101 protein-coding genes and 3 pseudogenes (2 of these 104 running past the window's edge) are annotated in these 113,846 nt (G+C 70.9%); 54 read left to right on the top strand and 50 right to left on the bottom strand.

Translation table 11 applies throughout. The annotated features are described in order from the left end of the window. A protein-coding gene (locus QOL88_RS24440; RefSeq protein ID WP_097219508.1) for a D-alanyl-D-alanine carboxypeptidase family protein crosses the window boundary here: on the bottom strand, positions 1-592 show its start. 716 nt of this gene lie to the left of the window's left edge; 592 of the gene's 1,308 nt are visible here — the first part of the coding sequence; the start codon lies at positions 590-592; its stop codon lies beyond the left edge, outside the window. A gap of 172 nt (positions 593-764) precedes the next feature. Between QOL88_RS24440 and QOL88_RS24445 the strand changes: the two genes are divergently transcribed. The 3 genes from QOL88_RS24445 (at position 765) to QOL88_RS24455 (ending at position 4,276) form a co-directional block, all read left to right on the top strand. After that, positions 765-1,004 carry an SCO4848 family membrane protein gene (locus QOL88_RS24445; protein WP_097219510.1) on the top strand — a complete coding sequence of 80 codons (240 nt, stop codon included), beginning with the start codon at positions 765-767 and terminating at the stop codon, positions 1,002-1,004. Between the two features lie 23 nt (positions 1,005-1,027). Next, on the top strand, positions 1,028-2,533 hold the full coding sequence (locus QOL88_RS24450; protein WP_097219512.1) for a metallophosphoesterase: 1,506 nt from the start codon (positions 1,028-1,030) through the stop codon (positions 2,531-2,533). A gap of 189 nt (positions 2,534-2,722) precedes the next feature. Beyond that, positions 2,723-4,276 carry an ABC transporter substrate-binding protein gene (locus QOL88_RS24455; protein ID WP_097219514.1) on the top strand — a complete coding sequence of 518 codons (1,554 nt, stop codon included), beginning with the start codon at positions 2,723-2,725 and terminating at the stop codon, positions 4,274-4,276. A gap of 4 nt (positions 4,277-4,280) precedes the next feature. Here QOL88_RS24455 and QOL88_RS24460 read toward each other — a convergent pair whose 3' ends face one another. From QOL88_RS24460 to QOL88_RS24475, 4 genes are all read right to left on the bottom strand, one after another. Beyond that, complete coding sequence (locus tag QOL88_RS24460; RefSeq protein WP_031107867.1) at positions 4,281-5,027, bottom strand: TetR/AcrR family transcriptional regulator; 747 nt, start codon at positions 5,025-5,027, stop codon at positions 4,281-4,283. A 32-nt stretch (positions 5,028-5,059) separates the two neighbouring features. After that, entirely contained in the window at positions 5,060-5,599 is a 540-nt protein-coding gene (locus QOL88_RS24465; protein ID WP_097219517.1) for a thiol-disulfide oxidoreductase DCC family protein, read from the bottom strand. 15 nt (positions 5,600-5,614) lie between these two features. Continuing rightward, entirely contained in the window at positions 5,615-6,022 is a 408-nt protein-coding gene (locus QOL88_RS24470; protein ID WP_097219519.1) for a hypothetical protein, read from the bottom strand. A 368-nt stretch (positions 6,023-6,390) separates the two neighbouring features. Beyond that, the gene (locus QOL88_RS24475; protein ID WP_097219521.1) at positions 6,391-9,879 is read right to left on the bottom strand and encodes a DNRLRE domain-containing protein; all 3,489 of its coding nucleotides are present in this window, start codon (positions 9,877-9,879) and stop codon (positions 6,391-6,393) included. Between the two features lie 553 nt (positions 9,880-10,432). Here QOL88_RS24475 and QOL88_RS24480 point away from each other — a divergent pair. The 3 genes from QOL88_RS24480 to QOL88_RS24485 all read left to right on the top strand — a co-directional run bounded on the left by QOL88_RS24480 (position 10,433) and on the right by QOL88_RS24485 (position 18,111). Further along, a complete protein-coding gene (locus QOL88_RS24480; protein ID WP_502961618.1) occupies positions 10,433-15,652 on the top strand; it encodes a polymorphic toxin-type HINT domain-containing protein in 5,220 nt (1,739 codons plus the stop codon). Positions 15,653-15,717: 65 nt separating this feature from the next. Continuing rightward, complete coding sequence (locus QOL88_RS38920) at positions 15,718-17,277, top strand: polymorphic toxin-type HINT domain-containing protein (RefSeq protein WP_502961619.1); 1,560 nt, start codon at positions 15,718-15,720, stop codon at positions 17,275-17,277. 69 nt (positions 17,278-17,346) lie between these two features. Next, a complete protein-coding gene (locus QOL88_RS24485; RefSeq protein WP_283445905.1) occupies positions 17,347-18,111 on the top strand; it encodes a barstar family protein in 765 nt (254 codons plus the stop codon). A gap of 92 nt (positions 18,112-18,203) precedes the next feature. Here the strand turns inward: QOL88_RS24485 and QOL88_RS24490 are convergent. The 9 genes and pseudogenes from QOL88_RS24490 to QOL88_RS24530 form a co-directional block, all read right to left on the bottom strand. Further along, positions 18,204-19,512, bottom strand: a pseudogene (locus QOL88_RS24490) (tyrosine-type recombinase/integrase). Further along, positions 19,512-19,739, bottom strand: a complete 228-nt coding sequence (locus QOL88_RS24495) for a helix-turn-helix domain-containing protein (protein WP_257027884.1) — start codon at positions 19,737-19,739, stop codon at positions 19,512-19,514. The pseudogene QOL88_RS24490 and the gene QOL88_RS24495 overlap by 1 nt, the downstream one beginning before the upstream one ends. Further along, a pseudogene (locus QOL88_RS24500) lies at positions 19,739-20,342 on the bottom strand (replication initiator); the annotation flags it as partial. The pseudogene QOL88_RS24500 and the gene QOL88_RS24495, both read right to left, overlap by 1 nt. An 84-nt stretch (positions 20,343-20,426) precedes the next feature. Beyond that, the gene (locus tag QOL88_RS24505) at positions 20,427-21,047 is read right to left on the bottom strand and encodes a Uma2 family endonuclease (protein ID WP_097219524.1); all 621 of its coding nucleotides are present in this window, start codon (positions 21,045-21,047) and stop codon (positions 20,427-20,429) included. Positions 21,048-21,199: 152 nt separating this feature from the next. Further along, positions 21,200-21,979 carry a succinate dehydrogenase iron-sulfur subunit gene (locus tag QOL88_RS24510; RefSeq protein WP_053674628.1) on the bottom strand — a complete coding sequence of 260 codons (780 nt, stop codon included), beginning with the start codon at positions 21,977-21,979 and terminating at the stop codon, positions 21,200-21,202. After that, positions 21,979-23,733 (bottom strand): succinate dehydrogenase flavoprotein subunit, encoded by a 1,755-nt coding sequence (gene sdhA, locus QOL88_RS24515; protein ID WP_097219525.1) that lies wholly within the window; start codon positions 23,731-23,733, stop codon positions 21,979-21,981. Before sdhA ends, QOL88_RS24510 begins: the two co-directional genes overlap by 1 nt. Positions 23,734-23,752: 19 nt before the next feature. Further along, on the bottom strand, positions 23,753-24,235 hold the full coding sequence (locus tag QOL88_RS24520; RefSeq protein WP_031107857.1) for a succinate dehydrogenase hydrophobic membrane anchor subunit: 483 nt from the start codon (positions 24,233-24,235) through the stop codon (positions 23,753-23,755). Between the two features lie 5 nt (positions 24,236-24,240). Then, a complete protein-coding gene (sdhC, locus tag QOL88_RS24525) occupies positions 24,241-24,621 on the bottom strand; it encodes a succinate dehydrogenase, cytochrome b556 subunit (RefSeq protein ID WP_037670267.1) in 381 nt (126 codons plus the stop codon). Between the two features lie 255 nt (positions 24,622-24,876). Further along, positions 24,877-25,335, bottom strand: coding sequence for a 2-oxo-4-hydroxy-4-carboxy-5-ureidoimidazoline decarboxylase (locus QOL88_RS24530; RefSeq protein ID WP_097219526.1), 459 nt, complete (start codon positions 25,333-25,335; stop codon positions 24,877-24,879). Positions 25,336-25,625: 290 nt separating this feature from the next. Between QOL88_RS24530 and QOL88_RS24535 the strand changes: the two genes are divergently transcribed. The 4 genes from QOL88_RS24535 (at position 25,626) to QOL88_RS24550 (ending at position 29,034) form a co-directional block, all read left to right on the top strand. Further along, complete coding sequence (locus tag QOL88_RS24535) at positions 25,626-27,227, top strand: beta-N-acetylhexosaminidase (protein WP_097223165.1); 1,602 nt, start codon at positions 25,626-25,628, stop codon at positions 27,225-27,227. A 93-nt stretch (positions 27,228-27,320) separates the two neighbouring features. After that, complete coding sequence (locus QOL88_RS24540; protein ID WP_097219527.1) at positions 27,321-27,827, top strand: hypothetical protein; 507 nt, start codon at positions 27,321-27,323, stop codon at positions 27,825-27,827. Positions 27,828-27,935: 108 nt separating this feature from the next. After that, positions 27,936-28,490 (top strand): hypothetical protein, encoded by a 555-nt coding sequence (locus tag QOL88_RS24545; protein WP_097219529.1) that lies wholly within the window; start codon positions 27,936-27,938, stop codon positions 28,488-28,490. Between the two features lie 148 nt (positions 28,491-28,638). After that, positions 28,639-29,034, top strand: coding sequence for a hypothetical protein (locus QOL88_RS24550; RefSeq protein ID WP_097219531.1), 396 nt, complete (start codon positions 28,639-28,641; stop codon positions 29,032-29,034). Positions 29,035-29,036: 2 nt separating this feature from the next. Here the strand turns inward: QOL88_RS24550 and QOL88_RS24555 are convergent, their stop codons facing one another. Then, complete coding sequence (locus QOL88_RS24555) at positions 29,037-30,266, bottom strand: N-acetylmuramoyl-L-alanine amidase (RefSeq protein WP_097219533.1); 1,230 nt, start codon at positions 30,264-30,266, stop codon at positions 29,037-29,039. Positions 30,267-30,482: 216 nt separating this feature from the next. Between QOL88_RS24555 and QOL88_RS24560 the strand changes: the two genes are divergently transcribed. The 4 genes from QOL88_RS24560 to QOL88_RS24575 all read left to right on the top strand — a co-directional run bounded on the left by QOL88_RS24560 (position 30,483) and on the right by QOL88_RS24575 (position 34,170). Beyond that, positions 30,483-31,100 (top strand): RNA polymerase sigma factor, encoded by a 618-nt coding sequence (locus QOL88_RS24560; protein WP_097219535.1) that lies wholly within the window; start codon positions 30,483-30,485, stop codon positions 31,098-31,100. Between the two features lie 133 nt (positions 31,101-31,233). Further along, complete coding sequence (locus tag QOL88_RS24565) at positions 31,234-32,031, top strand: hypothetical protein (protein ID WP_097219538.1); 798 nt, start codon at positions 31,234-31,236, stop codon at positions 32,029-32,031. 382 nt (positions 32,032-32,413) lie between these two features. Next, positions 32,414-33,088, top strand: a complete 675-nt coding sequence (locus QOL88_RS24570; protein ID WP_053674644.1) for an RNA polymerase sigma factor — start codon at positions 32,414-32,416, stop codon at positions 33,086-33,088. Next, positions 33,088-34,170 (top strand): hypothetical protein, encoded by a 1,083-nt coding sequence (locus QOL88_RS24575; RefSeq protein WP_097219541.1) that lies wholly within the window; start codon positions 33,088-33,090, stop codon positions 34,168-34,170. The genes QOL88_RS24570 and QOL88_RS24575 overlap by 1 nt, the downstream gene beginning before the upstream one ends. Before the next feature lie 157 nt (positions 34,171-34,327). Here QOL88_RS24575 and QOL88_RS24580 read toward each other — a convergent pair whose 3' ends face one another. Then, a complete protein-coding gene (locus tag QOL88_RS24580) occupies positions 34,328-35,173 on the bottom strand; it encodes a L,D-transpeptidase family protein (protein WP_097219544.1) in 846 nt (281 codons plus the stop codon). A gap of 140 nt (positions 35,174-35,313) precedes the next feature. Between QOL88_RS24580 and QOL88_RS24585 the strand changes: the two genes are divergently transcribed. Beyond that, positions 35,314-36,894 carry an acyl-CoA mutase large subunit family protein gene (locus QOL88_RS24585; protein WP_097219546.1) on the top strand — a complete coding sequence of 527 codons (1,581 nt, stop codon included), beginning with the start codon at positions 35,314-35,316 and terminating at the stop codon, positions 36,892-36,894. Between the two features lie 47 nt (positions 36,895-36,941). Next, on the top strand, positions 36,942-37,589 hold the full coding sequence (gene leuE, locus QOL88_RS24590; protein WP_097219549.1) for a leucine efflux protein LeuE: 648 nt from the start codon (positions 36,942-36,944) through the stop codon (positions 37,587-37,589). A 10-nt stretch (positions 37,590-37,599) separates the two neighbouring features. Here the strand turns inward: leuE and QOL88_RS24595 are convergent, their stop codons facing one another. Beyond that, entirely contained in the window at positions 37,600-39,030 is a 1,431-nt protein-coding gene (locus tag QOL88_RS24595) for an FAD-dependent oxidoreductase (RefSeq protein WP_097219551.1), read from the bottom strand. A 75-nt stretch (positions 39,031-39,105) separates the two neighbouring features. Here QOL88_RS24595 and QOL88_RS24600 point away from each other — a divergent pair, with 75 nt between their 5' ends. After that, on the top strand, positions 39,106-39,756 hold the full coding sequence (locus tag QOL88_RS24600) for a TetR/AcrR family transcriptional regulator C-terminal domain-containing protein (protein WP_097219554.1): 651 nt from the start codon (positions 39,106-39,108) through the stop codon (positions 39,754-39,756). 14 nt (positions 39,757-39,770) lie between these two features. Here QOL88_RS24600 and QOL88_RS24605 read toward each other — a convergent pair whose 3' ends face one another. The 4 genes from QOL88_RS24605 to QOL88_RS24620 all read right to left on the bottom strand — a co-directional run bounded on the left by QOL88_RS24605 (position 39,771) and on the right by QOL88_RS24620 (position 44,401). Beyond that, the gene (locus tag QOL88_RS24605; RefSeq protein ID WP_097219556.1) at positions 39,771-40,691 is read right to left on the bottom strand and encodes a class I SAM-dependent methyltransferase; all 921 of its coding nucleotides are present in this window, start codon (positions 40,689-40,691) and stop codon (positions 39,771-39,773) included. A gap of 64 nt (positions 40,692-40,755) precedes the next feature. Then, positions 40,756-41,913, bottom strand: coding sequence for an acyltransferase family protein (locus tag QOL88_RS24610; RefSeq protein ID WP_097219558.1), 1,158 nt, complete (start codon positions 41,911-41,913; stop codon positions 40,756-40,758). A gap of 170 nt (positions 41,914-42,083) precedes the next feature. Then, positions 42,084-43,415: an alpha-2,8-polysialyltransferase family protein gene (locus QOL88_RS24615; protein WP_097219561.1), complete on the bottom strand. Its 1,332-nt coding sequence runs from the start codon at positions 43,413-43,415 to the stop codon at positions 42,084-42,086. Then, complete coding sequence (locus QOL88_RS24620; protein ID WP_097219563.1) at positions 43,415-44,401, bottom strand: glycosyltransferase family 2 protein; 987 nt, start codon at positions 44,399-44,401, stop codon at positions 43,415-43,417. The genes QOL88_RS24615 and QOL88_RS24620 overlap by 1 nt, the downstream gene beginning before the upstream one ends. Before the next feature lie 198 nt (positions 44,402-44,599). Here QOL88_RS24620 and QOL88_RS24625 point away from each other — a divergent pair, with 198 nt between their 5' ends. The 4 genes from QOL88_RS24625 to QOL88_RS24640 are packed head-to-tail and all read left to right on the top strand — an operon-like array spanning position 44,600 to position 49,454. Next, positions 44,600-45,973 (top strand): DUF6716 putative glycosyltransferase, encoded by a 1,374-nt coding sequence (locus QOL88_RS24625; protein ID WP_179878947.1) that lies wholly within the window; start codon positions 44,600-44,602, stop codon positions 45,971-45,973. Between the two features lie 35 nt (positions 45,974-46,008). Then, positions 46,009-47,286, top strand: a complete 1,278-nt coding sequence (locus QOL88_RS24630; RefSeq protein WP_097219569.1) for an acylneuraminate cytidylyltransferase — start codon at positions 46,009-46,011, stop codon at positions 47,284-47,286. Between the two features lie 13 nt (positions 47,287-47,299). Next, a complete protein-coding gene (locus tag QOL88_RS24635) occupies positions 47,300-48,238 on the top strand; it encodes an N-acetylneuraminate synthase family protein (protein WP_097219572.1) in 939 nt (312 codons plus the stop codon). A gap of 46 nt (positions 48,239-48,284) precedes the next feature. Further along, the gene (locus QOL88_RS24640; RefSeq protein WP_257027885.1) at positions 48,285-49,454 is read left to right on the top strand and encodes a ferritin family protein; all 1,170 of its coding nucleotides are present in this window, start codon (positions 48,285-48,287) and stop codon (positions 49,452-49,454) included. 10 nt (positions 49,455-49,464) lie between these two features. Here the strand turns inward: QOL88_RS24640 and QOL88_RS24645 are convergent, their stop codons facing one another. Beyond that, positions 49,465-50,154, bottom strand: coding sequence for a class I SAM-dependent DNA methyltransferase (locus QOL88_RS24645; protein WP_373559351.1), 690 nt, complete (start codon positions 50,152-50,154; stop codon positions 49,465-49,467). 289 nt (positions 50,155-50,443) lie between these two features. Between QOL88_RS24645 and QOL88_RS24650 the strand changes: the two genes are divergently transcribed. The 9 genes from QOL88_RS24650 to QOL88_RS24690 all read left to right on the top strand — a co-directional run bounded on the left by QOL88_RS24650 (position 50,444) and on the right by QOL88_RS24690 (position 61,171). Beyond that, positions 50,444-51,676 carry a M20 family metallopeptidase gene (locus tag QOL88_RS24650; protein WP_097219576.1) on the top strand — a complete coding sequence of 411 codons (1,233 nt, stop codon included), beginning with the start codon at positions 50,444-50,446 and terminating at the stop codon, positions 51,674-51,676. Between the two features lie 508 nt (positions 51,677-52,184). Next, on the top strand, positions 52,185-53,228 hold the full coding sequence (locus tag QOL88_RS24655; RefSeq protein ID WP_097219579.1) for a BMP family lipoprotein: 1,044 nt from the start codon (positions 52,185-52,187) through the stop codon (positions 53,226-53,228). A 283-nt stretch (positions 53,229-53,511) separates the two neighbouring features. After that, positions 53,512-54,558: a BMP family lipoprotein gene (locus tag QOL88_RS24660; protein WP_097219582.1), complete on the top strand. Its 1,047-nt coding sequence runs from the start codon at positions 53,512-53,514 to the stop codon at positions 54,556-54,558. Between the two features lie 210 nt (positions 54,559-54,768). After that, the gene (locus QOL88_RS24665) at positions 54,769-56,340 is read left to right on the top strand and encodes an ABC transporter ATP-binding protein (RefSeq protein ID WP_097219584.1); all 1,572 of its coding nucleotides are present in this window, start codon (positions 54,769-54,771) and stop codon (positions 56,338-56,340) included. Next, positions 56,340-57,458 (top strand): ABC transporter permease, encoded by a 1,119-nt coding sequence (locus tag QOL88_RS24670; protein ID WP_097219587.1) that lies wholly within the window; start codon positions 56,340-56,342, stop codon positions 57,456-57,458. Before QOL88_RS24665 ends, QOL88_RS24670 begins: the two co-directional genes overlap by 1 nt. Next, on the top strand, positions 57,455-58,720 hold the full coding sequence (locus QOL88_RS24675; RefSeq protein WP_097219590.1) for an ABC transporter permease: 1,266 nt from the start codon (positions 57,455-57,457) through the stop codon (positions 58,718-58,720). Before QOL88_RS24670 ends, QOL88_RS24675 begins: the two co-directional genes overlap by 4 nt. After that, positions 58,717-59,121 (top strand): cytidine deaminase, encoded by a 405-nt coding sequence (locus tag QOL88_RS24680; RefSeq protein WP_097219592.1) that lies wholly within the window; start codon positions 58,717-58,719, stop codon positions 59,119-59,121. The genes QOL88_RS24675 and QOL88_RS24680 overlap by 4 nt, the downstream gene beginning before the upstream one ends. A gap of 85 nt (positions 59,122-59,206) precedes the next feature. Then, positions 59,207-60,490, top strand: a complete 1,284-nt coding sequence (locus QOL88_RS24685) for a thymidine phosphorylase (protein WP_097219595.1) — start codon at positions 59,207-59,209, stop codon at positions 60,488-60,490. 96 nt (positions 60,491-60,586) lie between these two features. Further along, positions 60,587-61,171, top strand: coding sequence for a Uma2 family endonuclease (locus tag QOL88_RS24690; protein WP_097219598.1), 585 nt, complete (start codon positions 60,587-60,589; stop codon positions 61,169-61,171). A gap of 3 nt (positions 61,172-61,174) precedes the next feature. Here the strand turns inward: QOL88_RS24690 and QOL88_RS24695 are convergent, their stop codons facing one another. Then, positions 61,175-62,095: an AEC family transporter gene (locus QOL88_RS24695; protein WP_097219601.1), complete on the bottom strand. Its 921-nt coding sequence runs from the start codon at positions 62,093-62,095 to the stop codon at positions 61,175-61,177. A gap of 156 nt (positions 62,096-62,251) precedes the next feature. On the opposite strand from QOL88_RS24695, the gene QOL88_RS24700 reads away from it, so the two are divergent. After that, positions 62,252-62,638: an STAS domain-containing protein gene (locus QOL88_RS24700; RefSeq protein WP_143668885.1), complete on the top strand. Its 387-nt coding sequence runs from the start codon at positions 62,252-62,254 to the stop codon at positions 62,636-62,638. Here the strand turns inward: QOL88_RS24700 and QOL88_RS24705 are convergent. Continuing rightward, entirely contained in the window at positions 62,522-63,538 is a 1,017-nt protein-coding gene (locus tag QOL88_RS24705) for a sigma-70 family RNA polymerase sigma factor (RefSeq protein ID WP_097223166.1), read from the bottom strand. The two genes, QOL88_RS24700 and QOL88_RS24705, sit on opposite strands and share 117 nt — an antisense overlap. Positions 63,539-63,763: 225 nt before the next feature. After that, positions 63,764-65,038, bottom strand: a complete 1,275-nt coding sequence (locus QOL88_RS24710; protein ID WP_097219603.1) for an MFS transporter — start codon at positions 65,036-65,038, stop codon at positions 63,764-63,766. A 62-nt stretch (positions 65,039-65,100) separates the two neighbouring features. Between QOL88_RS24710 and QOL88_RS24715 the strand changes: the two genes are divergently transcribed. Further along, positions 65,101-66,063: a LysR family transcriptional regulator gene (locus QOL88_RS24715; protein ID WP_097219606.1), complete on the top strand. Its 963-nt coding sequence runs from the start codon at positions 65,101-65,103 to the stop codon at positions 66,061-66,063. 72 nt (positions 66,064-66,135) lie between these two features. Here the strand turns inward: QOL88_RS24715 and QOL88_RS24720 are convergent, their stop codons facing one another. Then, complete coding sequence (locus tag QOL88_RS24720; RefSeq protein WP_097219608.1) at positions 66,136-66,894, bottom strand: alpha/beta hydrolase; 759 nt, start codon at positions 66,892-66,894, stop codon at positions 66,136-66,138. Positions 66,895-67,017: 123 nt separating this feature from the next. On the opposite strand from QOL88_RS24720, the gene QOL88_RS24725 reads away from it, so the two are divergent. After that, positions 67,018-68,184, top strand: coding sequence for an adenosine deaminase (locus QOL88_RS24725; RefSeq protein ID WP_097219610.1), 1,167 nt, complete (start codon positions 67,018-67,020; stop codon positions 68,182-68,184). 141 nt (positions 68,185-68,325) lie between these two features. Then, positions 68,326-68,679 carry an ATP-binding protein gene (locus tag QOL88_RS24730; protein WP_097219614.1) on the top strand — a complete coding sequence of 118 codons (354 nt, stop codon included), beginning with the start codon at positions 68,326-68,328 and terminating at the stop codon, positions 68,677-68,679. A gap of 78 nt (positions 68,680-68,757) precedes the next feature. Here QOL88_RS24730 and QOL88_RS24735 read toward each other — a convergent pair whose 3' ends face one another. The 5 genes from QOL88_RS24735 to afsQ1 form a co-directional block, all read right to left on the bottom strand. After that, positions 68,758-68,970, bottom strand: a complete 213-nt coding sequence (locus tag QOL88_RS24735; protein ID WP_031106355.1) for a PspC domain-containing protein — start codon at positions 68,968-68,970, stop codon at positions 68,758-68,760. 62 nt (positions 68,971-69,032) lie between these two features. Next, complete coding sequence (locus QOL88_RS24740) at positions 69,033-69,617, bottom strand: VanZ family protein (protein ID WP_097223167.1); 585 nt, start codon at positions 69,615-69,617, stop codon at positions 69,033-69,035. Positions 69,618-69,702: 85 nt separating this feature from the next. Beyond that, a complete protein-coding gene (locus QOL88_RS24745; protein WP_097223168.1) occupies positions 69,703-70,320 on the bottom strand; it encodes a hypothetical protein in 618 nt (205 codons plus the stop codon). Continuing rightward, a complete protein-coding gene (locus QOL88_RS24750) occupies positions 70,320-71,924 on the bottom strand; it encodes an ATP-binding protein (RefSeq protein WP_097219616.1) in 1,605 nt (534 codons plus the stop codon). The genes QOL88_RS24745 and QOL88_RS24750 overlap by 1 nt, the downstream gene beginning before the upstream one ends. Continuing rightward, a complete protein-coding gene (gene afsQ1, locus QOL88_RS24755; protein WP_097219620.1) occupies positions 71,921-72,598 on the bottom strand; it encodes a two-component system response regulator AfsQ1 in 678 nt (225 codons plus the stop codon). The genes QOL88_RS24750 and afsQ1 overlap by 4 nt, the downstream gene beginning before the upstream one ends. A 238-nt stretch (positions 72,599-72,836) precedes the next feature. Here afsQ1 and QOL88_RS24760 point away from each other — a divergent pair, with 238 nt between their 5' ends. Next, positions 72,837-73,646, top strand: coding sequence for a SigE family RNA polymerase sigma factor (locus QOL88_RS24760; protein ID WP_097219623.1), 810 nt, complete (start codon positions 72,837-72,839; stop codon positions 73,644-73,646). A gap of 234 nt (positions 73,647-73,880) precedes the next feature. On the opposite strand, the gene QOL88_RS24765 is transcribed toward QOL88_RS24760, so the two are convergent. Further along, entirely contained in the window at positions 73,881-74,585 is a 705-nt protein-coding gene (locus tag QOL88_RS24765) for a uridine kinase family protein (protein WP_097219626.1), read from the bottom strand. Positions 74,586-74,641: 56 nt separating this feature from the next. Here QOL88_RS24765 and QOL88_RS24770 point away from each other — a divergent pair, with 56 nt between their 5' ends. Next, complete coding sequence (locus QOL88_RS24770) at positions 74,642-75,049, top strand: hypothetical protein (protein WP_097219629.1); 408 nt, start codon at positions 74,642-74,644, stop codon at positions 75,047-75,049. Between the two features lies 1 nt (position 75,050). Here the strand turns inward: QOL88_RS24770 and QOL88_RS24775 are convergent, their stop codons facing one another. After that, positions 75,051-76,568, bottom strand: a complete 1,518-nt coding sequence (locus QOL88_RS24775) for an MDR family MFS transporter (RefSeq protein WP_179878948.1) — start codon at positions 76,566-76,568, stop codon at positions 75,051-75,053. A gap of 26 nt (positions 76,569-76,594) precedes the next feature. Next, positions 76,595-77,191, bottom strand: a complete 597-nt coding sequence (locus tag QOL88_RS24780; protein WP_097219635.1) for an NADPH-dependent FMN reductase — start codon at positions 77,189-77,191, stop codon at positions 76,595-76,597. Between the two features lie 116 nt (positions 77,192-77,307). Between QOL88_RS24780 and QOL88_RS24785 the strand changes: the two genes are divergently transcribed. Beyond that, complete coding sequence (locus tag QOL88_RS24785; RefSeq protein WP_097219637.1) at positions 77,308-78,051, top strand: TetR/AcrR family transcriptional regulator; 744 nt, start codon at positions 77,308-77,310, stop codon at positions 78,049-78,051. Positions 78,052-78,138: 87 nt separating this feature from the next. Here QOL88_RS24785 and QOL88_RS24790 read toward each other — a convergent pair whose 3' ends face one another. Genes QOL88_RS24790 through deoC form a run of 3 tightly spaced genes read right to left on the bottom strand, consistent with a single transcriptional unit; the run spans position 78,139 to position 81,460 of the window. Beyond that, positions 78,139-79,047, bottom strand: a complete 909-nt coding sequence (locus QOL88_RS24790) for an aldehyde dehydrogenase family protein (RefSeq protein ID WP_097219640.1) — start codon at positions 79,045-79,047, stop codon at positions 78,139-78,141. Beyond that, positions 79,040-80,476 carry an aldehyde dehydrogenase family protein gene (locus QOL88_RS24795; RefSeq protein WP_097219642.1) on the bottom strand — a complete coding sequence of 479 codons (1,437 nt, stop codon included), beginning with the start codon at positions 80,474-80,476 and terminating at the stop codon, positions 79,040-79,042. The genes QOL88_RS24790 and QOL88_RS24795 overlap by 8 nt, the downstream gene beginning before the upstream one ends. 21 nt (positions 80,477-80,497) lie before the next feature. Next, a complete protein-coding gene (deoC, locus tag QOL88_RS24800; protein WP_097219645.1) occupies positions 80,498-81,460 on the bottom strand; it encodes a deoxyribose-phosphate aldolase in 963 nt (320 codons plus the stop codon). 168 nt (positions 81,461-81,628) lie between these two features. Here deoC and QOL88_RS24805 point away from each other — a divergent pair, with 168 nt between their 5' ends. Together QOL88_RS24805 and QOL88_RS24810 are read left to right on the top strand one after the other, a co-directional pair. Next, entirely contained in the window at positions 81,629-82,333 is a 705-nt protein-coding gene (locus QOL88_RS24805) for a PH domain-containing protein (RefSeq protein ID WP_097219648.1), read from the top strand. 319 nt (positions 82,334-82,652) lie between these two features. Beyond that, positions 82,653-83,012, top strand: a complete 360-nt coding sequence (locus QOL88_RS24810; RefSeq protein ID WP_097219650.1) for a DUF6204 family protein — start codon at positions 82,653-82,655, stop codon at positions 83,010-83,012. Between the two features lie 70 nt (positions 83,013-83,082). On the opposite strand, the gene QOL88_RS24815 is transcribed toward QOL88_RS24810, so the two are convergent. From QOL88_RS24815 to QOL88_RS24825, 3 genes are all read right to left on the bottom strand, one after another. Beyond that, positions 83,083-84,744, bottom strand: a complete 1,662-nt coding sequence (locus QOL88_RS24815; RefSeq protein WP_097219653.1) for a phospho-sugar mutase — start codon at positions 84,742-84,744, stop codon at positions 83,083-83,085. A gap of 369 nt (positions 84,745-85,113) precedes the next feature. Continuing rightward, positions 85,114-85,938 carry a purine-nucleoside phosphorylase gene (locus QOL88_RS24820; RefSeq protein ID WP_097219657.1) on the bottom strand — a complete coding sequence of 275 codons (825 nt, stop codon included), beginning with the start codon at positions 85,936-85,938 and terminating at the stop codon, positions 85,114-85,116. A 107-nt stretch (positions 85,939-86,045) separates the two neighbouring features. After that, positions 86,046-86,483 carry a gamma-glutamylcyclotransferase family protein gene (locus QOL88_RS24825; RefSeq protein WP_097219660.1) on the bottom strand — a complete coding sequence of 146 codons (438 nt, stop codon included), beginning with the start codon at positions 86,481-86,483 and terminating at the stop codon, positions 86,046-86,048. 97 nt (positions 86,484-86,580) lie between these two features. Between QOL88_RS24825 and QOL88_RS24830 the strand changes: the two genes are divergently transcribed. Together QOL88_RS24830 and QOL88_RS24835 are read left to right on the top strand one after the other, a co-directional pair. Further along, positions 86,581-88,029, top strand: a complete 1,449-nt coding sequence (locus tag QOL88_RS24830) for an NAD(P)H-quinone dehydrogenase (RefSeq protein ID WP_097219663.1) — start codon at positions 86,581-86,583, stop codon at positions 88,027-88,029. A gap of 166 nt (positions 88,030-88,195) precedes the next feature. Continuing rightward, on the top strand, positions 88,196-89,182 hold the full coding sequence (locus QOL88_RS24835; protein ID WP_097219665.1) for a DeoR/GlpR family DNA-binding transcription regulator: 987 nt from the start codon (positions 88,196-88,198) through the stop codon (positions 89,180-89,182). Positions 89,183-90,080: 898 nt separating this feature from the next. On the opposite strand, the gene QOL88_RS24840 is transcribed toward QOL88_RS24835, so the two are convergent. Further along, positions 90,081-91,853, bottom strand: coding sequence for an acetyl/propionyl/methylcrotonyl-CoA carboxylase subunit alpha (locus QOL88_RS24840; protein WP_097219667.1), 1,773 nt, complete (start codon positions 91,851-91,853; stop codon positions 90,081-90,083). 337 nt (positions 91,854-92,190) lie between these two features. Here QOL88_RS24840 and QOL88_RS24845 point away from each other — a divergent pair, with 337 nt between their 5' ends. Beyond that, on the top strand, positions 92,191-92,667 hold the full coding sequence (locus QOL88_RS24845) for a hypothetical protein (RefSeq protein ID WP_097223169.1): 477 nt from the start codon (positions 92,191-92,193) through the stop codon (positions 92,665-92,667). Here QOL88_RS24845 and QOL88_RS24850 read toward each other — a convergent pair. The 4 genes from QOL88_RS24850 to QOL88_RS24865 all read right to left on the bottom strand — a co-directional run bounded on the left by QOL88_RS24850 (position 92,636) and on the right by QOL88_RS24865 (position 95,332). After that, positions 92,636-93,256, bottom strand: a complete 621-nt coding sequence (locus QOL88_RS24850) for a Maf family protein (protein WP_097219670.1) — start codon at positions 93,254-93,256, stop codon at positions 92,636-92,638. The genes QOL88_RS24845 and QOL88_RS24850 overlap by 32 nt on opposite strands. 32 nt (positions 93,257-93,288) lie before the next feature. Continuing rightward, positions 93,289-93,417: a morphogenic membrane protein MmpB gene (gene mmpB, locus QOL88_RS24855; RefSeq protein ID WP_086025112.1), complete on the bottom strand. Its 129-nt coding sequence runs from the start codon at positions 93,415-93,417 to the stop codon at positions 93,289-93,291. Positions 93,418-93,492: 75 nt separating this feature from the next. Then, entirely contained in the window at positions 93,493-93,702 is a 210-nt protein-coding gene (locus tag QOL88_RS24860; RefSeq protein ID WP_031109407.1) for an acyl-CoA carboxylase epsilon subunit, read from the bottom strand. A gap of 25 nt (positions 93,703-93,727) precedes the next feature. Next, positions 93,728-95,332, bottom strand: a complete 1,605-nt coding sequence (locus tag QOL88_RS24865; RefSeq protein WP_097219673.1) for an acyl-CoA carboxylase subunit beta — start codon at positions 95,330-95,332, stop codon at positions 93,728-93,730. Between the two features lie 110 nt (positions 95,333-95,442). Between QOL88_RS24865 and QOL88_RS24870 the strand changes: the two genes are divergently transcribed. Both QOL88_RS24870 and QOL88_RS24875 read left to right on the top strand, forming a co-directional pair. Beyond that, positions 95,443-96,309 (top strand): biotin--[acetyl-CoA-carboxylase] ligase, encoded by an 867-nt coding sequence (locus QOL88_RS24870; RefSeq protein WP_097219675.1) that lies wholly within the window; start codon positions 95,443-95,445, stop codon positions 96,307-96,309. Between the two features lie 264 nt (positions 96,310-96,573). After that, positions 96,574-97,680 carry an adenylate/guanylate cyclase domain-containing protein gene (locus QOL88_RS24875; protein ID WP_097219677.1) on the top strand — a complete coding sequence of 369 codons (1,107 nt, stop codon included), beginning with the start codon at positions 96,574-96,576 and terminating at the stop codon, positions 97,678-97,680. A 26-nt stretch (positions 97,681-97,706) separates the two neighbouring features. Here QOL88_RS24875 and QOL88_RS24880 read toward each other — a convergent pair whose 3' ends face one another. Beyond that, positions 97,707-98,384 carry a hypothetical protein gene (locus QOL88_RS24880; protein WP_257027888.1) on the bottom strand — a complete coding sequence of 226 codons (678 nt, stop codon included), beginning with the start codon at positions 98,382-98,384 and terminating at the stop codon, positions 97,707-97,709. Positions 98,385-98,616: 232 nt separating this feature from the next. On the opposite strand from QOL88_RS24880, the gene QOL88_RS24885 reads away from it, so the two are divergent. The 3 genes from QOL88_RS24885 to hutH all read left to right on the top strand — a co-directional run bounded on the left by QOL88_RS24885 (position 98,617) and on the right by hutH (position 102,312). Next, a complete protein-coding gene (locus QOL88_RS24885; RefSeq protein WP_097219679.1) occupies positions 98,617-99,417 on the top strand; it encodes an enoyl-CoA hydratase/isomerase family protein in 801 nt (266 codons plus the stop codon). Between the two features lie 87 nt (positions 99,418-99,504). Next, a complete protein-coding gene (locus QOL88_RS24890) occupies positions 99,505-100,656 on the top strand; it encodes a GGDEF domain-containing protein (RefSeq protein WP_097219682.1) in 1,152 nt (383 codons plus the stop codon). Between the two features lie 117 nt (positions 100,657-100,773). After that, positions 100,774-102,312: a histidine ammonia-lyase gene (gene hutH / locus QOL88_RS24895; RefSeq protein WP_097219685.1), complete on the top strand. Its 1,539-nt coding sequence runs from the start codon at positions 100,774-100,776 to the stop codon at positions 102,310-102,312. 46 nt (positions 102,313-102,358) lie between these two features. On the opposite strand, the gene QOL88_RS24900 is transcribed toward hutH, so the two are convergent. Further along, positions 102,359-102,673: a hypothetical protein gene (locus QOL88_RS24900; RefSeq protein WP_179878949.1), complete on the bottom strand. Its 315-nt coding sequence runs from the start codon at positions 102,671-102,673 to the stop codon at positions 102,359-102,361. 109 nt (positions 102,674-102,782) lie between these two features. Between QOL88_RS24900 and QOL88_RS24905 the strand changes: the two genes are divergently transcribed. The 4 genes and pseudogenes from QOL88_RS24905 (at position 102,783) to QOL88_RS24920 (ending at position 108,458) form a co-directional block, all read left to right on the top strand. Then, positions 102,783-103,112, top strand: a complete 330-nt coding sequence (locus tag QOL88_RS24905; RefSeq protein ID WP_097219689.1) for a hypothetical protein — start codon at positions 102,783-102,785, stop codon at positions 103,110-103,112. 285 nt (positions 103,113-103,397) lie between these two features. Next, positions 103,398-104,648, top strand: a complete 1,251-nt coding sequence (locus QOL88_RS24910; RefSeq protein ID WP_097223171.1) for a L,D-transpeptidase — start codon at positions 103,398-103,400, stop codon at positions 104,646-104,648. Between the two features lie 68 nt (positions 104,649-104,716). After that, positions 104,717-104,836 (top strand): annotated as a pseudogene (locus QOL88_RS38925) (ATP-binding cassette domain-containing protein); the annotation flags it as partial. Positions 104,837-105,143: 307 nt separating this feature from the next. Continuing rightward, on the top strand, positions 105,144-108,458 hold the full coding sequence (locus QOL88_RS24920; protein WP_179879139.1) for a S8 family serine peptidase: 3,315 nt from the start codon (positions 105,144-105,146) through the stop codon (positions 108,456-108,458). A gap of 331 nt (positions 108,459-108,789) precedes the next feature. Here QOL88_RS24920 and QOL88_RS24925 read toward each other — a convergent pair whose 3' ends face one another. After that, a complete protein-coding gene (locus tag QOL88_RS24925; protein WP_097219695.1) occupies positions 108,790-109,704 on the bottom strand; it encodes a helix-turn-helix domain-containing protein in 915 nt (304 codons plus the stop codon). Between the two features lie 181 nt (positions 109,705-109,885). Here QOL88_RS24925 and QOL88_RS24930 point away from each other — a divergent pair, with 181 nt between their 5' ends. The 3 genes from QOL88_RS24930 (at position 109,886) to QOL88_RS24940 (ending at position 112,315) form a co-directional block, all read left to right on the top strand. Further along, a complete protein-coding gene (locus tag QOL88_RS24930; RefSeq protein ID WP_097219698.1) occupies positions 109,886-110,926 on the top strand; it encodes an NAD(P)-dependent alcohol dehydrogenase in 1,041 nt (346 codons plus the stop codon). A 153-nt stretch (positions 110,927-111,079) separates the two neighbouring features. Then, complete coding sequence (locus QOL88_RS24935; RefSeq protein WP_097219701.1) at positions 111,080-111,463, top strand: VOC family protein; 384 nt, start codon at positions 111,080-111,082, stop codon at positions 111,461-111,463. Between the two features lie 90 nt (positions 111,464-111,553). Next, the gene (locus QOL88_RS24940) at positions 111,554-112,315 is read left to right on the top strand and encodes an SDR family oxidoreductase (protein WP_179878950.1); all 762 of its coding nucleotides are present in this window, start codon (positions 111,554-111,556) and stop codon (positions 112,313-112,315) included. A gap of 218 nt (positions 112,316-112,533) precedes the next feature. Here the strand turns inward: QOL88_RS24940 and QOL88_RS24945 are convergent, their stop codons facing one another. Both QOL88_RS24945 and QOL88_RS24950 read right to left on the bottom strand, forming a co-directional pair. Then, on the bottom strand, positions 112,534-113,463 hold the full coding sequence (locus QOL88_RS24945; RefSeq protein ID WP_097223174.1) for a DUF5829 family protein: 930 nt from the start codon (positions 113,461-113,463) through the stop codon (positions 112,534-112,536). Positions 113,464-113,545: 82 nt separating this feature from the next. Then, positions 113,546-113,846, bottom strand: the 3' portion of a protein-coding gene (locus QOL88_RS24950) for a DUF4389 domain-containing protein (protein ID WP_097219706.1). The gene runs 386 nt beyond the window's last position; the window shows 301 of its 687 coding nt (coding positions 387-687); its start codon lies off the right edge, out of view; the stop codon is at positions 113,546-113,548.

Consider the following 113,846-nt stretch of genomic DNA (forward strand, 5'->3'; position numbering starts at 1 on the left):
GGAGCTCCTCGGCGTGCTCGTTCATCGCCTTGACGGTGTTCTCGACGCCCCCGTTCATGGCGGACAGCACGTGCACGGCGTCGTTGCCGGAGCGCAGGAAGACGCCCAGCCACAGGTCGTGGACCGTGTACGTCTCCTCCTCCTTTATCCCGACCATGCTGGAGCCCGCGCCGATGCCGGCCAGGTCCGCGGGCACGACCTTGTGCTTGGTGTCGCTCGGGAACTTCGGCAGCAGTGTGTCCGCGAACAGCATCTTCAGCGTGCTGGCGGGGGCGAGGCGCCAGTGCGCGTTGTGCGCGGCCAGCACGTCACCGGATTCGGCGTCGGCGACGATCCAGGAGCGGGCGCTCACGTCCTTCGGCAGCACCGGTACGCCGCTCGCCAGGTTCACCTGCGTCCCCGGCCTGCCGAGCCGGGCACCGCCCACGCTCGACATCGACGCCGGGGGAGTGGCCGAGGGGCTCGCACTGGCCGACGGGCTGTCCGAGGGCTTCGGCGCGGCGACGGCGACGGGCGCGGCCAGGGCGAGGGACGACAGGACGGCGGAGGTGACCAGCAGGGATCGCCTGGTGGTCTTCTTCTGAGCGGGCACGGTCGGAAACGTACATGCCGTACGGGGTGAAGTCCCCTCTCCGGCCCCACCCCGGGGACGGAACCGGACACGGGCTGGCGATACTGGTCCCATGCCGTGCTCGTCCGGGGGACAACCCCCGGACCCCCGGCCGCCCCCGGGAGCCCGGCGTTGTGATGAAAGGTCTGATTTTGTGAAGCTCAGCCGCCCCGTCTCCTGGTTCCTGCTCGCCTTCGGGGTGTGGAGCTGGGTCATCTGGATCACTTTCGTCAAAAACCTCGTCAAGGACAGCAGCGGACTCGCCTTCGACGACGGTGATCCCACGGCCTACTTCTGGGTGCACCTGCTGCTCGCCGTCGTTTCCTTCGTATTGGGGACGGCCGTCGGGGTCATCGGGTTGCGTGGTCTGCGCGCTCTGCGCCGGACGTCATAGCGGCGATCGGGAGAAACGGCACCGTGATCATCGTTTTCGTACTCGTCGCCGTCCTGGTCCTGGCCGTCGTCGTGACGGCCAACTGGTACGTGTGGCGACGGCTGTTCCGCGACACGACCCGCGGCCCGGGCCTCGTCCGCCGCGCGGGCGCGGTCCTGATCGCCGGCGGCTGGGTCCTGGCGATCGCGGCCCTGGTCGCCGAGCGCTCCGGTGCCCCCTTCCGGCTCCAGCAGGTCCTCGCCTGGCCGGGCTTCCTGTGGCTGGCCCTGTCGATATACCTGCTGCTGGCGGTGCTGGCCGGTGAGATCGTCCGCCCGCTCCTGCGCCGCTTCCTGGAACACCGTGCGAGACGAACGGACCAGGGCCCCCTGGCCGGGGCAGGGGGGAACGACGGCGCCGGTACCTCCACGGCCGCGCCGAAGGGGGACGGTGTTGCGGGCCCCGGCTCCGCGGCAGGCTCACAGGCGGGCGATTCCGGTGCGCCGACCGCTGTGCCCGCAACGGCGGCGGGCACCCGGTCAAGTGGCGGCGCGCCTCACGCGCCCGCTCCCGGGACGGCACCCGCAGCCGCCTCGCAGCCCGACCGCGGCGCCTCGGCCACCACCTCCCACCTGCCGAACGGTCCCGGCCCGGACGCGCCCTCCGCGGGCTCCCCGGAGTCCCCTGCCCCCGCGAACCCGACCGGCACGGCCACCCCCGCCGCCCCCACCCGCCGTCTCTTCGTCTCCCGGGTCGTCGCCGGGGCCGCCGCGGCCGCCGCCGTCGGGACCGTGGGGTACGGGACGTACGGCGTGCTGCGCGGGCCGGAGGTCAAGCGGGTCACCGTGCCGCTGGCCAAGCTGCCGCGGGCCGCGCACGGGTACCGGATCGCCGTGGTCAGCGACGTGCACCTCGGCCCGGTCCTGGGACGCGGCTTCGCGCAGAAGGTCGTCGACACGATCAACGCGACCCAGCCCGACCTGATCGCGGTCGTCGGCGACCTGGTCGACGGCAGTGTGAAGGACCTCGGCCCGGCGGCCGCCCCCCTCGCCCAGCTGAAGGCCCGTCACGGCTCATATTTCGTCACCGGCAACCACGAGTACTTCTCCGGCGCCGAGCAGTGGGTCGAGGAGGTCCGCCGCCTGGGCATCGACCCCCTGGAGAACGCCCGCAGGGAGATGCCGTACTTCGACCTGGCCGGAGTCAACGACGTCGCCGGCGAGGACGAGGGCCAGGGCCCGGACTTCGCGAAGGCGCTCGGCGACCGCGACACCGCACGCGCGTGCGTGCTGCTCGCCCACCAGCCCGTCCAGATCCACGACGCCGTCGAGCACGGCGTCGACCTCCAGCTCTCCGGCCACACCCACGGCGGCCAGCTCTGGCCGGGCAACCTCATCGCCTCCGGTGCCAACCCCACCCTCGCGGGCCTCGACCGCTACGGCGACACCCAGCTCTACGTCTCGCGCGGCGCCGGCGCCTGGGGCCCGCCCACCCGCGTCGGCGCACCCTCGGACATCACCGTCATCGAGCTCGCTTCGAAGCAGGCCTGACGGCCCGCACACCCTGTGAGACCGCTGTGAAACCGGACCGAATCACCCATCGGTTCCCATCGGTAAGTTCTTTCCCAACTCGTCAGATCTCCCTTCCCTCTGCTCGAAATCCTGTGATTGTGTGAGCCCGCCGCAAAGGGGTGCGGCACACGCACAAGGGCCTTCAGGGGCCTGGGGAGGGCAAAGCCGATGCGATCGGTTCGCATACGGATACTCGCGGGGCTGCTGGTCCTGGCCGCCGCGGGCGTGGGCGCCTGGCAGTTCCTGCCGTCGAAGGGCGACGGGGAGACCATCACGGTCGGCACGACGGACGGCGTCACCTCGCTCGACCCGGCCGGTGCCTACGACGCGGGCTCCTGGGCGCTGTTCAGCAACGTCTTCCAGTCGCTGCTGACGTTCGCGCCGGGCGGCACCGCCCCCGTGCCGGACGCGGCGAAGAGCTGCGCGTTCGCGCACGGCGACCTCACCACGTACCGCTGCGAGCTGCGCGACGGCCTCACCTTCCCGAGCGGCCGGGCGATGGACGCCGAGGACGTGAAGTACTCCTTCGACCGGATCCTGAAGATCAAGGCCCCCGTCGGCCCGGCCTCCCTGCTCGGCACGCTGGGCTCCGTGGACGCCGCCGGCATGACGGTCACCTTCCACCTGACCTCGCCGGACGCGACGTTCCCCTTCAAGGTGGCCACCGGCGCCGGCTCGATCGTCGACCACACCGCGTACCCGGCCGGCGAGCTGCGCACGGACGCCGGCGTCGACGGCACGGGCCCGTACACCCTCACCTCGTACGAGAAGGACCACGAGGCGGTCCTCGCGCCCAACCAGCACTACCGGGGTGCCGTCAGCGGCGCGGGCCGGCCCGTCGACCTGCGCTACTACGCGACCCCCGACGCCCTGGACACCGCCTGGAAGGACAAGCAGGTCGACGTCGCGACCGACCAGCTGCCGCCCGGCGTCCTCGCCGGACTCAACCCGAGCGACCCGAGCCAGCGCGTCTACGAGGCGGACGGCTCCGAGACCCGGAACCTGTACTTCGACACCCGCGCGGGCAAGCCGCTGCACGACCCCAGGATCCGGCAGGCCATGGCCTGGCTGATCGACCGCGAGCAGCTGGCCGCCACCGTCTACGACGGCACCGTCGACCCGCTGTACTCCTTGATCCCGGCGGGCCTCACCGGGCACACCGCCTCCTTCTTCGACGACTACCCGAAACCGGACCCGAAGGAGGCCCGGCACCTGCTCACCCGGGCCGGCGTCAGCCTGCCCGTGCACTTCACCTACGGCTACGCCAAGGGCCGCGGCGCCGGTGAGCAGGAGGCGGCCGAGATCAAGAAGGAACTGGAGGCGAGCGGTCTGTTCAAGGTCACCCTCCAGGGCTACGAGTGGACCGCCTTCCAGAAGCAGTGGGCGAGCGGCAAGCTCGACGCGTACGCCGTCGGCTGGGTCGCCGACTTCCCCGACCCGGACACCTTCGGCGCCGCCCTCGTCGGCACCGGCAGCGCCATGAACACCGGCTACAGGAGCAAGACCGTCGACCGGCTCATCAAGGACAGCCGGCGCTTCGCCGAGCGGACCGAGGCCGACCAGGACTTCCGCGCGGTGCAGCAGACCGTCGCCGAGGACGTCCCGGTGCTGCCGCTGTGGCAGGCCAAGGAGTACGTCGTCACCACCGAGGACGTCGGCGGCGGCCAGTACCTGTCGGACGGCACGGGCGTGTTCCGCCTGTGGAGACTCACCGGCCTCTGACGCGTCAGGAGTCGGAGCGCCGCCGGGCCGCCGGATCGGGGATGGCGTTCGTCATCCCCGGCAGGAACTCCGTGAACAGCTCGTGCACCTCGCGCACGAGCGGCCGCAGCACCCGGAAGCGGGCCAGGGCGACGCCCCGCGCGGTGAGCCGGGCGCCGCGCTCGGCCAGCCGGTAGCTGCGCTCGCGCCCCTCGGTACGGTCGAAGATCCAGTACAGGACCAGCCCCATCTGGGACAGCCACATCAACTCGGGGAGGATGTCCCGCAGTTCCTCGGGCACCTTCGTCTTCGTGGCCCCGGCGAGCACCTCCCGGTGGACGCTGATGGCCTCCTCACGCGCGTGCTCCGACTCGGGCGAGAAGGGGCTGAGCGGGCTGTCCGGGTCGGCGGCGTTCTTGAAGAACTGCACCGCGAACTCGTGGTAGGGCGCGGCGATGTCCAGCCAGGCCCGCAGCACCCCCGCGAGACGGGTCTCCAGGTCGCGCTCCCGGTCCAGGATCTCCCGGACCGCCACCTGGTGCTCGGCGGCGATCCGGTCGTAGAAGCCCTGGATCAGGTGCTCCTTGCCCGCGAAGTAGTAGTACGCGTTGCCGACGGAGACCCCTGCCTCCTTGGCGATGGCCCGCATCGTCGTCTTGTCGTAGCCGCGCTCCTGGAACAGCCGCATGGCCGTCTCCAGGATCAGGGCGCGGGTCTGCTCGGACTTGGTGGGGGTGGCGCCGTCGTCGGGGCCGTCGTTCTTCGCGGGCACGGAAAGAGAGCCTAACGTCAGCACGGGTGCGGCTACCGAGGGGCGCAGGTGCCGTCGGCGCAGCCGGGCGCGGTGTAGCTCCAGCCGCTGCCGGGGTCGTACGACCAGCCGTCCGCGCGCCGGTACACCTGGCCGCCCCACTGTGCGCCGCCCCACCGCGCGCCGCCGCGCTGCCCCCGGTGCGCCTGCGCCCCGCGCCACTTGGCGGCGGCGAGCACCGCGCCCTTGGCCAGCAGGGCGCCGGACGGGGTGCTCAGCCGGTGGGCGAGCGGCCGGTGTTCGCGCAGCGCCCACAGGGTGACCACCCAGGCGGCCGGGCCCCGGTAGACCTGCCCGGCGTCGCCGACGACGGTGATCTCGTCGAGGGTGGCGCCGTGGTCGAGGCCGGGAAAGCGCCGCCGTGCCTCCTCGGAGGCGGCCGGGACCGGCTCCAGAGGCACCAACTGGGGCTGCCGCAGGAGCCAGTCGCGCAGGAACGCGCACAGGGAGCACTCGGCGTCGTACAGGACGGTGAGCCGGCGGACCGGTGCGGGGGCGTTCTTGCCGGTCGCGGTCGTGCTGGTGGCGTTCACGTGGGCCTCCTCCGCTCAGGCCCGCGCCTGCGGGGCCACCCAGCCCTGCGGCGGCACCGGGGGCACCTGCTCCCGCTCCATGGCGCCCCGGCGCCGGATCCGGTTGAGCACGTAGACGTTGGCCAGGTGCATCACGCCCAGCACCAGCAGCACCACGCCGAGCTTGGTCGACAGGGCCTCGAAGATGCCGCGTGCGTCGGTGATCGTCTCGTCGTCGCTCAGGTACAGCGCGACGAACCCGAGGTTCACGAGGTAGAAGCCGACCACCAGGAGGTGGTTGACGGCGTCGGCGAGCTTCTCGTTGCCGTGCAGCACGTCGGCGAGGAAGACCCTGCCGTTCTTGCTGAGCGTGCGGGCCACCCAGATGGTCAGCCCGATGCTGACCAGCAGGTAGATGACGTAGGCGATGACCGTGCGGTCCATGGCTCCACCCCTTCTTGAACACGTTCAAAACGCTGTCGAGGATGACTGTAGACCTACTTTTGAACATGTTCAACACGGGTCTGCGCGATGATGGTCGGTGACGTCTCGCACGGTCCTCGGCATGGGAGTCGTGACGCGAGGTCTCCACAGTGGTTCGTGCAGCCCGAGGACACCGAGCGCCTCTTGAACGGCTACGCGCTGCGCATCCCCCCGCCGGATCGACCCCGGGACCCAGATGGCCCTGGACATCGAGCGGGCCTTCGCGGGGAACGGCCGGCTGGTGCTGGTGGGGGACCGTCAGGGCAAGCTGTGAACGAGGAACGGGGTCGACTTCTGAGAAGTCGACCCCGGCTCATGACACAGCGACGTCACCCGATACCGATACGGGTCTTCCAGTAGTCGGCCCGGGCGATGACCTCCGTGCCCGAGCCGCTGAGCGCGGCCTTGCCGCCCGCATGGAATCGCACGGATCCATCGGCAAGAACGGCCCAGATGTCGGGAACAGTGTCGCCGTTGGCGCTTGGCGTGCCCATCAGATGGGGCTTGGCGCTGCTCGCCCAGCCGGATGCGCCGTACTCGTTGTCCTCACCGCCGGAGGAGTCCGCCGCTGTCGCCAGTGAGCTGAGATTGACTCCGCCACCGGATGCGGCGATGCCCTTGCGGAGCCACAACTTTCCGGAGACGTCCGAGCGGTAGACGAGGTCGGTCACGCCGTCGCCGGAAACGTCCTGGGTGACGACCAGGTCGCGCTCCTTCCAGACGGAGGAGTTGAGGCGGACGGCTTGGTCCACCGTCGCGCCGTGGTAGCCGGACAGGGCCCAGAGTTCGTCGTCGGTGCCTGCACCGTTGCGCACTGTGGCGAAGAAGTCGGGGCGACCGTCTCCCGTGACGTCGCCCGCGCAGACGATCTGGGTGAAGTCGGCAGGGCTGGGTGCCCCTTCGGGCAGCAGGATCTCCTGACGCCGGTCGATGTTGACCGCACCGTAGCCGTCCCCTGGGTAGACCCAGAGCTTGCCGGACAGGCGCACGACGAGGTCCTGAAGGCCGTCGCCGCCGTAGATGTCACCGTTGTGGGTGATCAGGGCTCCCTTGAAGTGCCCTGACGGTGCCGCGACATACGGAGGCAGGTCGTCGCCGTTGGGGTCCTTGTCGGGGTTCGACCGATAGGCGCCCGCCATCGAGTAATCCAGGTCACCGGTGCCCTTGGCCAGATCGTCCTTGTCGGCCTGGGACGGGTACATGGCCAGATTGCCGCCCTCGGTCACGACCATGAGATCGGGCAGCTTGTCTCCGGTGAAGTCGCCGGGGCTGTCTGCCTGATCCCGTGGCGAGACGTAGAAGAAGTACTTGGTGGGATCCGACTGGTTGCCCGCACTGTCGACGGTTCGAACGTAGAGGACGTTGGGCCCGGCAGCCGGCGGTTTGGCTCCGGAAACAGAGGCGCTCACGCTCGTCGCCGCGCCGTTGGTCCGGCCGATGCTGCCGGTGTACGTGGCCGAGTTGAATCCGTACTCATAGCGTACGACGTCACTGTTCAGGGCACGCACGGTGAACGAACCGGGGGTGCCGAACTTCTTGCCCGACCAGTTGGCGTCCTCGGCGTCATTGCCGAATCCGTTCTGGCTGCCGTCCGCATTGGGGTAGTCGGTGGAAGTGACCACGGGCGGCCGAGGCGCGGACGTGTCCAGCACGAACCGGCAGGGTGTCTTGACCGGATAGTACGACGACGTCGTACCGGCATCGTCGATCGCCCGGACCCGCCAGGAGTAGGTGGTTCCGTTCTTGAGTTTGCTGGTGGAGAACTCCTTCGTCGACCGCAGGGCCGTCCCGGTGTCACCTCCGACGGACACCTTCCCGGTCGAGCCGAGCAGATCGCCGGCGGAGTCCCATTGCCCGGTCGGCCACAGGTCGAAGTCGAGGTAGTCCAGGTTCTTGTCCTTGTCCGTGCCCTTGGCGGTGAAGGTCAGAGCCCCGGAGCCCATGCGGACGTACGGTTTGGTGGTGGTGCACTTGCCGTCCGGTCCGATGTCCAGCGAGTTGGAGACGATCGATGGCCGGCGGTTGTAAATCAGCTCGAGGATGGGTGGGTACTCGCCGTTGGCCTGGAACTTCTTCCATGCGTACTGCGAGTTCTCGTCGCGTGCACGCAAGCCGAAGGTGATGGTGTCGTCCCCCCGGTCGGCTGCCTTCTGCGCGCCCTTCCTCACGTCGAAGCCTTCGAAGGCGTCCCGGCAACCGGACTTGTAGCCGTGAGCGAAGCTCTTGCTCGCCAGCTTGTTGCCGTCGTGCAGCTTGGGGGCGTTCTTCCAGTTCGTGTGGGAGTCGATCTCGCCGGTGAGGTGCACGCTCATCGAGCGGGCGCTGCAGGACCAGGAGTAGGTCTCCAGGACGCGCAGCGTGGCCTTGGTGATCTTCGTGCCCTTCAGATCCTTGTCGAAGTACATGTTGAAGAACGACCGGGAGGTGCCCCACGTGTCGGACTCGAAGCCGACACGGGCCTCGTGCGTACCACCCTTGTTGAAGCCCTTGCCGTTGTAGAACGTGGCGTTGGGGTGGCGGTTGTAGGCAGTGGTCCAGTTCTGGATCTGCTTTTTGACGGACGGGTCGATGAAGACCGGATAGGTGGTGGCCGGGTCGGCGAGGAAGTCCTTGTCCGGTGTGAGCGTCCACTGTCCCGTGGACAGGTCGGCTTCGACGAGCTCACCCCGTGAGTCAGGAGAGGGCCCTTCCAGCGAGGCCAGGCCCAGAGTCGCGGCGGCTCCTGAAGGCGAAGGTCCCGGTGTCGTCTCTGCCGGGGCGGAAGGCAGCGGCGACCCGGAGGGTTCGGGAACAGAACCGTCGCTCGCTGAGGGCAGTACCTCCACGTCGGTGTCGCTCTGTTCGTCGGACTCGACGGCGTCCTCTTCAGGCGTCGGAGTCGGAATGTCGTCGGGGAATCCCCCCGAGTCCGTCGGTCCGGGGGACTCCGGCTCGCTCGGCTGAGCCGTCGCGCCGACGCTGCCGTCGGTGACGGCCGGCTGCCCACTGCTGTCCCACATCAGGGGGGTGGGCGACATCGCAACCTCTTCGTCGTCGGCGTTCTCGGCGCTGACGATCCCGGTCACCGGGTCGAGGCGGAAGGAGAGCTGAGCGGAGTGCAGTCCGTACACCAGTTGCTGGACGTGTGGATCGGATGCGGCTTGACGGTTCTTCAGGACCACCAGCTGGCCGAATCCGTCGTCATCGGCGGTGAGTACGAGGTCCCCGCCGGGGAAGATCTCCGGGTACAGCGCGCGGTTGCCGTCGATGATCGGCGTCGGGACGGGGCCGGGCCACGTGAGCTGGATCTTGTACTCGCCACTGCCGCCGACATACAGGGTGACCAGAGGGTTCTCGGTGACGTCCGTGGCGGCCTGCCTCAGCAGAGACACACGGCGCACCGTGGAGCGGGATGCCCGCTGCTCAGCCTGGCCCGCGGAACCAGGCGAGAAGATCATGCGGGTGTTCGTGGCCTTCGGCTCCCACCCGGCCCCCGTACGGCGCAGACCCGCATCGATCTTCTTCCATTCGCCGCCCACCTTGGCTCGGATGGGCGCGGAGTACAGCTGCTTGGCCATCTGGCCGTCAGGGCGGGCCCATGTGGTGGAGTGGGCGGTGCGCTCGGCCGTCACCTCCACGGGATTGCCAGTGCGTGCTGCCTGACTGAGGGCCGTGACCTCCGTGACGGTGCTCGCGCCCGATGCGCGGTCCCGTCCGTCCTGCTCGGGACCGCCGTCCAGCCGTAGTCCGGCGTAGACGATGCCGGTGGTGGCGACTGCGGTGGCGAGCAGTGCCACACCGCCTCGACGGCCGGGCCTCAGGCGCCAGTTGCGCGTCATCGGGCGGGTTCCCCTTCCCCCGTAGTTCCCCCTGGAATCCGGCGTGCGAATGAGCGCGGCCGGGCGAGCCGATGATGACCTATGAGAGATCTGTCGTCACCCTGCGAAGATTCAAGGGGTGCGGTCTGAGGGCCGGCGGCCCCACATCCGTACAGAAGGAACGAGAGTCCTCCAGGGCGAGGGGAGCCGGTTCGGCGCATGTCTGCAAAAGGTGCGAAGCTGCCCTAAAGGTGTTCTTCTGCAGGTCGCTTTGCGGGGAACGGTCTTGGGCATGTCAAAAAGGCCGACTAAGGGCCCAACTGTCCTGCCATGAAGCGCTTTCCGGATTGGCCTGCCTTCGTCGCGTAACAACCCGTTACCTTCCGTGATGATCATCACAGCGGAGCGTCACCTCTGGCTTTCCTTCACAGGGTGATCACAGAATCTTCAGCGTCTGATACGTCGTCACGCGTGGTCCGTCGCCGGTCCCGCTCCAGTGGTCCGGGGGGACCTCGCCGTGTTCGAGCGACTTTCGCATGCCCGTAAGCCGCGCATGGCGCGTACTGCCGTGTCGGTGACCGCTGCCGCACTGCTTTTGGGGCTGCTGCCCACGCAGGCGCTGGCCCTGCCCCCGGATCCGGCCACAGAGGAGGTCGGGCGGGAATCACTGACGCTCGAGGAACTCGAACGCGACGAGCCGGTCCCCGGCGGGGACTTCAGTCGGCACCTCAGCACGCTGAAGGCCGACGTACCCGAGGATCTGCTCGCTGCCCCGACGGGCACCATCAATCCGCCCTCCAACCAGACGGGCACGGTCACCTTCGGTTCCGCCCCGACGCCCGCGTCGGCCCGTACCGCCGCGGCCAACGCAGAGCCGGCTGCTCTCAACCCGGTCGGGTCACTGCCCGTCAGCCTGGGCCAGGCACCGGACCAGCCGGCCCCGACCGGCACATGGCAGGTCACCATCCCGGACCGGACTTCCTCGGTCGCCCAGGGAGTGGAAGGCAGCCTCCTGCTGGTCCAGGCACCCGACAACGGCTCGGTGCCCGTCTCGGTCAAGCTGGACTACGCCAAGTTCAAGAACCTCTACGGCGCGGACTGGGCGTCCCGTCTGAGCTTCGTCATGTTCCCCGACTGCTACTGGACGACGCCGGACGACGAGGCGTGCCAGACGTACGAGGAACTGGAGACGACCAACGACACGGCGGCCAAGTCCCTCACGGCCACGGTCGACCCTGCCGCCGACGGGACGGTCACGCCTGCTGCCACCCCCTCCACCCGCACCGGCTCCTCCGGTGTGATGCAGGCGTCCTACCGGCGCGCGTCCACGGTGATTCCCGCGGCCGCCGCAGGGAGCACCGCGGTGGTCGGCGTGGTCGACTCCGGCAACAGCGGCGGCGGCACCTTCAAGGCCACGCCGCTCGCCTCCGACGGGAAGTGGGAAGCGGGCGGCTCCTCCGGCGCCTTCACCTGGTCCTACCCGCTGACCGTACCCAGCCCGCCGGCGGGGCCCGCACCGACGATCTCCTTCAACTACAGCTCCCAGACTGTGGACGGGCGTACTGCGGTCTCCTCGCCCCAGGCCTCCTGGATCGGTGAGGGCTGGTCGTACGACCCGGGCCACATCGAGCGCCGCTATCGCTCCTGCCGGGACGACCGCAAGGCCCTCAAGGCGGGCACTCCCAACAACACCGCCAAGAAGGACAAGACGTCCGACCTGTGCTGGGTTTCCTATAACGCGGTGATGTCCCTCGGCGGCCGGACCACCGAGTTGGTACGCGACGCGGGCTCCGGCAGCGATCCGGACAAGGACACGGAGATCTACCGTCCCCAGCAGGACGACGGCACCCGGGTCGAGCACCGCGTCGGCGGCAGCAACGGCGACAACAACGGCGAGTACTGGGTCGTCACCACGATGGACGGCACCAAGTACTACTACGGCCAGAACAGCGTCGGCGGAGGTCACGCCGACACCTCCTCGGTTTCCACCGTGCCGGTCTTCGGCAACCACCCCGGAGAACCGTGTCACGCCGACGCCTTCGCCGACTCGCGCTGCGGCTCCGGCAAGCGGCAGGCCTGGCGCTGGGGCCTCGACAAGGTCGTCGACGTCAATGGCAACACGATGATCGTCAACTGGAAGCAGGAGACGAACCACTACGCCGTCCGCAAGAAGTTCAAGTCGCCAGAGCAGTACGACCGTTACGCCTACCCGGCATCGATCGAGTACGGCATGCGCCCGGACACCCTCACCACGCCGTCGGCCACCGTCACCTTCGGCGCGAAGCAGCGGTGCCTGAGATCCGAGTCGGCGTGCGACGCGGCCAACTTCGCCAAGACCGACGACCCGGGCGCCTACCGGCCCTGGTGGGACACACCGGGCAACCTCAACTGCAAGTCCACCTCAAAGCTCTGCCCGCCGTTCCCCTCGTTCTGGACGCAACTCCGCCTGGACACGGTGACCACAAAAGCCGCGCGTCCCGGACAGACCGGCCTCGGCAAGGTGGACACCTACACCCTGCACCAGTCGTTCCCGGAGGACTGGTACGACACTTCACCCGGCCTCTGGCTCAACTCGATCACCCGCACCGGGTACGGCCCGGGCGACACCACAGGCACCCTCCAGTCGAAGGACGGCATCAGCTTCGCCCCCTACACGGTCGGAGCCTCGTCGCCCCTGCGCGCTCGGTTGAAGGACCGCCAACTGCCCAACTTGGTGCTCACCGGCAAGAGCGACCAGCGTCCCCCCTTCACCCGCCCCCGCATCGGGACCGTCTCCACCGAGCACGGCGGCGACATCGAGGTCGAGTACACCGGTGGGTGCGCGAGTGAACCCTCCGAGGACAAGAGTGAGAACAACGGCACCTGCTACCCGGTGCGCTGGTCACCCGACGGCGACGAGAAGACCCCGGCGAAGTCCTGGTTCAACAAGTACGTCGTCGCGTCCGTGACCGAGACCGACAAGGTCACCTCGCACAGCAAACCGACCGTCACGATGTACTCGTACTCCGGCCCGGCGTGGGCCAAGAGCGACGACGAGTTCACGCGGCCCGCCCTGCGGACGTACAGCGACTGGCGGGGGCACCGGCAGGTCACGGTCACCAAGGGCAGCAAGCTGACCTCTGAGCCGGGCGTGCCGCAGTCCCAGTCGAAATCGGTGACGCGCTACTTCCTGGGCACCGGCGGCGTGATCAAGGACTCCGAGGGCACGTACACGCTGCTGGCGGACGACCAGCCGCAGTACGCGGGCATGACCGCCGAAACCATCACCCACGTCGATTCGGGCGGCGACGTTCTCAACCGCACCCTGAACTTTCCCTGGTCCAAGGAAACCGCGTCCCGCCCCCGCGAGAACGAGGACGCGACGACCGCTGATCCACTGCTCGCGCATCGCACGGGCACCAAACGATCGGACGAGATCCAGAAGATCGGATCGAGTTGGCGTGCCGTCCGCACCCTGACGACACCCGACGACACGTACGGCCTGCCCGTCCAAGTGGAGACAGCCGTCGTGAAGCCGAGCGGCTCATCCGAAACGTTCTCGGATCAGACCTGCGCCAAGACCTCCTACCTGCACAACACCACCACCTGGCTAATCGGCCTGCCCAAGGAACAGCGCACCACCGGTACGTCCTGCGCTGGATACGCCTCCGCCGATCCCGCCACCCAGCTGAAGTCGGCCCGGCAGTACAGCTACGACAAGCTGGCCTACGGGGCAACGCCGACCAAGGGCATGCCCAGCACCGTGGCCGAGACGGACGGCACGGGCACCTCGTACTCGGTCGCCACCGAGACCACGTACGACGACCTCGGGCGCGTCCGTAGCGTCACCAAGCCGGGCGCGGGTACCTCGGAGACGCGATACACGCCCCAGACCGGCGGCCCCGTCACCACGACAAAGACGATCAACGCCAAGGGTCACACCGTCACCACGACCTACGACCCGGGCCGGGGCCTGCCGCTGACGGTCACGGACGCCAACGCCCGTACGACACGCAGCGAGTACGACGCGCTCGGCCGTCTGGTTAAGGGCTGGACAGCTTCCCGCGCCCCGGGTGGCAAGTCGCCGAATATCGTCGTCTCGTATCAGCCAGCCACCGCCACATCAAGCGCGAACAAGCCGGCCGCGGTAACTGTCGAAACCCTCAAGGACGACGGCTCCTACAGTCAAGAGGTCACCCTCTACGACGGCCTGGCGCGTGAGGTCCAGAAGCAGGTCGAGGCCCATGGCCCAGGCCGGATCCTCGTCGACACCAAGTACAACGACCACGGCCTGGTCGCCGAGAAGACCGGCGCCTACCTGGCCAAGGGCGAACCGGACACGGCGCTCTTCAGGCCCAGGTCCACGTCGCTGATCCCGTCCTGGACCCAGTACCGCTACGACGGCCTGGAGCGCGAGGCCCGTGCCTCCGTGTACCAGGGCGGCGGATACAAGTACGCGACCTTCACGTTCTACGACGCCATCAGCAAGACGGTGAACCCGCCCGGCTCGACGGCCCCTCGCACACGCACCTACTTCGACGCACTCGGCCGGGCCACCTCCGTCAGGCATTACACCCAGGACGCCTCCAGTGCGACCGCGGGCCGCACCACCACGTACAGCTACGACGCACGAGGCAACCGCGACAAGGTCACCGACCCGGCCGGCAACGTCTGGTCCTACACCTACGACGCCCGCGGCCGGGTGACGTCCGCCACCGATCCCGACACGGGGACCACGGACACCTGGTACGACGCTGCGGACCGGCCGACCCGCGCCCGCAACGCGCGCGGTCAGGAGATCTTCACCGAGTACGACATCCTCGGCAGGCCCAGATACGTCCGGCAGGGTTCGGCGAGCGCCACCCCTGTCAAGGAGTACACCTACGACGATGCGCCCGGAGGCCTCGGCCAACCGGCAACGAGCAAGCGGCACACCGCCAACGGCGACTACGTCAACCGCGTGACGGGGTACGACTCCGAGTACCGAGTCACAGCCAGTGAGACGGTCATCCCGGCCAACTCCATGACTGCGGGTCTTGCCGGCACCTACGCGTACGCCTACACGTACACACCCACCGGCAAGCCTCAGTCGGTGACCCTCCCGGCCGTCGGTGGCCTGGCCAAGGAAAAGGTCGTCACGCGCTACAACGGCGACGGCATGCCGGAGTCGACCTCGGGCCTGACCTGGTACACCGCCGACGCCACGTACTCGCCCTACGGCGAGGTGCTGCGCACGGTCTCGGGTGCACAGCCGAACCGCGTCTGGACCACCAACTTCGTGGACCCGCACACCGGCCGCCTCCAGCGCACGGTGGCGGACCGCGAGACGGCGGGCCCGCACCGCATCACGGACAGCTACTACTCCTACGACGCGACCGGCACCATCACCTCCAACGCACGCAAGCTCAGCGAGGCCACGGGCAGCACATGGGACACCCAGTGCTTCACGTACGACGTGTTGGGCGAACTGGCCCACGCCTGGACGTCGAAGATCGAGCCGACCGGCGGCGGTACGGGCTGCAAGGCGGCGAACGGTACCGCTTGGGGTCACCGCACCACCTACGCGACCTCCTCGGGCCCGGTCGCCGACGCCGCGGACGCGGAATCGGACACCTCGTCCCCCGACGAGGCCCTCGCACCACAGCCCGAGACCTGTACAACACCACGCAGACCCTGGACTGGACGCCGGAGAACAAGCTCGACTCCATCACGGACGACGGCAAGAAGACGACGTACGTCTACGACGCCGACGGCAACCGCCTCCTGGAGAATTCACCGTCGGGCTCGACGCTCTACCTGGGCGAAGCCGAACTGACGACGAACGCATCAGGCACGATCACCCGCGCGTCCCGCTCCTACGCACAGTCCGGCGCGCCCTCGGTGGTCCGCACGACGACCAACGGCTCGACGACGGGCCACAAGGTCAGCACGCTGATCACGGACCACCTCGGAACGGCGAACACCTCGGTCGACCTCACGGCCGGCCAGCCGGTCACCCGCCGCGCGTTCAAGCCGTACGGCGAGACCCGCGGCGCGAAGCCGTCCACGTGGCCCAACAAGCGCGGCTACCTGGGTGTCGGCATCGACGACACGGCCACGGGCTTGACGCACATAGGCGCCCGCGAATACGACCAGACGTCGGGCCGCTTCCTCTCAGCCGACCCGGTCATCGACATAGCGGACCCGCTGCAGATGAACGGGTACGCCTACGCCAACAACAGCCCTGTCAGCCAGTCAGACCCTTCGGGTCTGTGCCCTGTGGACCTGTGCGGAGGCGGCGAGGGCAAGGGCGGCGCCACGAACGGCGAAGTGACCAAGCCGGCCAAGTCGAGCCCCGTCTACCAGCAACTCCCGTACGAGCACACCGTTCCCGGAACCAGCAAGCGCCAGATCTTCCCGGGCGTCTACATCAAGAAGAGCTTCCCGGGCTGGCAACAGGTGCGCAACCGCTTCTACGACTTGTGGCTGGGCACGAGGAGCACCAACTGGTCCACGCCCGAGTACCTCGGCGATCGAACCAATCCCGCCCAGCAGAGGCAGGTGCAGCGCTGGCTGTACATGGCCTGCCGGGGTGGCAAGGACTGCCCTGAGGGCACCGCCGCGAGTTTCATGCAGGTCGTGGCCGGTGGCTTCATCGAGTTCGGCTGGGGCGGGCGGGGCGTACCGGGGACAGGTGTCCGGGGCAGGGCCAAGCCCCCGGGCGGCTGCCAGTGCTTCCTGGCCGGCACCGACGTCCTTATGGCCGACGGCACCACCCAGGACATCGAGGACATCGACGTCGGCGACACCGTCCAGGCCACCGACCCCGAAACGGGCGAGACCGGCCCCCGAACGGTCACCCGGCTCATCCGCACCGAGAGCGACAAGCACTTCAACGAACTGTCCCTAACCACCGAAAACGGCATCGAAAAGCTCACCGCCACCCACGAGCACCCCTTCTGGTCACCGTCCGAGCAGGACTGGATCGAGGCGGGCGACCTCAAGCCGGGGATGACCCTGCTCACGGACGACGGCACCACCGCCGTCGTCACGGGCAACCGACCATTCACGAAGCACGCTCGGACGTACAACCTCACGGTTGACGACCTGCATACGTACTATGTACTCGCTGGGCAGACGCCGGTACTCGTTCACAACAGCAACGGCTGTCCCACCGGGAGGTTGTCGGATCCTCTGCCCAGGGGGATGAACAATAAGATCGCTTCGGCCTACGACGACGTGAGGGCAGGGCGGATTCCTTCGCACGATACGTACGGAGGACGTGAACACCCGTGGTGGGCAGGTTCTAAGGAGTACCGCGTGCCGGGCAGGCCTGAAACTGACAGAATCCTGGAAAAGGAGCTGCCGAACGGCGTCAAGGTATACGGCTGGACGTCCACGCATTACACGAAGATTCAACGCTTCAGTGCACCCCATTTCCCTGACTCGGGGTGGAATTAGTAGCTCTATTGGTTAGCTGGTGCAGCGACTTGATTGCCGCTGCACCAGTTCCGGGTTTGGGGATTAGACGTGGCTGGCGAACTGCCCGTAGTGGGCAAGGTGGATTTTCCGCTGTACGTGGTATCGGATGAAGAGTCCGGGGGGGTGCTTGTTGCCGCTGAAGGAGTAGAGGGGTTTTTCGTCGACCCGGAAGCAGAGTCGCCGGAAGTGGCCTTCCTGAGGGTCCATGAGGTCGAGAAGGGTAGGCGGAGGGTCGAAGATGCAGTGATGGCCGTCATGAATCGTCAACGGGAGAAGATTGGCGAGTACTTCATTGGTCGGGCTGTGCTCGGAGACCTTGGCGTAGGGGAGCCAGGCGGAAATATTCTAAGAGTCGCTTTCCGGTTCTTTGGTAATCGTTGCGAGTATCCCGAAGCTGAGAGAATTTGGCCGCGTTGGGCATCAGGGGTCGCCCTGGAGAAGGGTGAATGGGTTCGGTGGCCGGCGAACTATCAGGGCGCATGGCTGCACGTTGTTCAGAATTCCTGGTTCGCTTCGAACCGTAGGGCTGCTCGCTATGGAGTGGAGGACGTTGTCCACTTGGACGGTGGGCAAATTTCCACGAAGCCGGGGTTCTACTGTGCATTGGGCGAGGCGGTCAATGGCCCGGGCGGGTACTTTGGATCGAATCTTGACGCTCTCGCGGACTGTATTTCTTCGAGTTTCGGCGAGGGGCCCCCGGCGAGGATTATTTGGCGGAACTTTCAGACGTCTCAAGAATCCCTTGATCATGCTTTCCTGGAGTCGATTGTGGGACTAATGCGAGAATTTCGCGTAGATCTCGCCACTTGCTGACTTTGGGGCGCGTGCGTGAGCAAACATGACGCCCCGCCAGATGGCATCTGGCGGGGCGTCTGGCGGGATGACGGCAGTAGTTGACGGCAACGTCAGCGGACGGCGGCTCCGACGAGGGGTGGTTCGTCGCCGTCGTCGGGCTTGCCGGTGATCTCGGCGGGCTTGCGGAGGGCGTGTCCGAGGAGGTCGATGGCGTCGCGTTGGAGGCGGAGCCTGACATGGGCGTAGACGGTGGCGGTGACGCCGATGTGGGCGTGCCCCAGTAGCTCCTTGATCACAACGAGTTCCACTCCTTGTTCCAGGAGGAGGGTCGCGGTCGAGTGGCGGAGGTCGTGGAACCGGATGCGGCGGAGTCTGGCCCGGCGGAGCAGGGTGTTGAAATGCCGGGTGAGGGTGGACCCTTCGACCGGGGCACCGTCGGGGCTGGTGAAGACGTAGCCGCTGTCCTTCCAGCCCGTCCCCGCCGCTTCGCGTTCCTGGAGTTGTCGGGCGCGGTGCTGTTTGAGAGAGCGCAGGCACGGCGTCGGTAGGGCGATGCGCCGTTCGGAGCTCTTGGTCTTGGTCGGGATGGCGGTCAGGCCGCTGGAGTTGGTGCGCTGGAGGGTGCGTCGGATGCTTGCGGTTCCGCCGGCGAGGTCGAGGTCTTCCCAGCGCAGGCCGAGGAGTTCGCCCTTACGGAGCCCGGTGTGCAGAGCGAGTTCGAACAGAGCGTGCAGACGGTGGCCCTGGGCGGCGGTGAGGAGCTGGCGGGCTTCGTCGGCGGTGAGGGGTTCGAAGCGGCGGGGGCGGGGTGTCCCGATGCGGACGTTGCGGGCGACGTTGCGCGGGATTTCCTCCTCGCGTACCGCGTGCTCCAGGGCGGACCTGAGGACGGAGTACACGTAGGCCAGGGTCAGCGGTGAGAGCCGCCTTGCGCAGCATTTTCCGGCGGCGCAGCAGAGGGGCTCATCGCGGTCGGCGTCGAGGCTGCGGGTGCAGCACTGGCAGGTGGTGCGGAGCTGGTTGAGCCAGGTGCGGACGTCCTTGGTGGTGAGCTTGGCGAGCTTCTTCCGTCCGAGGCCGGGGATGAGGTAGAGCCGGGCGACGGCGGTGTAGCGGGTGTGGGTGTTCTCGCGGAGCTGGTGGACGGCGACAGCGTCGAGCCAGTACGTCAGGTACGCGGCCACGCTTCCCTGCGCGGAGGGGATGGGGAGGCCGCGGTTGCTGGCGGCGATCTTCTCCGTGAGCTTGGCCAGGGCCTCCTTCCTGGTGGTGCCGTAGACGCTGATGCGCTTGCGGGTGTTGCCGGGGGGCGAGGACGTATCCGGCGGCCTCCCACCGGCTGTCCTTGCGCTGGTGGACGGTCCCGTCGCCGTTGGCGCGGCTGCGGCGGGAGGCGGGGGTGTCTGGGGGTGTGGTCATCAGGCGGCGGCTTCCTGGTCGAGGCGGGTGCGGATGAAGTCGGTGAGTGCGTGGGTGGGGATGCGGCGGGCGCGGCCGAGGGTGATCGAGGCGAGTTGGCCGGTGCGGAGCAGGTCGTAAACGGCTGAGCGGCCGAGCTGGAGGCGGGCCGTCACCTGGGGGACCGTGAGCAGATCCAGCGCCGGTGCCGCCTCCGCGCAGGGGACGGTGGTCTGGGGCGAGACCATCAGCAGCCCCCTTCGGCTGCGAACTGCCGTTCCAGTTCTCTGCGGTGCCAGACGTGGGCGGCGAGGGGCGCGGCGCCGGGGCTGTAGCCGGTGCCGAGGTAGTTCCACTGGCCGACCACGAGTGTCCGGGTCGTGCTCGGGCAGGCCGGCATGGGCGCGGGCCTGTTCGGTGCGCCAGGCGCGGCGGGCGTCGCGCAGCGCGCCGAGCGTGACGGAGTAGCTGCGGGACTTGGTGGAGAAGTGGCCGCGAAAGCCGAGCATGTGCGCCCACTTCCAGAGCTTGAGGTCGGCGAACTCCGGCAGCTTGCCCAGCTCCCAGCAGGTACGGATCATCTGCCGCACGTGCCGGGCGACGGCGAGGCGGGTCAGCGGCCGGGCCTGTCCGGTGCCGTCACAGGCGGTGCAGGGGAGCGGGGTTCTGTGGGGCAGGAGGGTGGCGCCGCGTCCTTGGCAGGGGCGGCAGAACAGGGCGCGGTCGATGGTGCTGGAGGCGTCGGCGGACTTGGTGGCGTACTTGGCGACGTAGGCGGCCACGGCCTGTTCGGTGAGTTCGGTGTCGGTGCCGAAGGCGGCGATCTCGCGTACGTCGAGCTGTTGGCCCCAGCCGAACCGGCCCCGTCAGTCACAGGAGCCGCACGACAGGTGGCCGCAACCGGCCCGAATCTGGTCGGCTCCTCGCCCTGTGGCTCAGTCGCTCGTCCTCGGCTGGCCCGCCTTGAGGATCTCCGCCACATCGAGAGTCACCTTCGCCCCGATGGAGTCCGGGAGGGTGACGAGCTCGCCGGGGGCGTGTGGGCGATGGTTCTCGTAGCCGCTTCCCACCGGGTCGGTCAGTACGTGGAGGCGTTGGTGCTCGCGGTCCACGATGACGTAGACCGGGACCTTCGCCTCGGCGTAGGCGGCGACCTTCGTCTTCAGGTCGTTCTTCCAGTTCGTGGAGGTGACCTCCAGCACGAGGCGGAAGCAGACCGGTTCGTAGGCGTTGTTCTCGACGTGATGGTCCTCGAAATCGGCGTCCACGACCGCGAGGTCGGGGATGGCGTAGTCCTCCGGCTCCATGGGCAGCCAAAGACCGACGCTCTGAAGGACCTCGGTTTCACCTCCATCCAGGTCGGCTGCCATGAAGGGACGCATGAGCTTGGTCAGCGCGCGAGCATGGGCGCCGTCAGGGGACGGGGTCACGAGGAGATGGCCTCCGATGATCTCGACGCGGTAGCCCGGATGGCGCTCCATGATCTCGTCGGCGATGGTCGTGAGGGTGACCGGCTCTTCGTCGTGGAAGGGCTGCTCGACGGAAGCTGCGGACATCAGGTGCCTCCTGGGAACTGGTGTCGAGAGCATCATCGTAGGCCGGACGACGTCCGTGCAGCCCGTTCCGCTGCGTTCACCCGATGGTGTGGCATATGCCAAAGGGCCCCGTTTCCAGCGGAAACGGGGCCCTCATCAGCAACCTGCGAGGCTCAGAAGCGGCGCGTGATCAGCGCCCGCTTCACCTCCGCGATCGCCTTCGTGACCTCGATGCCACGCGGGCACGCGTCCGTGCAGTTGAAGGTCGTGCGGCAGCGCCACACGCCGTCGCGGTCGTTGAGGATCTCCAGGCGCTGCTCACCGGCCTCGTCGCGCGAGTCGAAGATGAAGCGGTGCGCGTTGACGATCGCGGCCGGCCCGAAGTACTGGCCGTCGTTCCAGAAGACCGGGCACGACGAGGTGCAGGCCGCGCAGAGGATGCACTTCGTCGTGTCGTCGAAGCGCTCGCGGTCCTCCGCCGTCTGGAAACGCTCACGCGTCGGCTCGTTCGTGTCCTTCGTGATGAGGAAGGGCATGACGTCGCGGTACGCCTGGAAGAACGGCTCCATGTCGACCACGAGGTCCTTCAGGACCGTGAGGCCCTTGATGGGCTCCACCGTGATCGGCTTCTCGGGGTTGATGTCCTTGATCAGCGTCTTGCAGGCAAGACGGTTCTTGCCGTTGATCCGCATGGCGTCCGAACCGCAGATGCCGTGCGCGCAGGAGCGGCGGAACGTCAGCGTGCCGTCCAGGTCCCACTTGATCTTGTGGAGACCGTCGAGGACGCGCTCCTTGGGGTCGATCTCCAGCTGGAAGTCTTCCCAGACCGCCTCGGCCGCGACCTCCGGGTTGAAGCGGCGGATGCGGAAGGTGACCGTGATGTAGGGGGAGTCGGCGAAACCGGGCTCGGGCTTGCCGGCCGCGTCTTCCTTGTCCAGAACAGGGGTAGCCATCAGTACTTACGCTCCATCGGCTGGTAGCGGGTCTGGACGACCGGCTTGTAGTCGAGACGGACGGTTTCGGAGCCGTCGGCGCCGACCTCGCGGTACGCCATGGTGTGCCGCATGAAGTTGACGTCGTCGCGGTTCGGGTAGTCCTCGCGGTAGTGACCGCCGCGCGACTCCTTGCGGGCGAGCGCGGAGACCGCCATGACCTCGGCGAGGTCGAGCAGGTTGCCCAGCTCGACGGCCTCCAGCAGGTCCGTGTTGAACCGCTTGCCCTTGTCCTGGATCGAGACGTTCTTGTAGCGCTCGCGCAGCTCCGCGATCTTCTCGACCGCCGTCTTGATCGTCTGCTCGGTGCGGAACACCATGACGTTGGCGTCCATGGTCTCCTGCAGCTCGCGCCGCAGCTCCGACACGCGCTCGGTGCCGGTGGCGTCGCGCAGCCGCTCCACCTGCGCGACCACGAGCTCCGCCGGGTTGTCCGGCAGCTCGACGAACTCCGCCTTCTGCGCGTACTCGGCGGCGGCGATGCCCGCGCGCTTGCCGAAGACGTTGATGTCCAGCAGCGAGTTCGTGCCGAGGCGGTTCGCGCCGTGGACGGAGACGCAGGCGACCTCGCCCGCGGCGTACAGACCGGGAACGACCGTGGTGTTGTCCGCCAGGACCTCACCCTCGACGTTGGTCGGGATGCCGCCCATGGCGTAGTGCGCGGTGGGCTGGATCGGGATCGGGTCCGTGTAGGGCTCGATGCCGAGGTAGGTGCGCGCGAACTCCGTGATGTCCGGGAGCTTCGCGTCCAGCTGCTCCGGCGGGAGGTGCGTGAGGTCGAGGTAGACGTGGTCGCCCTCGGGACCGCAGCCGCGGCCCTCACGGATCTCCGTGTAGATGGAGCGCGAGACGACGTCACGGGACGCGAGGTCCTTCATGACCGGCGCGTACTTCTCCATGAAGCGCTCGCCGTCCTTGTTGCGGAGGATGCCGCCCTCACCGCGGGCGCCCTCCGTCAGCAGGATGCCCATGCGCCAGATGCCGGTCGGGTGGAACTGGAAGAACTCCATGTCCTCCAGCGGCAGCCCGCGGCGGTAGACCGCGGCCTGGCCGTCACCGGTCAGCGTGTGCGCGTTCGACGTCACCTTGAAGAACTTGCCGCAGCCGCCGGACGCGTAGACCACGGACTTCGCCTGGAAGACGTGGATCTCGCCGGTCGCCAGCTCGTACGCCACGACACCGGCCGACTTCTTGACGCCGTCGACCTCCGTGATCAGCTGGTCCAGGACGTAGAACTCGTTGTAGAACTCCACGCCCTCCTTGACGCAGTTCTGGTACAGCGTCTGGAGGATCATGTGGCCGGTGCGGTCGGCCGCGTAGCAGGAGCGGCGGACCGGGGCCTCGCCGTGGTTACGCGAGTGACCGCCGAAGCGGCGCTGGTCGATCGTGCCGTTCGGGGTGCGGTTGAACGGCAGGCCCATCTTCTCCAGGTCGAGGACCGAGTCGATGGCCTCCTTCGCCAGGATCTCGGCGGCGTCCTGGTCGACCAGGTAGTCACCGCCCTTGACCGTGTCGAAGGTGTGCCACTCCCAGTTGTCCTCCTCCACGTTGGCGAGCGCGGCGGCCATGCCGCCCTGCGCGGCGCCCGTGTGGGAGCGGGTCGGGTACAGCTTGGTCAGCACGGCGGTGCGGCTGCGCTTCGTGGACTCGATGGCCGCGCGCATGCCCGCGCCACCGGCGCCGACGATGACGGTGTCGTACTTGTGGATCTTCATGATTCTCGCAACCCCGTGCCTAGCGGATGTTCGGGTCGAAGGTGAAGATCACCAGCGTGCCCAGCAGGATGGTGAACACCGTGGCGGTGTAGAGCAGGCCCTTGAGCCACAGCCGGGTGTTCGCGCGCTCCGCGTAGTCGTTGATGACCGTGCGCAGGCCGTTGGCGCCGTGCAGCATGGCGAGCCACAGCATCAGCAGGTCCCAGACCTGCCAGAACGGGGACGCCCAGCGGCCCGCCACGAAGGCGAAGCCGATCTTGGAGACGCCGCCGTCCAGCACGAGCTGGATCAGCAGGTGGCCGAGGACCAGGACGACCAGCACGACGCCGGACAGGCGCATGAACAGCCAGGCGGCGAGCTCGAAGTTGCCCCGGGTGCTCTTCGGGGTCTTCTTGGTGCGCTGGCGCGGGGCCTCGATGAAGGGCGCCGGGTTGTCGACGGTGTAGACGGCCCCGCCCTCGACGGGGCCGACGCCGGCAGCGGTCTTGTCAGTCGTGGACATGTGCGTCAGCTCCCGAAGAGTTCACGAGCGGCGTGACCGAGGACGGGGTAGATGGCCCCGAGCATCAGCACGACCCACAGGGCGACGACGGTCCAGAGCATCTGCTTCTGGTAGCGGGCGCCCTTGATCCAGAAGTCGACAGCGATGACGCGCAGGCCGTTGAGCGCGTGAAAGAGGATGGCGGCGACGAGGCCGTACTCCAGCAGCGCGACGATCGGCGTCTTGTACGTGGCCACGACCTTGTCGTAGGCCTCCGGGGACACACGGACGAGGGCGGTGTCCAGCACGTGAACGAACAGGAAGAAGAAGATGAGGACGCCGGTGACTCGATGAGCCACCCAGGACCACATTCCTTCCCGGCCGCGGTACAGCGTTCCAGCCGGCACGGAAGTTTCCTCCGGGAGCGGGGATTGGGGCCGCGCCGGCTTGGTGTGTCGGTCGGGCCCGGCCGGGTACGGTCCACCGGCCCCCAGCATCGTAGCGATGCGTTGCGGCCGGGCTGCGCCGGGGTCCGGCTGTGTGATCAAACTGGCATGCGTACGGGCTAGCCGCGGGGGCTTCTGGGGTGGGATTTCCCGTTACCTGCCGGGTGCGGCGCCGTTGTGGCTTGTCGCGCCCGCGCGGCGGCAGCCGCAAGTCGACTACAGCCCCGCGCCCCTGAGGGCGTTGACCAACCGTTGCCTCGCCAGGCGGCGAAGTTCCTCTGCCGCGACCACGCGCTCCTCCTCCGGATCGTTTGTCAATCGTGACCGGATGGCCTCCAGGAGCCGGTCCAGGGTCTCGGACGGGGACACCCCGTCCAGACAGATGACGAACACGTGTCCGAAGCGGGCCTCGTAGGCGGCGTGGGCCGCGCTGAGGGCGGTGTGGGCGGCGGCGTAGGTGTCCGGCGGGAGGGCGGGCAGGGGCTCGGCCGCCAGCGCTTCGGTGAGGTCGGGCCAGCCGAGGTCGTAGGCCGCCTCGTCCGCCGCGGCCAGCAGGGAGTCCAGGTCCGGGTAGGGACGGTGGTCCGCGACACGTCCGGCCCAGCGGTGGCTGCGCAGGCAGGAGAGGAGGGCCTGCTCCAGGTCCTCCTCGGAGGCTGCGTTGAAGTGCTCCACCGGTATGGCAAGCCGGCCGGGGAGATCTGGGAGACGGTGCGCAGGCAGCGTGGGTCCTCGTGGGCGTCACGTGTGTCGGCAGGGCAAGTTGTGAGAGATGTGACCTCACGCTATCGAGTACGACCACGGCGTGTCCGAAGGATGCCTGAATTTCACCCGGGAGGGAGAGTTTCGGAACGCGTGGTGGACGCGCGCCGAGCGGCCCCGGGTCTTAGGTTGGCCGTGTGAGTCAGCACAGGCGCCGGACTTCGGCGAAGCAGGAGAAACAACGGCAGGTGCTGGTCGTGGCCATGGCTGTAGCCCTGGTCGTGGTCGCGGCCGGGGTGAGTCTCGGGCTCTGGGCGGCCTCGGGCGGCGACGGCGGGTCCACCGGCTCGGAGGCCGGATCCTCGCGGGGGGCCACCGCGGCGGCGCCCCCGGACAGAGCGCCGGAAGCGGCCCCCACCCCCAGCCCGACCCGCTCCTACCCCCTGTCCGAGACGCCCCGCACCATCCCCGCCGTGCGGGATCACGAGCCGGCGCGCGGCCCGGGCTGGCAGCCCGAGAAGGGCAACCGGGTGGTCGTGGACGACCCGGCGCTGGCCGACGAGGGACGGCTGGTCGCGGGCGAGCTGGGGATGACGTACGCGGGCGAGAAGGGCGACAAGAAGGCCGGGGACCTGCGGCTGGCGCTGAACGGCGGCAAGGGCGCGAACCCGGAGTCGTACACGATGACCGTGCGCGACGGGCGGGTGGAGATCGACGGGCCCACCGACACGGGGGTCTTCTACGGCACCCGCACGCTCAAGCAGGAGACCCACGACGGCGGCACGGCGCCCGAGGGCGTCGTGAAGGACGCACCGGCCAAGCCGCAGCGCGGGTTCATGCTGGACATCGCCCGCAAGAACTTCACGGCCGGCTGGATCGAGGACCGGATCCGGGAACTGGGCGACCTGAAGTACAACGAACTGGGGCTGCACTTCTCCGACGACCAGGGGTTCCGGATCGAGTCGTCCTCGCATCCCGAGATCGTGTCGCAGCAGCATCTGACCAAGGCGCAGGTGCGGAAGATCATCGCCCTCGCGCAGAGCCGGCACATCACGATCGTGCCCGAGATCGACTCGCCCGGGCACCTCGGCGCGGTCATCGCCGCCCACCCCGACCTGCAGCTGCGCACCGCCCAGGGGTCGGCGGTGCAGGGCGCCATCGACATCTCCAAGGCCGAGAGCGCCGAGATCGTCGACGACCTGCTCAACGAGTACGCGGACCTCTTCCCCGGCAAGCCCTGGCACCTCGGGGCCGACGAGTACCAGGCGCTGGTCCGCTCCGACCCGGAGGCGTCGTTCCCGCAGCTGGCCGCGGCCGCCCAGGAGAAGTACGGCTCCGGCGCGACGGTCGCCGACCTGACGACCGGCTGGCTGAACGACCGGGCCGACACCGTCCGGGGGCACCAGCGCGTCCCGCGCGCCTGGAACGACGGCTTCTTCCGTGGCACCTCCGTGCAGGCCGCCAAGGACATCCAGGTCGCCTACTGGACCGGCAAGGAGATCGGCGCCCGGGCGCCCCTGGAGTACCTCCAGGCGGGCCGCAAGGTGATCAACTACAACGACGAGTTCCTGTACTACGTGCTCGGCGAGCCGCAGACCTTCGTCTACCCGACGGGGCAGCGGATCTACGAGCAGTGGACGCCGCGGGTGCTGCGCGGCACCGCGGCCGTGCCGGCGCGCTACGACGACCAGATCCTCGGCGGGACCTTCGCCGTCTGGTGCGACCTGGCGAACTCCCAGACGCAGGCCCAGGTCGCGGCCGGGATCCGGATGCCGCTGCGGGCGACCGTCCAGAAGCTGTGGGACCCGGGCGAGCCCGAGCTGACCTGGACGCAGTTCCGGGCGCTGGCGGACAGGCTCGGCTGACCGACACGAATCGGCGCATACGGCTGCGAACCCCCGTACGGCTGTGGTGGTCTTCTGGCGAGGAGCATCGAATATGCCGGGGGGAACCGGGACATGGGCTACTGGGGATACTTCGTCGTGGGCCGGGGGGAACGGCCGCTGCCGGAGCTGGAGGCGCTGGCGGGGGTCGGGGAGTGCCTGACGCGGCGCGCCTCGGCACCGGGCGGGTGGCAGGTGTGGGAGTACCCGAGCGGCGACGGCGACATCGGGAGCATGAACGCCCTCGCCCGGGAGACCGGGGCGCCCGCGCTCTTCGGGTACGTCATGAACAGCGAGTGCGTGGTGCTGGAGGCCGCGGCCCCGGAGAGCGGGGCGTGGACGACCTGCCTCGCGCGCTCGGCCATGGCCGGGTACGTGGGGGCGGGCCGGGAGGGCCTCACGCTGGAGGACTACTTCCTGGAACCCGGCGACGCCGCCGAGCGTGCCGTGCGCTGGGCCGCCGAGGCCGGGTTCGATGTGAACACCGACGCCCTCCTGGCCGTACTGACGTCGGACCCGTGCCCACTGGCCGAAAACCTCCTGTTCCGCTTCCTCGACCGACTGGGTGTGGTGCCCCTGTGACACTCCGGGGCCGTTGCGCGCAGTAAGGGGAAGTGCGGGTTCCGTAAGGGGTGAAGGCCGGCAGCGGCCTGATCGGGCCCCGGAGAAGGCCCGCGGAGGGAGGCGTGGATGAGCCTGGTGGAGTTGATCGCACAGGCCGACGAGCGCGGGCTGGCCGCGAGCGGGCTGGCTTGTTTGGATCGGTGCGTGCCCCTGCTGGGCGGCGACGACGAGATCCTGCGGCCCGTGTGGGCGAGCCTCAGCGACGGCGCTGGCGCCGGCGAGTGGGGCGAGCGGCTGGAGCAGGCGCGCGGCAAGCTGGACGCGGCCGGCGCCGGGGACGAGGCGGCCGCGCTCGCCCACCGGATGCTCGATGCCGCTCCCGCCGAGCCGTCCGCCGCGGAAGTCCGGGTGTGGGCCGACGCCTGCTCCGTCGCCTCCCTGCAGATCCACCGGCTCCTGGACACCGCCCAGGACGAGGCCTCGTCCGTCGGCTCCCGCCGTGAGGGCCGCACGGACGGCATGTCGCCCCTTGTCGCCGCCGAACTGCGCCGCCAGATCATCGTCCTGGAAGTCCTCGCCGGACACGGTCCCGCCGGGCTGCGCCGGGCGCTGGAGGTGTCGGTCGAGGGGCGCCGGGTGCTGCGCGCTGTGGTGTCCCGCCGGAGTCGGCAACAGGGTTGAGGGGGAGCGAGCCCCGAAGGCTCCTTAAACCCGCTTCCTGGAAGAGTCCTGTGACTGTCCCTTGGGTGAGGTGGGGCGGTCCTGCGCCGCTTCGGGGAAGTCGCCGAATCCGGGTGACGAAACGCTTCGCCGCAGCGCTTTCCGGGATGTGACGACTCAAGCGGAGACCAGGCCATCGGCGGCTGCGAAGCCGCTGCGATGGGCGGCGGACACAGTGGCGACGATGCGCGAGGGAGCACGGCTGCGCCTCGACTACTCGGCGCGGAGCCTGTGGAGCATCGACCGGATGATCGAGGGGATACGGCGGGAGGGCGCGCCCGACGCCGCCGTCCAGGAGGTGTTGCGGGGCTTCGGCGCCTACGCCGGCGAGGTGATGGCGCGTCAGTCCGGCGCCGAGTGGTGGGCGACCGGCGGCGACCACTGGATCCGCACCCCCGACGGGCGCCTGTGGGACCCCATCGAGGAGGCGCGCCGCTGCTACGCCGGCCACGGATCGCTGCGGCTGCTGTGCCGGGACGCGGTGGGCGCCGAGCCCCGGCGGTAGCGTCAGCGCCCGAGCACGCCCTCGGCGACGGCCTCGTTCTCGCTCTCGTCCTCGTCCAGGAGCCCGGGCGGCTCCGCGGCGGGCTCGGCCGACGTGCCGGCGTTCGCGGCCAGGGTGCGGATCTCGGGCAGGTCGTCGTAGAGGTGCTGCCCGGGACACTCGGTCGGGTAGCCGTCGCGGTGGCCGGAGATGCGGTGGAACGTCACCTTCTGGCCCAGCTTGTACTTGCCGTTGTCGGCGCCGGAGGTCAGCACGGTCGTCCCGGTCGGGTCGATGCCGTAGAGACCGAGCTTCCACGCCGCGACCTTCGCGACCGACGCGCGCACCGCGGCGTTCGTGGCCGCCGTGGAGTAGTCGCCGAGCACCGAGACGCTGCTGGTGGCGGTGTTGAACCCGTAGGTGTGCGCGCCGAGGACGGGCTTGTCGACGCCGCCCGCGCGGCCCTCGAAGACCGTGCCGCACTTGTCGACGAGGAAGTGGTAGCCGATGTCGTTCCAGCCGTTGCTCTGCACGTGGTAGAGGAACACGCCGCGCACGATCGACGCCGACTCGGAGCAGCTGTAGTCGTTGGTGCCCGCCGTGTGGTGGACGAACATCGCCTTGGTGTCGCCGGTGTACGTGGGCGGGTCCTTCACCAGGGACTCGTCCGCGCCCCAGGCGGAGCGCGAGGTCATGGCGGGACGCTCGGCAGCCTGCGGGCCGGCGGCCGGCGGGACGACGTCCGGGTCGACGGCCGCGTTGTGCACGGCGTCCGACCCGGCCTCGGGGTCGACCAGTTCGACGCGCAGTCCTTCCGGCAGGCGCGAGCCCGCGACCCGCACCTGGATGCCGTCCGAGGGCCCGGTCCACAGCGGCTGGGTGCCGCCGCGCACGCCGGCCCGGTCGCGGTCGGGGCCGGACTCGGGCGTACGGCTGTCGGCCTCCAGGGGGCGCCACGCGCTCCACGCGCCGCTCTCCCGGGAGCGGGTGCGCACCTGGACGGTGCCGTCCAGGGCCTCGTCCGGGTCGTCCCAGGTGACGCCGATCAGGCTGAACGGCTCGGTGGTGCGCGGGGCGAGGGACCGGTCGTGGGGGTCTCCGTCCGGCACCCGGACGGTGTGCACAGGGTCCGAGGAGGTGGCCCGGGCGGTGCGCACAGCGTCCGGGGAAGTGGCCCGGGCGGGCTGGGTCAGTCCGAGTGTGCCGAGGGCCAGGGCGGTGGCGACGGCGATGCGCAGGAGGCGGGGTGTCATACGGCGCTCACCTTTCGTGGGCGGTGGCATCGCGAGCAGAGGTCCCCGGTACGTCACTTGGCCGAAACCTCCGCGGGGCCGGGCTCCCGAGGACGGCGGGCCGGGTTGACCCGAACGGTCGCGGACGCCCGGCGCCTGACGCACTGTGACACTTCCGCGCGGACCGGCGCTGATGACCGTGGGAGGGCGCGCACTCGGCACGGACGAGGACGGTACTTGGGTCAGGGAACGGAACCCCGGCGCGGGCAGTCGTACGACGGGGAACTGGGCGCGGCCGTCGCGCGGGCCCAGCAGGGTGACGAGGCGGCCTTCGCGGTCGCCTACCGCTTCGTGCAGCCCGGGCTGCTCGGCTATCTGCGCGGTCTGGTCGGGGACGACGCGGAGGACGTGGCGTCCGATGCCTGGCTGGAGATCGCCCGGGACCTCGGGCGGTTCCGGGGCGACGGGGCCGGCTTCCGCGGCTGGACGGCGACCATCGCCCGGCACCGGGCGCTGGACCACCTGCGCCGGCAGCGGGTACGGCCCCGGTCGTCCGCGCTGGAGCAGGACGTCCTGGAACTGCCGGGGCCGCAGAGCACGTACGACCAGGCGCTGGAGGCCATCTCCACCGAGCGCGCCCTGGAGCTGGTCCGGGGCCTGCCGCGCGACCAGGCCGAGGCCGTGCTGCTGCGTGTCGTGGTCGGCCTCGACGGCCCGGCCGCGGCGCGGGTTCTGGGCAAGCGGCCGGGCGCGGTGCGCACGGCCGCCTACCGGGGCCTGAAACGCCTCGCCGGGCAGCTGGGCGCGGAGAGTGTGACGGATGAGGCTCCCCGGACGCTGGGTGAGTCGACGTAGCGGAACCGGTGGTTTCGCGTGCGGCCCGGTCGGGTCGCGCGGAGTCGGCGCCCTGAACAGGGCGGACCGGCGGGACGTACTGGGGCCCGGCGGGGCAGACGGATCGATCGGACGAGCAGGGACGGAAACGGACATGGGTGAACGGCAGAGCGACGGCGGGCTGTCCGGCCGTGGTTCCCGGCACGCCCTCCTCGACGCCGACGTCGAGGCGCTGATCGTCGCCTCCCTCATCCGGGACGGTGTCGACGCCGAGGCCGAACAGCGGGCCGTGGCCGCCTTCCGGGCCGCCCGGGACGCCGGGGCCCCGCGCACCCGCACCCGCCGCCGGGACGACTGGCGCGCCCGGGAACGGCGGTACCTGGGCCGGTCCCTGAAGACGACGCTCTCCGTGCTGCTCGCCAGTCTCACGCTGGGCGGTGTCGCCGTGGCGGCGATCGGCGTGGCGGGAACGCCGCAGGACGGCACGGACAACGCCCCCGAGCGGGGGCCCGCCCCGAGCAACGCCCCGCGCTACCCGTCGGAGCAGCCGTCCCGCGACGGCCACAGCCCCGCCCCCGGCACCGGCCCCTCCCCGGACCTGCCGTCCCCGGACCGGCCGTCTCCCGCCCAGGACACCGAGGCCCACTGCCGCGCCTACGAGCGGGTCGGCCGGCGCGGCAAGGCCATGGAGGCGACGTCCTGGCAGCGGCTGGTGGCCGCCGCGGGCGGTGAGAGGTACATCACGGCGTACTGCGCCGAACAGCTGGACGAGCCGGAGCGCGGCAGCGGTGAATCCGGGAACGGCCGTTCCGCCAAGGACGACGGCACACCCGCCGCGCGCGGCGGCACGGGCAACGCGTCGGAGAACGGCTCGGACAAGGGCTCGAACAGCGGCTCGGACAAGAACCGCGGCGAGAGCAAGCGCTCCCAGCCCAACGGCCGTCACCAGTAGGGGATTCCGCGCGCACCGGCCGTCACGGCCGGCCGATCGCGCGAGCCCGCCGGGCCCGCCTTGGCAACGGCCGAGGCCGCCACCCCCCACAGGAGAGGCCCCGGCCGTCGCGCGGCACGGGCCGCGCGGCGGCCCGTACTTCCTACAGCGCCCAGGGTGCGTTTTCTGTCACACCCCGCCGCGTCACGGCTTAGTTGCATCTCGGGCGGACATGGACGGGGCATGGTTTCAGGTCGTAACGTGCCATTCGCGCCAAGAGCGAAGGCGGCGAGACCACCGCAACCACCTGCGGGCTTGTGACCGCAACCACCAATTGAGCAACCACGACGGCGAGAACCCGGTCCGCGAGAGCGGCGCCGGTCGAGGCGCAGAAGGGCGCGCGGTGCTGGGGGACGACGCGGAGCTGACCGCCGCGGTGCGCGCGGCACAGGACGGAGACGAAAACGCGTTCCGGACTGTCTACCGCACGGTGCATCCGCGGCTGCTCGGGTACGTACGGACGCTGGTCGGCGACCCCGACGCCGAGGACGTGACGTCCGAGGCGTGGCTTCAGATAGCCCGCGATCTGGAGCGGTTCACCGGAGACGCGGACCGGTTCCGCGGCTGGGCCGCCCGGATCGCCCGCAACCGCGCGCTGGACCACATACGCATGCGCGGGCGCCGGCCCGCGATCGGCGGTGACGAGACCGAGCTGACCGGTCGTGCCGCAGAGTCGGACACCGCCGGCGAGGCCATCGAGGCGCTCGCCACCGACGGCGCGTTCTCCCTGATCTCCCGGCTGCCGCAGGACCAGGCCGAAGCGGTCGTGCTGCGCGTGGTGGTGGGGCTCGACGCGAAGACCGCCGCCGAGACGCTCGGCAAGCGCCCGGGCGCGGTCCGTACGGCGGCGCACCGGGGTCTGAAGCGGCTCGCCGAACTGCTCGGCGACGACCCGCAGGCCGATCCGGAATCGGCCGGAGTGCTCGACGCCCTGCCGCCCCAGCGAGAACCGCGTGGCGGTGCCGTGACGTCCGCAGGTGTGACGCATAGCGTTGCGCGGACGCAGAAGGATGTGTGATGGCCGACGAGCAGTACAGGTGGCTGGACCGCGAAACGGCGGAGCGTTTGCTGAGCGGAGAGCCACCCGGAGCTGTCGAACGCGCCGGCCGGGACCAGGCCGAACACCTCGCCAAAACCCTCGGCGCACTGTCCGCCACACCCCCGCTGACCAGCGATGAACTTCCCGGCGAGGCCGCCGCGATGGCCGCTTTCCGCAAGGCCCGCGCGGAACGCGCCGACGCGGCCGCGGCCTTGGCGTCCACCGGCGGCAGCGACGCGGCCGGCGTCCCCGACGCCGGGCTGGTCCGGATCGGAACCCCCGGCGACAGCGGCACCGGCACCGCCCGGCCGCCCCGCTGGGCCCGTCCCGCGCGCCTCGCCCTGGCCGCCGTGCTGGCGGTCGGCATGGTGGGCGGGGCGGCTCTCGCGGCCGGAACCGGAGCCCTGAGGTCACCGTTCGGCGGTGACGAGCCCGACCCCGGCGCCTCCGTCTCGGCCTCCGTCACCCACCCCGAACGGCCGCTGGTGTCGCCGTCGCCGAGCGACGCCGCGCAGGGCGGCTCCACCCCCGACGACGCCCAGGGCGGCTCGTCGAAGGGCGGGGCGGGCGGCCAGGGCGGGGACGGGAAGCGCGACGACGCGGCCCCGAAGCCGGACGGCCGCAAGGACGGCTCCGGCGTTCACCGCGGGGAGATCACCGCAGCCTGTCGCGACCTGCGCGACGGCAAGCGGCTGGATCCCGACCACAGGCGTGCCCTGCGGCACGCGGCGAACGGCCAGCGGGTCTGGAAGTACTGCAAGGGCGTCCTGTCCTCGGCCGCCCCCCGCTCCGGTGGGCGCGGGAGCGACGACCACGCGGACAAGGGCCGGCACCAGGGCAAGGGCTCCGGCCGGGACGGCGACCAGGACCGCAAGCAGGACGCCGACCAGGACCGGAAGCAGGACAAGGCAGAGCGGAAGGCCGACCGCAAGGCCGAGAAGCGCGCCGAGAAGAAGGACGACGACGATGACGGCGCGGACCGCGGCGGCGTCCGGACCTCTCTCGCACCGCTGCGACCTGCGGTTTCGCACTCCTTGAAAACTTTCTGGCCGACGGTGTGACGTTTTCGGCCGCCCCGGCGCAGTAATGAGTGAGCCGACTGGTCATCGGCCGTCGCACAGAGCCGGGGTTCCCCCCGTACCTACGGCTCGTGCACCTGAGCGCGGGCGGGACACGTTCCCCCGGTCCCGCCCGCGCCCCTTACCCCCTCTCCCGCCGTCACCAGGACACGACGACCCTGTCGCCGTTGCGGACCTGCGCGAACAGCTTCGCGATCGCCGGCTCGTCCCGTACGTTGACGCAGCCGTGCGAGCCGCCCGCGTAGCCCCGGGCGGCGAAGTCCGCCGAGAAGTGCACGGCCTGGCCGCCGCTGAAGAACATCGCGTAGGGCATGGGCGAGTCGTAGAGCGTCGAGACGTGGTCGCGGGACTTCCAGTAGACGGAGAAGACGCCCTCGCGGGTCGGGGTGCCCCGCGAGCCGAAGCGGACCGCCATCGTCGACACCGTCCGCCCGTCGATCATCCAGCGCAGCGTCCTGCTGGTCTTGTCGATGCACAGCACCCGGCCGGTCCGGCAGCGCGCGTCCGGCGGGTCGGCCTGCTGGCCGCCCATCAGGTAGAGGTCCCACCGGCCCGGCTCGCGCGTCATGCGCACCAGTCGCTGCCAGGTGACGGCGTCGGTCTTCCCGGTGCGCGGCAGCCCGCGCTTGCCCTGGAAGCCGCTGACCGCCCGCTCCGTCTGTTCGCCGTACGTCCCGGTCGGCCCCTCGAACAGCCAGGCGACCTGCCGAAGCCGGGCCTGGAGCTCCCGGACGTCCCGGCCGGTGTCACCGCGGGACCACAGCACGCGGGGCGGGGCGGGAGCGGCGGGCTTGTCGTCGTCCGGCGCGGGCGCGGCGCTCGGCGCGTCGCCGCCCCCGGCGGGCGTGCGGTCCGGGGCCGGGGTGTCGTCGGGCAGCTCGATGTGCACCGGCGAGCGGCTCTTCCCCTCGCCGTCGGGGGTCTGCACCGTGCAGCCGGTCAACGCGGCCAGCACGGCGAGCCCCGCTACGAACGCTCTTCCCATGCCCGTGGTACGCACACGGCCCCCCGCTCGTCTCACCGGTGTGCCCGGATGTCACCTGAGATGTTCCCCGGACGTGACCGTTCGCGAACCAGGAGGCATGGTGGTGAGCGAGGTCACTGCTCTGCGGGAGGCACACCACCATGGCGCGTGAGTCGGAGTCCGGACTGCCCATCGAGCCGGTCTACGGGCCGGAGGCGCTTGAGGGCTGGGATCCGGCGGAGAAGCTGGGGGAGCCGGGGGCGTATCCGTACACCCGTGGCGTGTACCCGTCGATGTACACGGGCCGCCCCTGGACGATGCGCCAGTACGCGGGGTTCGGCACGGCGACGGAGTCCAACGCCCGCTACCGGGAGCTCATCGCGCATGGCACGACGGGCCTGTCGGTCGCCTTCGACCTGCCCACCCAGATGGGCCACGACTCGGATGCGGCGATCGCGCACGGCGAGGTCGGCAAGGTGGGCGTGGCGATCGACTCGGTCGACGACATGCGGGTGCTGTTCGACGGGATCCCGCTGGAGAAGGTGTCGACGTCGATGACGATCAACGCCCCGGCCGCACTGTTGCTGCTGCTGTACCAGCTGGTCGCCGAGGAGCAGGGCGTCGCCGCGGACCGGCTGACCGGCACGATCCAGAACGACGTGCTGAAGGAGTACATCGCCCGGGGCACCTACATCTTCCCGCCCAAGCCGTCGCTGCGGCTGATCGCGGACATCTTCCAGTACTGCCGGGCGCAGATGCCGAGGTGGAACACCATCTCCATCTCCGGCTACCACATGGCCGAGGCGGGGGCCTCGCCCGCGCAGGAGATCGCCTTCACCCTGGCCGACGGCATCGAGTACGTGCGTACCGCCGTCGCCGCGGGCATGGACGTGGACGACTTCGCGCCCCGTCTGTCGTTCTTCTTCGTGGCCCGCACGACCCTGCTCGAAGAGGTCGCCAAGTTCCGTGCCGCGCGGCGGATCTGGGCGCGGGTGATGCGCGAGGAGTTCGGCGCGCGCGACCCCAAGTCGCTGATGCTGCGCTTCCACACCCAGACGGCCGGGGTGCAGCTGACCGCCCAGCAGCCGGAGGTGAACCTGGTCCGGGTCGCCGTGCAGGGCCTGGCCGCGGTGCTGGGCGGCACGCAGTCCCTGCACACCAACTCCTTCGACGAGGCCATCGCCCTGCCGACGGACAAGTCCGCCCGCCTGGCGCTGCGCACCCAGCAGGTCCTGGCCTACGAGACGGACGTGACCGCCACCGTCGACCCGTTCGCCGGCTCGTACGTCATCGAGAAGCTGACCGATGACGTCGAAGCGGCGGCGGTGGAGCTGATGGACCGGGTCGAGGAACTGGGCGGTGCCGTCGAGGCCATCGAGCGCGGTTTCCAGAAGGGCGAGATCGAACGCAACGCCTACCGCATCGCCCAGGAGACCGACTCCGGCGAACGCGTCGTCGTCGGCGTCAACCGCTTCCGGCTCGACGCGGAAGAACCCTACGAGCCGCTGCGCGTCGACCCCGCCATCGAGGCCCGCCAGGCCGAACGCCTGGCCGCACTGCGCGCCGAGCGCGACCAGCCGGCCGTCGACGCGGCCCTGGCGGCACTGAAGAAGGCCGCCCAGGGCGAGGACAACGTCCTTTACCCCATGAAGGAAGCGCTCAGGGCAAGGGCCACCGTCGGCGAGGTCTGCAACGCACTGCGCGAGGTGTGGGGTGCGTACATCCCGTCCGACGCCTTCTGAGCCCCGGCGGGGCGGGGGTGTCGGACCCACGTGCGACACTCGTTGGCATGTTCGGCATCATCGATCTGCCCACCTACCTGGCGGGCCTCGTCCTGATCATTCTGCTGCCCGGCCCCAACTCGCTGTACGTGCTGTCCGTGGCCGCCCGCCGCGGCGTGCGCGCCGGGTACACCGCCTCGGCCGGAGTCTGGTGCGGGGACGCGGTGTTGATGACGCTGTCCGCGGCCGGGGTCGCCTCGCTGCTGCAGGCGAACGCCGTGCTGTTCGCCATCGTCAAGTACGCGGGGGCCGGATATCTGACCTGGCTGGCCCTCGGCATGCTGCGGGCCGCGTGGGGCATGTGGCGGACGCGCGGGGAGCGGACCGCCGAGGGTGAGGCGCCCGCGCCCGCCGAGGAGCGGCCCTTCCGCCGTGCCTTCGTCGTCAGCCTGTTCAACCCCAAGGCGATCCTCTTCTTCGTCGCCTTCTTCGTACAGTTCGTGGATCCGCAGTACGCCTACCCGGCCCTGTCCTTCGTCGTCCTCGGCGCCCTCGCCCAGTTCGCCAGCGTGCTCTACCTCAGCGCGCTGATCTTCGGCGGCACCAGGCTGGCCGCGGCCTTCCGCCGCCGCCGGCGCCTGTCGGCCGGGGCGACCTCGGCGGCGGGCGCGCTGTTCCTGGGGTTCGCGGTGAAGCTGTCGCTGGCGAGTTCCTAACGCGGGCGCACTAGGTCGCGGACACGGCCTGGCCCCGGCCGAAGCGGGCCAGGTACTCCGGGAGACCGGCCGCCGTGTCCCCGGCCCAGCCGACGTAGCCGTCGGGGCGGACGAGGTAGAGACCGGGCCCGTACGCGCCGGGTGCGGGACCCTGTACGACCGGGATCCGCACGCCGGGGTCCGGTGCCTGCGCCCCTCCCAGGACCAGCAGCGTCCAGTGCGGGCCGCGGAACGCGTCGAAGAGCCGGACGCCGGCCACCGTCCCGTCGGGTGCGCGGTCGCCCGCCCGCGGCGCGCCCGGGTCGGTCCGGGTCTCGCGGGTGAGCGGTGACTCCCGGTAGCCGAGACCGAGTTGGCGGGTCGCCTCGCCGCGCCGGGTCTCGCCGCGGTGCACCCGGGTGGACAGGCCGAGCACTTCGGCCGCGACGGGCCGCCGCTCCTCCTCGTAGGAGTCGAGCAGCGCCGCGTCCGCGCCGTCGCGCAGCACCGCGCCCAGCTTCCAGCCCAGGTTGTAGGCGTCCTGGACGCTGGTGTTGAGGCCCTGGCCGCCGGCGGGGGAGTGCACGTGCGCCGCGTCGCCGGCGAGGAAGACCCGCCCGGAGCGGAAGCGGTCCGCCAGGGCCGCCCGGGGCCGGAAGTCCGAGGCCCAGCGCAGCTCCGTCACGGACTCCGGCGCGAGGTGCGAGCGGGCGGCGACGACCTTCCGGATGCCCTCCAGGGAGAGGTCGGGCGCCGTCCCCTCCGGGAACTGCGCCACCAGCTGGAAGTCCTCGGTGCCGGCCAGCGGACAGATCGCGAGGAAGCCGTCTCCCGCACCGGGCGGGAAGACGTGCCAGTTGTCCCGGTCCAGGCCGCTGATCCGGACGTCCGCCACCAGCGTCGGGTGCGGGTCGACGGTCTCGCCCGCCATGCCGATGCCGAGCAGCCCGCGCACGGTCGAGCGACCGCCGTCCGCCGCCACGGCGTACCGGGCGGTGACGGCCTCACCCGAGGCGAACTCCGCGCGTACCCCGGCCTCGTCCTGCGTCAGAGCGACGACCTCCCGGCCGAAGGCCACCTCGCCGCCCAGCTCCTCCAGCCGCGCCCGCAGGACCTGCTGTGTGCGCCACTGCGGCACCATCCACGGCTCGTTGTAGGGCGCGTCCTCGCTCGGCTCGACGGCGTCGAACATCCGGTGCTCGCCCGCCCGCCTGCCGTCCTGCCAGATCATCCCCACCGGGTAGGTGCCGCCCGCGGCCCGGATCGCGTCCAGCACGCCCAGGTCGTCGAAGACCTCCATCGTGCGCGGCTGGATGCCCTTGCCGCGCGAGCCGGGGAACAGGGTCCCGGCCCGCTCCACGACCAGCGCGGCCACGCCCCGCCGGGCGAGGTCGATCCCGAGTGCCAGGCCCGTCGGGCCCGCGCCCACCACCAGTACGTCCGTGTCCCTGATCGTCTTCATCGGCCGCCCTCTCCTTAACGCTGTTAAGTAGCTCCGCTTCCCGAGGGTTGCCTTAACGGTGTTAAGTTGTCAAGCGTGAGTACGGAACGACGCGAGCCCCTGGACCGCCGCCGGGTCGCGGACACCGCGCTGCGGCTGCTGAACGAGGTGGGCCTGGACGGCCTGACCCTGCGCGCCATCGCCCGGGAACTGGACGTGAAGGCGCCCGCCCTCTACTGGCACTTCAAGGACAAGCAGGCGCTGCTCGACGAGATGGCGACGGAGATGTACCGCCGGATGGTCGCCGGGACCGCGCTCGACCCCGCCGACACCTGGCAGGACCGGCTGCTCAGGGCCAACCGGGGGCTGCGCGCCGCCCTGCTCGGCTACCGGGACGGCGCGAAGGTCTTCAGCGGCTCACGCTTCACCGGCATCGAGCACGCCGGGCCGATGGAGGACAACCTGCGCCTGTTCACGGCCGCCGGGTTCACCCTCGCCCAGGCGGCCCGCGCGCTCACCACGGCCTACCTGTACACCCTGGGCTTCGTCACCGAGGAGCAGGGCGTCCAGCCACTGCCGGGTGAGCGCCGCGAGGGCTACGACCTGGACGAACGCGCCCGCCTGATGGCCGACTTCCCCTTGTCGGCCCAGGCGGGCGCGGAGATCTTCGAGGACTACGACCGGCACTTCGAGGAGGGACTCGCCCTCGTGATCGAGGGGATCGGGGCGCGCTACCGGGTCTCATGACGCGGTCCGGCGCGTCAGGACCGTTTCGCGCGGGCCCGCCGTACGGCCCGGGTGACCACGGGCGGCAGCAGGTCCTTGGCGAGCCGGCGGGCCCGGGTCGGGGCGGGGCGGGCCGGGCGTGCCGCCCGCGTCTCGGTGACCGTGGGGGCGGGCGCCGGTACGGGCGCCGGTTCCACGTAGTGCCGTGAGGGCGGGAAGGACGGCGGCTTCATGCCGCGGGAGCGGGTCCGGATCAGCCGGTGCCCGGCCGCCTCCTGCACGCTCAGCCCGACGTCCGAGCGCTGCCGCAGCATCTCCAGCAATTCCTCCTGGAGCGGCCCGGGGTCGCCCCAGGAGGCGTACATCTTCTGCGTGCTGAGACAGATCGGGCGCAGACCGCGGTTGAGGACGGCCTCCCAGGCGGCGACCGAGACACCCGGGGTGTGCTCGGAGCGGAAGTCGTCGAGGACCACGACTCCCTCGGGAAGCAGGATGTCGTGGGCCGCGCCGATGTCGCCGTACACGTGCTCGTACAGGTGTGAGGCGTCGATGTGGATGAAGCGGCAGGTGTCCGGGGCCACCTTCTCGTCCACCAGGGAACTGGGGCCGGTGATCACCGTCGGCAGGGTGTCGTGGAAGGACAGGTAGTTCCGCTCGAAGGCCTGCTGGGTGAGCGAGGCGTACGACTTCGAGGACTCCGCCTTGTTGGCCTCGTCCGGGGCGTCGCCCTCGAAGAGGTCGCAGACGGTGAACAGTTCGCCGTCCTGGAGGTGGTGGCCGAGGAGAATCGCGCTCTTGCCCATGTAGACGCCGAGTTCCAGCAGGTCACCCTTTGTGCCGGCCTTCTTCTGCTGTTCGAGGAACCAGGTGAACAGCATCTGGTCCAGCGGCGGGAACCAGCCCGGGACGTCGGCGAGTTCGCCGGGGTGCTTGTCGGTTGCCTGTGCGTTGGTCATGAGACGAGCCTTCTCTCTGAGCCTTGCCCGAACCGACGGCCGGTTGAACGTCCCGTGAACAGGGTCAGCGGGTCTTCGCCAGCGCCGTCCGCAGCCGGGGCGTCAGCGACTTCTCCACATATTTGTTCAGCAACCACGCCAGCAGCAGCATTGACGCCACCGTGAGCGCGAACGTCACCCCGGAGGGCAGCCCCAGACCGCGGTGCAGGGCGTGGATCACCACCCAGCCGAGATGCTCGTGGACCAGGTAGAAGGGGTACGTCAGCGCGCCCGCGACCGTCAGCCACCGCCAGTTCACCCGGCCCAGCAGGCCCAGCGCGATCGCGGCGACCGCCACGAAGCCGAACGTGACGACGGCGATGATCCCGAACGACGAGCGGTAGGAGAATGCCTCCGGGTCGGGGGCGTGCCACAGCGACTGCACCGCGTAGTGCTGGCCGATCAGCCAGCTGACGGCCACGATGCCCCACCCGTGGACGTCCCGCCGGTCGCGGTGCACGAGGTAGAGGCCGACACCGCCGATGAAGAAGGGCGCGTACTCGGGCATCAGTACGATGTCGAGCAGCGGCATGTTCGCGTTCTCGGCGATCACCGCCGCCAGCATCCAGCCCGCGCAGAACATGATCACCCGGCGGCGGTTCGCCCCGGGCAGCACGACGCACAGGGCGAACAGGGCGTAGAAGCGGACCTCCGCCCACAGGGTCCAGCACACCCCGAGCACCCGGTCGACGCCCAGGGGCATCTGGAGCATCGTCAGGTTCACCAGGGCGTCGCTCGGCGACACGGCCTGGTAGGCGACCACCGGCAGCGCGAACACGGCGGTCACCAGCAGGACGGCCGCCCAGTAGGCGGGCAGCAGCCGGGAGGCGCGGGAGGCGAAGAACGACTTCAGGGGCCGGCCCCAGCCGCTCATGCAGATCACGAAGCCGCTGATCACGAAGAACACCTGGACGCCGAGGCAGCCGTAGGCGAACAGCGAGTGCAGGGTGGGGAACTGGTCCCGCGGCGAGCTGCCCCACGCCTGGCCGACCTCACCGTCGCGTCCGCCGTAGTGGTAGAGCGCCACCATCAGCGCGGCCACCAGCCGCAGTCCGTCGAGGGCGCGCAGCCGCCCGCCGGAGTTCTTTCCGCGCCGTGGGACGGTCGTGGCGGCCCCCGGTGGTTCGACCGGCACGGCGGTGCCGGGCCGGGGCTGTCGGGTGCTGACGACCGTCTCGGTCACGCTGGAAACCTCTGTGTGGCTCGTATGTCCTTTGCCTGAGCCGCCTGTGGGCGGGCGCCTGTCACCCTAGGACGAGAGTTGACGCAATTACGTTCGATGGCGACAGGCTTCGCCTGCCGGTCCCCATGGGTTCATCTGGATGTCGCCGGGGGCGGCCGGGTGGGACCGGCTCAGCGGCGGACCGCCTTGCGCAGGGCCCGGGCTCGCCTGACCACCCGGCGTGCCGTGGAATTGCGCGGCAGGAACGCCAGCCGCTGCGGAATGCCCCCGGGCAGTCCGAGCGCGGTGAGGCGGCGCTTCTTGAAGTAACGCCGGGTCCGCGGACCGAGGTGCCGGGCCAGGAACCGCTCGGCCTGCGGGCGCAGCTCCGGGTAGATCTGCGGCTGCATGGTGAACCCGAGGGCCGTGAGGAGGCCGGACAGCCGCTCGGCCGGCAGGACCTCGCCGTCCTCTCCGCTCTCCAGGCCGGGCAGCAGCGCGTCCGCCAGCGTGGTCGGCACCCGGTTGCTGTTCTGATACGGCGTCAACCGCTCCAGCAGCAGCTCCGTGCCGATGCGGGCGACCGGCAGGTCGTAGAACGCGGACGCGGTGAACAGCGCGGTCGAGAAGCAGCCGACGACCAGCGCGGGCCGGGCGCGGTCGAACAGCACCTCGGCGAGCACGGGCGTGTCCAGCACGGTGAGGTCCACGCCGAGCTTGTCGGCCTCGGTCTCCAGGGCGCGGCTGTAGCGGGCCGGCGCGGTCGGGTGGGGCTTGAAGACGACCGTGCGGTGGCCGCGGGCCACGGCGCCCCGCATCATCCGCACATGCAGGTCCTCCTCCTCCTCGGGGGAGAGGATGTTCAGCGCGGAGAGGTACTGGCCGAGCAGCAGCGCCGAGTCGCCGGGCACGTCCGGCAGTTCGGGCACGGTCTCGGTGACCTCCCCGAGTACCTTCAGGAACGCGGGCGTCGGCACCAGGTGCGCCGGCACGCCGAACTCGGTGAGCAGCATCGGCGTGAGCCCCGGCACCAGATCGAGGTGCAGCAGCCGCCGCACGCGCGTGCCGACCAGCGGGTCGAGCTTGTTGCGGGTGGGGCCGTAGCTCATCAGCCCGTCGGCGTAGACGTCGACGGGGGCATCGGTGAACAGCTGGGCCACCGTCAGGGCGGGTGCCACCTGGATGGATTCCAGCACCAGGCTCACCCGGTCGTCGCCGAGGCCCCACAGCAGGCGCAGATAGCGCTCGAAGAGCGGGACGTCGTCGGCGCGCGGCGTCCACGCCCCGGGGTGGAAGGGGCGGATCGCCTCGTTCCAGGACAGCACCTCGTCGAAGTGCTCGCGCAGCGGCGCGAAGCCCGGCATCTCGTCCAGGGCCGGAGTGGTCTCCGGGGTCGCTGAGTTGTTGAACACCAGCAGCACCCGGCGGTCCGGCTCCTCGAAGAGGTCGGAGTCGATCGCGGCGGCCAGGGTGGCGACGCCGTAGAGCGTCGAGGCGCAGAAGATCTGAGTGGTCCCGGGCATCAGGCGGCCGCTCCCGTCGTGGTGACCCGGCGCCGCAGCCGTCGGAGCTTGGACGAGCGGTCCATGTCCATGGCCTCCAGTGCGTCACCGAGTGCGTCCTGCGGCATGCGCTTGATGGCCGCCGCGCTCATCGACCGCAGCTGCCTGGCCACGGCCGGTTCGAACCTGTCTTCGTTGGAGAGGTGGTGGGCGATGATCGCGCAGTAGGTCCGCACCGCCTTCGGCAGCAGCCGGTCGGCGTCACGGTCCGCGGCCGTCTCCTCGATCACCTGGTCGAAGGCGCGGATGAAGTCGAGCTGGCGGACGTCGCCGATCTGCGTCAGGGACGAGGCCACCCCGCGCCGGTAGAACACGCCCAGCAGGCTCACCACGGCGAACGACTCCGCCTCGCGGTGCAGCTTCCAGATCCACGGCCGGTCCTCGGCCGTGCGCAGCCCGTCGGTGAAGTGGAGCAGGCCCTTGTCGACCAGACGGCGGTGGTAGGCGCCGGCCCAGGCGTAGGCGTAGTCCACCGAGGTCGAGCGGTGGGCGGGCAGGATCGCCTCGCGCGGGCTGAACACCTCCCAGCGCCGGCCGATCGGCACCCTGCTCACGGAACGGGCCCGGGCGGTGGCCTGCACATGGTCGGTGCGCACGAAGTCGCACCCCAAGTCGTCCATCGCGGACACCAGTTCGGTGAAGTAGCCGGGGGCCAGCCAGTCGTCGCCGTCCAGGAACGTCAGGTACTCGCCCTGCGCCGCGTCCAGGCCGGTGTTGCGGGCGGTGGCGAGCCCACCGTTTCGCTCATGGCGGATGTACCGCACCTGGGCGACATCCGAAAGGTCCTCGGCCGCTCGTTCGAGAATGGCCGGAGTTTCGTCCTTCGAATGGTCGTCGACCAGGATGAACTCGAAATCACGGTCGGCGTTCAACCGAAGGCTTCTGAGGGTGTCCGGGGCATATTGCTGCACGTTGTAGAACGGCACGATCACGGAAAGCTTAGGCACCCGCAAAACGTTAGGAGCCCGCCCGGCAGCGGAACTTTCCGATGAAGGTACACCGGGTGAACTCCATGTGTCAGAACGGTGCACCCCGTGTACTTCCCGCCTTCCAGGAGGCCAGTTCGGCTCTCGGTGGGCTGTTGTTAACTTTTCGTTGAGTCGCGGTTCGGCCATACCTCGGATTCGCTTCCTAGCGTCTTCGACGTGCCAGTAAGTACACCGAAGCGCCCGCGAATCGCCGTCCTCGCGGACAGCGACACCCGATGGAAATGGGGTGCGCTGACCGCGGACCGCATCGCCCCGGGACCGTCCATGGAAGCCGCACCGCGCGAGGGCGCGCAAGTCGGCCCCCTCCTCGACGGATTCCTGCTGCGCGGCCGGGCGACGCCCACCCCGCGCCAGCTTCAGGAAGTGGGCGTACGCGCCGACTCGCTGCGGGAGGTCACCGCCGTGGAGTTCCTGCGCGCCATGGCCGAGGAGTCCTACGACATCCTCGTCCTCTCCCTTGTCGGCGGCGGAGTGCAGGCGATGCTCCACGGCCTGGCACGCGTCTGGGAGAACCGCACCGCGCGGCCCGTCGTCGTCACCGGCTACGTCGGTGTCGTCTACGAGAAGCTCGCCGACGGCCTGCTGCTGCGGCACGGCGCGGACCTGGTCCTCGCCAACTCCCGCCAGGACGCGGACCGTTTCCGGGCCGTCTACGAAGGGGTCGGCGCCGACGCCTCCGCGGTGACCGAGGTGGCCCTGCCGTTCCTCGGCGGCGCGCCGTACGAAGGCGAACACGACCCCTACACCGTGGTGTTCGCCGCCCAGCCCTCCGTCCCGGACAGCCGCAAGGACCGTACGTACCTGCTGAACCGGCTGGTGCAGCACGCCCGCCGGCACCCCGAACGCGAGGTGCTGCTGAAGCTGCGCTCCAAGCCCGGCGAACACACCACCCACATCGAGGAGCTGCCGTACCAGAAGCTGGCGCAGCGCCTCGATCCGCCCGCCAACTTCCGCCTGGTGTACGGCAACATGGGCGAGGTCCTGGACCGGACCGACCTGCTCGTGACGGTCAGCTCCACGGCCGCGCTGGAGTCGCTGCACCGCCGGATCCCGACCGTCGTGCTGAGCGACCTCGGCATCCGCGAGTCCCTCGGCAACCACCACTTCGTGGGCTCCGGCTGCCTCGCCTCCTGGGACCAGCTCGACGCCGGGCACCGGCCCACGCCCGACGAGGAGTGGGTCTCCCGGCAGGGCGTCGCCGCCGGGGGCACCTCCCGGACGGAGTCCGGGGGAGGCTCCTACGCCTCGGCCTTCGACGCCGCCCGGGAACGCGTCGCCCAGCTGCTCGACCGGCCCGGCGGCCTGCCCCCGCTGACCCCGTACTACACCCCTGTCACCGCGCCCGGCTATCTGCCCGGGATCCTCGCCCGCCACCACCTCGGCCCGGACGGCACCCCGCTGCCCGGCGCGCCCGCAGCCGACAAGGAGCCCGGACCGGTCCGGCAGATCGTGCGCCGGGCGGCGCGCGGCGCCTACCGGCACGGCGTCCAGCGCGTGGCGCCCGTCATCCGGCGGATGGGCGAGCTGTGAGCCGCCCCGAGACCCCTGCCCAAGGAGTAGACCCCATGTCCCGACCGGAAGCGGGCCGAGGCGCCTCGATGCGCCGCGTGCTCGCGGTGATCCCCGCCCGCGGCGGCTCCAAGGGCGTCCCCGCGAAGAACCTCCTCCCCGTCGGCGGCGTCCCGCTGGTGGCGCGCGCGGTGCGCGAGTGCCGGGCCGCCCGGCTGGTGACCGACGTCGTGGTCTCCACCGACGACCAGGCCATCGCGGCCGCCGCCCGTGAGGCCGGCGCCGAGGTCGTGCTGCGCCCCGCCGCCATCGCCGGCGACACGGCCACCTCCGAGGCCGCCGTCCTGCACGCCGTGGACGCGCACGAGGCCCTGCACGGCGCGGTCGTGGACGTCGTCCTGCTCGTGCAGTGCACCAGCCCGTTCATCGTCCGCGAGGACATCGACGGGGTCGCGGGCGCGATCGTCGAGAACGGCGCCGACACGGCGGTCACGGTGGCCCCCTTCCACGGGTTCATCTGGCGGGACGAAGAGTCCGCCGAGGACGTCGTCGCGGCCGGCTCCGCCACGGAGGCCGACACGGCCGTCGGCGGCGGCTACGGCGTCAACCACGACAAGTCCTTCCGGCCCCGCCGCCAGGACCGCCCCCAGGACCTGCTGGAGACCGGCGCCGCCTACGCCATGGAGGCCGCCGGCTTCCGCAAGCACCAGCACCGCTTCTTCGGCCGCACCGAGCTGGTCCGTACGGACCCCGCGCGCGTGCTGGAGATCGACGACCCGCACGACCTCGCCCGCGCCCGGGCCCTCGCCCCGCTCTTCGACGCGGACCGGCCCGGCGCGCTCCCGACCGCCGACGACATCGACGCGGTCGTCCTCGACTTCGACGGCACCCAGACCGACGACCGGGTGCTCGTCGACTCCGACGGACGGGAGTTCGTCTGCGTGCACCGCGGGGACGGACTCGGCATCGCGGCCCTCCGTGCGAGCGGTCGCCTGAAGATGCTGATCCTGTCCACGGAACAGAACCCTGTGGTCGCCGCCCGGGCCCGGAAGCTGAAGCTCCCGGTGCTGCACGGCATCGACCGCAAGGACCTCGCGCTGAAGCAGTGGTGCGAGGAGCAGGGCATCGCGCCGGAGCGCGTGCTCTACGTCGGCAACGACGTCAATGACCTCCCGTGCTTCGCCCTCGTGGGCTGGCCCGTGGCGGTCGCGAGCGCCCACGACGTCGTGCGCGGCGCCGCACGCGCGGTCACCACCGTCCCCGGTGGAGACGGCGCGATCCGAGAGATCGCCAGCTGGATCCTCGGCCCCTCTCTCGATTCCCTCACCAAGTAAGGACATCTCTGCCATGAGCACCAACTCCCGTATCCGCCGCTTCGGTTCGCGCGAGGTCGGCCCGGACCGTCCGGTCTACGTCTGCGGTGAGATCGGCATCAACCACAACGGCGAGCTCGAGAACGCCTTCAAGCTGATCGACGCCGCCGCCGAGGCCGGCTGCGACGCCGTCAAGTTCCAGAAGCGCACCCCGGAGATCTGCACCCCGCGCGACCAGTGGGACATCGAGCGCGACACGCCCTGGGGCCGGATGACCTACATCGACTACCGCCACCGCGTGGAGTTCGGCGAGGACGAGTACCGCGCGATCGACGACTACTGCAAGTCGAAGAACATCGACTGGTTCGCCTCCCCGTGGGACACCGAGGCCGTCGCCTTCCTGGAGAAGTTCGACGTCCCCGCCCACAAGGTGGCCTCCGCCTCCCTCACCGACGACGAGCTGCTGCGCGCCCTGCGCTCCACCGGCCGCGCCGTGATCCTCTCCACCGGCATGTCGACGCCGAAGCAGATCCGCCACGCCGTCGAGGTCCTCGGCTCCGACAACATCCTGATGTGCCACGCCACGTCGACCTACCCGGCCAAGGCCGAGGAGCTCAACCTGCGCGTCATCAACACCCTCCAGCAGGAGTTCCCGAACGTCCCGATCGGCTACTCCGGCCACGAGACCGGCCTGCAGACCACCCTCGCCGCGGTCGCCCTGGGCGCCACCTTCGTCGAGCGTCACATCACCCTCGACCGCGCCATGTGGGGCTCGGACCAGGCCGCGTCCGTGGAACCGCAGGGCCTCACCCGCCTCGTCCGCGACATCCGCACCATCGAGGCCTCCCTCGGTGACGGCGTCAAGAAGGTCTACGAGTCCGAGCTCGGCCCGATGAAGAAGCTGCGCCGCGTCAGCGGTGTGGTCGCCGAGGCGGAGATCGCCGACGCCGCGGGCGAGCCGGTCGGCGTCTGATCCCCCACCCCCACAACCCCCCTCACCACGGGACGGTCGTACGTCGATGAGCCCCCGCGCCGGGAACGCCGGCCCCCACACTCTCGCCTTCGTCGAGAGCCCGGTACAGCTGCTGAACGTGCTGGAGTGGGCGCACGCGCACGCGCCCGGCGTGGGGCTCACCCTCGTGGTGCTGTCACCCGTCGACCCGATGACGCGCGGCCAGCTGCGGCGGATGTCCGACCTGGCCCGCGACGAGGGGCACCAGGTCCGCTGGGAGGAAGCGCGCGGCGGGCCCCTCGCGCCCTTCCAGACCATCGGCGGCCTGTCCGGCCTGCTGCGCAGGGCACGCCGGGTCGTGCTGGGGGACCCCTTCTCCCGCTACGTCCAGCTGCTGCTGACCATCACCCGCGCCCGTGACCTGGTCGTCGTCGACGACGGCACGGCGACGATGGAGTTCGTGGGGCAGCTGGCCCGGGGCGAACGCCTGGTGCGCTGGCACCGCAAGGGCGGCCGCCCCGGCCCGCGGGACGTCGTCTTCGCGCCGGTGTCGGCGTCGGCCCGCCGCCGGCTGACCCCCGGCGAGCGCCGCCACATCGAGATCTTCTCCTCCATGCCGATGGAGGAGACCCCGGCGGGCGTGACCGTCCACGCCAACACCTTCGCCTGGACCCGGACGCGCTTCGGCCCGCCCCGCATCACCAAGGGCGCGGACATGGTGGGCACGTCCCTGGTGGAGACCGGGGTGGTGGACGACGGCCGCTACCTGGAGGCCGTCCACGCCCTGGCGTCGGCCCACGGCGCCACCCGCTACTTCGCCCACCGCCGCGAGAGCACGGACAAGCTCCACCGCCTCGCCGCCGCGACGGGCCTGGAGATCGTCCGCCCCGAACTCCCCCTCGAACTGATCGCCCGCCGCGGCCCCATCGGCCGGACGGTGCTCAGCTTCCCGTCCACGGTGGTCCACACCCTCCCCCTCGCCCTGTCCGGCACGGAGGTCCGCGTCGCCGTCTGCGACATCGACCCCGCCTGGCTGACCGAGAACGCCTCCCCGCGGGCCCAGGGCTTCCTGTCCGGGGTCACGGGCACGGCCCGGGACGTCCACCGGCTCTCCCCGACGACTCCGCCGGCGGCCCCGAACCAAGGGAACGCGGTGAACCCGACGACTCCGTCCGGCCAGGCCCCCTTCACCGCCACGCCGCCCTCCGCGGGCCTGGTCGGCCCGGCGGCGTCGTGACGCGCCCCGCTCACACCTCCCGCGGCACCGGCCCGGGCCTGCGCGCCAGCAGGAACGCGCGCGGCAGCTTCTCCCCGGGGCCGGGCTCGCGCAGGACGCGGGCGTGCAGCTCCAGCCCCGCCTCCGCCAGGTGCGCGGCGACCGTGTCCGGGGTGCGCCAGTAGTAGTCGAGCGCGATCTCCCGCCCGTACCGCTCGGTCAGGCGCCGGTGCCCGTCCTCGTCCCCGGACTGGAAGCCGAGCAGTACGGGCGCGCCCGGCAGCAGGACACGGCGGAACTCGGCGAAGGCGGCCGGCAGGTGATCGTCCGGCACGTGGATGATCGAGTAGAGCGCGACGACGCCGCCGAGCGTCTCGTCCGGCAGGTCCAGCGCGGTCATGCAACCGACGTGGAAGCGCAGCTCCGGGTGCGCCCGGCGGGCCAGCGCCACCATGCGGGGCGACGCGTCGACCCCGAAGACCGGCAGTCCGGCCTCGTGCAGCCGCGCCGTCACGTACCCCGGCCCGCTGCCGAGGTCCGCGACCGGAGGCCTCCCCGGCACCCCCGGCGCCCGGACCAGCTCCACGAAGGCCGTCAGCAGCGCCCGCTCCAGCGGTCTGCCGGCCAGGCTGTCGGGGTGCTCGGCGGCGTAGGCCTCGGCGATGGTGTCGTACGAGGCCTGCGTGGACCGTAAGAACTCGGGGGCGCGCACGGGGCGCAGACTAGCGGGGCGCGCGTCCGGCAGACGAACACACCCGTGTTCGCCGCGCAAGGCGTGGTATCCGTGGAGAGGATGGATGGATACCGGAGTCGTGACGGGCATGTGGTCGAAGTCACACCCCGGGGGGTGGGAGGCCGGGCCCGGCCCAAAAGGCTGGCCAGTCTACCCATCTCACTTGACAGCTATGCGTCCGGCGGTCATGTTTTCTTCCCCTTTCGGGTTGAAGTTTTGTTGATCCAGGGTTGGTCGACCGCCTCGGCGCCCTACCCTTCAAAGGGTGAAGCCACTGATGTCACTGGAGTCCGAGGTCGATCTTCCCGGAGGAGCCGTACTTCCCGGTGCGCTGCCCGACGCTCTGCGGGCCGAGCTCATCGCGTTCCGACGCGACATGCACATGCACCCGGAGCTCGGCAACCAGGAGTTCCGCACCACCGCCGCGATCAAGGAGCGGCTGGAGCGGGCCGGCCTCAAGCCGCGCGTCCTCGCCGTGGGGACCGGACTCGTCTGTGACATCGGTGTGGAGGGCGAGCAGTGGGACGGAGGCCCCAGCATGCTCGCCCTGCGGGCCGACATCGACGGCCTGCCCATCCCGGACACCAAGGCGGACTGCCCGTACCGCTCCACCGTGCCCGACCGCGCGCACGCCTGCGGTCACGACGTGCACACCACCGTCGTCCTCGGCGCCGGTCTGGTCCTCGCCGAGCTGCACCGGAGGGGCGCGCTGCCCCGCCCGGTCCGGCTGATCTTCCAGCCCGCCGAGGAGGTGCTGCCCGGCGGCGCCGCCGACGTCATCAAGTGCGGCGCGCTGGAAGGCGTGGGCGCGATCATCGCCGTGCACTGCGACCCCCGGGTGGACGCGGGCAGGATCGGTCTGCGCGAGGGCCCCATCACCTCCGCCTGTGACCGGCTGGAGGTCGGCCTCGACGGCCCGGGCGGCCACACCGCCCGCCCCCACCTCACGACCGACCTGGTCACCGCCGCCGCCCGCGTCGTCACCGACGTGCCCGCGCTGGTCGGCCGGCGCTTCGACAGCCGCAGCGGGCTCGCCATCACCTGGGGCCGTGTCGAGTCGGGCCACGCCCCGAACGTGATTCCGCAGCACGCCGAGCTCTCCGGCACCGTGCGCTGCCTCGACCTCGAGGCGTGGCGGCAGGCTCCCGACGTCGTCGTCGCGGCCATCGACGAGATCGCCAACCTCCACCGCGCCAAGTCGGAGATCAACTACGTGCGCGGTGTCCCGCCCGTGGTCAACGAGCCCGGCGTCACCGAACTGCTGCGCGAGGCCATGATCGCCCGGCGCGGCGTCGAGTCCGTCGAGGGCACCGAGCAGAGCCTCGGCGGCGAGGACTTCTCCTGGTACCTGGAGCACGTACCCGGCGCCATGGCCCGCCTCGGCGTCCGCACCCCCGGCGAACGCCAGATCCGCGACCTCCACCAGGGCGACTTCGACGTCGACGAATCGGCCATCACGGTAGGAGTAGAACTCTTCACAGCAGCGGCCCTGGTCAACGGCCTCCGCTAGACGCCACGCCCACGTCCTAGAGGGACGTGAGCGAAAACGCGCCCTCAGGGGCGCGGGGAACGGCGCGACAAGCCGCGACGGCGCCGCACGGGCGTTCTCAGGGGCGCGGGGAACGGCGCGACAAGCCACGACGGCGCCGCACGGCATATAGGGGCGCGGGGAACTGCGCAACCAGCCACGACGGCGCCGCACCAGGCCCAGGCCGACAACCCCGCCCCGCCCGAGCCACGTCACCCACCCGACCCAACCCCCACCCACCCGGCGGAGCCTCCGGTTGCGCGCGGCCCACCCCCACGGCAGCCTGGTGCGCGTCACGAGGTAGGCACACGCCGTGTCCCCGAGTACACCTTTCGACCCCGTTCGATCCCGTGGTTCACAAGGGCGTAACCGGCCATCGGCACGAATGGATAACGGCCCCGCGGCGAACCGTTCCCAGGAGTGTCTACGCGCGTTAATGTGCGCCGAACCGAGCACCCATCGCGGGGCTTTGGAGAATGGGGAACTTCAGATGCGTCGGATTTCCAAACTGACCCGTGTCGCGGTGGGGGTCGCGTCGCTCGGGCTCGTCGCCACGGCCTGCGGCGGCACCAGCGGTGACAGCGGCGGCAGCGACAGCAACGACAAGGGCCTCGCCATCGCGTACGACGTCGGCGGCAAGGGCGACCAGTCCTTCAACGACGCCGCGTACGCCGGTCTGACGAAGGCCAAGGACGAGTTCGGCTACAAGACGGCCGACATCGAGCCCACCGAGGGCGAGACGGACGCCGACAAGGAGCAGCGCCTGGCGTCGCTGGCCAAGCAGGGCTACAACCCGGTCATCGGCATCGGGTTCGCCTACGGCCCGGCGCTGAAGGCCGTGGCCCCCAAGTACCCGAAGACCACCTTCGGCATCGTGGACTCGGTCGTCGAGGGCAAGAACGTCGCCTCCCTCGTCTTCGCCGAGGAGCAGGCCTCGTACCTCGCCGGTGTCGCCGCCGCCAAGGCCACGAAGACCGACGTCGTCGGCTTCGTCGGCGGTGTCGACGTCCCGCTGATCCACAAGTTCGAGGCCGGCTACAAGCAGGGCGTGCAGGACACCAACTCCAAGGTGAAGGTCCTGTCGCAGTACCTGACGCAGACGGCTGAGGAGGGCGGCTTCTCCAGCCCCGACAAGGGCAAGGCCGCCGCCGAGGGCCAGATCGAGAAGAAGGCCGACGTGCTCTACGCGGCCGCCGGTCTGTCCGGCCAGGGTGTCATCGAGGCCGCGGCCAAGGCGAAGGTCTGGGCCATCGGCGTCGACTCCGACCAGTACAAGCAGGCAGCCCTGGCGCCGTACAAGAACTACATCCTCACCTCCGCCCTCAAGGACGTCGGCGGCGCGGTCTACGCGCTGTCCAAGTCGGTCCACGACGACAAGCCGCTGTCGGGCACCCAGACCTTCGACCTGAAGGTCAACGGTGTCGGGCTCTCCGACTCCAACCCCGAGTACGCCAAGGTCGCGGGTCTCCAGGACGCCGTGAACAAGGCCAAGCAGGAGATCATCGACGGCAAGATCAAGGTCAACACCGAGTGAGCCGACCGGTCTGACCAGCCGAAGCGGGCGGGCACCCCCTGGGCGCCCGCCCGCTTCGCGCTGTCCGGCTCTCCCGGAACCGGATCACCCAGCGCCACGCCCCGTTTGCGGTCGGCAACGCCCCGGCCAAGTCCGGGTGATGGCTTGGGCACGGGCGCATAACAAGGTGGACAGAAGGGGTTTTCAGGCAGGTCTACGCGCGTTAATCTGCGGCGAAGCCAGCGCTGAAGCTGAACCGTCCCGGCGCTGTGCGACCTCGGTTGTACGACAGGAGCACCCACACATGCGCCGGATTTCCCGGATCACGGTCGCAGGCGCAGCGACCGCCTCCCTGGCCCTCGCCCTCTCCGCCTGCGGCAGCACCTCGACCTCCGGGTCGTCCGACTCGAAGGGCGACAAGGGGCTCGCCATCGCGTACGACGTCGGCGGCAAGGGTGACCAGTCCTTCAACGACGCCGCGTACGCGGGCCTGGAGCAGGCGAAGAAGGAGTTCGGGTACCAGACGGCCGACGTGGAGCCCACTGAGGGCGAGACGGACGCCGACAAGGAGCAGCGCCTGGTCTCCCTGGCCAAGCAGGGGCACAACCCGGTCATCGGTGTCGGCTACGCGTACGCCGCGGCCGTCAAGGGTGCCGCGGAGAAGTTCCCGGACACCACCTTCGGCATCGTCGACGACGCCACGATCAACACCAAGAACGTGGCCGACCTGGTCTTCAACGAGGAGCAGGCCTCCTACCTGGCCGGTGTCGCCGCCGCCAAGACCACCAAGTCGAAGGTCGTCGGCTTCGTCGGCGGTGTGGACATCCCGCTGATCCACAAGTTCCAGGCGGGCTTCGCGCAGGGCGTCAAGGCCACCGACCCCAAGGTCAAGGTCCTCTCGCAGTACCTCACGCAGACGGCCGAGGAGGGCGGCTTCGCCAGCCCCGACAAGGGCAAGACGGCTGCCGAGGGTCAGATCGAGAAGAAGGCCGACGTGGTCTACGCGGCCGCCGGTCTGTCCGGTCAGGGTGTCATCGAGGCCGCGGCCACCCAGAAGGTGTGGGCCATCGGTGTCGACTCCGACCAGTACCAGCAGGAAGCCCTCGCCAAGTACAAGGACTCGATCCTCACCTCGGCGATGAAGGACGTCTCCAAGGCGGTGTACAACCTGGCGAAGTCGGTCGAGGACGGCAAGCCCGAGACCGGTATCGTTCGTGGCGATCTGAAGACCGGCGAGGTGAGCCTGTCGAACTCCAACCCGAAGTTCGCGGACGACGCCGAGCTCCAGGCAGCCATCAAGACGGCCAAGGAGAAGATCATCAGCGGCGAGATCAAGGTCAAGAGCAGCTGACGAGCGACTGCCTCGAAGCAGGCGGTAACCCCCGGGGTTACGTCCGCTCGACGGGGCACGGGGAGCCGCTCCTCGTGCCCCGTTGCCGCGGGGCGTCGGCCCCTTTGTATGCCGTAGGGGCGCTACGCGCGTAGACGACCCCCGTCCCCAGGAGAGTGCGCCATCAACGCGTCCAGCAGCCCTCCGGCCGGAGCGGCGGTCAACGAATCGGTGACCGCCGTCGAACTCGCCGGGATCACCAAGCGTTTCCCCGGAGTCGTGGCCAACCACGACATCCACCTCAGCGTCCGCAAGGGCACCGTTCACGCCCTCGTCGGCGAGAACGGTGCCGGCAAGTCCACGCTGATGAAGATCCTCTACGGCATGCAGAAGCCGGACGAGGGCACCATCGCTGTCAACGGCGAGAAGGTCACCTTCTCGTCGCCGGCCGACGCCATCGTCCGCGGCATCGGCATGGTCCACCAGCACTTCATGCTCGCCGACAACCTCACGGTCCTCGAGAACGTGGTCCTCGGCAGCGAGAAGCTCTACGGCATCGGCGCCAAGGCCCGCCGCAAGATCAAGGAGCTCTCCGAGCGCTACGGCCTCGACGTCGAGCCCGACCTCCTCGTCGAGGAGCTCGGCGTCGCCGCCCGCCAGCGCGTGGAGATCCTCAAGGTCCTCTACCGCGGCGCCACCACCCTCATCCTCGACGAGCCGACCGCCGTGCTCGTGCCGCAGGAAGTGGACGCGCTCTTCGCCAACCTGCGCGAACTGCGCTCCGAGGGCCTGTCCGTCATCTTCATCTCGCACAAGCTCGGCGAGGTGCTCTCCGTCGCCGACGAGATCACCGTCATCCGCCGCGGCACCACCGTCGGCACGGCCGTCCCCGCCGAGACGACGCCCCGTCAGCTCGCCGAGATGATGGTCGGCAGCGAGCTGCCCACGCCCGAGACGGCCGAGTCCACGGTCACCGACCGCCCGGTCATCACCGTCGACCAGGTGCGCCTCGCGGCCCCCGGCGGCAAGGCCCTCCTCGACGACATCAGCTTCACCATCCACGCGGGCGAGGTCCTCGGCATCGCCGGCGTCGAGGGCAACGGCCAGACCGAACTGGTCGACGCACTCATCGGCCTGCGGTCCGCCGACAGCGGCACCATCCGGCTCGCCGACGAGGAGATCACCGCCTGGCCCACCCGCCGGCGCCGCGAGCAGGGCATCGGCTACATCCCCGAGGACCGGCACCGCCACGGCCTCCTCCTGGAGGCGCCCCTCTGGGAGAACCGCATCCTCGGCCACGTCACGGAGAAGCCCCTCGCCAAGGGCGTCTGGCTGGACCCGAAGGCGGCCCAGGAGGACACCCGCCGGATCGTGACGGAGTACGACGTCCGGACCCCCGGCATCGACGTCACCGCCGCGTCCCTGTCCGGCGGCAACCAGCAGAAGCTCATCGTCGGCCGCGAGATGAGCCACAAGCCCCGCTTCCTCATCGCCGCGCACCCCACCCGGGGCGTGGACGTCGGCGCCCAGGCCGCCATCTGGGACCACATCCGCGACGCCCGCCGCGAAGGCCTGGCCGTGCTGCTGATCTCCGCCGACCTGGACGAGCTGATCGGCCTGTCCGACACCCTGCGCGTCATCTACAACGGCAAGCTGGTCGCGGACGCCGACCCGGCCACCATCACCCCCGAGGAGCTCGGCTCGGCCATGACCGGCGCCGCCACCGGGCACCTCGCGCACGACGACACCCCCGAGATCTCGAAGGCCGACGCCCCCGAGTCTCCGGAAGACGAGGCCCGCTGATGAAGAAGTTCGACAAGGAGCGCGTGCTCCTCGCGGTGGCCGGACCGGTCATCGCGCTGGCCGTGGCCTTCGTCCTGAGCGCGATCGTGCTGCTCGCGTCGGGCAAGAGCCCCTTCGAGCCGTTCACCCTGATGTTCGAGCAGCTGGGCTTCTCCGACATCCAGGTCCTGATCATCAACCAGGCCTCGATGTACTACATCGCGGCCCTCGCGGTGGCCATCGGCTTCCGGATGAACCTGTTCAACATCGGCGTCGACGGCCAGTACCAGCTCGGCGCCATGATGGCCGCCGTCGTCGGCGCCCATGTGAACCTGCCGGCCGCCCTCCAGGTCCCGCTGCTGCTCCTGACCGCCGTCCTCACCGGCGCCTTCTGGTCCGGCATCGCCGGCGTCCTCAAGGTCACCCGCGGCGTCAGCGAGGTCGTCGCCACGATCATGCTCAACGCGATCGCCACCTCCGTGATCGCCTACCTGTGGCTGCCGGACGTCTTCGGCGTGAAGGTCGGCAACAACAACACCACCGGCGAGATGTACGAGTCCGGCTGGATCCCCGGCATCCCGATGGGCGACGCCGGCGAGATCTACGGCCTGGTGCTGCTCGCCGTGCTGCTGGGCATCGGCTACTGGGTCGTCCTCAACCGCACCCGCTTCGGCTTCGACCTGCGCGCCTCCGGCGCCTCGACGACGGCCGCAGCGGCCAGCGGTGTCGACCCCAAGCGCATGGTGCTGACCGCCATGCTGATCTCCGGCGGCATCGCGGGCCTCGCCGGCCTGCCGATCCTGCTCGGCGACACCCACACCTACAGCCTGAACTTCCCCACCGGCATCGGCTTCCTCGGCATCGGCATCGCCCTGCTCGGCCGCAACAGCCCCGTCGGCATCGCCTTCGCCGCCCTGCTGTGGGCCTGGCTCGACAAGGCCTCGCCGGAGCTGGACTTCCACGGCTACGACAAGGAGATCGCGGTCATCATGCAGGGCCTGATCGTCCTCTCGGTCGTCGTCTCCTACGAGGCCGTCCGCGAATGGGGTCTGCGCCGCCAGCAGCGTCGCGTCGGCGCCGAACTCGCCGCCGGACACGTCCTCGGCGCTCAGAACACGAAGGAGGTGGCTGGCCGATGACCACCGCGACCGACGTCAACCAGCCCACGCTGCAGCCCGCGGCGCCGACCGGCCGCCGCCTGTCGTGGCCCGTCCTGCTGCTCATCATCGCCGGAGGCCTGGCGCTCACCTCGATCGTGCGCCTCATCACCGGCGCCGACGGCATCACCAACGTCAGCCAGATGTCCACCGCGCTCCAGCTCGCCGTGCCGATCGGCCTCGCCGGTCTCGGCGGACTGTGGGCCGAGCGCGCGGGCGTGGTCAACATCGGCCTCGAGGGCATGATGATCCTCGGCACCTGGTTCGGCGCCTGGGCCGGCTTCCAGTGGGGCCCGTGGACCGGTGTCCTGGTCGGCATCCTCGGCGGTGCGATCGGCGGTCTGCTGCACGCCTTCGTGACCGTCACCTTCAACGTCAACCACATCGTCTCCGGTGTGGCCATCAACATCCTCGCCCTCGGCGCCACCCGCTACCTCGCGCCCCTCGCCTTCGAGGGCCACACGGGCGGCTCCGCCAAGCAGTCCCCGGCGGTCGACTCCCTCGGCCACTTCACGGTGCCGGGACTGTCCGACGCACTGCGCGACCTGAACAACCAGGGCTGGTTCTTCGTCTCCGACATCGCGGGCCTGCTCGGCGGCCTCGTCACCAACGTGTCCTGGCTGACCCTGATCGCGATCGCGCTGATCCCCGCCACCTGGTGGATCCTGTGGCGCACCGCGTTCGGCCTGCGCCTGCGCTCCTGCGGCGAGAACCCGGTCGCCGCCGAGTCCCTCGGCGTCAACGTCTACAAGTACAAGTACATCGCCGTCGTCATCTCCGGCGGACTGGCCGGCCTCGGCGGTGTCTTCCTGTCGACCGTGGCCAACCCCTTCTACCTGGAGGGCCAGGTCAGCGGACGCGGCTTCATCGGCCTCGCGGCGATGATCTTCGGCAACTGGATGCCGGGCGGCCTCGCCCTCGGCGCGGGCCTGTTCGGCTACACCGACAGCCTCAACCTGCGCGGCGGCTCCGCCAACGTCCACGCCCTGCTGCTGCTCGGCGCGCTCCTGCTGATCATCGGCGCCATCTGGCTGGTCGTCCGCAAGAAGTACGCCCCGTCGATGATCACCGCGGTGGTCGCCGCCCTGGTGTTCGCCTGGTACGCCACCACCGACGAGGTCCCGAACCAGGTGGTCTCCGCCACGCCGTACGTCATCACCCTGGTGGTCCTCGCCATGTCGGCCCAGCGGCTGCGGATGCCCAAGGCGGACGGGCTGCCGTACCGGAAGGGGCAGGGCAAGTGACCGGCTCCGCCCCGGCCGTCGACTGGGAGAAACTGCGTGCGGTGGCCCGGGACGCCATGTCCCGGGCGTACGCCCCCTACTCCGGCTTCCCGGTCGGTGTGGCGGCCCTGGTCGACGACGGCCGGATTATCTCGGGCTGCAACGTCGAGAACGCCTCGTACGGCCTCGGACTGTGCGCCGAGTGCGGCCTGGTGTCCGAGCTGCACAACACCGGCGGCGGCCGGCTGACGCACTTCACCTGCGTCGACCGCGACGGCGACACGCTCGTCCCGTGCGGCCGCTGCCGCCAACTGCTCCACGAGTTCGGCGGCCCGGACCTCCTGCTGGAGACCCCAGAGGGGATCCTGCCGCTCTCGGACATGTTGCCCCAGGCCTTCGGCCCGGAGCATCTCAGCAAGTAACTTCCGTGCGGCCCCTCTGAGTTGCTCACGCGACCGGCTCAGGGGGGCCGTACGGCTTCTGGAAACATCGGAAGGAAGCCAAGCCATGGCCATGGACGTCATCTCCGTCATCCGCACCAAGCGGGACCGCGGTGAGCTCAGCGACGCGCAGATCGACTGGGTCATCGACGCGTACACCCGCGGGGAGGTCGCCGACGAGCAGATGTCAGCTCTCGCCATGGCGATCCTGCTGAACGGCATGAACCGCCGCGAGATCGCCCGCTGGACGGCCGCGATGATCGCCTCCGGCGAGCGCATGGACTTCTCGTCCCTGTCCCGCCCGACCGCCGACAAGCACTCCACGGGCGGCGTCGGCGACAAGATCACACTGCCGCTGGCCCCCCTGGTCGCCGCCTGCGGCGCGGCCGTCCCGCAGCTGTCGGGCCGCGGCCTCGGCCACACCGGCGGCACCCTGGACAAGCTGGAGTCCATCCCCGGCTGGCGTGCGCTGCTGTCCAACGAGGAGATGCTGAACGTCCTCGACACCACCGGCGCGGTCATCTGCGCGGCGGGCGACGGCCTGGCCCCCGCCGACAAGAAGCTCTACGCCCTGCGGGACGTCACCGGCACGGTGGAGGCGATCCCGCTGATCGCCTCCTCGATCATGTCCAAGAAGATCGCCGAGGGCACGGGCTCGCTGGTCCTGGACGTGAAGGTCGGCACCGGCGCCTTCATGCGGACGCTCGAGGATGCCCGCGAACTGGCCTCCACGATGGTCGGCCTCGGCACCGACCACGGGGTGAAGACGGTCGCGCTCCTGACGGACATGTCCACCCCGCTGGGTCTGACCGCCGGCAACGCCCTGGAGGTCCGCGAGTCGGTGGAGGTCCTGGCGGGCGGCGGCCCGGCCGACGTGGTCGAGCTGACGGTCGCCCTGGCCCGCGAAATGCTGGACGCTGCGGGCATCAGGGACGCCGACCCGGCGAAGGCCTTGGCCGACGGCTCGGCGATGGACGTCTGGCGGCGCATGATCGCGGCCCAGGGCGGCGACCCGGACGCGACGCTTCCGGTGGCCCGCGAGCAGCACGTGATCAAGGCCCCGGCCTCGGGCGTGCTGACCCGCCTCGACGCCTACGACATCGGCGTCGCGGCCTGGCGCCTCGGCGCGGGCCGCGCCCGCAAGGAGGACCCGGTGCAGGCGGGCGCCGGCATCGAGATGCACGCGAAGCCCGGCGACCAGGTCACCGAGGGCCAGCCCCTGCTGACCCTTCACACGGACACCCCCGAGCGCTTCGAGTACGCCCTCCAGGCGGTCGAGGGTTCCTACGACGTCGCAGCGCCCGGGACGGACTTCACACCGTCGCCGGTGGTGCTGGAACGTATCGCCTGACCAGGCGGTTTCCCTTTCGGATGAACGGGACCGGTGGACCCCCGCCGGTCCCGTTCGGCATGCTGGGGTCGGTGACGCACCGAAGAGGAGACCGCCATGAGCGCACTCACCGTGAGCCAGGACCCTGACCAGAACTGGGACGACCTCGTCCGGTTCTGGGAGGAGATGGAATGGCCTGAGGGCAGCAAGGTGGAGATCATCGAGGGGATCATCACCGTGTCACCTGCTCCCGCGTCCCGCCACAACGTGATCGCGGCCCGCATTCAGCGCCGCCTGTACTCCGCCATCCCCGAAGACTGGGAGATCTTCCAGACGATGGCGATCGCTGTGCCGTCGCGTCTGGGCATGTTCATCCCAGACCTGCTCGTGGCGCCCGTGCAGGAGTGCGCGGAGGCGGACTCCCACATCCCGGCAGCCCTGGCCGAGCTCGTCGTCGAGGTGACCTCCAAGTCCAACGCCCGCCACGACCGCGTCAGCAAGCCCGCCGCCTACGCTGCCGCCAGGATCCCGCTCTATCTCCTCGTCGACCGCTGGGCTCCCGGAGGCCCCACCGTGACGCTCTACGGCGAGTCGAAGGGTGATGTCTACCGCGTCCTGAGCGCCGTGAAGTTCGGTGATCCCATCAAGCTGCCGGACCCGTTCGACGTGACGATCGACACCAGCGAGTTTCCGGTCGACTGACCGTCATCCCAAGACCGCCGCCACGACCACCAGCACCGGCACCGCCAGCACCGTCGACAGCAGGATCGCCTCCCGCGCCAGCACCTCGCCCACCCGGTAGCTGCTCGCGTACGTGAACAGGTTCTGCGCCGCCGGCAGCGCGGACGTCACCACCACGTCGAGCAGCAGGGCACCGCGCAGGCCGAAGACGCCCGCCGCCAGGGCGTAGGCGACCAGGGGCTGGAACACGGACTTCAGGGTCACGGCGAGGAGGACGGGGGCCCGTTCCGCGCCGCGCAGCGGGAGCGTGCTGCCGCGCAGGGAGATGCCGAAGGCCAGCAGGACCGCCGGGACCGACATGTTGCCGATCAGGGTCAGGGGGTCCATCAGCGGGCCCGGCACCGTGAGGCCCGACGCCGAGACCGCCACCCCGGCCAGGGAGCCCAGGGCTATCGGATTGCGCAGCGGCGTCAGCAGCCGCTGCCACAGGGGCCGCTTCTCGCCGCCGCTCGCCAGGTCCAGGACCGTCAGCGCCACCGGTGTGACACCGACCAGCTGGAACAGCAGTACCGGCGCGACCAGGGACGCGTCACCCAGCACGTACACGGCGATCGGGATGCCCAGGTTCCCGGAGTTGACGTAGCTGGAGCACAGCGCGCCGATCGTCGTCCGGCCCACACCCCACCCCCGGACCGCACCCACCGCCACGAAGACACCCGCCGCCGCTGCCGTGCTCATCGCCGTGACCAGCAGCCGGTCGGAGAAGATCACCGACAGGTCGGCCTGCGCGAGGGTCGTGAAGAGCAGCGCCGGGGACGCCACGTGGAAGGCGAGCTTGGTCAGGACCTCGCGGCCGCCGTCGCCCAGATACCCCCGGCGGCCGATCAGATAGCCGACGCCGATGACGACGGCGATGACCGCGAACCCGCTCAGCACCCCCTGCACGGCGCCCCCTCACCGGCGAAGCGAGCATCGGGCAGCGCGGCAGGGGGAGATGGTTGGGGCATACAGCCAACCCTCCGGGGAAGGCACTGCCCAGGTCAATGTGATCCTCGCGGCGCCGCCCGGTCCGCACGGCGCGCGCCGGGGCCGACCACCGCGATGAGTTACGCCCGCCCGCCCGGTCTACCGATTGTGGACGCCATGACACCGCCCGTGCTCGTACTGCCCGGCCCCGTCACCCGGGACGAGGTGAGAGGGCTCAGCGACGATGTGCGGGCACTGCTGCACGGCAGCGGTGCCCGGGTCGTGGTGTGCGACGTCGCGGGTCTGGGGCCGCCGGGCCTCGCCGCCGTCGACCTCCTGGCGAGGCTCCAGCTGGCCGCCCGCCGGGCCGGGGGACGGATACGGCTGCGCGACCCCGACCCGGCCCTACGCGCCCTGCTCGACCTGGTCGGTCTCCGCTTCGAGGTGGAGGGGGAGGTCGAAGAGCGGGAACCACCGCTGCGTGTCGAGGAAGCAGTGGAACCCGGTGATGCGGCCCTCTGAGATCTCCAGCACCTGGACCGCCCACGGCATGAAGCCGCCCTTGTCCGGGTCCGGCTTGTACTGGGCGAACCCCGGCAGGCCGTTGACCTGGACGGGCACCAGCCGGGAGCCCGCGCAGGGCGCGCCGAGGGTGGTCATGAAGCCGGTGATGTCCCGCGTGCCGGTGAGCCAGAGGTCGAACGGCGGCATCGTCATGACGGCGTCCTCGTGCAGCAGGGCCGTCAGCGCCGTCATGTCGTATCCCTCGAAGGCCGCGACATAGCGGTCCAGCAGCTTCTGCTGGTCCTCGTCCAGAGGGTCGGACACGGCCGCCTCGGCGCCCGGCTCCTGCCGCTCGGCCAGGGTGGCACGGGCCCGCTGGAGGGCGCTGTTCACCGACGCCACCGAGGTGTCCAGCAGCTCGGCGACCTCGCTGGCCCTCCAGGCCAGGACCTCGCGCAGGATCAGCACGGCACGCTGCTTGGCGGGGAGCTGCTGGAGGGCGGCCATGAAGGCCAGCCGCACGGACTCCTTGGCGACCGCCGCCTCCGCCGGGTCGTGCGTCGTGGGCAGCACACGGGCGTCCGGCATGGGCTCCAGCCAGGTGTTGTCCGGGCGGGGGGAGAGGGCGGCCCGGGCGAGCGGGGTGGACTCGGTCAGGTCCATGGGCCGGGCGCGCTTGTTGCCCGCGGTCAGCATGTCCAGGCACACGTTGGTCGCGATCCGGTAGAGCCAGGAGCGCAGGCTGGAGCGGCCCTCGAACTTGTCGTAGCTGCGCCAGGCGCGGACCATCGTGTCCTGCACCGCGTCCTCCGCCTCGAAGGAGGAGCCGAGCATGCGGTAGCAGTACCCCGTCAGCTCGGTTCGGTGTGCCTCCAGCCTGGTGTCCAGGTCCATCGGTGTCGCCGTGCTGTTCGCCATCTCCACCCACCCCTGTGGAAGTCCTGTTCACGCGCCATCGCGCTCCAGCACTTCGGAAGCTACCGCAGCCCACTGACAACGGCCCCCCGAGCGCACAAAGGCGCAGGTCGAACGGGGTGGTCCAGAACGGAGAATCCCCCTGCCCGGTCCGGTGGCCGGCGGATGCGGACGGTATCCGCCCCCGCCGGCCACCGGCACCCTGAACAGGGGGAGTGGCGTCGAGGCTCAGGCGGCCGTGGCCAGTTGCCGGCGCTGGAGCCGGGCCGCCCGGGTCCCGAGGACGGTGATCGTCACGACGCCCAGGACCGCCAGGAGTCCGACCCCGACCGTCCCGGCCCAGCCGCCCGCGTGGAACGCGATCGCGCCGACCGTGCTGCCCGCGCTGGAGCCGATGTAGTACGCCGACTGGTACAGCGCCGAGGCCTGGGCCCTGCCGTGCGTGGCCGTCTTGCTGACCGCCGAGGAGGCGACCGCGTGGCCCGCGAAGAAGCCGGCCGTGATGAGCACCAGACCCAGCAGGACCAGCGGGAGGGAGCCCGCCAGGGACAGCAGCAGGCCCGCCGCCGTCGTACCGCCGCCCGCGTACAGCGCGCCACGGCGGCCCAGCCGGCCGACCAGCCGGCCCGCCGTGGACGCCGACACCGTACCGACCAGGTACACCAGGAAGATCGAGCCGATGACGCCCTGCGGCAGCGAGAACGGGGCCTCGGTCAGGCGGTAGCCGATGACCGTGTACACGCCGCCGAACACCGTCATGAACAGCGCGCCGATCGCGTACAGCCGGCGCAGCAGCGGGTTGGACAGGTGGTCACGGACCGTCCGGGCCAGCACCCGCGGCCGCAGCGAACCGGCCCTGAAGTGCTTCGGGGCGGGGAGCAGCAGCCGGAAGGCCACCGCACACGCCACGGCGATCACCCCGACGACGCCGACGGCCACGCGCCAGCCCCACTCCTGCGCGACCCAGCCGGTGATGACCCGGCCGCTCATCCCGCCCACGCTGTTGCCCGCGACGAACAGGCCGATCGCGGTGACCAGCGCCTTGGGGCTGACCTCCTCCGCGAGGTACGCGGTCGCCGACGCGGGCAGCCCGGCCAGGGCGGCGCCTTGCAGCGCCCGCAGCGCGATCAGCACACCGAGAGAGGGGGCGAGGGGCACCAGCAGCCCGAGCGTGACGGCCACGGCCAGCGACCCGGTCATGACCGCCCGGCGTCCGAAGCGCTCCGACAGGGCGCTCATCGGCAGCACGAACAGCGCCAGCCCGCCCGTCGCGGCGGCCACCGTCCAGCTGGCGTCGCTCGCCGCCACCCCGAACTCGCCGGAGATCAGCGGGAGCAGGGCCTGGGTGGAGTACAGCAGCGCGAAGGTCGCGACACCCGCGAGGAAGAGGGCGAAACTCATCCGGCGATAGCCGGGTCCGCCCGGGGAGACACGGGAGTCGGCGGCGGGGACAGAGACATCGGCGCCCACGACGGTGGACGCCCCGGTACTGGCGGGAGACATGCCTCGAACGTACGGACAGCACACTCATCCGTCCAATGCATGGAACGGTCATAATCGTTCCCATGGTGCATCAACCGAGTTCACAGGGTCGCCTGTCACCAAGTAGTGACACAGAAGACATGGCAGAGATGTCGAAGGTGCTGGCGCCGCGCCTCGCGTACTTCGCGGGCGTCGCCCGCACCGAACACGTCACCCGGGCCGCCCAGGAGATGAACGTCCCCCAGTCGACCCTGTCCCGCTCCATGGCCCGCCTGGAGCAGGACCTGGGCGTCGACCTGTTCGCCCGGCACGGCCGCACGGTCTCCCTCACCCCGGCCGGCCGCACCTTCCTCGCCTCCGTGGAACGCGCGCTGGCCGAGGTCGAGCGCGCCGCCGAGGAGGTGCGCGCCGACGCCGATCCGACCACCGGCAAGGTCGCCTTCGGCTTCCTGCACACCATGGGCGCCGAGACCGTCCCGGGCCTGCTGCACGCCTTCCGCGCCGATCATCCGCGGGTCCGCTTCAGCCTTGTCCAGAACTACGGCGAGGCCATGCTGGAGCGCCTGCGCGCGGGCGAACTCGACCTGTGCCTGACGTCGCCGGTACCGGACGCCCCCGACCTCGTGGCCCGCCGCCTGGACGAGCAGAAGCTGCGCCTGGTCGTCCCCGCCGACCACTCCCTGGCAGGCCGCCGCCGCATCCGCCTCGCCGAGGCCGCGGACGAAACCTTCGTCACCCTGGAGCCCGGTTACGGCCTGCGCCGCATCACCGACGACCTGTGCAAGGAGGCCGGCTTCAAGCCCCGCATCGCCTTCGAGGGGGAGGAGGCGGAAACGCTGAGGGGTTTGGTGGCGGCGGGCCTCGGGGTGGCCCTCCTGCCCCCGCCGGCCGTCCCCCGACCGGGCGTGGTGGAACTGACGGTCACGGCCCCGAGGGCGGCTCGCGAAATCGGGGTCGCCTGGCTGGAAGGCCACCCGGACACACCCCCGGTGGCGGCTTTCAAGAAGTTCCTGCTCTCGAGGAGAGGCAGTCTGCTCCCCACCTGAGGGGCGCGGGGAACGGCGCGATCAGCCACGACGAACCCGCACCCCGAAAAATCACGACGCACCCCGACGGCGCTACCGCCCCGAGGGGCTGAACCCCGCAGCGAGCGGCATCCGCAACCCGAGCGGCGGCGGCGCCGCGAACGCGTCCCGCACGGGCCGCGACAGCGCCCGCCCGAACAACGCCCCCATCACGAAGTCCTCGGCCAGAGCCAGCACTTCGTCCCGGTACTGATGCAACCCGTGCCCGTCCGCGTGCACTTCGAACCGGCACACGTCCCGGTTGGCCTTCTTCGCCCGGGTCGCCAGCCGGAACGACAGCTCCGGATCCGTCCGCCCGTCGTTCGTGCCGTGCACGATCAGCACCTGGCGCCCGACCAGCTGCTTCACCGGTTCGGGTGGCGCCGCGACATCCTCCTCCGGCAGCCAAGGGGCGAGCGCCAGCACGGAGTTGACGGCCTCGTGGCCGCCCGCCCGCAAGCCCGCCCGGCCGCCCATCCCGACCCCGACGAGGCAGACCGGGACGTCCCCGTACCGCCGTACGATCTCGTCGGCCGCCCAGGTCGCGTCCTGCGCGAGATTGGCCTCGCTGCCGTTCCACCCGCGGTAGCGGTAGTGCACGACGTGCGCGGCGAGACCCTCGTGCCGGCCCGCGCGGGCCAGCCGGCGCCCGACGCCGCGCACGGAGGCGGTCGCCAGCATGGGTGACGGTCTGCGGCCGGATACCTCGTCGCCGCCGGGGAGCAGCAGCACCGCGCCGCTCACCGCCGTCGGCTCCGGACCGAGTGCCCTGCCCAGCCGGGCCCTGCGAACCGGCGTCGCTTGGTGTGCCATGACAGAACAGTGTCAGAAGCGCGGGTGTACACGACCCGTCCTCGGGATCACCGTTACGTATCGACGAAAACGTCGAGCGTCCGGGAACGCGCCGTCTACGCGCGTAGGAGTTAGAGTGCGGAAATGACGAGCCAGACCATCGCGAACACCCCGACACCGGACCAGATCCGCCGGGCGCCCAAGGTTCTGCTGCACGACCACCTCGACGGCGGTCTGCGCCCCGGCACGATCGTCGAACTCGCCCGCGAGAGCGGCTACACCCAGCTCCCCGACACCGACCCCGAGAAGCTCGGCGTCTGGTTCCGCGAGGCCGCCGACTCCGGCTCCCTGGAACGGTACTTGGAGACGTTCTCCCACACCGTCGGCGTCATGCAGACCCGTGACGCCCTGATCCGGGTCGCCGCCGAGTGCGCCGAGGACCTGGCCGCGGACGGCGTCGTCTACGCCGAGGTGCGCTACGCCCCCGAGCAGCACCTGGAGGGCGGCCTCGGTCTCGAAGAGGTCGTCGAGGCCGTCAACGAGGGCTTCCGGGAAGGGGAGCGGCGCGCACGCGAGAACGGGCAGCGCATCCGCGTGGGCGCGCTCCTCACCGCCATGCGGCACGCGGCCCGGGCGCTGGAGATCGCCGAACTCGCCAACCGTTACCGGGACCTTGCGGGCGGCGGTGTTGTCGGATTCGACATCGCGGGCGCCGAGGCCGGCTACCCGCCCACCCGGCACCTCGACGCCTTCGAGTACCTCAAGCGCGAGAACAACCACTTCACCATCCACGCCGGCGAGGCCTTCGGTCTGCCCTCCATCTGGCAGGCCCTCCAGTGGTGCGGCGCCGACCGGCTCGGGCACGGTGTGCGGATCATCGACGACATCCAGGTCCACGAGGACGGCCGCGTCGAACTCGGGCGGCTCGCCTCCTACGTCCGGGACAAGCGCATCCCGCTGGAGCTGTGCCCGAGCTCCAACCTCCAGACCGGCGCGGCCGCCTCGTACGCCGAGCACCCGATCGGGCTGCTGCGCCGACTGCATTTCCGCGCCACCGTCAATACGGACAATCGTCTTATGTCGCACACCAGCATGAGCCGGGAATTCGAGCACCTCGTCGAGGCATTCGGATACACGCTCGACGACATGCAGTGGTTCTCCGTCAATGCGATGAAATCAGCGTTCATTCCTTTCGATGAACGACTGGCCATGATCAATGACGTCATCAAGCCCGGATATGCCGAGCTGAAATCCGAATGGCTGTTCCGTCAGACCGCCTCCACCAGCGGTTCTGCCGATTCGGAGGGCTGAGTCCGGGGTATTCGGCACACAGCGGATGCGGACGGTGTTCACCATCCGTCCGCATTTCGATGTTTGCGGCGGGTGGCACGGGGTGTTTACGGTCGCTGGACCGCTCACCCACCCCGTCATCCCGTTACGAGGACGCATTTCATGAAGCAGTCTGCTGCCAAGTCCCTCGGTGTCGCCGCTCTCGGTGCCGCCTTCGCCGCCGCCGGCGCGGGCGCCGCCAACGCCGCCCCGGCCCTCCCGGACACCGCCCAGACGCTGGAGACCGTCACCACGGCGCTCCCGGCGGAGCAGCTCTCCCAGGCGCTGCCGGGCTCGGGTGAGGCGCTGGGTCAGGGGCAGACGGCGGCCGGCGCCGGTCTGGCCGCCGCCCAGCCGGTCGCCGAGCAGATCCTCGCCAACGGCCCGACGGGCCCGGCCGCCAAGCTCCTGGGCGGCCTCCCGGTGCAGGGCCTGCCCACGCACGGCCTGCCGGTGAACGGCGTGCCGGTCGGCTGACCCTCCCGCCGAGGCGGACACATGCCGATGGGGCGCACCCGCACGGGGTGCGCCCCATCGGCGTTCGCGCAGCGAGCGTCACCAGGCCGTCTGAGTCTTGCCGTGGACCTTGTCCTCCGACGGGAGCACGATCCACAGCGCGATGTACAGCAGGAACTGCGGGCCGGGCAGCAGGCACGAGATCAGGAAGATCACCCGCATCGTCGTCGCGGAGGTGCCGAAGCGCCGTGCCAGCGCGGCGCACACTCCGCCGATCATGCGGCCGTGGGTGGGGCGGGCGAGGCGGGACATGTGCGACTCCTTCGTGAGGGTGTGTGAGGCCTCTCGTCCGAGTACCCCATCTGCACTCCACGCTACGGAGACGAAGGGGGCAAAGCGTCGCTCCACGGGGCGATCCCGACCCTGGGAATCGTCGGGGTCCGACCCTGAGCCGGCTCCTCCGGGGCCAGGGGCGCGCGGAGCGAGCGGGCGGTGGTGCGGCGGCGCAGCCAGGAGCGGCCCGCCGGGACCAGCGCGAGATGCGCGAGGGCCACGCCCAGGGTGTTCAGGAACAGCGAGTCGACGTCGACGACCTGGCCGGGCACGCCCGTCTGCAACAGCTCGATGCCCCAGGACAGCAGGGCGCCGGCCGTGACGGTGCGCAGCAGGGACGCCAGCGGCGAGACGACCGGTCTGCCACCGACCAACGGCAGCAGCACACCCAGCGGGGCGAGCAGGGCCAGCCCCTCGCCGATCCGCCGGGCCGCCTCCGGCCAGCCCAGGGCGAGATCGGCCCGGATACCGGCGAACGGCCGCAGATTGGCGGGCATCACCCAGGGCACGTCCAGTGGCCGCAGCGTGAACCAGGCGACGAACGCGAGGTGGGCGACGAGGAGGACACCCCCTGTCACACGGATGCGGAACGCGGCGCTGCCGCCGATGGAGCCTTGACGCTGCACGACCCCCAAGACGCCGCCTCCGGCAGGATCGGTTCCGGGATGGGCCCCGGTTGCCCTGTGAGGCATACGCCACAGGCGGGGCGGATCACTCCCCGGCCGCGTCCTTCGAGGGCGGTTCCGTGCCGCCCGGCCGGGCCCGCACCTCGTCGGTGCACTCGTAGCGGCGCGGGGAGTCGGCGCCCGGCCCGCCCAGGACCACCGAGCCGTCCCCCTCGGCCGCCGCCGAGTCGGAGAAGGTGCAGACGACCTGCGCGAGGGCGTACGAGGTGAGGCCGGCCGGTGCGGTGCTCAGCCGCAGCGTGTCGTCCGGGTCGCCGGGGCGCGGCCCGCCGACGGTGATGCCGCCGCGCACGTCCGTGCTGTAGCCGGCCTCCTTCTCGGCGGCCGACGTGGGTGCGGCGAGCTGGTCCAGCAGGCCCTGCGCGACCAGGATGCGCCGCTCGGAGTCGGCCGCGCCGTCCGGGACCCGCACGGTCCGGTCGACGGTCACCAGCGACGACCCGCACAGCAGGAACACCTGCACCGGCAGCCCGCGGGCCGCCTGCGTGGAGACGTCCGGCTCGGCGAGCGAGCACTGCACCCGCGAGGGCGCCGGCCCGAAGTTCGTCGGCACCTCCGTGGCCCGGATCCCGCAGCCGGCCAGCAGCACGGCGAGCGCCGGAACGGCCAGCAGACGGGGCACGGCCGCGCGACGTGCGGTCATCATGCGTCCCCCTTCGTGTCCTCGCCCTGGGGCCGGTCGGTGTCGCTCCCGGGCGTCAGCCCGTCCTCGGCGGACTGCTCCTCCGCGGGGGAGGTGCCGCGCGGCAGCCGCAGTGTGAACACCGCACCCGAATCGGGCGAGTTGGCCGCGGTGATCTCGCCGCCGTGGATGTGGGCGTTCTCCAGCGCGATGGACAGTCCCAGGCCGCTGCCCTCGGAACGCGGCCGGGAGGCGCTGGCCTTGTAGAAGCGGTCGAAGACGTGCGGCAGGACGTCCTCCGGGATGCCGGGCCCGTGGTCCCGCACCTCGATGACGATGCTGTCGTCCGCCTCCCGCACGGACACCCGCACCGGGGAGCCGCCGTGCTTGAGCGCGTTGCCGATGAGGTTGGCCAGGATGACGTCCAGGCGCCGCGGATCCAGCCGGGCGTGCAGGCCACGCTCGGCGTCCAGCTCGACCGCGTCCAGCCAGGCACGGGCGTCGATGCAGGCGGTGATCTGGTCGGCGAGGTCGACGTCGTCCAGGACGAGCCGGGCGGTGCCCGCGTCAAAACGCGTGACCTCCATCAGGTTCTCGACCAGGTCGTTCAGCCGCCGCGTCTCGCTGACCACCAGCCGGACGGCGGGCTCGATCATCGGGTCCATGCTGCCGGTCTCCGCCTCCAGCTCCTCCTCGAGCACCTCCGTCACGGCGGTGATCGCGGTGAGCGGCGTCCGCAGCTCGTGGCTCATGTCCGCCACGAACCGCCGGGACGCCTCGTCGCGGCCGGCCATGTCGGCGACCCGTTTCTCCAGCGCCTCGGCCGCGTTGTTGAACGTCCGCGACAGATCGGCGAGTTCATCCGTCCCGGACACCCGCAGCCGGGTGTCCAGCTTGCCCTCGCCGAGCCGCCGCGCGGCCGCCCCCAGCCGCTGCACCGGCTTCAGCACGGTCGTCGCCGCGGCCTGCGCGAGCAGCGCCGAGCCGATCAGCGCGAGCCCCGTGGCGATGCCCAGCGACCAGGCCAGCGAGTTGAGGTCCTTGGCCTCCGGCTCCAGCGACTTGAGCATGTAACCGGTCGGGCCGCCGCCGATCACCCGCGTACCGGCCACCAGGTACGGGGTGTCGTGGTCGACTATGCGCTGCCAGTACAGGTGGTACGGGTGCTTGTTGGCCCCGTCGACCTTCTGCGTCCGGTTCACCGCCGTGCGCAGCGACTTCGGCACGTCCTGGAGCGAGAAGCCGTTCAGCCCGCCGGAGCTGCCGTAGACGGTCCGGCCCTCGGTGTCGCGGCCGACCAGCAGCACGCTGAAGCGCTGGTCGCTGCCCGCCATCTGGCCCGCGGTGTGCTGCAGTTCGTCCTGCGTCGGACGTTCGGGCAGCGCGCCCGCCCGGTTCTGCATCTCCTGCTCGAAGTCGCGCAGCACGGCGTCCTGGGTGCGGGTGAGCACCGCCTCGCGGTTGAGCCAGTACGCGATCCCCGACGCGGACACGGCGGCCGTCAGGGCCACCAGGCCGAAGACGACGACCAGCCGCAGCCGCAGGCTGGTGAAGCGCAGCCCCGACAGAACTCCCTTGCGCGCCCCGGTCCAGCCGTGGGCCCCCCCTTGGTGCGCCTGGGTCACTGAGGCGCGTCCAGCCGGTAGCCGACACCCCGCACGGTACGGATCAGCGTCGGGGACGACGGCACGTCCTCGACCTTGGCGCGCAGCCGCTGGACACACGCGTCCACGAGCCGCGAGTCGCCCAGGTAGTCGTGCTCCCACACCAGCCGCAGCAACTGCTGCCGGGACAGCGCCTGGCCCGGCCGCCGGCTCAGCTCCAGCAGCAGCCGCAGCTCGGTCGGCGTGAGCTGGAGGTCCTCGCCGTTCTTCGTCACGGTCATCGCCGAGCGGTCGATGACGAGGCTGCCGAAGCTCGCCGCGTCGTTCGACTCCCGCTCGCCGCGCCGCAGCACGGCCCGGATCCGGGCGTCGAGCACCCGCCCCTGGACCGGTTTGACGACATAGTCGTCGGCGCCGGACTCCAGCCCGACGACCACGTCGATGTCGTCGTTGCGCGCGGTCAGCAGGATGATCGGCAACTGGTCCGTGCGCCGGATGCGCCGGCACACCTCGAACCCGTCGATGCCGGGCAGCATCACGTCCAGCACGATCAGATCCGGCCGCTGCTCGCGAAGGAGCTTCAGACCGTCCTCACCGCTGGCAGCGGTCGCCACGCGGTGGCCCTGGCGCGTCAGTGAGAGCTCCAGGGCCGTCCGGATGGCGTCGTCGTCCTCGATCAGCAACAGGGAAGGCACGCGCTCATTCTGGCCCATGGAGGGCTCGGGGTTCGACCGGTGGGGCCCACTCGGTGCGGCCGGTACCGCCGACGCGTGTGCAGAAGCTGTGGTGGACCTGTGGCCGACCCCTGTGACAGGTCTGTGACAGTCGGCGGACACGGCCATGAAAGTGCCGCGGCAAGCTTCTCGGCACAGGCAAGGAAGCCCGCCCCAACCGGCGGGCCGCACAACGGAAGTCCACGACGGGGGGCGCGAGATGAACACGCTGCACGGCATCAGCACCAGCGCAGTTGTCACGCGTCTGCACGACGTGCACAGGGGTTCCGAGAAGTCCGGTGCCGATGGGGGCCCCTCCCGCGCGAGCGTAGCCGAGCGTGGGGGAGGGCGGGGGTGCGCTCGCGGTACCGGGCGTCAGCACACCGCGTTCATGACGGTGGTCGACGCACCCACGGGGGAGATCAACAAGGGGTCCGCGGCGGCAGCCGCCACGGGCACCGTCGGGGGAGCAGCGTACGGGGAGGGCTCGGGGGAGCGCCGTTCGCTGACGGAGGCGGAGTTCACCGCCTACGTCAAGGAGCGCCGCGCCTCCCTGTACGCGACCGCCTACCACCTCACCGGTGACCGCTTCGAGGCCGAGGACCTGCTGCAGAGCGCGCTGTTCTCGACCTACCGGGCGTGGGACCGGATCAGTGACAAGGCGGCGGTCGGCGGATACCTCCGCCGCACCATGACCAACCTGCACATCAGCGCCTGGCGGCGCCGCAAGCTCAACGAGTACCCGACCGAGGAACTGCCGGAGACGCCCGGTGACACGGACGCGATGCGCGGCACCGAGCTGCGCGCGGTCCTGTGGCAGGCGCTGGCCCGGCTGCCCGAACTCCAGCGCACCATGCTGGTCCTGCGCTACTACGAGGGCCGCACGGACCCGGAGATCGCGGAGATCCTCGACATCAGTGTCGGCACGGTGAAGTCCAGCATCTGGCGGTCGCTCCGCCGGCTGCGCGAGGACGAGGTCCTCAGCTTCGGCCGTGACGAGGAGGACGCCTTCGGCGAGCTTGTCGCCTGAAGGTTCGGGGGGGGAGCACCACAAGGGGGCCCACGGGGGAACTGCGGGGACGCTGGGGGGCGTCTTGGCAGGAGAGTGGGGAACTGCGGAGGCGCTGGGGGGCGTCTCGGCAGGGCAGTGGGGGACTCGGGGGAGGACAACGGGGGAGTGCGGAAGCGGGACTGGAGGGCCGGGGGGTCCGTCCGGTCCCGCTTTCCTTTGTGCCCTGACCGTGCCCTGACCGTGTCCTACCGGTCAGGCCGCCGTACGGAGGCTCGCGCACCGGCCGGCCGCCGCTGCCGCCAGGCGGCCCATCGCCTCGTCGCGGTCGCAGACGTACGCGCCCAGCGCCGTCTGGTGGGCGACGATCGTGCGCTCCTGCCGCATCAGGCGCCAGCCGCGGCGCAGCAGGAACGGCACCGACTTGCGGCCCTCCTTCAGATCCCGCAGGAACCGGCGGCGGAAGGTCTTCACCGGGCCGCGACTCAGGCACAGCGCGTCGGCGAGGACGCCGAGTTCGCGGCAGCGCGTGACGATCTCCGCGGCGAAGATGCCCTCCGCGATGAACAGCGGGGTCCGCCCGATGTCGACCGTCTCCACGCCGGTGCGGGCGCTGAGCGAGAGGTCGTAGAGGGGAACGTCCGTACGGCCCGTGCGGCACAGCCGGGCGATCGCGGCGACGGCGGTGTCCGCGTCCCACGAGTCGGGGTGGTCCCAGTCGATGTCGGAGCTCTCCGCCACGAGCGGCAGCGTCGGGTCGGCGGCCTCCTTGTAGAAGTCGTCGAGCCGGAGCACCGGGAGACCGGAGCGGGCCGCGAGGAGGGACTTGCCGGAGCCGGAAGGGCCGCAGAGCAGCACGACTCGCGTCGGTATGGCCAGAGGAGAACTCACGGGACACCAGTGTGAGGCATCCACCGGGGGCCGTACGACCCCGCGGGTCGCCTTTGATGCGCGCGTCACACCTCAACTACCCTCGGTCCCGACACGATTACCCAGTGCATCAGAAGGTGGCAGCCATGGCCCGACACGACTCTCCCAAGAAGCCGGCCGCCCAGCGTGCCCTGGCCGTCCTCGCGACCGCGGGCGTGGCACTGGGGGCGGGCACCGCGTCCGCCGCGGCGGACACCGAGTCGATCCTCGGCGTGGTGAATTCCCGCCCCTCCTCCCTCGGCAAGATCGACCCGCAGTCCGGCCTCCAGGCCGCGACCGGCACCCTCGGCTACGTCACCGGCCCGGTCGCCGGCCTCAAGCCCAACCCGCTCGCCGGCACCGGAGTCGACCCGCTCGACAACGGCATCGGCACCGACCTGGCCGACTTCAAGCCCATGACGTCCCAGGCGCTGACCGGGCCGGTGGCGCAGGCGCAGTCGATCGGGAGCATCCCGGTGGTGGGGCAGGCGGCCGGACTGCTGTCGCAGCAGTAGTTCACCGGCCCCGCAGCGGGACCTCCCGGACCAGCCACGCCACCGCGAACGCCGCGGCGCACAGGACGGCCGTGCCGAGCGCGACACCGTGCAGGCCGTCCACCACGCCTGTCCGGAACGCGTCCCGGGCCGGCTCCGGCAGGTCCCGCAACAGCCCGGGTGTCAGCTCCCCTTCGGTCACCCGACCGCCGTCGGCACCGAGCCGGTCCGTCACGCCGGCCGTGAGCCTGCTGGTGTAGACGGATCCGAGGACGGCGACGCCGAGGGAGCCGCCGATGGTGCGCAGCAGTGTCTGCGTGCCGCTGGCCGCGCCCATGTCGCGGGGCTCGGCGCTGTTCATCGTGAGGAGCATCGCCGGCTGCATCAGACAGCCGATGCCCACGCCCAGCACCAGCGTCAGGCCGGAGGTGACGGGCGCCGTCGTGGCCGCGCCGAGCGTGAGCAGTGACAGTGCCCCCACCGAGGCGAGCGCGCCGCCCGCGATCGGATAGCCGCGGTAGCGCCCGCCGTCGGCGATCCGACGGCCGATGGCGAGCTGGGCACCCATCATGCCCAGCATCAGCGGGAGGAGCAGCAGGCCGCTCTCGGTGGAGGACACGTCCCGGACGAACTGCAGGTACTGGGGCAGATAGCTCGCCGCCGCCAGCATGGCCGCACCCGTGACGAAACTGAGTACCTGGGCCACCGTGAAGTTCCGGTCCCGGAACAGCCGGGGCGGGATCACCGGCTCCGGTGCGCGCCGCTCGACCAGCACGAAGGCGGCCAACGTGACCACACAGACCAGGGCGAGCCCGATGATCTGCGGTGACGTCCAGGCGTACGTCGTCCCCGCCCAGCTCGCCAGCAACGTCAGGGCGAGGATCGCGCCGGTGAGCAGCCCCGCCCCCGCCAGGTCGATCGGCGCCTTCACGCGTGCCGCGCGCAGCCGCACCCCGTGGCCGATGAGGGCGAGCGCGACGGCGCCGACCGGGAGGTTGACGTAGAAGACCCAGCGCCAGTCCAGGTGGTCGGTGAGGAAGCCGCCGACCAGGGGGCCGCCGATCATCGCGGCGGGCAGCAGAACCCCGATCAGTGACTGGGCGCGTCCGGCCTCGGCCGGGGTGAGCAGCGTGCCGATGAGGGAGAGCGCCCCCACGAACAGGCCGCCCGCGCCGATCCCCTGCAAGGCCCGAAAGGCGATCAACTGGCCCATGTCCTGGGCGAGTCCGCACAGCACCGAACCGGCCAGGAACACGGAGATCGAGGTGAGGTAGCTGCCCTTGTGGCCGTACAGGTCGCCGAGTTTGCCCCATACCGGGGTGGAGACGGCCGTGGTCAGCAGGTAGGCGGTGAGCACCCAGGAGAGGTGGTCGAGGCCGCCCAGGTCACCCACGATGGTGGGCAGCGCGGTGCCGACGACGGTCCCGTCGAGGGTGGCGAGCACGATGCCGAGCAGCAGACCGAGGATGACGAGCCGGGAAGGCGGGGCGGCCGGGCGGGTGGCCTCGCCGTCGGCGGTCGCCGTGGCGCGTGTGTTCATGGTTCCCCCTGTTTCGCGGTCGGTGGTCAGGCGACATAGCGGCGAACGGACGTGGCGTCCCGCACGGCGTGGCCCCACCAGGCGAGCTGGTCGAGCAGGGCCTTCGCGGCGGTGTGAGCGGCGGGGTCCTTGCAGGCGCCGTCCTCGTCGAAGCGGCTCCAGACGTCGTGGAAGCTGACGGTGTTGCGGATGGTCATGGCGTTCACCTCGGCCATGACGACACGCAGCTGCTCCACCGCGCGCAGGCCGCCGGACAGGCCACCGTAGGAGACGAAGCCGACCGGCTTGCCGTGCCACTCCTCGCCGTGCCAGTCGATCGCGTTCTTCAGGGACGCCGGGAAGCTGTGGTTGTACTCGGGCGTGACGAGGACGAAGGCGTCGGCCGCGGCGAGGCGGGGTGAGACGAGGGCCAGTTGCTCCCGGGAGCCAGGCGGCGGCTGCTGACCGAACGCCGGAAATACGGTCGGCAGTGGCGTCTCGGCGAGGTCGACGACGTCGGCCGTCAGGTCGTCGCGCTGCTCGAGATGGCCGGTCAGCCACTTGGCGACCACGGGGGCGAAGCGCCCCTCGCGGGTCGAGCCGACGAGGACGGCGACGCGGAGCGGTTCGATGCGGACGGGCATGGGTCTCCCCCTGAAGGTGTACGGCGTATCGCTGCGCGTACAACGTACACAGCAATGTGTACGCCGTCTACTAGAGATACACTGTACGCGATACATCGACCCGGGAGGAGTGGACCATGGCGGTCACGAAGAAGGAGGGCGAGGAGAGCGGGGCCGAGGGGCCCTCTCTCTGGGAGCGCCTGGAGCGGCCCGCGCCCCTCCCGCGCGCCTCACTGACGCTGGAGCGGATCGCCGCCGCCGCGGTCGAGATCGCCGACGAGGAGGGCGGCGCCGCCGTCACCATGCGCCGCCTCGCTGCCAAGCTGGGCGTCGCCCCCATGGCGGCCTACCGGCATGTCAACGGCAAGGACGACCTCTGGGCGCTCATGATCGACCGGGTCTCCCGCGACCTAGTCGTCCCGGAGGGCGCGACGGACTGGCGGGAGGTGCTGCGCTGCTACGCCCTGCAGACCCGGGAGCTGATGCTCGCCCACCCGTGGATGGCGGTCATGCCCACCCCCGTCATCATGCTCACACCGTCACGGGTGGCCGTGGCGGAACGGCAGCTGGCCGCGCTCGCCGTCTGCGGCTTGGACGCCGACAAGGTGATGGCCGCCTTCCGGGCCGTCACCTCCTTCGTGCACGGCTCGACCCAGACCGAGATCGCCCTGCGTGACTACCAGGAACGCCACGGCTGGACCAGCGGTGACGAGACCCGCCAGGCGCTCGCCCCGCAGATGCGCTACCTGATGAGCACGGGCCGCTACCCGGCCTTCGAGCAGTACGCCCTCGGTGCGACCCGCAAGGACGACCGGGCCTGGGAGTTCGCGTTCGGCCTCGACTGTGTGCTCGACGGCATCGGGCAGCGCCTCGGGATCTGACGGGCAGCACGCGGCGCACGCGGCGCACGCGAGAAGCCCCGGCCCTCCTGGACGGAGGAAGGCCGGGGCTTCGGCTGTGAGGGGCGTCTAGTACGAGGAACCCGACGCGCCCAGTGACCCCGTGGGGTGCCAGACCGTCTTGGTCTCCAGGAACGCCGTGAGGCGGTCGATGCCGGGAGTCTCCGCGTAATCCACAGGCTGTGGACGGAGAACCCGCTTGAGGTTGTCGGCCGCCGCGATCTCCAGTTCCTTCGCGAGGATCTCGTCGGCGCCCGCGAGGTCGATCGCGTTGACGTCCTGGTGGGCCGCCAGCGGGGTGGCGATCTCGGCCGTACGGCCCGACAGGACGTTGACCACGCCACCGGGGACGTCCGAGGTGGCCAGGACCTCGGCCAGGGACAGGGCGGGGAGCGGGGCGTTCTCGCTCGCCACCACGATCGCCGTGTTGCCGGTCGCGATCACCGGGGCGAGCACCGACACCAGGCCCAGGAACGACGACTCCTGCGGCGCCAGGACGGCGACCACGCCCGTCGGTTCGGGGGAGGACAGGTTGAAGAACGGGCCCGCGACCGGGTTGCCGCCGCCGACGACCTGGGCGATCTTGTCGGTCCAGCCCGCGTACCAGACCCAGCGGTCGATCGTCGCGTCCACGACAGCGGCCGCCTTGGACTTCGACAGGCCCTCCGCGTCGGCCACCTCACGGGTGAACTGGCCCCGGCGGCCCTCCAGCATCTCGGCGACGCGGTAGAGGACCTGGCCGCGGTTGTACGCCGTCGCCCCGGACCAGCCGCCGAACGCCTTGCGCGCCGCGACGACCGCGTCACGGGCGTCCTTGCGGGACGACAGCGGCGCGTTCGCCAGCCACTTGCCCTTCCCCGCCGCGCCAGCGGCCGATGTCTTCGTGGTCACCTCGTACACCCGGCCGCTCTCGGAACGCGGGAACTTCCCGCCGACGTACAGCTTGTAGGTCTTGAAGACAGTCAGGCGGTCAGACATCGAGGTACGCCTCCAGGCCGTGACGGCCGCCCTCGCGGCCGAAGCCCGACTCCTTGTAACCGCCGAACGGCGACGTCGGGTCGAACTTGTTGAACGTGTTGGACCAGACGACACCCGCGCGGAGCTTGTTCGCGACCGCCAGGATGCGCGAGCCCTTCTCCGTCCAGATGCCGGCGGACAGGCCGTACGGCGTGTTGTTGGCCTTGGCGACCGCCTCGTCCGGAGTGCGGAAGGTCAGCACCGACAGCACCGGGCCGAAGATCTCGTCGCGGGCGATCCGGTGCGCCTGGGTGACGTTCGTGAACAGCGTCGGGGCGAACCAGTAGCCGCTCTCCGGCAGCTCGCACGCCGGCGACCAGCGCTCGGCACCCTCCGCCTCGCCCTCCTCGACGAGGGAGGTGATGCGGGTGAGCTGCTCCTCGGAGTTGATCGCGCCGATGTCGGTGTTCTTGTCCAGCGGGTCGCCGAGGCGCAGCGTGGACAGGCGGCGCTTCAGGGACTCCAGGAGCTCCTCCTGGATCGACTCCTGCACCAGCAGGCGGCTGCCGGCGCAGCAGACCTGGCCCTGGTTGAAGAAGATGCCGTTGACGATGCCCTCGACGGCCTGGTCGATCGGGGCGTCGTCGAAGACGATGTTCGCGCCCTTGCCGCCCAGTTCCAGCGTGACCTTCTTGCGGGTCCCGGCGACCGTGCGGGCGATCTCCTTGCCGACGGCCGTGGAGCCGGTGAAGGCGACCTTGTTCACGTCGGGGTGGGCGATCAGCGCGGCGCCGGCGTCGCCGTAGCCCGGGAGGATGTTGACGACGCCCTTGGGCAGACCCGCCTGGCGGCAGATGTCCGCGAAGAACAGCGCCGACAGGGGGGTGGTCTCGGCCGGCTTGAGGACGACCGTGTTGCCGGTCGCGAGGGCCGGGGCGATCTTCCACGCCAGCATCAGGAGGGGGAAGTTCCAGGGGATGACCTGGCCCGCCACGCCCAGCGGCCGCGGGTTCGCCCCGTAGCCGGCGTGGTCGAGCTTGTCGGCCCAGCCCGCGTAGTAGAAGAAGTGCGCGGCGACCAGGGGCAGGTCGGCGTCGCGCGTCTCCTTGATCGGCTTGCCGTTGTCGAGGGTCTCGAGGACGGCGAGCTCGCGGGAGCGCTCCTGGATGATGCGGGCGATGCGGAAGAGGTACTTCGCGCGCTCCGCGCCCGGGAGCGCCGACCACTTCTCGAAGGCCCGGCGCGCGGCCTTCACCGCGCGGTCGACGTCCTCGGAACCGGCCTGGGCGATCTCGGAGAGGACCTCCTCGGTGGACGGGGAGACGGTCTTGAAGACCTTGCCGTCCGCCGCCTCGACGAACTCGCCGTCGATGAACAAGCCGTACGAGGGCGCGATGTCGGCGATCGCGCGCGACTCGGGGGCCGGGGCGTATTCGAATACCGATGACACGTTTTGCCTGTTCATGGGGTCTCAGTCCACCGTCACGTAGTCGGGGCCGGAGTAGCGGCCGGTGGCCAGCTTCTGGCGCTGCATCAGCAGGTCGTTCAGCAGCGACGAGGCGCCGAAGCGGAACCAGTGGTTGTCCAGCCAGTCCTCGCCCGCGGTCTCGTTGACCAGCACGAGGAACTTGATGGCGTCCTTGGAGGTGCGGATGCCGCCCGCCGGCTTCACACCGACCTGGATGCCGGTCTGGGCGCGGAAGTCGCGGACGGCCTCCAGCATGAGGAGGGTGTTCGCGGGGGTGGCGTTCACCGCGACCTTGCCGGTGGAGGTCTTGATGAAGTCCGCGCCCGCCAGCATCCCGAGCCAGCTCGCGCGGCGGATGTTGTCGTACGTCGAGAGCTCGCCCGTCTCGAAGATGACCTTCAGGCGCGCGGAGGTCCCGCAGGCCTCCTTGACGGCGGTGATCTCGTCGTACACCTTCAAGTATCGACCCGAGAGGAACGCCCCGCGGTCGATGACCATGTCGATCTCGTCGGCACCGGCGGCGATGGCGTCCCGCACGTCGGCCAGCTTGACGTCGAGCGCGGCGCGGCCGGCCGGGAACGCCGTGGCCACCGAGGCGACCTTCACGGTCGAGCCGGCGACGGCCTCCTTGGCCACGGCCACCATGTCGGGGTAGACGCAGACCGCCGCGGTGGCGGGCGTCGTACGGTCCGTCGGGTCGGGCTTGACCGCCTTCGCGCCGAGCGCCCGGACCTTGCCCGGGGTGTCCGCGCCTTCCAGCGTCGTCAGGTCGACCATCGAGATCGCGAGGTCGATGGCGTACGCCTTCGCGGTCGTCTTGATCGAACGGGTGCCGAGGGAGGCCGCGCGGCCCTCGAGTCCGACCGCGTCGACGCCGGGGAGCCCGTGGAGGAAGCGGCGCAGCGCGCTGTCGGACGAGGCGACGTCCTTGAGGGGGTGAGCTGCGGTGAGTGCAGAACTGGGCATGGTCACCAGACGAGCATATCTACGCGCGTAGCGGCTGTACAGTCCCCGGTTCTCTTCGACGGGGTCCTAAGGATGTCCAAGGGGTCCCCAAGGGGTCCCTGGTGGCCGGGGTGGTCTTCGGGGAGGGGGCGGAGGTCCGGGGCCGGGCGGGTCCGGCAGAATCGAGACATGACGAGCCCCGAACCCCAGTCCCCGGCGCCGCAGCCTCCGGAGCCCGAGTCCAAGGACCGGGTCTACCGGTCGGTCCCGGCCATCGCCGGTGGCGTGCTGCTGCTCGCCATCACCGGGTGGCTCGGAATCGACGCGATCGTCTCGGGGGAGGGGCGCACGCCGTGGCTCGCGCTCGCCGTGCTGCTCCTCGTCGTGCCGCTCGTCATCGCCTTCACGCTTCGGCCCGCCGTGTACGCCGGCGACGACCGGCTGCGGATCCGCAACCCCTTCCGCCTCGTCGTCGTGCCCTGGGGGCAGGTCGCCTCGCTGCGCTCCTCCTACTCGAACGAGGTCCTCACCGAGACCGGCGCGAAGTACCAGCTGTGGGCCGTGCCCGTCTCGCTGCGCGCCCGCAAGAAGGCCGCGCGGCGCGACATGCGGGCGACCGCGCAGGCCCGCCGGGAGATGGGGCGGGAGGAGGGCCGTGGCAGCGCGCTCGGGATGCGGGCGGGACTGGACGGAGGCCTCGGCGGGCACTCCGTCTCCGATGGGCCCGCGCGGGCCGAGACCGACCGGATCATGGACGAGCTGCGCGGGCTGCGCGAGGCGCGGCACCAGGCGGAGTCGGCGCGGGGCGAGGTCACCGTGCGGTGGGCCTACGAGGTGCTGGCGCCGGCGCTGGCGGGGGCGGTGCTGGTGCTGATCCTGGTGGTGGTGGGCTGAGGTCCCGGGGGCCGGTCGTGCTGATCTTGGTGGTGGTGGGCTGAGGTCCGGGGGTCGGCGGTGCTGATCCTGGTGGCGACGGGCTGAGGTCCGCGGGGCCGGTCGTGCTGATCTTGGTGGTGGTGGGCTGGGGCCCCGGGGGCCGGTCGTGCTCATCCTGGTGGTGATGGGCCTGTGGTGCGGCGGTCCGCCAAGCTCATCCCGGTGGTGATGGGCTGACGGCCCGGCGGCCGGCCGTGGCGGCCGGAGCCTTTCCGGCGCCGTGGCGCCCTCCGGAAAAGCGGTGGAGTATGTGCCTCCCCGCGCCTAGGTTCGGGGCATGAGTACCCGTACCTTCCGTGTCACCGTCCGGGGCGTGTTCGACGGGCTGAGCGCCGAGCAACGCGCCGGGCTGCTGGAGCGGGCCGCCGAGCACGACATGCTGCGCGCCGCGTTCACACCCGAGGGGAGCCTGACGTACGACGTGGCCGTGCGGCCCGCCTTCACGTTCCGCTTCCTCGACTCCGGGGAGGCCGAGGAGGACATCCTGGAGGCGACCGAGCGGGCCGAGGAGTCGGCGCGGGCGTGGCTGGAGCAGCGCGGGTACGGCTACAAGAAGCTCCGGTCCACCGCCGAGGACCTCTCCCAGGCGCCTCTCGGCAAGCGGCAGCGGCGGGAGGCCGCCCGGAAGGGTTTCTGAGTCCTCGGCGGGGGGATCGACCGGGGGATCTGCGGGAGAGGGGAGCGGCGGTGGTACGGGGCCTCGGCCCTCAGATGCCCGCCGCCGTCGACAGGTCGCGCTTGATCGACTCCAGCAGTGCCGTCGCCTTCGCGCGGGCCGCCGGAAGGTCATTGTGGGACCCGACCGGGATCACGACCTCCAGGTAGCACTTCAGCTTCGGCTCCGTGCCGCTCGGGCGGACGATCACCCGGGCGCCGTCGAGGGTGTAGCGCAGACCGTCCGTGGGCGGGAGTTCGGCCGTGCCCTTGGTGAGATCGTCCGTGCGGGTGATCGGCAGGCCGGCCAGCTCCGTCGGGGGCTGTTCGCGCAGGCGCCGCATCGCGGCGGCGATGAGGGACAGGTCCTCGACGCGGACCGAGAGCTGGTCCGTGGCGTGCAGGCCGTGCTCCACCGCCAGGTCGTCCAGCAGGTCGAGGAGGGTGCGGCCCTCCTCCTTGAGCTGGGAGGCCAGTTCCGTGATCAGCAGCGCGGCCGTGATGCCGTCCTTGTCGCGCACGCCCTCGGGGTCCACGCAGTAGCCGAGGGCCTCCTCGTAGCCGTAGCGCAGGCCCTCGGCGCGGGCGATCCACTTGAAGCCGGTGAGGGTCTCGACGTGCGGGAGGCCCGCCTTCTCGGCGATACGGCCGAGGAGGGACGACGAGACGATCGACTCCGCGAAGGTGCCGGTCGCTCCGCGGCGGACCAGGTGGGCGGCGAGCAGGGCGCCGACCTCGTCGCCGCGCAGCATGCGCCAGTCGGTGCCGTCTGTGGCGTCGGTTCCGTCCTGTACGGCGACGGCGCAGCGGTCCGCGTCCGGGTCGTTGGCGATGATCAGGTCCGGGGCGGCTTCGCCGGAGAGCGCGCGTGCCGTCGCGAAGGCCAGGTCCATCGCGCCGGGCTCCTCCGGGTTGGGGAACGCGACGGTCGGGAACTCCGGGTCGGGGTCGGCCTGCTCCGCGACGAGGACCGGGGCCGGGAAGCCGGCGCGGGCGAAGGCGGCCAGGAGGACGTCCTTGCCGACGCCGTGCATCGCCGTGTACACCGTGCGGGCCGTGCGGGGGGAACCCTCGGAGAGGACGGCGTCGGTGCGGGCGAGGTAGGCGTCCAGGACGCTGTCGTCGAGGGTCTCCCAGCCTTCGGTGGGGCGCGGGACGGTGGTGAGGGACCGGACTGCGGCGATCTCCGCCGCGATGTCGATGTCCGCCGGGGGGACGATCTGGGAGCCGTCGCCGAGGTAGACCTTGTAGCCGTTGTCGCGGGGCGGGTTGTGGCTGGCCGTGACCTCCACGCCGGCGACCGCGCCGAGGTGCCTTATCGCGAAGGCGAGCACGGGGGTCGGGAGGGGGCGGGGGAGGACGGCCGCGCGCAGGCCGGCACCGGTCATGACGGCGGCGGTGGTCTGGGCGAAGTCGTGGGACTTGTGGCGGGCGTCGTAGCCGATGACGACGAGGCCGTTGTCGTGGCCCTGCTTCTTGAGGTACGCCGCGAGGCCGGCGGCGGCGCGGATGACGACCGAGCGGTTCATGCGCATGGGGCCGGCGCCGAGTTCGCCGCGGAGGCCGGCGGTGCCGAACTGGAGGGTGCCGCTGAAACGGGCGGCGAGTTCGGTTTCGTCCTTGGCGTCGATGAGGCGGGCCAGCTCGGTGCGGGTGTCCGGGTCGGGGTCCTCGGCGAGCCACGCCTGGGCCTGTGCGATGAGTTCGTCGTGCACGGTGTGGGGTCAGCCTCTCCGGTGTGGTGGCGTGCGGTGCGGTGTGGTGTGCCGGTGGCGTGATGGGGGTGCGCGTCTTCGCCTGACGCCGGGTGGTGGGTCGGGGCCGCGCCGGGGTGTCCGTCCTCGGAACGGCGCGATGGACCTTCATACCGACTGACTGTCCGTTGACGCGCCAACCGCTGCGGGCGGACACTCCCCGACACGTCCCCTTCCCGCCGTACGCGGGTGCGGGTGTGTCCCGCTCGCCGCCCGTGGGTGCCGGCGGTCCTGTCCCTGTGCCGCTGTGGGTGGCCGGGGGTGCAACCCCCTAGGGGCGCGGGGAACTGCGCGACCAGCCAGTACGGGCCCGCGGACCGCCTCGCCTCCTCAGAGGCGGCCGAGGACCTGCGCGAGCAGGGAACCCATGCGGGTCGCGGAGTCGCGGCCGGCCTGGAGGACCTCCTCGTGGTTCAGGGGCTCACCCGTCATGCCCGCGGCGAGGTTGGTGACGAGGGAGATGCCCAGGACCTCGGCGCCCGCCTCGCGCGCGGCGATCGCCTCGAGGACCGTCGACATGCCCACCAGGTCCGCACCGATGACCCGGGCCATACGGATCTCGGCGGGAGTCTCGTAGTGCGGGCCGGGGAACTGGGCGTAGACGCCCTCCTCCAGCGTCGCGTCGACCTCCTTGCACAGGGCCCGCAGACGCGGGGAGTACAGGTCGGTGAGGTCGACGAAGTTCGCGCCGATGATGGGGGAGGTGGCGGTGAGGTTGATGTGGTCGCTGATGAGGACCGGCTGGCCGGGGCGCATGCCCTCGCGCAGGCCGCCGCAGCCGTTGGTGAGGACGACCGTCTTGCAGCCGGCCGAGACCGCGGTGCGGACGCCGTGGGCGACCGCCGCCACCCCGCGGCCCTCGTAGTAGTGCGTACGGCCCAGGAAGACCAGGGCGCGCTTGTTGCCGATCCGGTACGAGCGGATCTTGCCGCCGTGGCCCTCCACCGCCGGGGGCGGGAAACCGGGGAGCTCGGTGACCTGGAACTCGGCCTCGGGTGCGCCCAGCGCGTCCACGGCCGGGGCCCAGCCGGAGCCCATCACGAGGGCGACGTCGTGGGTCTCGGCGCCCGTCAGTTCGCGCAGGCGGGCCGCGGCGGCGTCGGCGGCCGTGTGGGGGTCGCCCTGGATGTCGTCCGGAAGAAGAGATGCGTTCACGCCGATGAGGGTAGCCGCTGTTTGCCTACGCGCGTAGATGGCAGAGCTCACGGGGTGGCGATCGTTGTCTTGTCGTTTCCGACGAGGGGGTGTGGCGCGGGCTGCCGTCAGCAGGGGCGCTTGCGCAGCTCCATCACGTAGTCGTGAGGAGCGCCGGCCGACTCGGCCGCGTCGGCGATCTCGCCCAGGTAGCGGGCGGAGGGCAGGCCGCCCTCGTAGGCGTTCAGGGCGAAGGCCCAGGCGGATTCCTCGCCGTCCAGGGTGTGGACCCGTACGCGCGCACGCCGGTAGATGTCGAGGCCCACGCCCTCCCAGCGGTCGAGGGACTCCTCGTCCATCGGGGCGATGTCGTAGAGGGAGACGAAGACCTGGGAGAGCGGGTCCTCCACGATGGTCGGCAGTGCGCCCTCCCAGCCCATGTGCTCGCCGCCGAAGGTCAGTCGCCATCCGTTCAGCCAGCCGGTGGCGCGCAGTGGCGAGTGCGGGGCGCGGCGGGACATCAGCCGCGCGTCGAGGTTGCCGGCGTACGCGGCGTAGAGCGACATGGGGGAAGGGTACGGCAGGCGGCCCCGGCGTCACTGTCGTAACAACAGGCGCATCGGCAGGCCCCCGGGGCGGTGGCACGCGGAGCGGTGCGGGACAATGGAGTACGTGACTCGGATCGTGATCATCGGTGGCGGACCCGGCGGATACGAAGCGGCCCTGGTGGCCGCTCAACTCGGCGCGGAGGTGACCGTCGTCGACTGCGACGGTCTGGGCGGGGCGTCGGTGCTCACCGACTGCGTGCCGTCGAAGACCTTGATCGCCACGGCCGAGGTGATGACCACCTTCGACTCCTCCTACGAGGAGCTGGGGATCATCGTCGCCGACGACACCCCTCCCATGGAGCAGGCCGCCCGGGTCGTGGGCGTCGACCTGGGGAAGGTCAACCGGCGTGTGAAGCGGCTCGCGCTCGCCCAGTCGCACGACATCACCGCCTCCGTGACGCGCGCCGGGGCGCGTGTCATGCGCGGGCGCGGGCGCCTGGAGGGCATGCAGGCGCTCGACGGGTCGCGCAAGGTCGTGGTGCGCACCGCCGACGGGAGTGAGGAGACCCTGACGGCTGACGCCGTGCTCATCGCCACCGGCGGGCACCCCCGCGAGCTGCCCGACGCCCTGCCCGACGGTGAGCGGATCCTGAACTGGACCCAGGTGTACGACCTCGACGAGCTGCCCGAGGAGCTCATCGTGGTCGGATCCGGTGTGACCGGTGCCGAGTTCGCGGGTGCCTACCAGGCGCTCGGGTCGCGGGTGACGCTCGTGTCGTCGCGCGACCGGGTGCTGCCGGGGGAGGACCCGGACGCGGCCGCCGTGCTGGAGGACGTCTTCCGGCGGCGCGGCATGAACGTCATGGGGCGCTCCCGCGCGCAGTCCGCCAAGCGGGTCGGGGACCGGGTCGAGGTCACCCTCGCCGACGGGCGGGTCATCACCGGCTCGCACTGCCTCATGGCCGTCGGCGCCGTGCCCAACAGCGCGGGCATGGGTCTCGAGGACGCCGGTGTCCGGCTGCGCGAGTCCGGCCACATCTGGACCGACAAGGTCTCGCGCACGACCGCTCCGGGCGTGTACGCCGCCGGCGACGTGACCGGCGTGTTCGCCCTCGCCTCCGTGGCCGCCATGCAGGGCCGCATCGCCATGTACCACTTCCTGGGCGACGCAGTGGCCCCGCTGAACCTCAAGACGGTCTCGTCGAACGTCTTCACCGACCCGGAGATCGCCACCGTCGGCTACACCCAGGCCGACGTCGACGGCGGGAAGATCGACGCCCGGGTCGTGAAGCTGCCGTTGCTGCGCAACCCGCGCGCGAAGATGCAGGGCATCCGCGACGGCTTCGTCAAGATCTTCTGCCGGCCGGGCACGGGGATCGTGGTGGGCGGTGTCGTCGTGGCGCCGCGCGCCTCGGAACTGATCCACCCCATCTCGATCGCGGTCGACAACAATCTGACCGTCGAACAGATCGCGAACGCCTTCACCGTCTACCCCTCGCTGTCGGGCTCGATCGCCGAAGTGGCACGGCAGTTGCACACGCGCAAGGAGAACGGCGACGGCTGAGGCCGAAATCGACTCCTCCCTGGTCACGGGGAGTGTTCGACCATTCGTACGGCATAGGCGGCGAGACTAGGCCCGTATACCACTTCCCGCTGCTCGGTGCGAACATCTTCTGCTATTCAGCGCAAACTGCTGAAAGCAGACGGTCGCTGGCGTTACTGTCAGTTTCGTGTTCGCTGCAGAACGTCGCCAATTGATCCTCGAAATGGTGCGAGCGAACGGGGCCGTGTCGCTCCGTGAGCTCGCCCGCGTCGTCCAGACCTCCGAAGTGACCGTACGGCGGGACGTGCGCGCGCTGGAGGCAGAAGGACTCCTCGACCGCCGGCACGGCGGTGCGGTACTGCCGGGCGGTTTCACGCGGGAGTCCGGCTTTCCGCAGAAGTCTCATCTCGCGACCGCCGAGAAGACCGCCATCGCCGACCTCGCCGCGAATCTCGTGGAAGAGGGGGAGGCGATCGTGGTCGGGGCGGGTACGACGACCCAGGAGCTGGCCCGCCGGCTGGCCCGGGTCCCCGGCCTGACCGTCGTCACCAACTCGCTCCTGGTGGCGCAGGCCCTGGCCCACGCCAACCGGGTCGAGGTCGTGATGACCGGCGGTACGCTGCGCGGTTCCAACTACGCCCTGGTCGGGAGTGGTGCGGAGCAGTCCCTGCACGGGTTGCGGGTGTCGCGGGCGTTCCTGTCCGGGAGCGGGTTGACCGCCGAGCGTGGTCTGTCCACGTCCAACATGCTGTCGGCGTCCGTCGACCGGGCGTTGGTGCAGGCGGCCGCGGAGGTCGTGGTCCTCGCCGACCACACCAAACTCGGTACCGACACCATGTTCCAGACCGTGCCGACGGATCTCATCACGCGCCTCGTCACGGACGAGCCGCCGGCGCACGACGACCGTGCCGCCACGGAACTCCAGGCGCTTGCCGACCAGGGTGTGCAGATCACTGTCGCCGGGGGGCAGGGGGGTTCTGCCGGAGCGGCGGCGGGGGGCCCGGGGGGTGATGCGGTCTCGGCGCGCCAGCAGCGCCGGGATGTGCCGTTGCCCGGGCCTCGGCGGCAGGTGCCGGGGGCTGGTGGGCAGTTGAGGTCCGCCTCTGCCTCGATGCTGGGTGAGCAGGGGCCCGGGGCGGAGCGGGCGCGGGTGGCTGATCTGCGGCGGCGATGAGGCCGGCGGTTCCCCCGGCGGTGAGTTTCGTCGCTGTCGGCGTGTCGCGCACCCGGCGTTGTCGCTGAGGCCGGGCGGGTTCCCCGACCCGGCGTCGGGGGGTCCCGCTGCGTCGGTGCTGAGGCCGGGTGGGTCCGCAGCCCGGCGGAACGGGGTGCCCGTGGCTGGGGCAGCCCTCGTGGGCAAGCAGCGTGAAGCGGAACGGGCCCGCGGCCCTAGGTCCATGACGGGCAAGTCACGACGGGCCCGCAGCCACGGTCCTGCGACGGCCGGGCGAGTCAGGATGCTCCCGAGGCCATAGGCCCATGACGCCCACCGGGCGAGTCACGCCCGGCCCGCAGCCGTAGGACTGTGATCGCACCGGGCGAGTCACGCCCCGGCCCGCAGCCGTAGGACTGCGATCGCGCTGGGCGAGCCACGACGCTCCCGCAGCCGCCGGCCGACACAAGGGGCCGTGTCGGGGGGTGTCCGCCCGCAGCGGTTGGCGCGTCAACGGACAGTTGGTCGGTATCCGACCCCATCGCGCCGTTCCGAGGACGGACACCCCCCGGCGCGGTCCCGACTCGGGACCGCGCCGGGGGCGTCCGTCCACCCAGTCGGCGCGGCCCCAACCAGGGCCGCACCGTGGGCGTCCGTCCACCTAGTCGGCGCGGTCCCGACTCGGCGCCGCACCGTGGGCGTCCGTCCACCCAGTCGGCGCGGCCCCAACCAGGGCCGCACCGTGGGCGTCCGTCCACCTAGTCGGCGCGGTCCCGACTCGGGACCGCGCCGGGGGCGTCCGTCCACCCAGTCGGCGCGGCCCCCAACCAGGGCCGCATCGTAGGCGTCCGTCCACGCAATCGGCGCGGCCCCCAACCAGGGCCGCGCCGAAGGTGTTCGTCCGTTGAGCTGAGGGGCGTCAGTCCTTGATCTCGCAGATCGCCGCGCCCGACGTCACCGACGCGCCGATCTCCGCGCTCAGGCCCTTGATCGTGCCCGACCGGTGCGCGTTGAGGGGCTGCTCCATCTTCATGGCCTCCAGGACGACGATCAGATCGCCCTCCTTGACCTCCTGGCCCTCCTCCACGGCCACCTTGACGATGGTGCCCTGCATCGGGGACGCGAGGGTGTCGCCGGAGGCGACGGGGCCCGACTTCTTCGCCGCGCGGCGCTTCGGCTTGGCGCCCGCCGCGAGGCCCGTGCGGGCCAGGGACATGCCCAGCGACGTCGGCAGGGAGACCTCGAGGCGCTTGCCGCCGACCTCGACGACGACCGTCTCGCGGCCCGGCTCCTCGTCCGCGTCCGCATCGGCCGGCGCGGCGAACGGCTTGATCTCGTTGACGAACTCCGTCTCGATCCACCGCGTGTGCACCGTGAACGGGTCCGACGAGTCCGTGAGCTCGGGCGCGAACGCCGGGTCCTTCACCACCGCACGGTGGAACGGGATCGCCGTAGCCATGCCCTCGACCTGGAACTCCTCCAGCGCACGGGCGGCCCGCTGCAGCGCCTCCTTGCGCGTGCGGCCGGTGACGATCAGCTTGGCCAGCAGGGAGTCCCACGCCGGGCCGATGACCGAGCCGGACTCCACGCCCGCGTCCAGACGGACACCCGGGCCGGACGGCGGGGCGAACGTCGTGACCGTGCCGGGCGCCGGGAGGAAGTTGCGGCCCGGGTCCTCGCCGTTGATGCGGAACTCGAAGGAGTGGCCGCGCAGCTCCGGGTCGCCGTAGCCGAGCTCCTCGCCGTCGGCGATGCGGAACATCTCGCGCACGAGGTCGATGCCGGCGACCTCCTCGGTGACCGGGTGCTCCACCTGGAGACGGGTGTTGACCTCCAGGAAGGAGATCGTGCCGTCGAGGCCGACGAGGAACTCGACCGTGCCGGCGCCGACGTAGCCGGCCTCCTTCAGGATCGCCTTGGAGGCGGAGTACAGCTGCTCCACCTGCGCGTCGGACAGGAAGGGGGCCGGGGCCTCCTCCACCAGCTTCTGGTGGCGGCGCTGCAGGGAGCAGTCACGGGTGGAGACGACGACCACGTTGCCGTGCCGGTCGGCCAGGCACTGGGTCTCCACGTGCCGCGGCTTGTCCAGGTACCGCTCGACGAAGCACTCGCCCCGGCCGAACGCGGCGACGGCCTCACGGACCGCCGAGTCGTACAGCTCCGGCACCTCTTCGAGGGTGCGGGCGACCTTCAGGCCACGACCGCCACCACCGAAGGCGGCCTTGATCGCGATCGGCAGGCCGTGCTGCTCGGCGAACGCGACGACCTCGTCGGCACCGGACACCGGGTCGGGCGTACCGGCCACCAGCGGGGCACCCGCGCGCTGCGCGATGTGCCGGGCGGCGACCTTGTCACCGAGGTCGCGGATCGCCTGCGGCGGCGGGCCGATCCAGATCAGGCCCGCGTCCAGGACCGCCTGCGCGAACTCGGCGTTCTCGGAGAGGAAGCCGTAGCCCGGGTGGATGGCGTCCGCGCCGGACTCGCGGGCGGCGTTGAGCACCTTCTCGATGTCGAGATAGCTGGTGCCCGGCGTGTCACCGCCCAGGGCGAACGCCTCATCCGCGGCGCGGACATGCAGAGCGTCCCGGTCCGGGTCGGCGTAGACGGCCACGCTCGCGATACCGGCATCCCGGCAGGCCCGGGCCACGCGGACAGCGATTTCGCCACGGTTGGCGATGAGCACCTTGCGCACGATTGAGGCTCCCTCCTTGAAACAAGCCGAGTTTAGGGACTGCCGACACGACACTTCGACCCGTCCCCAGTGGTGAGCTTGCCCACACGGAGCGTGATGCGAGGCTCGCTCGACCCGCGAAATCCCTTGTCGCACCGCGGTACGCAGTACTCCTCCGGGAAACCCTAGCCCTCTCCTGTGGCCAAGGTCTCTGTCATCACGTGCTGCGGGCCACTCTGTTTCTTTGTTGAGTCCCTACGAATGGCCCAATGATTCTTTGCCCGCCGCCGGACCCTTGTCCCCCGGTTTACCGGTTAGTAGCGTTCGCGGTGTCTTCAGAGGGAAGAGGGTGGGCCCGGTGATACGCAGGCCGGTGGCGTGGGTCGTTGCGGTGGTGCTGTTCGTCGAGGCGTTCGGCCTCGCGGCGCTCAACTGGTTCCTGGGGGTCGTCGTCGACCGGCAGGACATGTCCCTGGCCGGGCTGGACCCGCACATGATGTCGGTGTCGTCGAAGATCGGCGGGATCGTCTTCGGTCTCTACTTCGCCCTGTGCGGCCTCGTCGCCCTGCTGGTGGCGCTGCGGGACCGGCCCCCGGCGGGCTTCGGACGCGTGCTGCTGATCAGCGCGGCCGTCGTGCACGGGCTGCTGGGCGCGTTCACCTGGGGCCTCGTCGGCTGGACCGCGTTCCTGTTCATGGTGCTGGTCCTCGCGCTGATCGTGCTGCTGCTGATGACGTACGACCGTCCGGCCGAGCCCGCCGACGCCGCGCCCGAGGGCGCCAGGGGCGGCGACGGGTCCCCGGTCACTTCTCCGCCGGCGCCCACAACTCCGTGATGCCCACGCCCAGTTCGGCCAGGAGCCGGCGCACGAGCGGCAGGCTGATGCCGATCACGTTGCCGTGGTCGCCGTCGATGCCGTCGATGAAAGGGGCCGAGCGGCCGTCTAGGGTGAACGCCCCGGCGACGTAGAGGGGTTCGCCGGAGGCGACGTAGGCGGCGATCTCCTCGTCGGTGGGCTCACCGAAGTGGACGACCGTCGACGCGGTGGCGGAGACGTAGCGGCCGGTGAGCGTGTCGTAGACGCAGTGGCCGGTCTGCAGGGTGCCGGCCCGGCCGCGCATCGACTTCCAGCGGGCGGTCGCCTCCTCGGCGTCCGCGGGCTTGCCGAGGGCCCGGCCGTCCAGGTCGAGCACCGAGTCGCAGCCGATCACGAGCGCGCCCTTGACCTCCGGCCGGGCCGCCACGACGGAGGCCTTCGCCTCGGCCAGCGCGAGCGCCAGCTCGGCGGGGGTGGGAGCGGTGACGGCGTCCTCGTCGACGCCGCTCACGATCACCTCGGGGGTGAGGCCGGCCTGGCGGAGCAGTCCGAGCCGGGCGGGGGACTGGGAGGCGAGGACGAGTCGCCTGCGGCGCTGAGCAGTCATGCGGTCAGGTTAGTCACCCGGGCGGGCCCGGTTCACCTGACGCCGATCACGATCATCACGAGCACCATGGCCAGGGCCAGGAGAACGCTCAGCCGCCGCAGCATGTCCTGCATGTCACGCAGTTCTTCGGGCGGCTCGTTCTCGGGGTCGGACCACAGCATGCCTTCCATGGTCGGACGGAGGGTGGGCCGGCGCCTGAGTACGCGTACTCAACTTGCCGGGCCCACCCCCACGCATCACCCCGGCCAGTAGGTACGGCCCCACGCCGCCGGCCCCGGCTGGGGCAGGCGGTGGGCCGCGATACGGGACGGGTCGGACCAGGAATCGCGGGACGTCGGCGCGCCGGGCGGGGCGGCTGCCGCCGCCGCGGCGCGGGCCCTGACCACCGCCAGGGCGGCGGCCAGCTCCTCCGGGGTCGGGTTGCCCCGTACGACCTTGATCGTCATGTGGGCCTCCTGGGCTCGCTGCGGGCTAGAGGGGGATGTTGCCGTGCTTCTTCGGAGGCAGGGATTCCCGCTTCGTACGCAGTTGACGCAGACCCCGTACGACGTGCCGGCGGGTCTCGGACGGCCGGATCACGGCGTCGACGTAACCGCGCTCGGCCGCGACGTAGGGGTTGAGGAGGGCGTCCTCGTACTCCCGGATCAGCCGCGCCCGGACCGCCTCCAGATCCTCGCCGTTCGCCTCGGCCTCCGCGATGGTGCGGCGGTGCAGGATGTTGACCGCGCCCTGGGCGCCCATGACGGCGATCTGGGCCGTGGGCCAGGCGAGGTTGAGGTCGGCGCCCAGGTGCTTGGAGCCCATGACGTCGTAGGCGCCGCCGAAGGCCTTGCGGGTGATGATCGTGATGAGCGGGACGGTCGCCTCGGCGTAGGCGTAGATCAGCTTGGCGCCGCGGCGGATGATGCCGTCGTGCTCCTGGCCGACGCCGGGCAGGAAGCCGGGGACGTCGACGAACGTGATCACCGGGACGTTGAAGGCGTCGCAGGTGCGCACGAAGCGGGCGGCCTTCTCGCTGGCCTTGATGTCCAGGCACCCGGCGAGCTGCGTCGGCTGGTTGGCGATGATCCCGACCGGATGGCCCTCGACCCGGCCGAAGCCGGTGACGATGTTCGGCGCGTACAGCGGCTGCGTCTCGCAGAACTCGGCGTCGTCCAGGACGTGTTCGATCACCGCGTGCATGTCGTACGGCTGGTTCGCGCTGTCCGGGACGATCACGTCCAGCTCGCGGTCCTCGTCGCTGACCTCGAGGTCGGCCTCCTCCGGGAAGGCCGGCGCCTCGGAGAGGTTGTTGGACGGCAGGTACGACAGCAGCTGCTTGATGTACTCGATGGCGTCCTTCTCGTCGCCCGCCATGTGGTGGGCGACTCCGGAGGTCGCGTTGTGGGTCCGGGCGCCGCCCAGCTCCTCGAAGCCCACGTCCTCGCCGGTGACGGTCTTGATGACGTCGGGGCCGGTGATGAACATGTGCGAGGTCTGGTCGACCATGACCGTGAAGTCGGTGATGGCCGGGGAGTAGACCGCGCCGCCCGCGCACGGCCCGACGACCAGGCTGATCTGCGGGATGACACCGGAGGCGTGGGTGTTGCGGCGGAAGATCTCGCCGTACGCGCCGAGCGACGCGACACCCTCCTGGATGCGGGCGCCACCGGAGTCGTTGATCCCGATGACCGGGCAGCCGGTCTTCAGGGCGAAGTCCATGACCTTGACGATCTTCTGGCCGTAGACCTCGCCGAGGGCCCCGCCGAAGACGGTGAAGTCCTGCGAGAACACGGCGACCGGGCGGCCGTCGACGGTGCCGTACCCGGTGACGACCCCGTCGCCGTACGGGCGGTTCTTGTCGAGGCCGAAGTTGGTGGAGCGGTGCCGGGCGAACTCGTCGAGTTCGACGAAGGAGCCCTCGTCGAGCAGGAGCTCGATCCGCTCACGGGCCGTCAGTTTGCCCTTGGCGTGCTGCTTCTCGACGGCACGAGCGGAGCCGGCGTGGGTCGCTTCCTCGATGCGTCGCTCCAGATCCGCGAGCTTGCCCGCGGTCGTGTGAATGTCGGGCTGCTGCTGCTCTTCCGGCTCGGACATCGGGATGCGGCTCCCTGCCTGCTCAAAAGGGGGGACGGTTACTCATCCGTAGAGTAGTGGGGTGCCTCCACATCGGCAGTGCGGCGTTTGCCACACCTAGGGTGGCTTGCATGACGCCGCGAGATGCATCAGAGCCGAACGGAAGCCGGTGGTCGGACCTGGACCGCCCGCCCCTCAACGTCACCGCCCTGCGCCGGGGTCTGGTACGGCCGGGAGGGCTGTGGTCGGAGGTGGACGTGGTGCAGCGCACCGGCTCCACGAACTCCGACCTGGTGGCCCGGGCGGCGAAGGGCGAGGTGACCGAGGGCGCGGTGCTGGTCGCCGAGGAGCAGACGGCGGGCCGCGGCCGGCTCGACCGCCAGTGGACGGCGCCGCCGCGCTCCGGCCTCTTCTTCTCCGTCCTGCTCACGCCGAGCGAGGTGCCGGTGGCGCGGTGGGGCTGGCTGCCCCTGCTCACGGGGGTCGCGGTGGCGACGGGCCTGTCGCGGGCGGCGGGCGTCGACACGGCCCTGAAGTGGCCGAACGATCTGCTGGTCACGGTCGGGGGAGCGGAACGCAAGGCCGGCGGGATCCTGGCCGAGCGGGCCGGCGACGACGGGGTCGTCATCGGGGTCGGCATCAACGTCTCCCTCAAGGACGACGAGCTGCCCGTGCCGACGGCGGGGTCGCTGGGGCTGGCCGGGGCGGTGAGCACCGACCGGGACCCGCTGCTGCGGGGGGTGCTGCGCTCGCTGGAGGAGTGGTACGGCACGTGGCGCGAGGCCGTGGGTGACCCGGGGCCGAGCGGGTTGCAGGAGGCGTATGCGGCCGGGTGCGCGACGCTCGGGCGGGTGGTGCGGGCGGAGCTGCCGGGAGATCGGGCGGTCGTCGGGGAAGCGGTGGCTGTGGACGGAGACGGGCGGCTGGTACTGGCGACGGAGGAGGGGATGCAGGAGCCGGTCGGGGCCGGGGACATCGTGCACCTGAGGCCGGCGTGATGTGAGGCCGGGGCGTTCCGCAACCCGGTCCTGGGCGCGGGCCAGGTGCTTCCAGCCCGTCCGCCGATTGAGGACGAGGCCGTTCAGGCCGATCGGGGGTCCAGGGGGCGGAGCCCCCTGGGGGCAGCGGCAGAGACGCCGAGTTCCTGTACAACGCCGGGCACCTCACCCTCGGCTCAACCTGACGGAGTGAGCTGGCGCACACCTGCCGTAGAGTTGAGGCCGGTCGATACATGACCGTGACAGATCGGAAGGGCAACACGCGTGACCGTCGACGACTCGGGTTCCGGCGAGGACGCGCACGGCGCCGACTCCGGCGAGGATCCGCTCGCCCTGCGCCTCGAAGGGCTCATTCTGGGCGCCGAGCGCCGCTACACCCCGTTTCAGGCGGCCCGCAGCGCCGGTGTCTCCATGGAACTGGCCTCCCGCTTCTGGCGGGCCATGGGCTTCGCCGACATAGGCCAGGCCAAGGCCCTCACGGAGGCCGACGTCCTCGCGCTGCGGCGCCTCGCCGGTCTCGTCGAGGCGGGGCTGCTGAGCGAGGCGATGGCCGTCCAGGTGGCCCGGTCCACGGGCCAGACCACCGCGCGGCTCGCCGAGTGGCAGATCGACTCCTTCCTGGAGGGGCTGACCGAGCCGCCCGAGCCGGGCATGACCCGCACCGAGGTCACGTACCCGATCGTCGAGCTGCTCCTGCCCGAGCTGGAGGAGTTCCTGGTCTACGTGTGGCGCCGCCAGCTCGCCGCCTCGGCCGGGCGGGTCGTGCAGGCGGCCGACGACGAGGAGATGGTCGACCGGCGCCTCGCCGTCGGCTTCGCCGACCTGGTCGGCTTCACGCGCCTGACCCGCCGCATGGAGGAGGAGGAGCTCGGCGAGCTCGTCGAGGCCTTCGAGACCACGGCCGCCGACCTGGTGGCGGCGAACGGCGGACGGCTGATCAAGACCCTGGGTGACGAGGTGCTCTACGCCGCCGACGACGCGGGCACGGCCGCCGAGATCGCCTTGCGGCTGATCGAGACCATGGCGCACGACGAGACGATGCCGGAGCTGCGCGTCGGCATGGCGTTCGGCACGGTGACCACCCGTATGGGTGATGTGTTCGGTACGACCGTCAACCTGGCCTCCCGGCTCACCTCGATAGCTCCGAAGGACGCCGTCCTCGTCGACACCGCCTTCGCCGAGGAGCTGATCCGTACGCAGGACGCTCCGGCCTCGGAGGCGGAGGCGGCCGAGGAGGCCGCCGCGGCGGAGAAGGAGGGCGAGGAGCCCCCGGTGTACCGCTTCGGGCTGCAGCCGATGTGGCAGCGGCCGGTGCGTGGCCTGGGCGTCGTGGAGCCGTGGCTGCTCACGCGCCGGGAGGGGGCGCCGTAACCGCTCGTCGGTGGTCGGTCGGGCTGTCAGCGACGGCCGACCGGTGAGTCCACGCACAGGCCGATCACCGGCACGCACAGGCCCGTCTCGTGTGGCTTCTTCGGCTCCTCGGGCCGGGGCGCCGGGGCCGGTGTCGTGCGGCTCGGCGGTGCGGGCGGGGCCGGGGCGGGTCGCGGGGCGTCGCCGCTCCCCGAGGCCGTCGGGGCCGGGGCCGGGGCGTTCGGCGTGTCGGGGATGGTCGTGGACGTCGGACCGGCGGCTGTGACGTTCGCCGGGGTTCCGGTGGTGGTGGACGAGGACGGCCGCACGCCCTTGGTGACCGGCGAGGGAGGCAGGGCACCCAGGGCCGTGGGTGACGAGGGGCTCGCGTCGGGGACTGCCGGGAAGGTCGAGGCGGTCTGGGTGGCGGCGTCCGTGGCGGTGGTGACCGGGTCCGGGCGGGGCCCGGCCTCCATGGTGCCGGCGTCGGCGCCCGGGCCGGAGGCCAGACGCAGCAGGCTCAGGGCGCCCGCGGCGAGGGCGAGGCCGCCGGCGGCGAGCAGCACCTTGCGGGGGCGGGGCTTGCGGTGGCGGCCGCGGACGCGGGGAGGGAAGGGAGCGGCCTCGGCGGGGGCCGGCCCGTGGAGCGCGGGCGACTGACGCCGCAGGGGTGCCGTGACGGCCCTGGTGTCCTCTCGCGGCTTCGCCGTCGTGTGCGTCGTCATCACGGTCCCTCCCCGAGACGGTCCCTCCCCGATGCACTCGCGCCCCCTGTGCGCCGTGGGGGACGCACGCTATGCGCTCCCATGGGCGGTTGGGTCGGAGTTGCGGTGATGTCACTCGAACGGGTGGGCGGGGGCGGTGGGGGAACCGGACCCGTCGGCCCTTTCGCGGGTGGGGTGCGGCTGCGATGATCTGAGCGTCGACCTTGTTAACCCGCGTTAACCGGAGGGTGTCATGAGTGAGGAACGGTTCGGGGAGTTCGTGCTGGTGCGGCGGCATGAGCAGGGGCATGTCGCGGAGCTCGTCCTCGACCGGCCCAAGGCCATGAACGCCGTGTCGACGGAGATGGCGCGGTCCATCGCCGGGGCGTGCACGGCGCTGGGGGAGGACCGGGACGTCCGGGCGGTCGTCCTGACCTCGACGCATGAGCGGGCCTTCTGCGTCGGGGCCGATCTGAAGGAGCGGAACTCCTTCAGCGACGCCGATCTGCTGCGGCAGCGGCCGGTGACGCGGGGGGCGTACACCGGGGTGCTGGAGCTGCCGGTGCCGACGGTGGCGGCGGTGCACGGGTTCGCGCTCGGGGGCGGCTTCGAGCTGGCGCTGGCCTGCGACGTGATCGTGGCGGACCGGACGGCGGTCGTGGGTCTGCCGGAGGTGTCGGTCGGGGTGATCCCCGGGGGCGGGGGCACGCAGCTGCTGCCGCGGCGGGTCGGGGCGGCCCGGGCGGCCGAGCTGATCTTCTCCGCGCGACGGGTGGAGGCCGTGGAGGCGGGCGAGTTGGGGCTGGTCGATCAGCTGGTGGACGAGGGTCGGGACCGGGAGGAGGCGCTGGCCCTGGCGGGGCGGATCGCCGGGAACTCCCCGGTGGGGCTGCGGGCGGCGAAGCGGGCGCTGCGGCTCGGGCAGGGGCTGGATCTGCGGGCCGGGCTGGAGGTCGAGGACGCGGCGTGGCGGACCACGGCGTTCTCGGGGGACCGGGCGGAGGGCGTCGCGGCCTTCAACGAGCGGCGCAAGCCGCAGTGGCCGGGGGAATAGGGGGCGGAGCGGACCCCGGTGACGACAGCCGTCCCCGTTCGCGTCGTAAACAGGTCAGTCTGGCTGGAAACTCCCTAGCCTGGAGTGATGGGTGAGGACAGACGGCTGGCGGCCGTCGTCGCGTTGGCTCAGGGGATGGCGGCCGCGCACGGGTCGCGTGAGGCGTGGCGTGCCGCGGCCGCCGGGGCGTGCCGGGCGCTGGGTGGGAGTTTCGCGGCGCTGTCGGTCTGGGAGCGGGAGCTCGGGCGGCTGAGGGTCCTCGTGAACGTCGGCGAGCTGGCCGAGGGTGAGGAGGAGTTTCCCGAGGACGAGGCCTACCCGGTGCACCAGTTCGCGGAGATCACCGAGTTCCTGCACGAGCAGTGGGCCGGAGGCGGGGAGCCCGACGCGTGGGTGGAGACCGCCGAGGGGCCCGCAGCCGGCCGGGAGCCCGGGTACTGCCATCAGCGGGTCGCCGCCCTGCGCCGCCGGGGCCGGGGCTGCTGCGTCGTCGCGCCCATCGTGCTGCACGGGCGGGCCTGGGGCGAGCTGTATGTCGCCCGCCCGGCCGGTGAGGCCGTCTTCGGGCGGGGGGACGCCGACTTCGCCACGGTCCTGGCCTCCGTCGTGGCCGCCGGCATCGCCCAGACCGAGCGGCTGGAGGAGGCCCGGCGGCTCGCCTTCACCGACTCCCTCACCGGGCTGGCCAACCGCCGCGCCGTGGACGTGCGCCTGGAGCGGGCGATCGAGCGGCACCGCCGGGACGGCGCCGTGGTGAGTCTCGTCGTCTGCGATCTGAACGGGCTCAAGCGGGTCAACGACACGCATGGGCACGCCGCCGGAGACCGGCTCCTGGAGCGGTTCGGGTCGGTGCTGTCGCTGTGCGGGGCCATGCTGCCGGGGGCGCTGGCCGCGCGGCTCGGCGGGGACGAGTTCTGTCTGCTCGCGGTCGGGCCCTCCGCCGACCAGGCCGTGAAGGCGGCCGACGAACTGTGCCGCAGGGCGGCCGAGTTGGAGCTCGGGGACGGGGTGGCCTGCGGGGTCGCGTCCACCGAGGACCCGATCGGGCCGGTGCGCTCCGCCCGGCGGCTGTTCCGGCTCGCCGACGCCGCCCAGTACCGGGCCAAGGCCGAGCGGGCGGACAGGCCGGTGGTGGCGGGCCGGGCCGGGCCCGACGATCCCGTCCTGCGGCTCGCGGACGAGCCGTCCCACGAGGAGGGCGGAGAGCGCCGGCGGTTCCGGGGCCGGCACGCGCCCTGACCCCGGGCCTCGCGGTGGGACCGGTGACCGGCGGTGTGTGACGCATTCGGTAAGGGGTGAACGCCGCCCCCAGTGGTGACATCATCGAATTCACTGCGTACGCTCCTGAATATGGATATGCACACTGTGGTGGTGGGGACGTCCGGGGTGACCGCGTCCGACGTGCTCGCCGTGGCGCGCGGCGGCGCCCGCGTCGAGCTCTCCGAGGAGGCCGTGACCGCCCTCGCCGCGGCCCGCGAGATCGTGGACGCGCTGGCGGCCAAGCCGGACCCCGTGTACGGCGTGAGCACCGGGTTCGGCGCCCTGGCGACCCGGCACATCAGCCCGAAGCTGCGCGCGCAGCTCCAGCGCAACATCGTCCGCTCGCACGCCGCCGGGATGGGCCCGGCCGTGGAGCGCGAAGTCGTCCGCGCCCTGATGTTCCTGCGGCTGAAGACCGTCTGCTCCGGACACACCGGCGTCCGGCCCGAGGTCGCCCAGACCATGGCCGACCTCCTCAACGCCCAGATCACCCCGGTCGTGCACGAGTACGGCTCCCTCGGCTGCTCCGGCGACCTCGCGCCGCTGTCCCACTGCGCGCTGGCGCTCATGGGCGAGGGCGACGCCGAGGGCCCCGACGGTGTCGTACGCCCGGCCGCCGAACTCCTCGCCGCGCACGGCATCCAGCCGGTCGAACTGCGCGAGAAGGAGGGCCTCGCCCTCCTCAACGGCACCGACGGCATGCTCGGCATGCTGGTGATGGCCCTGGCCGACCTGGAAAAGCTCTACCGGTCCGCCGACGTCACCGCCGCCCTGTCCCTGGAGGGCCTGCTCGGCACCGACAAGGTCCTCGCCCCCGAACTGCACGCCATCCGGCCCCACCCGGGGCAGGCCGCCAGCGCCGCCAACATGCTGGCCGTGCTGAAGGGGTCGGGTCTGACCGGGCACCACCAGGACGACGCCCCGCGTGTCCAGGACGCCTACTCGGTGCGCTGCGCCCCGCAGGTCGCCGGCGCCGGGCGGGACACCATGACGCACGCCCGGCTGGTGGCCGACCGGGAGCTGGCGGCCGCCGTGGACAACCCCGTCGTGCTGCCCGACGGGCGCGTGGAGTCCAACGGCAACTTCCACGGGGCGCCCGTGGCCTACGTCCTGGACTTCCTCGCCATCGCCGCCGCCGACCTCGGCTCCATCGCCGAACGGCGCACCGACCGGCTGCTCGACAAGAACCGCAGCCACGGCCTGCCGCCGTTCCTCGCCGACGACGCCGGTGTGGACTCGGGCCTGATGATCGCTCAGTACACGCAGGCCGCGCTGGTGAGCGAGCTGAAGCGGCTCGCCGTACCGGCGTCCGCCGACTCGATCCCGTCCTCCGCGATGCAGGAGGACCACGTCTCGATGGGCTGGTCGGCGGCGCGCAAGCTGCGCACGGCCGTCGACAACCTCACCCGGGTGATCGCCATCGAGCTCTACGCCGCCACGCGCGCCGTGGAGTTGCGCGAGGGCCTGACCCCGGCGCCCGCGTCGCGGGCGGTCATCGACGCCGCACGGGAGGCGGGAGTCCAGGGCCCCGGGCCGGACCGGTTCCTCGCGCCCGACCTCGCCGCGGCGGACGCGTTCGTGCGCGACGGGCGGCTGCTGGCCGCGGTCGAGAAGGTCACCGGGCCGCTTCAGTAGGGCCGCAGGGGTCCCGTCGTCCGGCGGGGCCCCGTGCCAACGGCCGTCAGAAACCGAGCCGTTCCCGGCGCACCGAGTACACGACGAACCCGGCGCCGAGCGTGAGACAGAAGGTCCCGCCGATCACGTACGGCGTGCTGTCGAAGCTGCCGGTGTCGGCGAGCCGGGTGCCGGTGACGGAGGTGTCCGCGGTCGTCGCCGCGATCCGGGCCTGCTCCGTGACCTGCGGCGACGGGCTCGTCGAGACCGCTTCTCTCACCGGGGAGGCCGACGTCGCGTTGGCGGACGGGACGAACCACAGGGCGCCCAGCAGGGACGCCGCGGCGGTGGCGGTCAGCAACGGGCGGCGAGCGGATGACACGGAATATCGATCCCCTTGTGACGTCGGCGAATTGGCCGTGTGGGGCGATGTTAGTGAAAGTCGCGGGTCACGGGAAAGTCACGGGAGGGCCTGGACGTACGCTCCCGCCATGAGCACTCCAGAGACATCACGGTTTGTACGGCTTCGGGTGGAACTCGTTCTCGAGGTCGACGACGCGGACGCGGTCACCAAGTCCGCGCTGCGCCGGATCGCCGACGAGGCGGAGCTGCCGGCGGCGGAACGAGCCCACGCCGAGGGCGCTGTGACGGAAGACACCGCGGAGGCCCTCGCCTACCTCGTGGACCCGTTCGACCTGGTCAGCAAGGTGCCGGGGATCGAGCTCCAGCAGGCCTCCTGGAGCAGTGAACGGATTGACTACGACCCCGATTCGCCGGACTGGGACCTCGACGAGGATGATGGCGACGACAGCGACGGCTGAGCTGTCCGGGACGTGTGACCCCGGGCGGCAACCGCCGCCCGGGGTCTTCGCGTCTCAAGCGGCGCACCGACCGCACCCGTAACGACCGGCCACGTCCGTCACGGACGTGGTGCTCCCCACACCTGCGCGACCTGGGGAACCGGACGAACCGGTCGTAGCGTTGAAAGTTCCGGATGAGGACTCAGGAGTCCTGGCGAGGACTCACGGGTCCCGACGGGGGCACTCAGGTTTTTGACGGGGACACTCGGGGTTTTGGGGAAATCGGCAACGATGGAGAAGCGTGTGATGACGGTCAGTAAGCGGCGCAAGGGCCTGACGGTCGCGTCCGCACTGCTCGGCGGAGTGCTGATGCTCTCGGCGTGTTCCGGAGGCGACGACAGCGCCTCCGGGGGCGACGGAGGCGACAGCTCCCAGTCGAAGGTCGACGAGGCGGCGGCGAAGAAGACCTCCGAGGCCCAGATCAAGATCACGCCCGACGACGGCTCGGACAACGCCTCCATCAACAACTCCGCCGCCGTCACCGTGAGCAAGGGCACGCTCACGGACGTGAAGATGACGACGTCGGAGGGCGCGGAGGTCAGCGGCCAGATATCCGCCGACAAGACCAGCTGGAAGCCGACCACCCAGCTGGAGCGGTCCACCACCTACAAGCTGGCGGCCGAGGCGAAGGACTCCGACGGTCGCGTCGCCCACGAGAACGCCTCGTTCACCACGGTCTCCCCGGCCAACAGCTTCATCGGCAACTTCACGCCGGACGACGGCACCACCGTCGGCGTCGGCATGCCGGTCTCGATCAACTTCGACAAGGCGATCACCAACAAGGCCGCGGTCCAGAAGGGCATCAAGGTCAGCACGACCGGCGGCCAGGAAGTCGCCTGTCACTGGTTCAACGCCAACCGCATGGACTGCCGGCCCGAGGACTACTGGAAGGAAGGCTCCACCGTCACGCTGAAGCTCGCGCTCGACGGCGTCGAGGGAGCCAAGGGCGTCTTCGGCGTCCAGCAGAAGACGGTCACCTTCAAGATCGGCCGCAACCAGGTCTCGTACGTCGACGCGAAGACCAAGCAGATGAAGATCACGCAGGACGGCAAGACCGTCCGCACGATCCCGATCTCCGCCGGCTCGCCCGAGAACAAGACCTACGAGGGCATCATGGTGATGTCCGAGAAGTTCAAGGAGACGCGCATGAACGGCGCGACCGTGGGCTTCACGGACGACGACGGCAAGGGCGAGTACGACATCAAGGACGTGCCGCACGCCATCCGCCTCTCCAGCTCGGGCACCTTCATCCACGGCAACTACTGGGGCGCGAAGTCCATCTTCGGCAGCGTGAACACCAGCCACGGCTGCGTCGGCCTGCAGGACGCCAAGGGCGCGAACAACCCGAACACGCCGGGCGCGTGGTTCTACAACAACTCGATGATCGGCGACGTGGTGGTCGTCGAGAACACCGGCGACAAGACGGTCGCGCCGGACAACGGCCTCAACGGCTGGAACATGAGCTGGGCCGACTGGACGGCCGGTTCCGCGGTCTGACGATTCGCCGGCTCTCCTGACGAAAGGCCGCCGCCCACCCCGGACACCCGGGGTGGGCGGCGGCCTTTCGTGGCCCGACCGGCGGTGGGAAGTCCACGCTGCTCCAGATGCTCGGCGGCCTCGACCGGCCCACCTCCGGCGAGATCGTCCTGGACGGCACCGACCTCGCCGCCCTGCCGGAGGCGAGACCGAATGGTCACCCACGACTCGGCGATAGCGAGGAAGGCTCCGCGTGTGGCGACGATCCGCAAGGGCCGGATCTCTGTCAAGGAGAACGCGCGTGCGTAACACCCCGTCCCTGTAACGGAGTTCCGTCGGACGTGTAACAGTCGGCCGACGGAATTCTTACCGTCCTCTCATCTATTGAGCGCCTGATCACCCCTCGGCATACTGCGTATTCCGGGGGGCGTACGGGCATGCGTGCGAGACCACCCCCGGCCGGGTGAACGGGGAATTCACCCGGTTCTTCTGCAAGGGGGAAACTTGCGCAGACAAGTGAAAAGGGCGTACGCGGCCACGGTCGCGACAGCGGCGGCCGTGGCCCTGGCGGCGGGTATGACCAGCCCGGCGTCGGCCAACGGCGAGCAGGCGGCAGCGTCCGCCAAGCCGGCGTCCCTTACCGCCAAGCACCGCATCACACTCATCACCGGCGACCGCGTCGTGCTGGACGCCAAGGGCCGTGTCATCGGCCTGGAACACGCCAAGGGCCGCGAGAAGGTACCCGTCCAGATCCGCAAGGTCGACGGCCACACCCTCGTCATCCCGGCCGACGCGGCCCGCCTGGTCGCCACCGGCAAGCTCGACCAGCGGCTCTTCGACGTCACCGAGCTCAACAAGTCCGCGACCCGCAAGGCCCAGAAGAACGGCCTGAAGGTCATCGTCGGCTACCGGGGCGGCGCCGCCGCCACCAAGGCCGACGTCCGCGAGGCCGGCACCCTGAGCCACGCGCTGAAGTCCGTGAACGCGGACGCCGTGCAGACACCGCAGCAGGACACGCCCGAACTCTGGGACGCGGTCACCAACGGCGAGAAGACCGCCTCCGGCATCGCGCACGTCTGGCTCGACGGCGTCCGCAAGGCCAGCCTCGACAAGTCCGTCCCGCAGATCGGCGCGCCCAAGGCCTGGGCGGCCGGCTACGACGGCAAGGGCACCAAGATCGCCGTCCTGGACACCGGTGTCGACGCCACCCACGACGACCTCAAGGGTCAGGTGGCCGCCGCCAAGAACTTCACCACCTCGCCCGACGCCTCCGACAAGGTCGGCCACGGCACGCACGTCGCGTCCATCGCGGCCGGCACCGGCAAGAAGTCCGGCGGCAAGTACAAGGGCGTCGCGCCCGGCGCGAAGATCCTCAACGGCAAGGTCCTCGACGACGGCGGCTTCGGCAGCGACTCCGAGATCCTCGCCGGCATGGAGTGGGCCGTCGCCGAGGGCGCCGACGTCATCAACATGAGCCTGGGCGGCGGCGACACGCCCGCGATCGACCCGCTGGAAGCGGCGGTGAACAAGCTGTCCGAGGAGAAGGGCGTCCTGTTCGCCATCGCGGCCGGCAACGAGGGCGACTTCGGCGAGCAGACCATCGGCTCCCCGGGCAGCGCCGCAGCGGCCCTGACCGTCGGCGCGGTCGACGACAAGGACCAGCTCGCCGACTTCTCCAGCCGCGGCCCCGGTTTGGACGGCGCCCTCAAGCCCGACGTGACCGCGCCCGGCGTGGACATCACCGCGGCCTCCGCCCCGGGCAACCAGATAGCCCAGGAGGTCGGCGAGAAGCCTGCCGGCTACATGACGATCTCCGGTACGTCGATGGCGACCCCGCACGTCGCGGGCGCGGCGGCGATCCTCAAGCAGCAGCACCCGGATTGGACGGGCGATCGCCTGAAGGGCGTCCTCACCGGCTCCACCAAGGGCGGCAAGTACACCCCGTTCGAGCAGGGTTCGGGCCGGATCCAGGTCGACAAGGCCATCAAGCAGTCCGTGATCGCCGAGCCGGTCTCGATGAGCTTCGGGGTGCAGCAGTGGCCGCACACCGACGACAAGCCGGTCACCAAGGAGCTGACGTACCGCAACCTCGGTACGAAGGACGTCACGCTGAAGCTGACGTCGACGGCCACCAACCCCAAGGGCCAGGCCGTCCCGTCCGGTTTCTTCAAGCTCGGCGCCACCTCGGTGACGGTCCCGGCCGGCGGCAAGGCCTCCGTGCCTTTCACCGTCAACACCAAGCTCGGCGGCACGGTCGACGGCGCCTACTCGGCGTACGTCACGGCGACGGGCGGCGGCCAGACGGTCCGCACGGCGGCAGCGGTGCAGCGCGAGGTCGAGTCGTACGACGTGACGCTGAAGTTCCTCGACCGTGACGGCAAGGCGGCGAAGAACTACAGCGCCGACCTGACCGGCATAGCCGGCCTGGGCGAGGGCAAGGGGGCCATGCCGTACGACGAGGACGGCACCGTCACCACCCGTGTCCCCAAGGGCACCTACGTCCTCAACACGAGCATCTACGTGGGCGACGACCCGGAGAAGTTCGAGGGCGCCGACTGGCTCGCCCAGCCCAAGCTGAACCTCACCAAGAACACGACGGTCACGCTGGACGCCCGCAAGGCCAAGCCGGTGGACATCACCGTCCCGGCCACCGGCGTCACGTCGGAGTTCGCCTCGGCCGACTACACGGTGGAGACCGATGACACCAGCTACGGCTTCGGCTGGTGGCTGGACTCCTACGACAACTTCCGAAGCGCCCACGTCGGTCCGCAGATCACCGACGGTTCGCTGACCCAGCAGTGGGACGGCCACTGGTCCAAGGGCGCCGACGAGGAGTACGACGTCGTCGCCGGCGGCAAGGTCAAGCAGCTCGCCACCGGATTCACCAAGCACTACAAGGCGAGCGACCTCGCCACGGTGAAGTCCGGCCTCGGCGCCGCGGCCAGCGGCAAGAAGGGCGCGCTCAACGCGGTGGGCTGGATGCCCTGGAGCAGCGGCGCCTCCTCGATCGGCATCCCGCAGACCCTGCCCGGCACGCGCACCCTGCACCTGTCCGCGCAGGGCGGCGTGAAGTGGCAGCTGGAGTTCAGCCAGTACGGCGGTGTGGACGCGGACGGCTTCCCGATCGACGAGGCCGCCTACGACATGGGCACGCACGCCTTCGCCGCCGGCAAGAGCTACGCGAAGACCGTCAACACGGCCGTCTTCGGACCGCGCCTGACCGGCGACTTCGGTGTCATCCGTGAAGGCAACCAGATCTACGGTTCCCTGCCGCTGTTCGCCGACGGCAAGGGCAACGTGGGCTACTCGAAGTTCTCCGCGGTCGACACGACCCTGTACCGCAACGGCACCAAGGTCGGCAGCAACGACGACCCGCTGTTCGGCGAGAAGCAGTTCAAGGTCCCGGCCGCCGACGCCGAGTACAAGCTGACGACGTCGGTCAAGCGCAGCGTCAAGGTCGCCGCGGCCTCGACTCGCGTCGACGCCAGCTGGACGTTCCGCTCGAAGAAGACCAACGACATCACCAAGCTGCCCGTCTCCACGGCCCGCTTCGGCGCGACCACGGGTCTGGACAGCAAGGCCCCGGCCGACAAGACCGTCAAGGTCCCGGTCACCGTCGAGGGCGCGGCCAAGGGCGGCAATCTGAAGTCGCTGTCGGTGTACGTGTCGTACGACTACGGCAAGACCTGGAAGAAGCTCACCGTCAAGGACGGCAAGGTGAGCGTCAAGAACCCGGCGAAGGGGAAGGCCATCTCCTTCCACGCCAAGATCGCCGACAAGAAGGGCAACAAGTCGACGATCTCGATCTACAACGCGTACTACGGCAAGTAAGCGGTAGCGCGAGCGCGTTGACGGCCCGTCGGAAGCCTCGGCTTCCGGCGGGCCTGCCGCGTCAGTAGGGTCCAGATGATCGTGCCGGAGCGGATCCTGGAGGCCTCGCGGTCCGTCAACGAGGTCCTCGCGGGCATCGACGCGGCGGTCAAGCGACTCGACCGCGGCGTGGCCCGGGAGGGCGAAAGCGCGGAGGGCGCCCTGCCCAGGTCCTCCCGCATCAGCCTCCGCATCGCGGACAGCCGCGGTTCGGCCTCCTTCAGGTCGAGGGGCGTCGTCGACCGAGACGCGGGCGCCTCTCACTCCGGCGGTGGCGAAGCCCTGGTGCCTCTCATTCCGACGTTGTCGAAGCCCTGGTGCCCGAGCGGGTCGCGTCCGCTCCCCAGCTGGCCAGCAGGCGCAGGGCCTCCGCCGACGGGGTGTCCGGTTCCGCGTGGTAGGTGATCAGGGACTGCTCACCGTCGTCGACCAGGCGGAACGTCTCGAAGGACAGGGTCAGGTCGCCGACCAGCGGGTGGCGCAGGCGTTTGACGCCGTAGCTCTTCTCCTTGACGTCGTGGGCGGCCCAGAGGCGGCGGAATTCCTCGCTCTTCACCGACAGCTCGCCCACCAGGGCCGACAGTCGCGGGTCGTCCGGGTGGCAGCCCGCGTCCATCCGCAGATAGCCGACGATGTCGGACGCCTTCTGCTCCCATTCCACGAACAGCTCGCGGTACTCGGGCCTGAGGAAGACCATCCGCGCCCAGTTCCGCTCCTGCGCCGGCACCTCCGCCCAGTCGCCGAAGAGGGCCGACGCCATCCGGTTCCAGGCCAGGATGTCCGAGCGGCGCCCGACGATGTACGCCGGGACGGACTCGATCGAGTCCAGCAGATGCCGAAGCGCCGGCCGCACCTGCTGGCTGCGCGCCACCGGCTTCTTCTTGTGCTGCTTCGGCTTCGCCAGATGCGTCAGGTGCGCGTGCTCGGCGTCGCTCAGCCGCAGGGCGCGCGCGATCGCGTCCAGCACCTCCGCGGAGACGTTGCGGCCGTTGCCCTGCTCCAGCCGCGTGTAGTACGCCACGGACACCCCGGCCAGCTGCGCCAGCTCCTCGCGGCGCAGCCCGGGCACTCGCCGCCGCCCGAAGTCGGGCAGCCCCACGTCCTCGGGCTTCAGCCGGGCCCGCCGGGTGCGCAGGAACTCACTGAGCTCGGCGCGCCGGTCCAGGCCGCCACCGGCCGTGTGTGCGGGTTCGGGCTGTTCGTCCATGCCGTCCAGTATTCCCGGTCGTACGCACGCGAGCCTGACCCCGCCAGTGGTACGCACCGTGTGCGTACGCAAAACCGTGGTCTGGGTGAGCGCGAACGAATCGGGCACGCTGGTCACCGTGCCCGGTCAGAAAGATTCAGAAGGCAGCCGGGCACGGAACCCCGCTAGGAGAACCCCCGGCATGACCACTGTTGCTGCGTACGCCGCTCCCGCTCCCAAGGCTCCGCTGGAGCGCACCACCATCGAGCGTCGCGAGGTCCGCGAGTTCGACGTCCTGATCGACATCAAGTTCGCCGGCATCTGCCACTCCGACATCCACCAGGCCCAGGAGGGCTGGGGCGAGGCGATCTTCCCGATGGTCCCCGGCCACGAGATAGCCGGTGTCGTCTCCGCGGTCGGCCCGGGCGTCACGAAGTTCGCCGTCGGCGACCGCGTGGGCGTCGGCTGCATGGTCGACTCCTGCCGCGAGTGCGAGAACTGCAAGGCCGGCCGTGAGCAGTACTGCGTGCAGGGCAACGTCCCCACGTACAACGGCATCGGCAAGGACGGCGAGCCCACCTACGGCGGCTACTCGCAGAACGTCGTCGTCGACGAGAACTTCGTCGTCCGCATCCCCGACGGCCTCTCCCTCGACGTCGCCGCGCCGCTGCTGTGCGCCGGCATCACCCTCTACTCCCCGCTCCGCCGCTTCGGCGCCGGCCCCGGCAAGAAGGTCGCGATCGTCGGCCTGGGCGGCCTCGGCCACATGGGCGTCAAGATCGCCCACGCCCTCGGCGCCGAGGTGACCGTGCTGTCGCAGTCCCTGCGCAAGCAGGAGGACGGCCTGCGGCTGGGCGCGGACCACTACTACGCCACCAGCGACCCGAAGACCTTCGAGGAGCTGGCCGGCACGTTCGACCTGATCGTGTCCACGGTGTCCGCCCCGCTGGACTTCAACGCCTACCTGTCCCTGCTGAAGACCGAGGGCACCCTGGCGAACGTCGGCGCCCCCGAGGAGCCGGTCTCCCTCAACCTCTTCTCGGTGATCGGCGGCGGCAAGACCCTCGCCGGTTCCATGATCGGCGGCATCGCGGAGACCCAGGAGATGCTGGACTTCTGCGCCGAGCACGGCCTCGGCGCCGAGATCGAGCTGATCCGCGGCGACCAGATCAACGAGGCGTACGAGCGGGTCCAGGCCAGCGACGTGCGCTACCGGTTCGTGATCGACACGGCGACGATCTGACCCCACCCCCCACGTGAGACAGCCCTGAGGGCCCCGGCCGCGCGCCGGGGCCCTCAGGGCTGTGCGTTCGTGATGCACGACGGGGTGCGCGCGGGGTACACGTGGGGGAGTGCACCAGAGGGTCCGCCGCCACGTACGTCAGGGGAGGCCACCATGACCGTGCAGCTCAACCACACCATCGTCGTCACCCACGACAAACGCGCCTCGGCCCGGTTCCTCGCCGACCTCCTCGGGCTCGACGTGAGCCCGCCCTACGGCCCGTTCCTCCCGGTCGAGATCTCCAACGGCGTGACCCTCGACTTCATGGACAGCCCCGGCGCCATCACGCCGCAGCACTACGCCTTCCTCGTCTCGGAGGACGAGTTCGACGAGATCTTCGGCCGTATCCGGCAGGCCGGTCTCACCTACTGGGCGGACCCGTTCCACAGCCGTCCCGGCGAGATCAACCACAACGACGGCGGCCGCGGGGCGTACTTCGACGACCCCGACGGCCACCGCCTGGAGATCATCACGAGGCCCTACGGCAGCGGCGGCTGAACCGTCCGCACCCCGGCTCGTCACATCGTCGCGCCGCCGCGCGTCATACCGGCGAAGGCGACATCACCGATGAAGAGCTGGGGAGCAGTCATGACAGCACCGATCCTGGTCACCGGCGGCACGGGCACCCTCGGCGCCCACGTCGTCCCGCTCCTGCGCGCGTCCGGCCACGACGTGCGGATCCTCACCCGGCACGCCCGCCCCGCCACGGACGGCATCGACCACGTCACCGGCGACCTGCTGAAGGACGAGGGCGTCGAGGCCGCCGTCGACGGGGTGGAGACCGTGCTGCACCTGGCGGGCGGCCCCAAGGGCGACGACGAGGCGACCCGCGCCCTGGTCCGCGCCGCGTCCGCGGCCGGCGTACGGCACCTGGTCTACGTCTCGGTCATCGGCGCGGACCGGGTCCCGCTGGCCTGGATGCGGACGAAACTGGAGTCGGAGCGGGCCGTCGCCGACTCGGGCATCCCGTGGACGATCCTGCGCGCGGCCCAGTTCCACGACCTCACGCTGACCATGGTCGAGAAGATGGCGAAGCTGCCGGTGTTCCCGGTCCCGGGCGGCATGCGGCTCCAGCCGGTCGACTCGCGCGAGGTCGCCGCCCGCCTCGCGGAACTGACCCTCGGCGCCCCGTCCGGCCTGGTCCCGGACATGGCCGGACCGCACCTCTACGACCTCGCCGCCCTGGCCCGCCCCTACCTCCGCCTGACCGGCAGGCGCCGTCCCATGCTGCCGGTGCGCATCCCCGGGAAGGCGGGGCGGGCGTACCGGGCCGGGGCGAACCTGACGACGGCCGGGGCGGAGGAGGGGAAGCGGACCTGGGAGGAGTTCCTGGCGGAGAGGCTGGGCTGAGCCCCGGCCCTCGGCCCTGCCCGACGTCCGCCGGGTTTGGCTTCTGGCCCTGCCCGACGTCCGCCGGGTTTGACTCCTGGCCCTGCCCGGCGTCCGCCGGTCCTGGCCCCTGGTCCTGACCGGTGTCCTCCGGTCCTGGCTCCTGTTCCGGGCCGGTGTCCGCCGGGTTTGACACCTCGCCCTACCCGACGTCCTCCGGTCCTGGCCCCTGGTCGGTCCTACCCGGCGGCCGGCCGGTCCTGCTCCTCGAAGGTCCACACCGCGCGGGACCCCGGGCCGACCACGAGGGCCGAGTGGCCGATCCGCTCCACGTGCCGGTACGACACCGGGTGGTTCAGCGACATCTCGATCTGCCGGAGACCCACCTGGTCCAGGGGCACGGAGTCGAACCGGATCGTCGTGCCGCCGCCCTTCGCGACGGCGCCCCCGCCCGGCAGGGACCGGACCGCGAAACCGCCGGCCTTCAGCAGCGGCACCGTGCTCGCGAGGTCCCGTGCCGTCACGGCGAGCCGGATGTCCGTCACGTCCCGCATCAGGTGGTCGCGGTAGGCGTCGGACAGGTAGCGCTCCCGGCCCACGTCACCGGGGTGGGAGGCGGGCTCGGTGTTGCCACGCGGGTCGGCGAAGTACTCCGGCCGGTACTCCATCCCCCAGGCGCCGAAGAGGTCGTACTGGTCGGTGGTGAAGACCGCGTCGAACCAGGGCACGGGGACGCCGTCGCCGAAGTCGCGCGTCTGCTGGAACTCGACCGGGTCGCTGATCCCGGCCTTCCGCAGCCGTTCGATCACCGTGGGAAGGTCACCGGCGCGCTCGGTGGACACGCCCAGGCCGGCGGAGCCGAGGGTGCCGTCCTTGCCGGGCACGTCACCCACCCCGAACAGCTCGAAGTAGGTCTCGCGCCCCATCAGATAGCGGCCCGTCCACGTCTGCCCGCCGGAACCGGTGGTGGTGCGGACCTGGAAGTTGGCGAAGTCCCGCAGATACGAGGAGTGCTCGATGGCGTCCGCGGTGGCCCGGTCGAGCACACCGTAGGCGTGGTTGTAGAACAGCAGTTGCCGCCCGGCCGAGGTCCCGTTCTGCTCGGCCCGTGCCGGGCTCACTCCGCCCTGGACCGCCCCCGCCAGGGCCAGAGCGATGACCATGATCAGCTGTAACGCTCGTCTGAGAACCATGCGAGGGAGCGTAGGGCGGGAGGAAGCGCTTCCGCTGCGGATTGCGCGCTTCGCGAGGTCAGGTCTTGGTCAGTGGGTCCGCCGGTGACGGTGAGGCCGGTGAGGGCTCCTGGCCGCCCTGGTCGAGCCGGAACGGCGGGTACTGGTCCGTCAGCAGCGCGGCGTACGCCGTCACCCGGGCCGCCCAGCGGGCGAGGCCGATCAGGAAGTCGAAGAGGTGCCGCGGGTAGCGGGCCGTGAAGAGCAGGATGACGACGGCCACCAGGGAGAGGAACGGCATCAGCCCGCCGCCCCGCCAGCTGTCCCCGTCGCCCCAGCCTCCTCCGGCGAACATCGCGACGACGATGTACTGCGGGATC

The sequence above is a fragment of the Streptomyces sp. Ag82_O1-12 genome, assembly GCF_900182715.1.
Lineage (GTDB): Bacteria > Actinomycetota > Actinomycetes > Streptomycetales > Streptomycetaceae > Streptomyces > Streptomyces massasporeus.

Coding starts and splice junctions, on each gene's coding strand:
- QOL88_RS24455 (WP_097219514.1), top strand. CDS start 2,723: ATGCGATCGGTTCGCATACGGATACTCGCGGGGCTGCTGGTCCTGGCC.
- QOL88_RS24470 (WP_097219519.1), bottom strand. CDS start 6,022: ATGGACCGCACGGTCATCGCCTACGTCATCTACCTGCTGGTCAGCATC.
- QOL88_RS24475 (WP_097219521.1), bottom strand. CDS start 9,879: ATGACGCGCAACTGGCGCCTGAGGCCCGGCCGTCGAGGCGGTGTGGCA.
- QOL88_RS24495 (WP_257027884.1), bottom strand. CDS start 19,739: ATGGTCTCGCCCCAGACCACCGTCCCCTGCGCGGAGGCGGCACCGGCG.
- QOL88_RS24505 (WP_097219524.1), bottom strand. CDS start 21,047: ATGTCCGCAGCTTCCGTCGAGCAGCCCTTCCACGACGAAGAGCCGGTC.
- QOL88_RS24510 (WP_053674628.1), bottom strand. CDS start 21,979: ATGGCTACCCCTGTTCTGGACAAGGAAGACGCGGCCGGCAAGCCCGAG.
- sdhA (WP_097219525.1), bottom strand. CDS start 23,733: ATGAAGATCCACAAGTACGACACCGTCATCGTCGGCGCCGGTGGCGCG.
- QOL88_RS24520 (WP_031107857.1), bottom strand. CDS start 24,235: ATGTCCACGACTGACAAGACCGCTGCCGGCGTCGGCCCCGTCGAGGGC.
- QOL88_RS24535 (WP_097223165.1), top strand. CDS start 25,626: ATGGCTGTAGCCCTGGTCGTGGTCGCGGCCGGGGTGAGTCTCGGGCTC.
- QOL88_RS24540 (WP_097219527.1), top strand. CDS start 27,321: ATGGGCTACTGGGGATACTTCGTCGTGGGCCGGGGGGAACGGCCGCTG.
- QOL88_RS24545 (WP_097219529.1), top strand. CDS start 27,936: ATGAGCCTGGTGGAGTTGATCGCACAGGCCGACGAGCGCGGGCTGGCC.
- QOL88_RS24555 (WP_097219533.1), bottom strand. CDS start 30,266: ATGACACCCCGCCTCCTGCGCATCGCCGTCGCCACCGCCCTGGCCCTC.
- QOL88_RS24565 (WP_097219538.1), top strand. CDS start 31,234: ATGGGTGAACGGCAGAGCGACGGCGGGCTGTCCGGCCGTGGTTCCCGG.
- QOL88_RS24575 (WP_097219541.1), top strand. CDS start 33,088: ATGGCCGACGAGCAGTACAGGTGGCTGGACCGCGAAACGGCGGAGCGT.
- QOL88_RS24580 (WP_097219544.1), bottom strand. CDS start 35,173: ATGGGAAGAGCGTTCGTAGCGGGGCTCGCCGTGCTGGCCGCGTTGACC.
- QOL88_RS24585 (WP_097219546.1), top strand. CDS start 35,314: ATGGCGCGTGAGTCGGAGTCCGGACTGCCCATCGAGCCGGTCTACGGG.
- leuE (WP_097219549.1), top strand. CDS start 36,942: ATGTTCGGCATCATCGATCTGCCCACCTACCTGGCGGGCCTCGTCCTG.
- QOL88_RS24595 (WP_097219551.1), bottom strand. CDS start 39,030: ATGAAGACGATCAGGGACACGGACGTACTGGTGGTGGGCGCGGGCCCG.
- QOL88_RS24605 (WP_097219556.1), bottom strand. CDS start 40,691: ATGACCAACGCACAGGCAACCGACAAGCACCCCGGCGAACTCGCCGAC.
- QOL88_RS24615 (WP_097219561.1), bottom strand. CDS start 43,415: ATGCCCGGGACCACTCAGATCTTCTGCGCCTCGACGCTCTACGGCGTC.
- QOL88_RS24630 (WP_097219569.1), top strand. CDS start 46,009: ATGTCCCGACCGGAAGCGGGCCGAGGCGCCTCGATGCGCCGCGTGCTC.
- QOL88_RS24635 (WP_097219572.1), top strand. CDS start 47,300: ATGAGCACCAACTCCCGTATCCGCCGCTTCGGTTCGCGCGAGGTCGGC.
- QOL88_RS24640 (WP_257027885.1), top strand. CDS start 48,285: ATGAGCCCCCGCGCCGGGAACGCCGGCCCCCACACTCTCGCCTTCGTC.
- QOL88_RS24650 (WP_097219576.1), top strand. CDS start 50,444: ATGTCACTGGAGTCCGAGGTCGATCTTCCCGGAGGAGCCGTACTTCCC.
- QOL88_RS24655 (WP_097219579.1), top strand. CDS start 52,185: ATGCGTCGGATTTCCAAACTGACCCGTGTCGCGGTGGGGGTCGCGTCG.
- QOL88_RS24660 (WP_097219582.1), top strand. CDS start 53,512: ATGCGCCGGATTTCCCGGATCACGGTCGCAGGCGCAGCGACCGCCTCC.
- QOL88_RS24670 (WP_097219587.1), top strand. CDS start 56,340: ATGAAGAAGTTCGACAAGGAGCGCGTGCTCCTCGCGGTGGCCGGACCG.
- QOL88_RS24675 (WP_097219590.1), top strand. CDS start 57,455: ATGACCACCGCGACCGACGTCAACCAGCCCACGCTGCAGCCCGCGGCG.
- QOL88_RS24685 (WP_097219595.1), top strand. CDS start 59,207: ATGGCCATGGACGTCATCTCCGTCATCCGCACCAAGCGGGACCGCGGT.
- QOL88_RS24690 (WP_097219598.1), top strand. CDS start 60,587: ATGAGCGCACTCACCGTGAGCCAGGACCCTGACCAGAACTGGGACGAC.
- QOL88_RS24700 (WP_143668885.1), top strand. CDS start 62,252: ATGAGTTACGCCCGCCCGCCCGGTCTACCGATTGTGGACGCCATGACA.
- QOL88_RS24705 (WP_097223166.1), bottom strand. CDS start 63,538: ATGGCGAACAGCACGGCGACACCGATGGACCTGGACACCAGGCTGGAG.
- QOL88_RS24710 (WP_097219603.1), bottom strand. CDS start 65,038: ATGTCTCCCGCCAGTACCGGGGCGTCCACCGTCGTGGGCGCCGATGTC.
- QOL88_RS24715 (WP_097219606.1), top strand. CDS start 65,101: ATGGTGCATCAACCGAGTTCACAGGGTCGCCTGTCACCAAGTAGTGAC.
- QOL88_RS24720 (WP_097219608.1), bottom strand. CDS start 66,894: ATGGCACACCAAGCGACGCCGGTTCGCAGGGCCCGGCTGGGCAGGGCA.
- QOL88_RS24725 (WP_097219610.1), top strand. CDS start 67,018: ATGACGAGCCAGACCATCGCGAACACCCCGACACCGGACCAGATCCGC.
- QOL88_RS24730 (WP_097219614.1), top strand. CDS start 68,326: ATGAAGCAGTCTGCTGCCAAGTCCCTCGGTGTCGCCGCTCTCGGTGCC.
- QOL88_RS24735 (WP_031106355.1), bottom strand. CDS start 68,970: ATGTCCCGCCTCGCCCGCCCCACCCACGGCCGCATGATCGGCGGAGTG.
- QOL88_RS24745 (WP_097223168.1), bottom strand. CDS start 70,320: ATGACCGCACGTCGCGCGGCCGTGCCCCGTCTGCTGGCCGTTCCGGCG.
- QOL88_RS24760 (WP_097219623.1), top strand. CDS start 72,837: ATGAACACGCTGCACGGCATCAGCACCAGCGCAGTTGTCACGCGTCTG.
- QOL88_RS24770 (WP_097219629.1), top strand. CDS start 74,642: ATGGCCCGACACGACTCTCCCAAGAAGCCGGCCGCCCAGCGTGCCCTG.
- QOL88_RS24775 (WP_179878948.1), bottom strand. CDS start 76,568: ATGAACACACGCGCCACGGCGACCGCCGACGGCGAGGCCACCCGCCCG.
- QOL88_RS24780 (WP_097219635.1), bottom strand. CDS start 77,191: ATGCCCGTCCGCATCGAACCGCTCCGCGTCGCCGTCCTCGTCGGCTCG.
- QOL88_RS24785 (WP_097219637.1), top strand. CDS start 77,308: ATGGCGGTCACGAAGAAGGAGGGCGAGGAGAGCGGGGCCGAGGGGCCC.
- QOL88_RS24790 (WP_097219640.1), bottom strand. CDS start 79,047: ATGTCTGACCGCCTGACTGTCTTCAAGACCTACAAGCTGTACGTCGGC.
- deoC (WP_097219645.1), bottom strand. CDS start 81,460: ATGCCCAGTTCTGCACTCACCGCAGCTCACCCCCTCAAGGACGTCGCC.
- QOL88_RS24805 (WP_097219648.1), top strand. CDS start 81,629: ATGACGAGCCCCGAACCCCAGTCCCCGGCGCCGCAGCCTCCGGAGCCC.
- QOL88_RS24810 (WP_097219650.1), top strand. CDS start 82,653: ATGAGTACCCGTACCTTCCGTGTCACCGTCCGGGGCGTGTTCGACGGG.
- QOL88_RS24825 (WP_097219660.1), bottom strand. CDS start 86,483: ATGTCGCTCTACGCCGCGTACGCCGGCAACCTCGACGCGCGGCTGATG.
- QOL88_RS24830 (WP_097219663.1), top strand. CDS start 86,581: ATGGAGTACGTGACTCGGATCGTGATCATCGGTGGCGGACCCGGCGGA.
- QOL88_RS24850 (WP_097219670.1), bottom strand. CDS start 93,256: ATGACTGCTCAGCGCCGCAGGCGACTCGTCCTCGCCTCCCAGTCCCCC.
- mmpB (WP_086025112.1), bottom strand. CDS start 93,417: ATGCTGTGGTCCGACCCCGAGAACGAGCCGCCCGAAGAACTGCGTGAC.
- QOL88_RS24860 (WP_031109407.1), bottom strand. CDS start 93,702: ATGACGATCAAGGTCGTACGGGGCAACCCGACCCCGGAGGAGCTGGCC.
- QOL88_RS24865 (WP_097219673.1), bottom strand. CDS start 95,332: ATGTCCGAGCCGGAAGAGCAGCAGCAGCCCGACATTCACACGACCGCG.
- QOL88_RS24870 (WP_097219675.1), top strand. CDS start 95,443: ATGACGCCGCGAGATGCATCAGAGCCGAACGGAAGCCGGTGGTCGGAC.
- QOL88_RS24880 (WP_257027888.1), bottom strand. CDS start 98,384: ATGACGACGCACACGACGGCGAAGCCGCGAGAGGACACCAGGGCCGTC.
- QOL88_RS24885 (WP_097219679.1), top strand. CDS start 98,617: ATGAGTGAGGAACGGTTCGGGGAGTTCGTGCTGGTGCGGCGGCATGAG.
- QOL88_RS24890 (WP_097219682.1), top strand. CDS start 99,505: ATGGGTGAGGACAGACGGCTGGCGGCCGTCGTCGCGTTGGCTCAGGGG.
- hutH (WP_097219685.1), top strand. CDS start 100,774: ATGCACACTGTGGTGGTGGGGACGTCCGGGGTGACCGCGTCCGACGTG.
- QOL88_RS24905 (WP_097219689.1), top strand. CDS start 102,783: ATGAGCACTCCAGAGACATCACGGTTTGTACGGCTTCGGGTGGAACTC.
- QOL88_RS24910 (WP_097223171.1), top strand. CDS start 103,398: ATGACGGTCAGTAAGCGGCGCAAGGGCCTGACGGTCGCGTCCGCACTG.
- QOL88_RS24925 (WP_097219695.1), bottom strand. CDS start 109,704: ATGGACGAACAGCCCGAACCCGCACACACGGCCGGTGGCGGCCTGGAC.
- QOL88_RS24930 (WP_097219698.1), top strand. CDS start 109,886: ATGACCACTGTTGCTGCGTACGCCGCTCCCGCTCCCAAGGCTCCGCTG.
- QOL88_RS24935 (WP_097219701.1), top strand. CDS start 111,080: ATGACCGTGCAGCTCAACCACACCATCGTCGTCACCCACGACAAACGC.
- QOL88_RS24940 (WP_179878950.1), top strand. CDS start 111,554: ATGACAGCACCGATCCTGGTCACCGGCGGCACGGGCACCCTCGGCGCC.